The following is a 113551-nucleotide window of genomic DNA, read 5'->3' on the forward strand; positions in this document are numbered from 1 at the left end:
GCGACTGGAGGATGCGCTGGAAGCCGCAGAGGCCCATGGTCATTCGCTGCGGGCGCGGGAGGTTCTCCTCGACCGGATGATCGAACAGGCCATCGACCGTCGTGGCGCATTCAGCATCCCGCTGTTCGACCCCGTGATCATTCGCCTTCAAGCGGAGTACGAACCGTTTCAGCGGTTCATCGAGCGTCTCTATGCGGCGCTGCTCGGCACGGAAGGCGGCGTCGAGGCGCGCTTGCACGCCGCGATGCTGTCGAGCGCGATCAGCGTCGCCGTCATGCATCCGTTGTTGGCCGACGTCGACGGTGACACCCTGCGCGCGTACTTGAAGGAGATGACACGCCGAATGATTGGCCTCACAACCTGACCCGCACCGGAGTCAGAGCTTCGGTATTGGCATAACGACACACAGGGTCGGCCTGGACGGCTGCTTCAGTCGGTGGTGTGGACGATCAGCACGTGGGTCTTGGCCTTGCGCAAGACGTCGCCGGGTACCGAGCCAAGCCACTTGTCGGTGCGCGTGCCCAGTCCCACGTTGCCAACGACCAACAGATCGGCCTTGACCTCCTCGGCGAGCCGGGACAGCGCCTGTGCCGGACCACCCAGACGACCCACCGGAATCGGTCGCGTCTCGACATCCTTCGCGCCAGCCGCGCTGGCCCGGTCGCGGGCTTCCCTAAGGATCCCAAATATGGGGGCCATCCCGTGCATCTTGAAGTCCCCCTCGTCCCGGAGGACGACCTCGGCGCGGCCATCAATCACACGATCCGGCCGGGCTGGTCTTCCCCAGCCTCCCTTATCCACGTTAGGCAAGTGCGCCATCGCGATGATCAACTTCGCGTTAAGTGCCGCGGCGAACGCGGCCGCGTGCTCCACCGCACGCAGCGACGTGTGCGAGCCATCGGTGCCGACCACCAGTGTCTGATAGGCGCTCATTTCCCCACCCAGGGTAAAGCCCGACGGCGGCTCAGCTCCAAGAAAGAGCGAACAAAGCCACGCAGCCTCTCACCGCCCCACTAAAACACACGTGCGGATGCCTCTCGAACTTGAACCACACGCAGGGCATAGCGTTGTCACTCCGCGCATCGCATCGCGAAAACCCACACCTGAGAAGTCGAGTCGAAAGCGCAGTTAGCTCATGAACTGGTCGGAGTACCTAGGACAGTAGGCCTGGACGGCGTCGGCCATGAAAACCGCGGCCTGACGCGGAGTAAAGGCCGAGTCGTTCAGTGTCAGCTGGTGAATGGTTGCTGGCGATTTGCCGGAGGTAAACGCCTCGCAGACCGTCCGGGCCCTCTTCACACTCTGTTCCGGTTGTGAAAAATTGATCCCGTCGGCGAAGAGCTGCTTCAGAAACGCGTCGTCGGTGGCGTCGGCGGCGGCGCTGCCGGGGGTGACCAGACTCAATGCGGCCACCGCTATCACCGCACCGAAAAGCTTGCCGATGTGGTGGCGGGCGAACATCATGATGACTCCTACATGTCGAACCGCAACGCAACAACACTAGCCCCACGCTGAGCAATCGTGTGCCCGCTGTCATGATCTGCGAAACGGAGTCGATGGCGCGGGCTGGTCACCACGCCTGCCGATGTGACAGTCGTCTGGGGGCAGTCGAGCTAGGGGGCGCCGATCGCGTTGATGCAGCGGATCACATCCTGCACACCCATGGAGGGGTGCCCCTGCGCAACGAAGTCGTCCAGCTTCTGGATGGCCTCCGCGTTCTTGCCTTGCGCCAGCATCAAGGAGATGTCATCAAGCTTTGCGAGGCTGCCGCTTTGGTCCTTTGTCTGGGCGGACTGGCGCTGGGCCTGGACCGTGGCATTCCGCAGTTGGGCTATCAGCGTCCGGCACTCTACGACGGTCGTCGCCGAAGCGGTGCCAGCGAGGATCCCGTTCAGAAAAAGCAATGCTAAAAACATCGCGATCAACCGTGTCAGGTTCATCAAAACTCCCTCTGCGTAGTGGCGCAGAATGGCTCCGCAGGCAGGCAAACGGCCTGACCGCCTAGCGCTAGGTACCCCGCGCCGTCCTGAGACAAACTAGTGGCAATGCTAGTTTGCCTCTCGCCCCGTTGGTGGAGTTGCAACAGCCGCCAAGTCGACGTATGTGCTGTCCTGCGACTCGAGCGGAGTGACTGACTACTTCGTCCTACTTCGTCGCGGCGCCGGTGAAGGCAAGTGGTGCGCGCCACGAGCGAGGTCGTCCCGGTACCGCTCGAGAAATCCTGAACTTGTAATGATCAGATCGCCGATTCCATACCGGTTGTGGAAACAACGTTTTATCATCTCGGAAATGAGGTTTCCGGCTGATCGCGTGCGTACCAGGCCGTTGTTGAGTGTGCTGTCGGCAACGGTTTTAGCGGGAGCCTGTGTCACCTTCGGCACCGCAACCGCTGCCGCGGACGACCTGCCGCCTCCACCGCTGCATCACATCCATTACACGGTTTGGGCCGAGGAGCCTTTCACGGCGGAGATCTACTACCGCGACACCGACCCGCCGAACTGGGCGGAATACAGCCACAACCCCTACCTGTACAGCCCCAACATCGAAGCCGAAGTCGGCCCGAACCAGCAATGGAACCTCGACGTCGGTTTGGCCGACCCCGATCAGTGGGCGATGGTAGTCGCGGGCACCGGCGGCGAGTCACCGAAGAGACCCAACATCCACTGTGCGCTTGCCGTCGACGGCGTGGTCGTGAAGACCGCTCAGGGACCGAAGGGTGCGCTCTGCTCCATTCGAGCCTGGTGATCACTCACCGGCGTCGCGTCGCCTGCGGACACAGGATCACCTTCCAATCGACGCAGCCATTGCTCGCAATACTTGAACGTCTCGGCGTGACCGGTGGACATGCCGAGAGCCCGCTCCATCACGAGCGCCTGCGACACGCTCGTCGCGAACACCGTCCACACCACAGGCGGCACCTCACCCACGTCCACGTTGTAGCGCCGTAGTGCAGCGGCGATCGCCTTGTTCTGCTCCTTCCGGAACCGTTCGGCGTAATAGACGATTTCGGCCCTAAGCGCCTTGCGGTGATTAGCCAGCCCCATGAACTCCATCGTCAGCCGGGTGGCCTCAGGCTGCGTGCTGAACCTCCACAGGGCCCACAGCGGCTGAGGCGACGCCAGCGCTGTCGCCAGCACCCCGAGGCCATCCTCCGCTCTGCGGCGGAACACCTCGAGGAAGAGGTCTTCCATGGTCCTGAAGTAGTAATGCACAAGTTGCGGCTTGAGCCCGGCGGCATCCGCGACACGCCGAGACGTGACGGCGGCGTAACCCTCCTGCAGGAGCAGTTCCTCGGCAGCATCCAGCAGTACGCCGCGATTCTTCGCCTCCGGTGCCCCAATTCTTCGGTCCGACGCCATGTCACCTCCCCGAATATTCTCCCAGAGCGTCGCCACCGGAGACGTCAGCCGCCATACCGGGTGTCACCTTGACCGTGACTCTACCGCCATGCTAAGCAGGTGCTCAGCATACTATGTGCCGTGCACCTTCAGCGCGGTGCGACGTCCAGCCAGTGGAGCTATCACGGGTTCCGGGAGGAAGCGCCTTTAATGACTACCGATTACGACTCCCTCGACTACTTCACCGATCCGTCGCTCGTGCCGGACCCGCATCCCTACTTCGACCATCTACGGACCAAGGACGCATCCTGCTGCCCGATCACCAATGGGGTGCTCGCGGTCACCGGCTGGGAGGCGGCCAACGCGGTCTACAAGGACGCCGAGAGCTACTCGTCCTGCGTTGCGGTGGCCGGCCCGTTCACCCCGATCCCGTTCGTGCCCGAGGGCGACGACATCTGCGCACAGCTCGTGGAGCACCGCGCCGAGATCCCGATGTACGAGCACATGGTCACGATGGACGCGCCGTACCACACGGATGCCCGGTCGCTGCTTAGTCGGCTGTTGACACCGAAACGGCTGAAGGAAAACGAGGACTTCATGTGGCGGCTGGCCGACCGCCACATCGACGAGTTCATCGCCGACGGCAAGTGTGAGTTCCTGGCCGCCTACGCCAGGCCGTTCTCACTGCTGGTGGTGGCCGATCTGCTCGGCGTCCCCGAAGAGGACCACGAGGAGTTTCGCGAAGCATTCGGCGCCCAGCGCCCCGGCAGCAACATCGGAGGCCTCGACCACGAGCCGATCGCCGCCAACCCCTTGGAGTGGGCCGACGAGAAGTTCAGTCACTACATCGAGGATCGCAGGACGAACCCGCGTGACGACGTGCTGACCGGGCTGGCCACTGCGCTCTACCCCGACGGCTCGACGCCCGAAGTCATCGACGTCGTGCGCACCGCCACGTTCCTGTTCGGGGCCGGCCAGGAGACCACCGCCAAGCTTCTCAGTGCGGCGCTGCGGGTGCTCGGTGACCGACCCGAGATCCAGCAGCAGCTGCGCGACGACCGCAGCCTCATTCCGGTGTTCATCGAGGAGTGCTTGCGGATGGACAGCCCTGTGAAGAGCGTGTTCCGGATGGCTCGCAAGACCACGACGCTGGGCGAAACCTCGGTCCCCGCCGGTACCACAGTGATGGTCAGTCCCGGCGCGGCAAACCGCGACCCCGGGCGGTTCGACGAACCCCACAAGTTCCGTCTCGACCGGAAGAATGTCCGCGAGCACATCGCGTTCAGCCGCGGCATCCACTCCTGCCCGGGCGCACCGTTAGCGCGCGTCGAGGGCCGGGTCAGCATTGAGCGGATTCTCGACCGGCTGAGCGACATCACGATCGACGACGAGAAGCACGGTCCCGCCGACTCCCGCGCATACACCTACGAGCCGACATTCATTCTGCGCGGACTGACCGACCTCAACATCAAATTCACCCCAGTTGGGTAGGCGTGCCGCGCAGGTCCACAGGTTTCGATTCGACTGCGAACTCACTCGAAGCTGCGAAGACGACGCTAGGCTGGACTGGCTGGCGGGCTCGGTCTGATCTCCGAAGGAGGCAGAGGTGCGCAAGATCATCGCGGCGCCGGTCGTCGCTTGTGGATTACTCTCAGCGTCAATACCTTTCGCCGGTGAGGCATCGGCGTATTGCGACTCGGCAGACTGCGTCCCGAACGTTGCCCGCAATGTCGCCGAGGGCGCACCCTGCGCACCCGGTCCCTCTTACGTCTTCGGCCTGGATTCCGACCGGAACACCCTCATCTGCGCCGCGCAGGGCATGTGGGTTCGGGTCGGCCCGTTGATCGGCACGCGCGAGTTGGCGCTGCCCTGTGAACGGCCGGGTGATAGCGCGCAGCAACCCATTACCACAAATGACTTGCAGGCACGTACCCCCGGCGTCCCGCTGAGGTGTGCGGAGATCAACGGGGCCACACGGTGGATACATTTCTGACACTGGGTGAAGCGCGCCACTGGTGAGTCGAACCACCTGGCGGGGGCTTCACGTGTCCAACCCCGCAGTCCCCCGCTCGTCGGCGGGCGATCTAGGTGTCTCCGCGCGTCCAGATGCTGGCGCCGTTATTGGCCACGCAGGTCAAGAACAGCCCGTCGGGTGCCTGGGCCACCTCACCGTCCTGTGCGGGGCAGGGTGCGGTTTCGTTTCTGATTCCATGCATCTCGGGCGAGCGGAACCACCGCGGTTCGTATCTCCTGGGTGAGCCGCAGAACACCAGCCGTCCCCACGAAGTCACACCGAATGCGTAGTAAGTGCTGTTGTCGCAGTACGAGCCGAGCACGACATTGGGCCTGATGCCCGGCGTGCACGATGGGTAGTCGCACTCTGGCGGCTCGGCGGCCGCCGGCGGCGCGCCGGGCAACAAACCGGTGGTGAGTAAGGCAGCGAGCACCGCGACGACTGATCGCACAGCAACATTTTCACATAGGCGGGAACGAAGCTCTCGCTATTGAAGAAGATAGCTCCAGACCGAGTTAGGCTACTAGGTTATGCAGGCGAAAAGTGTGGCTGCGGCCGCGACGGCGATCGCCGTGATCGGAAGTCTAGTCGCAGGTCCGTCGGCGCACGCCACGGATTACGGCGTTGCGCTCAATGGCACCTATCGGGCCTTCTCGAACGGCGAATGGTCTCAAACTAGCGCGGGCCCGAACGGCGCGGGTGGAGCCATGGTCTACATAGACCAGCCGTCGAAGATGGAGACCTGGACTGTGACATCGGACTGTATTAGTCCGATCCAATGCAACGGCGAGGTCAGAAGCGACGCAGGCTGGACGGGTTCGCTGAACTTCAACGGCGATTCCTGGAGGGTCGACCGCGACATCCCGAACTGGGCGCCGTGCCCCGACGGCACGGCAGCCCCCGGTCACCAGAACTTCGCGTTGTGGGGGTTCGATCCGACCACGAGTGAGAAGAACAAGACCCGGGACCTGATCGTGGGCTGGGAACGGACCATGGCCCCGAGCGGCGCATGCGGTCTCAACAAGCCGGTTGTCACCCAGTTGCCGGTGCGACTGGAAAAGTTGTCTTAGCCGCCGCTGGCACGATCAGATCGGCAGCAGGTCCTGCCACGATCTGGGTTGCGTCCCAGCAACCGGAGTCGACACCTGCTGAAGCTGCCCATCGGGGCTCATATAACGTCCCGTGCGCGGGTCGTAGCTCGTGATCGCAACCGATGGACCACCAGAACCGTTGCCGTTGAACGCACTTGGCGCCGCGGGTAACGCGCCGCCGTCTGGCGGTGGCACCTCGACGGGCCCAGGCGGCGGACCGAGCGGCGCAGGCGGTACGTCTCCACCTGCAGGCGCGATCGGGGCCTCGACGGGCGGTATCGGCACTCCATTGAGGGAATTACCCGGCGGCGCGGGCGCCGACGGTGCGGGCGGCAGCGGATCGGTGAGTGGATTGGGTGCGATCGGTGGCGTTCCGGCAGGGACGGCACCCGGCGGCAGGGGCGTACCCTCTATCGGTGCGTAGATTCGATCTCTGAAGTCAACGCGATCGTCGATCGGAACCCCTTGCGCAACGAGATTCGGGTCGAACTGATTGGGCCCGAGCGTGTGTTGGCGAATTGCGTTTGGCCGATAACCCTTCGGGTCGTTGCAGAGTTCGACCGTTGGGGCGCGCTTTCCAGGGTGCCCCATGCACGGGTAGTTGCGTGCGCCGCGCACCGAGATCGGCGAATCCTGCGGCAGTTTGCAGTACAGCCCGTCAGGTGTGTCGACCGTGGTGGTGTCGGCGGGGTTGCGCCACTGCGACGCTGGCAGGAAGCCGACCGTACATGCGGGGGGATCTTCGATAGTGAACGAGAAGTCGCTCAGGGGCAGCCCCATTGGGTTGTTCTTCGGAAGCCCAAATGACTGCTGAGCAGCGATGACCCCGGGCAGAAGCACCAGGAGTTGTTCCAGCGACGGGTTGTACGTGACGAGAATTTGACCCAAGGTGGTGAGGTTCGCCAGCAGTATCGGCAGAGTCGGCTTTATCTGAGTCAGAAGCGCCGAAACCTCCTGCGCGAAGCCGGGTCCGCGTTGCAGTATCGTCCGCAAATCGGGGTCGTTCTGCGCGAGTTCCTCGGTGACTCCGGCCAAGCTGCGCGCCCACGTCCGGATCGCGTCCGTGGTCTCGGCCTGCGACTCCAGAAGCGGCCCACTGTCATCGATCAGCGCTCGGCTCTGGTCAGATACGTCGTCGAGGTAATCGGTGATGCTGGCCGACGAGTCGAGCAGTGATTGGAAGTCTTCGCCTGCGCCGTTGAAGGCCTCGAACGTCTCATCAAGCAAGCCACTGATCCTGTTTTCTGGAATGCTGTCGACAAGCGCGCTGACTTGATCCAGCATTGGCCCCACCTGTTGCGGGATGGTCGCGTTGTCCATGGCGATTACCGAGCCATCCTCCAAGTACGGCCCGGAATCGGTACGCGGACGCAGATCGACATACTGCTCACCGACAGCCGAGACGCTGCGAACCTCGGCCTGCAGATCCGCGGGGATCTTCGGCGAGGTGTCCAGCGTCAGCTCAGCCTCTGCGCCCCTCTCGGTGAGCTTGATCTCTCTCACCTCGCCGATCTGCACGCCCCGGTAGGTCACGTTGGAGAAGCGGTACAAACCACCGGCGGCCGGCAGTTCTAATGTCACCTTGATGTGACCGATGCCGAGCAAAGCCGGCAGCTGCATGTAGGTGAAGATCATCACCATCACACCGACGATCGACGCGATGGTGAAGATGATCAACTGGTTTCGGACAAAGCGGGTCAGTAGCATCAGCCGCCGCCCTCCGGTGTCGGTGGGACTTCGTCAGGCGGCGCGGCGGGGACGGGTGGCGCCGGCGCTTCGGCTCCGTACGGTCCCGCGAAGATCTGCGATGCCGTCGTCACCGGAGCCGCAGTTGCGGGTGGAACCATCGGGACCAGCGGCTCAGAGACTGCCGGCATCGGCCCGCTAGGCGGCACTTGCTCCGGAGGCAATCCCGCCGCAAGGGCCGCATCCTCTGGCGGTGGCGGCGCGACGCCCGCACCGAGCGGGTTGTACGAGTAGTTCAGGTAGAACGGGTCTCCCGGCGCCGGGATGAACTTGGCGTCTTGGTCGCCCCACCGGGTGCCGAGGAACAGCGTCCGCTTCAGTCGCGGGTAGGTGATGTCGAAAACGGCGAACAGGTTGATGTTGTCGCCTCGTGCGACTCGGTCGGCGAAGGTCGGGCCGTACGGGAACGCGGTGGCAAACCGAAGCCCAGTTGTCAGATCGGGTCCGACGTCGGCGAGCGCCTTGATCGTCGGCTCCAGGTTCTCGAGGTTGGTCACCAGATCGTCGCCGGCGTCGTTGACCAGACGGGTGGCGGTATCGCTCAACTGCCCGAGCTTCACCAGTGCGGTCGTCAGCCGGGGCCGTTCCCTGACCAGAACATCCAAGGCTGGCGGAATGTCCTTCAGCGCGCGGTCGATCACATCGCGTTGCCCTGCGAATGTGCCGGCGACCCGCCTCAGTTGCTGAATAGTGGCGATGATGTTGTCCCGCTGCTCGTCAAGGACGCCGACGACATTGTCGAGGCGGGTGAGCAGCTCGCGGATCTGCGGTTCACGTCCGGACAAAGCGACATTGGCGTTGTGGATGATGTCACCGATCTGCCCCAGACCGCCTCCGTTGGCGATCACCGACAGCGACGACAGTGTCTGCTCCGTGGTCGGATAGGTCGAAGACCGGTTGAGGCCGATGGTGGCACCGGGCTGCAATCTGCCGCTTGGCTCTTGGCCGAGTGGCGGGTTGAGCGCCAAGTGCATCGAGCCCAGCAGGCTGGTCTGCCCGACCGTGGCCACCGCGTTGGCGGGCACGACCACGTCCGGCTTGACCGAGATCTCGACGTCGGCATGCCATTGGTCGACCTTCATCTTGCCCACGCTGCCGACGACGACGTCGTTGATCATGACCGGCGAATTCGACTCCATCGTGGAGACATTCGGGAGTTCGACATGGTAGGTGGCGGCGTCCGGTCCCCGCCCGACTGCGCCGGGCAGCGGCAAGGAATTCAGGCCCTGGAAAGCACATCCGGTGGCCGTCACGGCAAGGCACGAGCCAGCGAGGACCACATTCTTCACACGACTCCCGTAAGACATGCTCCTCGCATGCGCGGCGCGAATCATGATGGCGGCATCCCTTCGGCCGGCAGCAGGGGTGCATTGGGCGACACCGGCGGAGCGGCGGGCGCCGGCGTAGCCGGAAGCAGCATGCCGTCAACGCTCGACGGGGGCCCCGGAAGCACAGTGGGGGGCCCCGGAATCGGCGCGCCAGGGAACAACGCCGGCGAGGGAGTGGCGGGTACCTCTCCGCCGGGCGAATACAACCCCGGCGGCCCAGGTGGCGCTCCCCAGCCAGGTGGCGGCGGGATATCGCCGGCGCCGAGGTAGGCCGATACCGAGGGGAAGGACTCGGGCGGGTCACCCGGCCCAGCGCCTCCAGGCGCTAGCTTCGGGTCGGTGTAGATGATGTTTTCCGGTTTGGGCGCAGGCCTCAGGTACAAGTTGAACGGCAACGGCAGGTTGTTGAAATTGAGCAATCGCAGCGCCGGCCCGAGGTATTGCGAGCAGAGTTTCGCCGTTTCCGGAGCGGTGGTGTTCTCGATTGCGCCGAACAAACCGCAGAAGAAGTAAACCGGATTCGCGAAGTTTACCAGCGAGAAAGCTCCGCTCACTCCGCCGGAGGGCGGGTAGTAGATGTTCTGGTAGTTGGCGACCGCATTCGGCGTGATGTGAAGGATGTTTTCGACAGCCGAGCGGTTGTCGACCAGGATCTGGGTGACTTCGGCCAGGCTTCTGACCTGCTCGGACACTTGGTTCCGACTGCCGGCGACGAAGCGCTGCACCTCGCCGAGGGCAACCGACAAATCCGACAACGCCGCGTCCAGATCGGACCTGTTGTCGTTCACGACGCTCGTCAAACTGGCCAGCCGGTTCTCGAACATGACGATCTGTTGCTTGCTGTCGCGAAGCGCGGTGACGAAGATTTGCAGATTCTTGATGATGTCCACGATGTTGCCGCTGCCTTCGGCGAAAATCCTTGCGGCACCGGATAATTGAGCCAGCGTCTGTCGTAGCTTGCCGCCGTTGCCGTCCAGTGCGTTCGCCGCGCTGTCGATGAAGCGGGATACGGAGGTTCCCGACACCCCGGTCTTCGGGCCCAATTCCTCTGCCAGCCGCATCAGCTGGGTTTTCACCTCATCCCATTCGACGGGGACTGCCGTTCGGTTGCTCGGTATCACTGCGCCGTCACGCATGGTGGGCCCGCCGCCCGTCCGGTACGCCGGCGTGAGCTGAACGTAACGCGCCGCAACCAGGTTCTGGGCGACGATCACCGCCTTGGCATCGGCCGGAACGGGCACGCCGTGATCGACCTTCAAGGTCATCTTCGTCTGCGTGCCTTCGGGTTTGATGGAGTCGATCTTGCCGACCTTGACACCGGACACGCGCACCTCGTCGCCGGGGTAGATCGACGTGGCGGTCGGGAAGTACGCGGTGATGGTATTGGGCCCGAAGAAGACCTGGCGTACCAAAACCACGGCTCCGGCGACGAGCGCAACGGCCAGGAGCGCAGAGGTGATCACAAAGAGAGGCTTACGGTTCACCTGGGTCTCCGTCATCGGGGAGGTCGCCTGGTTGCGGGATGGAATTGACTGGGAAGGGCAGTTCGGCGCGCGGCCCGGCGTTGTCCGGCGGCTGGCCTGCGCCCACACCGCGGCGGAACCCGAAGGCGTAATCCAGGAACGGCTGCAGGAGCTGCGCCGGTTGGATGTTGGGTATGAACGCGTTGTAATAGGCCCCGTTGGACACGATTTCGCCCTGTGTGAGCTCGTATTTGGCCAGGCCGGGGATGGCCTTGGAAATATTGTCCCGGTTCTTTATGAGCATCGCGTTGACGCGGTTCAGCCTTTCCAGCGTCGGTGCCAGCTCCTGCTCGTTGTCGGCGACCACACCAGTCAGCTCCCGCGACACCGCCGAGGTGTTGGCGAGCAGGCTGACGATGGCCTGCCGACGCTCGTTGAGCACTGCGAGCAGATCGTTGGCATTGAGGATCAGCATATTGACCTGCTCGCTGCGGTCGGACAGGATGCCGGTCACGTCACCGGCGGTTTTCAGCAGCTCGGCCAGACTCTCATTACGATTGTTGAGTGATTTCGACAGTCGCGACAGACCGTCGAATGTCGGACCCAACTGTGGCGCGACCTGGTCGAGCGTGGTCGCCAACGTGTCCAGGGACTGGTTGAGCGTATCGGTATTGGTTGCAGCGGTATTCGCAGTGAGTTCACTGACAGCGTCGGTCAAGGAGTACGGCGAGGTTGTGCGCGACACCGGAATACGCTTCTTGTGGTCAAGTGTGCCGCTTCCCGAGGACTCCAGGGCCAGCACACGCTCGCCGAGCAGGGTTCCGGTGCGGATGTGCGCGCTGGTTTCCGAGCCGAGGGCAGCCTTACCCGCGATGGTGAAAGTGACCAGTGCGTCGCCGTTTTCGAGTTCAATCGACGACACTGTGCCGACCTTGGTACCCGACACGGTCACGTCGTTGCCTTCGATGAGACCTCCCGCCTCGGTGAAGAGGGCCTGGTACTTGATGCCGCTGGCGTATTGCAGCAACCGTTCCGGCTGAAGGCCCGCGATGATGACGAGGATCATCAGGACGACGCCAATGATGCCCGCCTGTATGAGCTGGGATCCGCGGTATCTATCCATTAGTGCCATTAGTTTTCCGCGCACCTCCCCGTCTCTTGCTTGATCCAGGGAAAGACCACGGTGCGGCCCTCGAGATCGCTGGCCCGGAAGGTGATCCCGCAGATGTAGTAAGGGAAGAACGCCCCGTAGGAACCGACCCGCGCGAGTTTGCGGTAGAGCTCGGGCAGCTGCTGCAGGGTGGCGTCGAAATAATCCTTGTGCTTGCCGTCCAACAGTGGAGCCAGCCTGTTCAACTCGTCGACTGTGCCGGCCAGCGGCGGGCGCGCCCGACCGAGCAAGTCGGTCAGCGAGGCGGTGCCGTTGTCGAGAGACGTGATCGCCTCACCGATGGGATCGCGGTCGGTCGACAAGCCACTAACCAGTTGCTCGAGCCGGTCGATCGCACCAGAGAATTCGTCGCCGTCCTTGGACAGCGTATCCAGCAGGGTTCGCAAGTCGTCGATCAACTGCTCGATGACCTCGCTGTTGTCCGCCAACGAGTTTGAGAATGACGATGTCTTCGAGAACAGCGATTCGAGGGTTCCGCCTTGGCCCTGCAGGATTTGGACCAGGGACGAGGTGAGCGCGTTCACGTCTTGCGGGTTAAGCCCCTGGATAACGGGTTTCAGGCCGCCGAGCAGCAGGTCGAGGTCCAGGGCGGGCGCCGTGCGATCCACAGGTATCTGGGAGCCGACCGGTAGTATCTTCGTCGATCCAGGGCTGTCGGCGAGTTCGAGAAATCGATCGCCGGTCAGATTCAGATAGCGTATCTGCGCCGTGGTTCCGGTGGTCAAGACGACGTCGCGACCGGCGTCGAACTTGACGAGCACCTTGCGGTCCGGCTGCAGCGACACCTCTTTGACGGTGCCCACCCGGATTCCCGCGACCCGCACGGTATCCCCCGTTTTGAGTCGTGAGGCGTCGGTGAAGACCGCCGCATATCCGTTCGTCTTACCGGTCGTGGTCTGGCTGAAGATGAAGAACAGGAAGGCGGTCAGAATCGCCATCACGAGCGCGAAGGCGGCGAACTTGATGAGCGTGCCCGTCGGGCGTGTCATCCGGGCATTCCAATCTGTGCGGAGTTGCGCGGGGGTCCAGGGATGGGCCCGAACAACCAATTCTTGAGACCGGCGGAGTTCAGCAGGATGCCCTGGTTCCCGTATTGATGCGGGTTCGCGCCGACATCGGCGACGATGGCCGGCACTCGAAACTCGGGGGGAACGTTGGGCAGACCCAGTTCCTTGCAGTATGGTCGGCCCTTAGCGGCTACCTTCGGCAGGTCGTTCGGATAGCGGTAGCGTTCGGTACCGAGCGTCAGGCCGGCAGACACCACTACGGAGCTGTTGTTACCTGGAAGTGGTGGCGAATTCGCCATCACGGCAAGTCCGCCAATTGAGCAATACAGCGATTCGTGATACCGGTTGAGCAGTTCCGTGGTGGGCACGAGCAGGTGCAGCACCTCGGTCAGCGCCGGCAGGTTTCCGCCGATCACCTCGTTCCCGACATCCGCTAAACCGATTGAGGCGACCAGGAACTCGTCAAGTTCCTGTTGCTGGTCGACGATGGTGTGGCTGACCTGCGTGGTGCTGTCGGCGGTCCTGATGAGGTCGGGCGCCGCGTCCGCGTACGCGCCCAGAGTGGGAGCCGCGGCTTCGAGGTCGCGACTGAGATTCGGCAGACTCGGTTCGATTTTGGCCAGGAACGCGTTGAAGTCGGTCAGCGTCTTGCCGAACTTCTCTCCTCGGCCGTCGAACGCCGTCGCGATCGCGCCCAGTGTCTGATTGAGCTTGGCGGGGTCGATCTTATCGAGCACCTGCACCAACTGCTGGAAGACGGTGTTGATCTCGACCACGACGTGCTGGCTTTGAATCACCTGACCGGGGCGGAGCTTCTGCGGCGAAGGATCGTCCGGAGGAACCATGTTCACGAACTTGGCGCCGAACACCGTCGGCGACTCGATGTTGACATTCACGTTCGATGGAATCAGATTCAGTTGCGACGGATTCATGGCCAGGCGCAGCGCCGCCTTGCCATCGGGCCGGCTCTCGATCGAATCGACTTTCCCGACCTCCACGCCACGCATCTTGACCTTGGCGTCGTTGTTCATCACCAGACCGGCGCGATCCGAAATGACCGTCACCGGTTCGGTTTTGGTGAAGCTGCCCTGGAACAAGCCGATGGCCAAGGCGATGATCAAGCCGACGGCGACAATCATCGCCAACCCCGTCAGCGGGCGTACCGCACCACTTTTCATCCCCGCGCCACCTATCCCGACAGGTTGAAGTTGCCGTTGGAACCATAGACGGACAGCGATACCAGCAGGGTGACCGAGACGACCACGATTAAGGAGGTGCGCACGGCGTTGCCCACAGCGACCCCGACACCGGAGGGCCCGCCGGAGGCGAAATAACCAAAATACGTGTGCACCAACAAGATCGTTACCGCCATCAGTATTGCCTGCAGGAACGACCACAATAAATCGACCGGGTTGAGGAAGGTGTTGAAATAGTGGTCATAGAGCCCACCCGACTGCCCGAACAACACCACCGTCGTGAATTGGGAAGCCAGAAATGACAGGACCACCGCGATCGAGTACAGCGGAGTGATCGCAATCATCCCCGCGACGATCCGGGTGGAGACCAGGTATTCGATGGGACGGATCGCCATGGCCGCGAGCGCGTCGATCTCCTCGTTGATGCGCATCGCGCCCAGCTGCGCCGTCACACCAGCGCCGAAGGTCGCCGCCAACCCGATGCCAGCCACCACCGGGGCAGAGATCCGCACGTTGATGAAGGCCGCCAAGAACCCGGTCAGGGCTTCGATGCCGATGTCGCCGAGTGAGCTGTATCCCTGGACCGCAAGTGTTCCACCGGCGGCCAGAGTCAGGAAGCCGACGATGACGACGGTGCCGCCGATCATCGCCAAGGTCCCTGCCCCCATGGAGATTTCGGCGATCAGCCGGATGATTTCGCGGCGGAAATGAACGGTCGCATGCGGCACCCCGCCAAGGGCCCGTATGTAGAACAACATGTGATCGCCGGCGCGGCCCAAGAGGTCGGTCGGCATCTTGAGCCCCCGGGCCAGCCGCGGAAAGCGACTGCGGAATACGGTTTGTGTTCCCATCGGTCAGTCCTGGCTCATCTGGATGCCGATGGCCGTCACGACCACGTTGATCGCGAACAGCGCCATGAATGCGTACACCACGGTCTCGTTGACAGCGTTGCCCACCGCCTTCGCGCCACCACCAGTGATGTTCAGGCCCCGGTAGCAGGCCACCAACCCGGCGATCAACCCGAACAGCAGCGCCTTCACACACGAGATGATCACCTCTGGGACCCCGGTCAACAGTGTGATGCCTGCGGCGAACGCGCCCGGATTGACGTCCTGGATGAAGATCGAAAACGTGTAGCCGCCCAGGATTCCGATGATCACTACCAGACTGTTGAGCAGCAGGGCCACCAAACCCGAGGCTAGCATCCGAGGGGTCACCAGGCGTTGCACCGGATCTATGCCCAGCACTTCCATCGCGTCGATCTCTTCCCGGATCGTGCGCGAACCCAGATCCGCACACATGGCCGTGGCACCCGCGCCAGCCACGATCAGCACCGTCACCAGCGGACCGACCTGGGTCACCGCGCCGAACGCCGCACCGGCACCGCTCAAGTCCGCCGCGCCCAATTCGCGCAGGAGGATGTTGAGCGTGAACGACACCAGCACGGTGAACGGGATCGCCACCAACACCGTGGGCGCCAGCGATACCTTCACGACAAACCAGCACTGCTCCAGAAACTCACGCCACTGAAACGGCCGCCGGAAGACGTTCCGCACCGCGTCCTTCGACATCGCAAACAATCCACCGACGGCCTCCATCGGCTTGGAACCGCGTCCGAGCGAGATGCCTGTCGACCACCGTTCGGGTCCATTACCCCGCGCCATTGGCCGGTCCTTCCAGGATGGTGACCGCCGATACTGCCGTCGGGCCGCTGATGTCTCGGGCCAATGCGACCCGCGCGCCGTCCACCTGGTTGACCGCCTCCCCTCGGAGTTGCGCGAACAGCTCCACGCACTGTGCGACGCCCGTCGCCCCCAGAGGATGGCCCTTTGTCTTCGGCCCTCCGCTGGGGTTCACCGGCAACGCACCGCCGACCCTTGTCACCTCAGCCTCGACAAGCTCGTAGCCCCCGAACCGCTCGGCAAAGCCAACACCTTCATAGCCGATTCCGTCAATGCCCGTGAAGGAAACGTCAATTTCAGCGACGTCGACGTCGGCGGCGTATGCGGGCCGCCTGGTTCCCCGGCGCGAGTGCTGGCGTCGTCGTCGTCCCCGGCCCGCCCAGTGTTGAGGTGTTGCCCAACAACCCAGGTCAGTGCCGATGGGAGCAAGGTAGGGCATGTGATCCTTCGCGATTAGGTGACGGCGCCGGCCGTCTTGAGCTCGATGATGCGGTCCCAATCCAATCCGAGTTCCAGCAAGATTTCGTCAGTCTGCTGTGCAAAAGCCGGCGCGGGGCCGGATTGGGGAGCACTGACATCAAACTGCACCGGATTCGCCACCAATTCGAGGTCACCCGCTTGCACCAGGTATTCGTTCGCGCGGATCTGTGCGTCCTCGACGGCCTGCAGGGTGTCCTGCACCGGCGCCCACGGTCCGAGCAGTGTCGAGAACCGCTCGCTCCATTCCGCCAGTGGCCGCTTGGACATCGTCTCCATGAGGATCTCCGCGGCCGCCGCGGTGTTCTCGGCGATCGACTCCACGGTCGCGAACCGCAGATCGTCGGCGAGGTCGTCAAGGTCCATGTGCTTGCACACGTCGGCCCAGAACTTGGTGGGCTGCATCATGACGAAAGAAATGTAGCGGTCATCGGCGGTTGCGTACAGCCCTACAAGCGGATTGATCGGCGAGCCGTGCACCCCCGGCGGAAAGGCCTCCATGCGCTCGCCGAGGTGCTTCGTCAGCGCGACGGTGTGGCCAAGCGACCAGAAGCCACTGCCGAGGAGCGAGACGTCAACGATCGACGGCTCACCGGTGCGCTCCCGCTTGAGCAGCGCGGCCGCGATGCCGCCTGCGAGGTTCGTGCCGCTGATCGTGTCGCCATAAGCGGGTCCTGGCGGGCCGATCATTCCCGGCATGCCGGGCGGGGTGATGGTCGCCGCCGTACCGGCGCGACACCAGAACGCGGTCATGTCGTAACCGCCCTTGACCGACTCCTCGCCGCGAGGGCCGAGTGCGCTGCCCCTGGCGTAGACGATCTTGGGGTTGACGGCGCGGATGTCGTCGACGTCGATACCGAACTTCTCGCGGTGTCCGGGCAGGAAGCTGGTCAGAAAGACGTCGGCGCGCTTGGCGAGCTCGAGCAGCACCTCCCTGCCTTCCGGCACCGACATGTCCAGGCCGATGCTGCGCTTGTTGCGGTTGGCGTGCTCGATGTTCGGGTTGGGATCGCCTTCGACGCGCAGCAGTCCCGTCTGGCGCAGTCCGCGCTGCGGGTCGCCGGTGATCGCGTGTTCGACCTTGATGACGTCGGCGCCCCACTCGGTCAGCACCGCACCGGCCGATGGGACGAAGCCGTACATGGCAACCTCGAGGACCCGGATTCCTTCTAATGGTCTGGAAGCCATCAGCCGACCACCGTCGCGATCGTCTTGCGCTCGAGGAATTCTTCGAGTCCGGCGGCGCCCATCTCCCTACCGATGCCCGACTGCTTGTAGCCGCCGAACGGAGCATCGGGACCGAAGAACATGCCGCCGTTGATCGACAGCGTTCCGGTGCGGATGCGGCGCGCCACCGCGAGCGCACGCTGCTCGCTGCCGAAGACGGCTCCCGAGAGGCCGTAGATCGAGTTGTTGGCGATCCGCACTGCGTCGTCGTCATCGTCGTAACGGATCACGGCCAGCACGGGGCCGAACACCTCGTGCTGGGCGATCTCGCTGTCGGGATCGACGTCGGTGAGAAGTGTCGGCTTGTAGAAGAAGCCGGGGCTCACCTTTTCTCCGCCGGTGACCAGTGTCGCACCCGCTTCGACGGCGCGCTGCACCATGGCGTCGACCTTGTCGCGCTGCTTCTCGCTGATCAGCGGACCCGTATAGACGCCTTCTTCGGCGGGGTTGCCGTAGTTGACCACCCCGAAGTTGTTCTTCAGCTTCTCGACGATCTCGTCGTGGTGCTTGCTGGGCACCAGGATCCGCGTCGTGATCGCACAACCCTGACCGGAGTGGCTCGCCGTCGCGAACGCGGTGAAGAGGGCGGCCATGTCGAAGTCGCCGTCGTCGAGCACGATCGCCGCCGACTTCCCGCCGAGTTCGAGGAAGACGCGTTTGCACGTCTCGCTGGCCGCGGCCATGATCGCGCGGCCGGTCGGCGTCGAACCGGTGAAGGTGACCATGTCGACGTCGGGACTCGTCGTCAGCGCGGCTCCGACCGCTGGGTCGGTACCGGACAGCACGTTGACCACACCGGCGGGGATATCGGTGTGTTCGGCGATCAGTTCGCCGAGCGCAAGCGTGATCAGCGGGGTGTCCGGGGCACCCTTCAGCACGACGGTGCAGCCGGCCGCCAGCGCGGGCGCGAGCTTGGCGAGCGCGAGTTGCGTCGGGTAGTTGTACGCGATGATCGCCGCGACTACCCCGGCGGCCTCTTTCTCCACCCAACGGTGGTGCTGCATGCCGTGGCTCTCGCTGTTCCCGAGGTCTTCGGTCAGCGGGTAGGTCTTCAGCAGGTCTGCGTAGTAGCGGACGATCGCGATCGGGGCATCGAGTTGAGCGCCCGCGCACATCGCCGGCGTGGCACCGACCTCGGCGACGGTGAGCTCGGCGAGTTCGTCGCGGTGTTCGACGAGGGCCCGGTGCAATTGATCGAGGCAGCGGATCCGCAGGTCGGTGTCGGTGGACCAGTCGGTGGTGTCGAACGCCCGCCGCGCCGCGGCGACCGCCGCTTCGGCGTCGGCGACCGTTGCGTCGGGAGCGTGGCCGACGACCTCTTCGGTCGCGGGGTTGATGGAAGGAAACGTCGCTGACGTCTCCACCAAGGCTCCATCGATCAGCATCCGGCGGCCGGGCCTGCCCTCGGACGCTTGTTTCGAGATCGTCGACGCTTCCGTCATCCACCCTCCTCGGCAAAGTTCCAGTGTGATGGAAACTTCATTCTCATGTTCGGCGAATCATACATTCGCGGGATGAGAACTCAAGAAAATGAAGATGGCCTAGTCATGTGGCCTGATGCCGACGCTCAGCGCGAAACGGATGCGACAATCGGGTCTGTTCTGTCTTGCGATGCTACACAATGCGAGAGTACGGTTCTCATAATCGGAAGGAAGGTTCTTGGCGACTGAGACGGGCGCGGTCAGATGAAGACCGCGGTAGTCACCGGCGGCGGTTCGGGCATCGGCCAGGCCATCGCGAATCGACTGCGCTCCGACGGGTGTCACGTCGCCACCCTCGACCTCGTCGCCTCCGATGAGAAGTTCGCGCATACCGCCGACGTGACCGACCGCGCGGCCGTCGAGTCCGCGCTGACCGCCGTCCGCGAGCAACTCGGCCCGGTGACCATCCTCGTGAACGCGGCAGGGATGGAGCGGTTCAAACGATTCACCGACCTCACGTTCTCCGACTTCAATCGCGTGATCGACGTCAACCTCAACGGCGTCTTCCACTGCGTCCAGGCGGTGTTGCCGGACATGGTCGAGGCCGGCTGGGGGCGGATCGTCAACATCTCCTCGTCCAGTGCCCAATCCGGACAACCCTTCATGTCCGCGTATGTGGCGGCCAAGGCCGCGGTGAACGGGCTGACGAAGTCGCTGGCGCTGGAATACGGGCCGATGGGCATCACCGTCAACGCGGTGCCCCCCGGGTTCATCGACACGCCGATGCTGCGTAAGTCCGAGGAACGCGGACTGCTCGGCGGAACCGTCGAGGAGCACATCGACCGGACTCCGGTGCGCCGGGTCGGCAGGCCCGAGGATATCGCCGCGGCGTGTGCGTTCCTGATCTCTGAAGAAGCCGGCTACATCACCGGTCAGATCCTCGGCGTCAACGGCGGCCGAAACACCTGAGCAGCAAGAAAGGACATCTCCAGTGGGACGCGTTCAAGGGAAAGTCGCCTTCGTCACCGGCGCAGGCCGCGGCCAGGGCCGCAGCCACGCGGTACGACTCGCCGAGGAGGGCGCCGACATCATCGCTGTCGACCGGTGCGAGGACTTCGCGACGATCGGCTATCCCATGGCCACTGCCGAAGACCTCGAAGAGACCGCCCGGTTCGTCGAGAAGACCGGACAGCGCTGTATCTCAGCCAAGGTCGACGTGAGCGACGTCGTCTCGCTGAGGTCGGTTCTCGACGACGGCGTCGCCGAACTGGGCAGGCTCGACGTCGTCGTCACCGCCGCCGGTATTGCAGGCATGAAGGGTTCGGCGGATCTGGCGGCCTGGGTAGACGTGATCAATACCAACCTGATCGGCACCATCAACGCCATCCAGGTCGCGCTGCCCCATCTCGGTGAGGGCGCCTCGATCATCGCGACGGGTTCCACCGCCGCGCTGATGGACGTCGGCAAGAACGACAACCCCGGCACCGATCCGGGCGGCTCGGCGTATCTGCACTCGAAGAGGCTGCTGTCGCAGTACGTGCACAGCCTCGCGGCCGAACTCGCGCCGCGGGGGATCCGCGCCAACGTCGTGCACCCGACGAACACCAACACACCTATGCTGCAGAGCGCGCCGATGTACAAGTCCTTCCGACCCGACCTGGAGAACCCGACGAAGGACGACGCCGAGCCGGTGTTCTACGTCCAGCAGGCCATGAAGGTGCCGTGGGTCGAGCCCGAGGACATTTCCAACATGGTTCTGTTCCTCGCCTCCGACGAAGCCCGCTACATCACCGGCACACAGCAGCGCGTTGACGCGGGCGGCTACCTGAAGTGGTACGACTACCACATCTGACGGGAGGACATCATGAAGGTTTTCGTCGACTCGGAGCGCTGCCAGGGCCACACGCTGTGCGCCATGATCGCCCCGGATTCGTTCGAGCTCAGCGACATCGACGGCACCTCATCGCCGGTCAACGAGGTGGTCCCGCCCGACCAAGAAGGCGTGGTGCGCGAGGCCGCGCAGTCGTGCCCGGAGCAAGCCATCTCGATCGAAGAGTAAGACCGAGATCAGTATTAGGGAGACACCTTGACCGTCGACGACATCAGCGCCGCCGACAGCGGTCGCAAGAAGAACAGGTACCACTTCGACCGACACACACCGGAGTACCGGCTGCAGTTCGAGAAGATCACCGAAGAGATGCAGGCCAAGTGCCCGATGGCGTGGTCGGACACCTATGACGGCCACTGGGTGGCCGCGGGCAGCAAGGAGGTCTTTGAACTGGCCCGCTGTCCCGTGGTGTCCAACGACCACGACATAAACAACGAGCGCAAGGGTTACCAGGGCATCACCATCCCGAAGGCGCAGCGGGCCACGGTCGTGCGCGGCGGCATCCTCGAGATGGACGAACCCGAACACAGCGTCTACCGCGGTGCGCTCAATCCCTACCTCTCCCCCGCTGCGGTCAAGCGGTGGCAACCGTTCGTCGACGAAATCACCAGGGCGGCACTCGACGAGAAGATCGAGTCCGGCCGCATCGACTTCGTCGACGATCTCGCCAACATCGTGCCCGCGGTCCTCACGCTGGCGATGATGGGCATCGAGTTGCAGAAATGGCCCGTGTACAGCGAACCTGCCCACCTCTCGGTGTCCACCCCGGAGCACTCGCCCGACGCGCCCCGCGTCGCCGAGATGAACCGGCAGATGGGCATCGACATGATCAACACCATGATGGAGATCCGCGAGAATCCGCGGCCGGGTCTGGTGAACGCGCTGCTGCAACTGCGCATCGACGGTGAGCCCGCACCCGACCTGGAGATCCTTGGCAACCTGGGGCTGATAATCGGCGGCGGCTTCGACACCACGACCGCGCTGACCGCGCACTCGCTGGAATGGTTGTCGGAGAACCCCGACCAGCGGGAGCTGCTCAGCCGTGAACGCGACACCCTGCTGAATCCGGCCACCGAGGAGTTCCTGCGGTACTACACCCCGGCGCCGGGTGACGGCCGCACGTTCGCCGAAGACACCGCGTTCGAGGGCACCCGCTTCAAAGAGGGTGAGCGACTGTGGATCTCCTGGGCGATGGCCAACCGCGACCCGGCGGTCTTCGAGAAGCCCAACGAAATCGTGATGGACCGGAAAGGCAACCGCCACTTCAGTTTCGGCATCGGCGTACACCGCTGTGTCGGGTCCAACGTGGCCCGCACCGTCTTCAAGTCGATGCTGACCGCTGTGCTCGACCGCATGCCGGACTACAAATGCGATCCGGAGGGCACCGTGCACTACGAGACCATCGGGGTCATCCAGGGCATGAAGCACCTCCCCGCGACCTTCACCCCCGGCAAGCGGCTGGGTCCCGGACTGGACGAGACGCTCGACAAACTCCAGCGCATCTGCGTCGAGCAGGAACTCGCCCGGCCCATCACCGAGCGCAAGGAAGCCGCCGTAATCGACTGATATTGACCAAAATGTGTGGCGACGTGATTTGATAGGCAGCCGTCGGGATGAGATGGATGGAGGGACCATGAAGTCGGTCATGGTCATGAGTTTCGTCGCGGCCCTATCCGCGGTCGCGTCGCTGCTTGCCCCGCCTGCCCAGGCCATGATGCAGCCTGGGAATTACGATGTGCTGACGAACAGATATACCCAAGCTTCGTGGGCATGGTTCGTTTCGAATTGTCAGCCCACCGCCCCGGACTGCGTGGACGTCAGCGCGATCCCGCGATTGAAGTTCTATGCCTACTACGACGGCGACGCGCACCTTGTCAACGGCCGCTACACCTTGACCGTGGACGTCAATGATGGCTTGCGCTGCCTGCCTGGTTACAGTATGCCGACCCGTGACACGTACACCTGGGACGCCGTCACGCTGGCAGGCGAGATCAACTCCGTCTACGACGTCGGCTGCTTCGGCGGCCCCCCGGGAACGCAGTTCTGGACGTTCGCGCTGCGAAGGCTCTGACGACTCAGACTCCCGGCGGCGCGACGAACCCGCCGAGCACCTCTTCGATGAGCCGTCCGACGGCGAGCGTCGTGCGGTCCTCGAGGTAGGGTCCGACGATCTGCACACCGACCGGCAGACCCGACGCCGTGCGGCCGACGGGAACCACGGTTGCGGGGAGATGTGCCAACGTCGCCAGCGCCACCCACGCCATCAGATCGGTGTAGGGCCGGAGTCCGCCGTTGACCTGAATCACCCGCTCCGGGAACGGCTCACTGTGATCGTGCGGTATCGCGGGCACCATCGCCACCGGCATCAACAGGGCGTCGACGCCGGCGAAGTACTCCGCCATCAGTGCACGCAACTGCTCCCGTTTCTCGCTGGCGAACACCCAGTCCCGGTAGCGCTGGGTGGCGAAGCGGGCCGTCCGCGCGAGCGGCCGGTCGTCCTCGTCGGACAGTGAGTCGGCCAGCGTGACCATGTTGTCGAACGAACGCTTGTCCATCGTGGACAGCAGGATCGGATACAGAAACTGCTGATACAGCCGCACCACATCGGGCAGCACGACGGCAGGTCGTGCGTCGACGACTCGAGCACCTGCATCGTGCAGCGCATCGGCGGCCGCCGCGAGCACCCTCGAGACCTCGGAGTCGACCGGGTAGGCCGGATCGTCGAGCCAGAACGCCAGCCGTAGATCGTCGCCGAGCGTCGTCGCGCGGGGCGCAGGCAGCTTTAGCCGCCATCCGACGGCGGCGTGGCCCGCCGGGCCGGCAAGCACCCCGATTGCGAGCTCGAGGTCTGTGACGTCACGCGCCAAGGGCCCCATGACGGCAAGGTCGGTGGTCGACAGCGTGCCCGGCGCGGGCGGCAGGTGACCCGCCTGCGAGACCACGCCCCACGTCGTCTTGTGGCCGCACACGCCGCACCAGCTCGCCGGGAAGCGGATCGAGCCACCGATGTCGCTGCCCAGCTCGAGCGCCGTCATGCCGGTGGCCACGGCCGCCGCGGCGCCGCCCGACGAACCACCGGTGCTACGTGCGGTGTCCCATGGGTTGTTGCTGGTGCCGAAGATCGCGTTGTAGGTCTGCCAGTCACCGGCCAGCGTCGGCGTATTCGTCTTGCCGAAGATGACCGCTCCTGCGCGGCGCAGCCTTCCGACCGCCTCGGCGTCGCGGTCGGGCACGTGGTCCCAGGCGGGCAGCCCGCACGTCGTCCGCATCCCCGCGGTCTGATAGGTGTCCTTGACCGTCATCGGCACGCCGTGCAGCGCGCCGACGTCGTCGCCGCGAGCCAGCGACGCGTCGGCGGCGTCTGCGGCGATGCGTGCACCGTCGGGATCGAGCGTGACGACGGCGTTCAGCGGCGGGTTGAGGGATTCGACACGGGTCAGGTAGTGCTCCAGCAACTCACGGCTCGACAGTTCTCGGCGCTTGATGGCCTTGGCCAGCGCATGTGCGGGCTGTAAACCGATGTCAGACATGCGAAACGCCCTTTCTTTTAAGCAAAGAGTACAAACAGCCCGAACGCGTTCCGGCGCTGAAACACTGAACCGGTGACGGTAAGCACCGGTAACGATGTCTACTACGACCCCTATGACGTCGAGCTCAATGCCGATCCGTATCCGATGTTCCGCCGGATCCGCGAAGAGGCCCCGCTCTATTTCAATGAGCGGCACGGCTTCTATGCGCTCAGCCGGTACGACGACGTCGACGCCGCGCTGCACGACCACGAGACGTTCAGCTCCGCGCGCGGTGCGGTGCTGGAGATCATTCAGTCGGGCATGGAGATCCCGTCGGGCACCTTGATCTTCGAGGACCCGCCGATCCACAACACTCACCGCCAGCTGCTGTCGCGGATCTTCACGCCGCGCAAGGTCGCGGCGCTGGAGCCGAAGATCCGCGAGTTCACCGCACGCTGCCTGGATCCGTTGGTCGGCACGGGCCGGTTCGACTTCGTGCGCGACCTCGGCGCGCTGATGCCGATGAAGGTCATTCTGATGCTGCTCGGCATTCCCGAGGAGGACCAGACCCATGTCGTGGAGCACGGCGACTCGACGCTGCGCACGCAGCGCGGCGGCAAGATGACCGAGAACCCCGACGGCGTCATCGCCACCGGTGAGGTGTTCGCGTCCTACATCGACTGGCGCGCCGACCATCCCTCAGACGACATCATGACCGAATTGTTGACGGCGGAGTTCGCCGACGAGACCGGTGTCACGCGCAGGCTGGGTCGCGACGAACTGCTGCTGTATCTGCAGGTGATCGCGACGGCAGGCAGCGAGACGACGACACGGCTGTTGGGCTGGGCGGGCAAGGTGCTGGCCGAGCATCCCGATCAGCGCCGCGAGTTGGCGGCAAACAGGACGCTGCTGCCTGCCGGGATCGAGGAGCTGCTGCGCTTCGAGCCGCCCGCGCCGCATGTCAGCCGCTACGTGACGCGCGACATGCAGTACTACGGCCAGACGGTGCCCGCGGGCAGCGCGATGATGCTGATCGTCGGCGCCGCGAATCGCGATCCCCGCCGGTTCGGTGAGGACAGCGAAGAGTTCAACATCCACCGCGAACCTCACCAGCACCTCGCCTTCGGGCTGGGCACCCACTTCTGCCTCGGCAACGCGTTGGCCCGCCTTGAGGGTCGCATCGCGCTCGACGAGATCCTCGACAGATTTCCCAAGTGGGACGTCGACCTGACCGACGCCGAGCTCAGCCCGACGTCGACAGTGCGCGGCTGGGAGTCGATGCCGGCCGTGTTCGGATGAGTAATCGTGCTGTCCGCAAGTGTGACCGCCGCTGGCCAGTCAAGTAGGACGAGATAGAGGGAGATTCGCATGCCTGATTACGACTACGAAGAGATGAAGAAGGAAGCCGAGCAGTACATCAAGTTCGAGAAGGACAAGAAGAACCGGATCGCCTACATCACATTCGACCGGCCGGATGCCCAGAACTCGACCACGCTCGGCATGCGGCAGAACTACGCCGACCTGATCCACAAGTGCAATGTGGACGACGACGTCAAGGTGGTCGTGATCCGCGGCGAGGGTGAGGATTTCGGTAGCGGCGGCGATCTTCCCGAACAACGCGGCATGTTGGAGAACCCCGGGATGCCGCTGCTGCACGAACTGGCGATCAACGACGACGACGTCAAGTACCCGCCGGGCGGCTCGTACCGCTATCTGTCGACGGTCACCGACTTCTACGCCAAGGCCAAGGCGGGCAACCGGCCACTGCAGGAGCTGCGCAAGATCAGCATCATCGAGGCCAAGGGCTACTGCTACGGATGGCACTTCTATCAGGCGGGTGATGCCGACCTCGTCATCTCCTCCGACGATGCGTTGTTCGGCCATCCGGCGTTCCGCTACGTCGGCTGGGGGCCGCGGCTGTGGTGGTGGGCCGAGACCATGGGCCTGCGCAAGTTCTCCGAGATGCTGTTCACCGGAAGGCCGTTCAGCGCCAAGGAGATGTATGACTGCGGCTTCGTCAACAGCGTGGTGCCGCGCGATCAGCTCGAGAAGGAGACCGAGAAGTACGCGCTGGCGTGCTCGAAGTCCCGTCCCACCGACACGGTCGCGGTGCAGAAGACCTTCCTCGAGCTGTACAAGCAGCACAAGGGCGAATACTTCGGCAGCCTGCTCACCGGCATGGTCGAGGGCATGCTGCCGTTGATCCAGAACGACCAGCAGAACGACGTCGACCTCACCGCGGGCACGTTCGAGAAAGGCCTCAACAACGTCGTGAAGGACAACGACATGAACTTCCCGCCCGAGTGGCGACTGAGCCGCTCGGGCCGCGCCAAGCCCTGAGTTTCGTGTCCGCACTCGATGGCTTCCGCGTCGTCGAACTCGCCGAGTCGGTGGCAGGCGAGTACTGCGGCAAGCTGCTCGCCGACTTCGGCGCCGAGGTCATCAAGGTCGAACGGCCGGGACGGGGCAGCGCGACGCGGGCGATGACGCCGGGCAGCGTGTTCGCCTATCTGAACACGAACAAGCGCTCAGTCGAACTCGACCGCGCGGCCGTCGACGACCTCGTCGCGTCCGCCCACGCCGTCATCGACGACGGCCAGTCCTCCGCGGAGCTGGCGGACCGCCACCCCGGGGTGGTGGTCTGCTCCGTCACCCCGTTCGGCTACGACGCGCCACCGGAATGGCAGAAGGCCAAGAGCATCATCGTTTTTCAGGCCAGTGGCTGGGGGTACCACACTCCCAGCCATGCCGATCCCGCGCTGCCGCCGCTCAAGGGTCCCGGGCGGTTCCTGTCCGACTACGAGGCCGGTCTGGACGCGGCGCTGTGCGTGGCGTCGTGTCTGTTCGCGCAGCTGCATCACGGCCGCGGCGAGTTCATCGACGTCTCAGCGCACGCCGCGTTGGTGTCGCGCACCGACTGCATAGTCGGGCGGTTCATCACCGGCGAGATCGCACCCGAGGGCTCCCGCGACGATTTCGACCAACAGGGGCCCGCGTCGTTCTTCGCCTGCGCCGACGGACACGTCTACCTCTATATGACCAACGGGCACCACTGGGTTGCACTGAAGGAGTTGATGGGCCGTCCGCCGTGGCTCGACGAATTCGACGACGACTGGCTCGAATTCTCTGTGTCGCCCGAGAAGGTCGCGACGTTTCACCGCGGCTTCGCCCTGTGGATCCGTGACCGGAAGAAGAACGACGTCGCCGAGGAGGCCCAGCGCCTGGGTGTTCCGCTGGTGCCGGTCAACGCCGTCGACGAGTTGTCGTCACTCCCGCAGTACCGCCACCGAGGCTTCTTCCGCGACGTCACGCATCCGGCGCTCGGCGCGGCGGCCTATCCCACGGTGCCCTACCTGTTGAGTGAATCGCCTGCCGAGATCCGCAGTTGTGCACCGGTTCTCGGGCAGGACTCGGCTGCGGTTCTCGACGTGTCGGCACCGCGGCGACGGTTGACTCCCCTGCGCCCACAACTCAAACCGGCGAAGGAGGCACGGGGCGGACCCCTGGAAGGCGTCCGCGTCGTCGAGCTGACCAAGGTGTGGGCGGGGCCGTACGCGGGCAAGCTGCTGGCCTTGCTCGGCGCCGAGGTGATCAAGGTCGAGAGCTCGAATCGGCCGGAGGAGATGCGGGCCTACGGCGGCACCGATATCAACCATGCCCCGTTCTTCTTGAGCATCAACCCCGAGATCCTCTCCGTCGATCTGGACATCAAGACGCCGGAGGGCACGGCCCGGTTACGGGAGTTGATCGGCCGCAGCGACATCGTGATCAACAACCTGCGGCCGGGTGCGATGGAGCGGCAGGGGCTGGGGTACGACGACCTGCGGGCGGTCAAGTCCGACATCATCTCGGTGTCGATCAAGATGTGGGGCAACGACGGGCCGATGGGCTATCAGACGGGCTATGCGCCGTGCTTCGCCGCGTTGGCGGGTCTGGCGTCGCTCGTCGGGTACGAGGGCGGCCCACCGCTGGGCGCGAGCATGCGCTACGGAGACTCCACGGTCGGTGCGGCCGCGGCGTTCGCGGCTGTCGCGGCCCTCCTTCACCGCGAGCTCACCGGGCAGGGGCAGTTCGTCGACGTGTCGGCCGTCGAGGTGTTGACGTCGATGATCGGCGACAGCGTCGTACAGCAGGCGATGACCGGAGAACCGCTCGGACCCGACGGCAATCACCATCCCGACCTGTCCCCGCATAGCTGCTTCCCCTGCGCTGGCGGCGACTGGATCAGCATCGCCGTCGCCGACGATGTCGAACTTCGAGCCTTGCAGTCGGTGCTCGGCCCCGGCGAGCTCAGCGACCTCACCCGATCGCATGACGCGGCCGAACTCGCGCAGTGGCTGCGCGCCGTTGGCGTGGCGGCGGCGAAGAGCGCGACGGCCCTCGACGTCATCGCCGACGAGTCCCTCTGGCAGCGCGGGACATTCCGCTTCGTGTCCGATCACGTCGAAGGGCAGCGCGCCGTCCTTGGCGCGTCGTGGCGGATGTCGCGTAACCCGGCGCGGATCGAGCGCGGCGCCCCCGACCTCGGTGAGCACAATGACTATGTGTTCACCGATCTCCTGGAGGCCCGATGACGACGACACTGGCGGGCACCGTCGCGCTGGTCACCGGCGCCAGCAGCGGTATCGGTGCCGCGACGGCCCGCGCACTGGCCGCCGAGGGCGCGGCGGTCGCGCTGCTCGCTCGCCGCGCCGACCGGCTCGACGAGCTCAAGCGAGAAATCGAGGCGGCAGGCGGCACGGCGCTGGCGACACCCGCCGATGTGACCGACGGGGATCAGGTCGCCGCAGCGGTGGCGGCTACGGTCGACGCGCTCGGCCGCCTCGACACGCTGGTCAACAACGCTGGACTGTTGCGGATGGGCCCTGCCGCGGAAGCGCCGCTGGCAGATTGGGATGACCTCGTCTCGGTCAACGTCAACGGCGTTCTCTACGCCACGCGTACCGCGCTGCCGCACCTGATCGCGGCGGCGGCGGACTCACCGCGGGGCGTCGCCGACGTGGTCACGATCAGTTCCACCGGTGGTCGGGTCGCGCGGCCGGGCACGGCTGTCTACTCGCTGACCAAATTCGGGGTCAACGCGTTCAGCGAAGGCATCAGGCAGGAACTGATCGGCAACCGGGTCCGCGTCGGGCTTGTCGAGCCCGGCACTGTGCAGACCGAGATCGCCGAGCACCTGTCACCGGAAGCCCGCGCGACCCAGGAGAAGACGACCGCGGGCATGGTCAAACTCCGGCCGGAGGATGTCGCCGACGCCGTCGTCTACATGGTCACCCGCGACCGGCGGGTGGCGGTCAACGAGATGCTGGTACGCGCCGCCGAGCAGACCTGGTGAGCGACCGCTGGGTCAGCGGCGACCGGTCCGGGCTGTCGTTTCCCTCCGACCCGGCCGCTTTTCGTGACGGTGGGGTCGCGTTCCTCAGCGAGGCTTTTCAGACGCGGGTCAGGTCGATCACCCGGTGTGAGGACGTCGCCGGCGGCAGCACGGGTCGCAAGATGCTGCTGGACGTCGACTACACGAACCCGCGGCCCGACCTGCACACCGAACTGTTCGTGAAGTTGTCCCGCGACTTCCATGACCCGTTGCGTGATCACGGCAGAACCCAGATGGAGTCGGAGGTGAGGTTCGCGGCGCTGTCGCTGACACCGGAGTTCCCGATCGCCGTTCCACATACCCAGTTCGCCGACTACCACGCCGAGACGGGCACGGGGATCTTGATCAGCGAGCGAATAGCCTTCGGCAATAACGGAATCGAACGCCAATATCACAAGTGCCTCGACTACGAGATGCCACGGGCGGCCGATCACTACCGGGCGTTGTTCATCGCGCTCGCCCGTCTGGCCGGCGCCCACCGATCAGGACGGTTGCCGTCGCGACTCACCGACGGCTTTCCCGTCGACCTGCAGGCCGCTGCGGTGGGTGAGCCACCGCCGCTGACGCCCGAACGGTTGCACCGGCGCACCGCCCGGCTGGCCGACTTCGCCCAGGCGAATCCGGGCCTACTACCCGACTCCGTTCGGTCGCCGGATTTCCTTGCCCGCCTTCACGAGGAGGCGCCGGTCGTCTTGCAACAAGAAGCGGCCATCTGGCGTCATCTCGCCGACGCTTCGGATTACATCGCGCTGTCGCACTGGAACGCCAACGTCGACAACGCATGGTTCTGGACCGACACCGACGGCGCGTTGCGCTGCGGCCTGATGGACTGGGGCTGCGTCAGCCAGTTGAATCTCGCGATGGCGGTCTGGGGCGCCATGTCCGGCGCCAAAATCGGTTTGTGGAACCGCCATCTCGATGAATTCCTCGATCTGCTGTGCGATGAGGTACGTGCATCCGGCGGGCCGCGACTCGAGTCCGTCGGACTGAAGCGACACGTGGTGCTGTACGTCGTGCTGATGGGGATCACCTGGCTGATGGACGTGCCCGCATTGATTCGATCGAGGGCACCGCAAGCACTGAGCAGGTTCGACCCGGCGATCAAGGGCGACGAGGGCGTGCGCGCGCCGTTGCAGATGCTGACCAACGTGCTGAACCTCTGGGCACGAAGCGACGTCGGCGAAGCCCTGCGCGGGCTGTGACATCCGCGAAACGCTATTCCAGCACGCCTTTTCTCGAACTTTCGGTGCTGGAATATCGTTTCGCGGTGATAGTTGCATCATGATGCTGCGTTCGGTGGTGGCGACGATCTTTATTGCCGCAGCCTCCTTGCTCGCGCCGGCAACCGCGACGGCCGACGTCGTCACCGCCACCGCCGAGGTACTGCGGGTGGTCGACGGCGACACAATCGACATCCGCGACGATGTCCGCGGCCGCCTCCGTGTCCGGGTGCTTGGCATCAACACACCCGAGACCAAGAAGCCGGGCTTCGACGTCGCGTGCTGGGGGCCGGAGGCGACGGAGTTCGCCCGGTCCACCATGCTGGGCCGGCGGGTAGCCGTGCAGCCCGACCCGACTCAGGACAGGACCGACCGCTATGGCAGGACACTGGCATACCTCGTCCGGGCCGACGGGTTCGACTATTCGATCGAGGCTGCCCGCGCAGGAACAGCGAAATCCTATGTCTACGGCGGTGCGCCAGTGAGCCGCTATGCCGCCATCGAAGCGGCGGAAACCGAAGCGCGGGCCGCTATGCGTGGTCTGTGGGGGCCACCGTGCTACGGCGACACCACGCCGGTGCCGCGCTGAACGAGCTCGCGCACCTGCTCGCGCGCGAAGAACTCCTGATCCTCGCCGAAGCCGACCACGTCGTCCCATTTCCACTCGGTGAGTGTCCAGAACGTCAGCCTGCCGGGCCAGCCCAGCCAACGCAGCGCGGTACGCACGTCGCCCTCGGCGTGCAGCATGCGCCCGCGGTCGTCCTCGGCGTCGAGTATCACCCGCTGCGGTGCGCCGGACCGGCGCTGCAGCACCCGCCGTTCGCCTGAGACCAACTCCGCGAGCTGACCGTCACGAACGAGGTAACCGCCGACGACCTTGTCGACACCCGGTTCTCGGCTCGCCATCGTGATCGCATGCCAGTGTGCGTCGGGCTCCGCAATGGCCCAGAGGTAATCCCCCGACCGACGCGCCCCTTGGCGGTGCGGCCCCCATGTTCGGTCGCGCATCGCGTAGCAGTCCACCTCGAAACGTTCACCGTTCAACGTCGCGGTACCCCGCATCTGGCCCGCTTGATCGAAGTGGCAGTGCTCCGGCGATGCGTGGCCGAGCACGTGCGGTGTCATGATCGCGGTCCACTCCAGATCGAGGTCCAGACCCAACCCGGAATAGGAGAGCCGATAGCTCCGCATCGGCTCGACGACCTCATGCCGCAGCGAATTGGGCAGCGTGAAGTCAGCGAAATCGAGTGCTCCAGTTGGTGGTTGGCGCCAGCGCCAGTCGTAGAACAGGCAGTCGTAGACCTCTTCGCCGCTCGGGTCCCACAGTGCAGGCCCGCCACCGGAAACGCCTGTTCGCGCGTCGTGGAAGTAGTAGAGGAAGCCGTTGATGTCGCGTTCACCGATGTTGAAGCCGAACCAGCCGCTTTCGCACCAGTCGGCGTCGCCGCCTGCGGAGTGGAAGACTTCGTCACCGACGTCGATCACCAGGTGACCGGAAGCTCGTAGAGGCCGTAGGCCAGTGCATCGTGTTTGAACGGCAACTCGTCGAGTGGCGCCGCAAGCCGCAGCGTCGGGATCCGCCGGAAAAGCGTTGGGAGCACGATCTGTAACTCCATCCGGGCCAGCTGCTGGCCGACACATTGGTGGCGACCGTAACCGAAGCCGACGTGAGGGCCGTCCTCGCGTGTCAGGTCGAGCCGGTCGGGGCTGTTGAATTGACGGGCATCCCAGTTCGCAGGAGCCACATCGAGAATGATGCCGTCGCCCGCCCTGATCAGCTCGCCACCGACCTCGATGTCCTCGTCGGCGATTCGACGCTGCCCGGTCTGGATGATGCTGCAGTAGCGCATCAGTTCCTCGACGGCCGCGGCGATCGTCTTCGGATCCTCCGTGTCGCGCAGCAGCGCCAGCTGGTCAGGGTTTTCGAGCAGCGCAACGATACTGATGCCGAGTTGGCCCGCGGTGGTCTCGTGTCCGGCGATCAGGATTCCGGTGGCCAGTTGCGCGGCTTCGCGCACGCTGATCTCCTCGGATTTGACCCGCTCGGCGAGGTCGGACACCAGGTCTTCGCTCGGATTGTCGATCTTGGCGAGCAACAGGTTCTTGAGGTATCGCGCCAGTGCCCCCGCGCCTTTCGCGGCGTCCTCCGCACTGGCATACCGGCTCATCCCCCGGTTGGCCTGCGTCTGGAAGAACTCGGCGTCGTCGTATGGCACGCCGAGCATTTCGCTGATCACCAGCGACGGAATGGCCAGCGTCAGCGCCTCGACGAGGTCGGCGGGTTTCGGGCCTGCGAGTATCGCGTCGATATGCGCGTCGGTGATCCGCTGGACAGCTGGCCGCAACGCCTCGACACGCTTAAAGGTGAACGGACGCGACAGCATCCGGCGAAAGCGCGTGTGCTCCTCGGCATCCGAGGTGAACACCGACCGCGGCCGCTTGTGCACGGTGGCGAGCATGCCCTCGTTCCAGTGCGGATAACCGGGCTTGCGGTCGTCGACGCTGACCCTGCTGTCGGTGAACAGCGACCGGATCGCCTCGTAGCCGGTGATGAGCCACGGGGTGCTGCCATCCCAGATCCGTACGCGGAACAGCTGCTGCGTGGCACTGCGTTCCATCACCTGCGGTGGCGGGGCGAACGGGCAGCGCTCCGCGCGCGCCAGCGGGAAGTCGAGGATCTCAGACATGGCGCACGACCACGTCGGCTGAGCCGACTCGACCGACCGGCGCTTGCCAGAGCCCGACGATCGCGTCGATCAATCCTTCTGCGGCGACGGGCCAGCTTGATCTGGCTTCCGTTCCGTACTCGGCCATTTCGCCTTCGTGTTCGGCGCAGGTGTGCATCAACAGGTTGCGCGCCATCACGATTCGTTCGCTTCGCACCCGTCTCGGAAGGTCGGGCAGACAATCGTTGATGCCGTTGATCGCGGCGACGAGTTCCGGCGACGTCAGCGCGTCCTTGGTGACGACGTGCCGGTAACTGGGGTCGGCCATCGCCACCGCGGCGAACCGTGCATACCAACTCGGGTTTCCGAGTGCGCTGAGATGGTCGGTCAGTGGAAGGACCAGTGTGCCCACCCAGTCGCGCAGTTCGGTCGAACCGGTGATGTCTGCGAGCATCCTGCCGCGCAGCGATTCGATCGGCGCCCGGTGCTTGCTTTCGATGGCACGCAGCAGGTCGGTGCGGGTGCCGAAGTGGTAGCACGCCGCGGCGTTGTTTCCCTGATTCGCGGCCTCGCTGATCTGCCGGTTGGAGACGGCGTACATCCCCCGCTCGGCGAACAACCGCTCCGCCGCGGAAAGCAGCGCCTCCCTGGTCGCAGAGGAACGGTCACCACTCAGGACACGGGCTGCGGTCACATCCTGTAGTACACACTGCCGATGTGCTTAAATCAAGCAGTTTATTTAGATTCTGGTTGACCGGCCCAGCCCACAGAATCGAGGGAGACTGCCGAGTCGACGTCAGGTCAGCCGGCCGACCTCGCGCAGGAAGTCCTGGGTATGTGCGATGCGGCCGGTAAGCGTTTTCGGGTCGCCGGTGCACAACAGGTACGCGGTCTCGGTGATGAGTTCGATGCTTTCGGTGTCGTTCTTGGCGAGGTCGAGTGCGCCCGCCCCTTCGGTGGCCACCGGGTTCGTCGGCGCCGCGGCGTTGACGGCGATACCGTCGTCGTACAGTTCGGCGGCAAGGCTTTTGGTCAGCCGGTTGAGGGCCGCCTTCACCGTGCCGTAGACCCCGAAACCGGCCGTGCGATCGAATTCGGAGAACGGCGGCCCGCCGGGCAGATCGCCGCCGACCGAGGTGACGTTGAGGACCCAGCCATGGCCGCGCTCGCGCATGGCGGGAATCGCCAGCTGAGTTAGGTGCAGCGGAGCCAGTACGTGCATCTCCATCATCAGCCGCACCCGGCGGTCGGGAAACTCGTCGAGCGGACGAAGGAAGGTGACCGCCGCGTTGTTGACGACGATGTCGGGAGCACCTACGCGCTCGACCACCTCACCGAACAGCCGCTCGCGGTCCTCGGCGTTCGAGAGGTCGGCCTGCACCGCGATCGCCGACCCGCCCGCGGCCTCGATATCGTCGAGCGTCTGCGCAAGTGAGCCTTGATATTTCGGGTCGGGGTCCATGGTGCGCGCGGTGAGCGCGACGGTCGCACCCGCATCCGCGAGCCGCTTCGCGATCGCCTTGCCAAGGCCCCGGCTGGTTCCGGTGACCAGGGCCACCTTGCCGTCGCACCGCATCGCGCCCTCGTGTGTCATGCGCGTTTGATCCCGGCCAGCTTGTGGGCGAACTTCGCCTCGGCGGCCTCTCTGAGCCGGAGCAGGTGCTCGGAGGGGAAGACGTCGGGCGCGGGCTTGTAGTCCTTGAGCAGCAGGCGGGCCAGCGTCACCTTGTGCACCTCGGTCGGCCCGTCGGCAAGCCCGAGCACGAACGACTCAACGAGGTACTGCACGAACGGCATCTCGTGGGTGGTGCCCAGCGAACCGTGCAACTGCAGCGCCCGCGCCGACACGTCGTGCAGCACCTTCTGCATCATCGCCTTGACCGCCGAGATATCGGCCCGCACCGCCTTGTAGTCGTTGTGCTGGTCGATCTTCCACGCCGTCTGCAGCGTCAACAGCCGGAAAGCCTCGATCTCCATCCAGGAGTCGGCCACCATCTCCTGCACGAGTTGTTTGTTGGAGAGCATGTCGCCCTGGGTGTACCGCGACACGGCCCGCTCGCAGATCATGTCGAAGATGCGCCGCACCAGGCCGACGGTGCGCATCGCGTGGTGGATGCGCCCGCCACCGAGCCGGGTCTGCGCGACGACGAAGGCACCACCTCGCGGGCCGAGCATGTGATCGTCCGGGACACGCACGTTCTCGTACCGGACGTAGCCTTCGCGGCCTCCCCCACCGAGCGGCTGGTAGCCGAGACCGACGTCGCGCAGCACATTGATACCTGGCGTTTCGCCGGGGACGACGAACATCGAGTAGCGCTCGTAGGGCGGGGCGTCGGGATCGGTCACGGCCATCACGATGATGAATGACGCCATCGAGGCGAACGACGAGAACCACTTCTCGCCTTTGATCACCCAGTGATCGCCGTCCTGCACGGCCGTGGTGGTGAACACCTTCGGATCGGCGCCGCCCTGCGGCTCGGTCATCGAGAAACAGGAGATGATGCGGTTGTCGAGCAGCGGCTCGAGATAGCGCTGCTTCAACTCGGGCGTCCCATAGTGCGCGAGAATCTCGCTGTTGCCGGAATCGGGTGCTTGGGAACCGAATACGATCGGCGCGCATTCTGACCGGCCGAGGATCTCGTTGAGCAGCGCCAGCTTCACCTGGCCGTGGCCCGGCCCGCCGAGATGCGGGCCGAGGTGGGTGGCCCACAGTCCGCGGTCCTTCACGATCTGCTGCAGCGGCGGAATGAGCGCTTGGCGCACCGGATCGTTGAGGTCGTGGGACTCCTTGATGATCAGGTCGATCGGCTCGCACTCCGAGCGCACGAACTCCTCGACCCACGCCAGCTGTTCCGCCCACTTGGGGTCGGCCGAGAAATCCCACGCCATCGATCGTCCTTTCGTCGGGCTCAGTCGCCACTTTGTCGCGCGATACCCGAGCCGAGAAGACCCGCGATCGCGTCGTCGTCAAATCCGATGCCCGCAAGCACCTCTCGGGTGTGGTCGCCGGGCAGCGCCGGTCCGGTCGGCGTTGACGGCGACGTTCTGGAGAATCGCGGCACCGGCGCGGGTTGCACCACACCGTCGATGTCGACGAAGGTGCCGCGCGCGACGTTGTGCGGGTGCTGGGGCGCTTCGGCGAGGCTGAGCACCGGGGTGGCGCAGCATCCTGGCGAACTGAGCCGCTCTTCCCATTCGGCCCGCGTCTTCTCCAGGAACCGTGCAGCGAGCACCGCCCGATGGACGGGCCACGCCGACGGGTTGTCCGCATCCTGGGGTGGCTCGACACCGACCCGTTGGCACAGCTCGGCGTAGAACTGCGGCTCCATCGCCCCTACCGCGATGTGCTTGTCGTCTGCGGTCCGGTAGACGCCGTAGTAGTGGCTCGCGCCGTCTAAGACGTTGTCGTAGCGCCGATCCCGCCAGGTACCGGCGGCCACCATGCCGTAGTAGGGCGCCATGAGGGCGGCGGCACCGTCGACCATCGCCACGTCGACGACCTGACCCTCCCCCGACGCGCGTGCCTCCAGGATGGCGCTGAGAAGCCCGACGGCCAGCAGCATACCGCCACCGCCGTAGTCCCCGACCAGGTTTAGCGGCGGCACAGGAGCATCGGGGGTGCCGATGCCGTGCAGAGCGCCCGCGAGCGAGATGTAGTTGATGTCGTGTCCTGCCCGGTCCGCGTACGGGCCGTCCTGCCCGTAGCCGGTCATCCGTGCGTACACCAGCCGTGGATTGCGCTCCTGCAGGTCTTCGGGTCCGATGCCAAGTCGCTCGGCCACTCCGGGCCGGAAGACCTCGACGAACGCATCGGCGTTCCCGATGAGCTGCAGCAGGATCGCCCGGCCCGCCGGGTTTTTCACGTCGAGCCCGATGGAACGCTGACTGCGCCGGACGGTGTAGTCGATGGGCAGCGGGCCGTCGACCGCGCGGGGTGTGTCGATGCGTACGACGTCAGCGCCGAGGTCGCCGAGCAACATGCCGCAGAACGGACCGGGACCAAGACCGCCCATCGTCACGATCCGAACGCCGTCCAGCGGTCCGGTCATGTCGACCACTTCTGCCGTCGCGCGGCGGCGTCGTCGGTCGCATGGCTGAGAACCTGATTGCGATTCTCCAACTCCAGCGCCGCATCGATGCCCGCGTCGGTGTTGGCCTGCAGCGCACGCTTGGTCAATTGCACTCCCAGCGGCGACAACTCGGCGATCGTCGACGCGAGTTCGACGGCGCGGCCGATCAGGCGGTCGGGCTTGACGAGCTCGCTGACCAGACCCCGGCGGTCGGCTTCGGCCGCGGTCACGGTACGTCCGGTCAACATCCAGTCGGCGGCGACACTGGTTCCGACGATTCGCGGCAGGTGATAGCTCATCCCCATCTCGGCGCCCGACAGTCCCAGCAGTATCGCGGCGTTACCGAAAGCGGCCGCGCTGGAGCAGATCCGAATGTCGGCGGCCAGACACAGCGCGAACCCGCCACCGACGCACGGCCCGTTGACGGCGGCGATGACGGGCTGCGGGAGACCTCGAATCGCCTGCGGCAGCGCCGCCATCGACTCCTGAAACCGCAGCCGCTCGATCGCTGGGGCGTCGGCGTCGGGTACTCCCGGCCCGAAATCACGCATGTCGATGCCGGAACAGAAGCCGCGCCCGGCACCGGTCAGCACGACGGCCTTGACGTCCTCGCCGACCGAGGCCAGCGTTTCGGCGAGCTCACGGCGCAGCACGTCGTTGATTGCGTTGAGTCGTTTCGGCCGGTTCAGCGTCACGAGAAGGACGCCTGCGTGCGGCCTTTCGAGGAGCAGCGTCTCGGTCACCGGACTCAGCGCCGGGGTAGGCCGAGTACCTGCGTGGCGATGATATTGCGCTGAATCTCAGACGTACCGCCGGCGATGGTGCCGCCGAAGCTGCGCGCGTACCGTTCGAACCAGCTCGCGAAATAGTGGTCGAGATTCATGTGCTCATAGGGACCGGTCGTCGACGGGTGGATGAGTCCGTCGGAACCCGCGGAGGTGAGCGCGTTCTCGAGCGCCTGCCGTTCGGCTTCTGACCCGAACAGCTTGAGCACCGACACCGAGGCGGTGTCCGCCTCGCCGCGGGCGGCCTTCGCCAGCGCCGCCGATCCCATCGCCCGCAACGCGAGGTAGTCCATGATCGTGGTGGCGTACTGGTCGCGCTGCAGCTCGCCTCGGGGCCGGAAGTCGGCGATCATGTTGTCGATCCGGTCGGCGAAACCGAGCCACATCATGGTGCGCTCATGGCCGAGCGAGCCGTTGGCCACGCCCCACCCGCCGTTCAGCGGTCCGACGAGGTTCTCCGCGGGAACTCTCGCGTCGGTGAAGAACACCTCGTTGAAGTCCAGGTTGTCCTCACCGCACATATCGGCGAACGGCCGGCACACGACACCGGATGCGTCGGTAGGAATGATCAGCGCGCTGATTCCCTTGTGCCTGGGGGCATCCGGGTCGGTGCGCACGAAGGTCATCAGGAAATCGGCGTCATGGGCGCCCGAGGTCCACACCTTCTGTCCGTTGACCACGAAATGGTCCCCGTCCAGCACGGCGCGGGTGCGCAGCGACGCAAGGTCGGAGCCTGCGCTCGGCTCGCTCATACCGAGCGACGCAGTGCGCTCACCCTTGAGTACGGGAACCGCCCATCGATGCTTCTGCTCGTCCGACCCGAATGAGATCAGCGACGCGGCGATGATGTTGACGCCCTGCGGATTCAGGCTGTGATAGATGCGGCGCCTGCAGAGCTCGTCCAGATGGACGAACTGTTGCAGCACGGTCGCGTTGCGGCCGCCGAACTCCGGCGGCTGGGCGGGCAGCAGCCAGCCGTTGTCGAACAGCAGGCGCTGCCAGTCGCGCGCCCACTGCGGCATGTGCGACACCGACCGCGGCCGCTCCAGTGTGTCGGCCTCCGACGGCAGGTGCTCGTCGAGGAACGCCGAGAACTCCGCCCGGAACTCCTCGACGTCGGAATCAAAAGTCAGCTGCATCGAATTCCTCCGCGATCATCACGCGATGCTCGGCCGCGCCGCCGAGCAGCAGCTCGCCGGCCTTGGCCCGCTTCAACGCGAACTGAAGGTCGTTCTCCCAGGTGAACCCCATGGCTCCGAACAGTTGCAGGCCGTGCCGGAACACAAGGGCCTGGCACTCGCCCGCCGCAGCCTTGGCCATGGCCGCCGCCAGCCGCCTGCGCGGATCGTCGGCCGCGATCGTCAACGCGGCGAAGTAGGACAGCGCGCGGGCGCGTTCGATGGCGACGTGCATGTCGACGGCCTTGTGCTGCACAGCCTGGAAGGTGCCGATCGCGACGCCGAACTGCTGGCGCTGCTTGACGTGCTCCAGCGCCAGGTCGAGGACGCGCTGGCAGGCGCCGACCGTGCTGATGGCGATGCCGGTGAGGGCCAGATGGCGCGCTTTCTTCGCGTTGGTGTGCAACCGCTCGGTGTCGGCCAGTCGCACGCCCGCGAAGGTGACGTCGGCGATGTGCAGCACGGGATCGAAGACCTTGCTGCGCCGCACCGACACCTGATCTGCGTCGACGAGGAAGACGCCGCCATCGGTGACCACGGCCAGCCGCCCCGCCCGGTCGGCGTCGAGCACGTGCTTCGCGGTGCCGTCGAGCACCCAGCCCTCGGCATCGCGGTAGGCCGTGATGCCGTCATAGATCGCGGCGCCGGCCTGCTGCGGGTCGAAGCGCTCGCCCACCAACGGCGCGAACTGCGTCAACGTGGCAAGAAACGGCGTCGGGTCGGTGGCGCGCCCCAACTCTTCGAGCACGATCGCGAGCTCGACGGCATTCTCCGGGTCGGTCAGCTCCGTCCAGCCGGCGTCGATGTAGGCCTGCCACAGGGGCGCGGGGTCGACGCCGTTCTCGGCGATGTCGCGAACGAGCGACGGCGGGCACTGCTTGCCGACCGCGTCGCGCACGGTGTCCTGCCACAGCCGTTGATCCGCATCGAACTCGAGTAGCATCCGGCGCCTCCTGGTGCGATTGCCCGTCGGGAACGAGAATAACATTCTCCTTAGATGTCGTAACTGTTCTCGAAAACCACCTACCTCGTTTCGGCCGGCGGTTGCCATGTATGTGACCAGCCCACACTCTGACCTGCGAAGAAGTAAGCGTTGCGCTTGAGAACCCAATTCTTGCCAATGAAGAACTTGGCTTTACACTGGCTGTACGACCGGTGCCCACCGGCAGACTGCGGAGGCCATCAGTGATCCAACAACCTGACGGAGCGACGACGCCCGTCATCGATGCGAGCGTGCACATCTTCTCGCAGTCGAACAAGGACCTCCGCACGAACTTCATGGCCGAGCCGTACCGCAGTCGCGGTTTCCCCGACTACGAGATGGACTGGTACGGCGCGCCTGGCGGCGAGTACGCGAAAGGCACCGAGGGACCCGACGGCCAGTACCCCGGGTCGGACCCGCAGATCGTCGGGCACCAGCTGTTCGACGAGCGCGGCGTCGATGTCGCGATCCTGCACCCGATGACGCGCGGCATCATGCCGGACCGCCACCTCGGTACCGCCATCGCGTCGGCACACAACGACATGATGGTGAAGCGCTGGCTGGAGGACGGCACCTACGGCGACAAGTTCCGCGGCACCATCCGGGTGAACCCCGACGACATCACCGGCGCGCTCCGCGAGGTGGAGAGGTATAAGGACCACCCGCGAGTGGTGCAGATCGGCGTCCCGCTGCAGTCGCGCGAGGTGTACGGCAAGCCGCAGTACTGGCCGTTGTGGGAGGCCGCGATCGACGCCAACCTACCGGTCGCGGTGCACGTCGAGGTGGGTGCCGGCCTTTCGTTCGCTCCGACGCCGTCGGGGGTGCCGCGCACCTATGAGAACTACGTCAGCTTCATGGCGCTGAACTACCTGTATCACCTGATGAACATGATCGCCGAAGGGGTATTCGAAAGGATGCCCGACCTGAAGTTCGTCTGGGCCGACGGGGCGGCCGACATGCTGACGCCGTTCATTTGGCGGATGGACTGCTTCGGGCGCCCGCACCTCGAACAGACGCCTTGGGCGCCGAATATGCCGAGCGACTACCTGCCCGGCCACGTCTTCTTCGTCGAGGGCGCGATGGACGGACCCGGAGACGTCGACTTCGCCGGCGAATGGCTGGGCTTCACCGGCAAGGAAGACATGGTGATGTACGGGTCGAGCTACCCGCACTGGCAGGCCAACGAGCTGACAGTGCCCAGCGCATATACGGCCGAACAGCGCGACAAGCTGTGCTGGCGCAACGCCGCGCAGCTCTACGGGATAGACGTCGGGGCCGGTGTCGGCGCACAGTAGTCAATAGAGGCTTCGAGCAAGGGATAGACGAAGATGACATCAACAATCTCGACAGCAGATCGCAAGCCAGCGGCCGAGCGCATCGCTGTTCGGTGCGTGGACTCCGACGTACACCCGACGCCGCGCGCCGGCGAGTTGACGCAGTACATCCCCGAGCCGTGGCGCAGCAAATACTTCCTGACGCGCAAGATCGGCGATCAGATCTACTACGACGCTCCCGACTACGCCCATGCGTACGCCATGCGCGCCGACACCTTCCCCGCCGACGGCCAGTTCCCCGGAAGCGATCCGGATCTGGCGTTCAAGCAGCTGATCATGGAGGCGGGCGCCGACATCGCGATCCTGGAACCCGCCGCCTATCCGGCCCGCTTCCGTGAGCCGAACCACGCGATGAACTGCGCGCTTAACGACTGGCAGGACAACCACTGGCTGGACAGCCACAACAACTGGCACGAGCGGTGGCGCGGTTCGATCTGCGTGGCGATCGAGGATCCGGAAGGTGGGGCGAGGGAGATCGAACGCTGGGCTGGACATCCCTACATGGGCCAGATCCTCATCAAGGCCGAGCCGCGCCCGTCGTGGGGCGACCCCCGCTACGACCCGATCTGGGAAGCCGCCACCAAGCACGACATCACGGTGAGTTGCCACCTGTCCCGGGGGCACCACGAGGAACTGCCGATTCCTCCGGTGGGCTTCCCCAGCTACAACCACGACTTCATGGTCACCTACTCGCTGCTGGCGGCCAACCAGGTGATGAGCCTGATCTTCGACGGCGTCTTCGACCGGTTCCCGACCCTGCGAATCGTGTTCGTGGAGCACGCCTTCACCTGGATCCTGCCCCTGATGTGGCGGATGGACGCGATCTACGAGGCCCGCAAGTCCTGGCTGGACATCAAGCGTAAGCCGTCGGAGTACGTGAAGGACCACATCAAGTTCACCACTCAGCCGCTGGACTACCCCGAGGACAAGACCGAACTGTCGCGCGCGTTCGAGTGGATGGAGTGCGAAAAGATCCTGCTCTTCTCGTCGGACTACCCGCATTGGACCTTCGACGACCCGCGCTGGCTTGTGAAGCATCTGCCCGAGCACGCCCGTGAAGCCGTGATGTTCCGCAACGGCATCGCGACCTACCACCTGCCCGATACGGTGCCGGCCCTCGAGGGCCAAGTCCGGGTGTTCTGAGACGGTGGCAGAGGAAACGAAACCGCCCCGGCTGGCCCAGGGGCGTGAGCATGTCGTGGCCACCGTCGACGAAATACCGCCGGGTAAGCACAAATTGGTGCCGATCGGCCGTCACGGTGTCGGCGTTTACAACGTCAACGGCACGTTCTATGCGATCGCGAACTACTGCCCACACGAAGGCGGTCCGCTGTGCTCCGGACGGGCGCGCGGCCGGACTGTCGTCGACGAGAACGTGCCGGGAGATGCCGTCATGGTTCGCGACCTCGAATTCATCTATTGCCCCTGGCACCAATGGGGGTTCGAGCTCGCCACCGGAACGACGGCCGTCAAGCCGGAGTGGAGCATCCGCACCTATCCCGTGCGGGTCGTCGGCAACGATGTGCTGGTGATGGCGTGAGGCGGACGTGAGTGAGGATCGCAGCGAGGTACGAGCGAGGACCGGTGGGCCCACGCCCGAAGGGCAGGGGACGAGCGGGAGCCGAACGATGACACAGACGAGCACAGAGGCGGGCCCGAAGCTCAAGCGCGGCGAGAAGACTTTCGAGGTCAATGGCGGCAATGTCGTCTACGAAATTCTCGGCAAGGAAGGGGATTTCATCGCGCTGACGCCCGGCGGCCGGTTCAGCAAGGACATCCCCGGCCTTCGGCCGTTGGCACAGGCGTTGGTCAAAGGCGGCTACCGCGTCCTGCTGTGGGACCGGCCGAACTGCGGCAAGTCGGATGTCCAGTTCTACGGCAAGAGCGAATCGCACATGCGCGCCGAGACGCTGCACGCGCTGATCACCGGTCTCGACATCGGACCGTCCATTATCGCGGGCGGCTCGGGCGGAGCCCGCGACTCGATGCTGACGACCATGCTCTACCCGGAAATCGTGCGAAAACTGGTGGTGTGGAACATCGTCGGCGGGGTCTACGGCTCGTTCGTGCTCGGCGGGCACTACGTGGTGCCGAGCATCCTCGCGGCCAAGGGCATGGGCGTAGAAGGCCTGTTGCACGTCGGCGAGTGGAAGGAACGCATCGCCGACAACCCGGCCAACGAGGCGCGGTTCCGCGCACTCGACGTCGACGAGTTCCTCAAGCTGATGCGCCGCTGGCTCAACGCGTTCGTCCCCAAGCCGGGCCAGACGATCCCCGGGGTCGAGGACGAGATGTTCGACAACATCAAGGTGCCAACGCTGATCATCCGTGGCGGCGAGAACGACTGGGACCACCCGAAGCGCACCTCGCTGGAGATCCACTGCCTGATCAAAGGCTCCAATCTCATCGACCCGCCGTGGCCGGAGGACGCCTGGGAACGCGCAGGCGAGAAGTTCGCCGCCAGCGGAGGCAAGAAGTTCTGCCTGTTCGACACGTGGGTGCAGGCCGCGCCCGAGATCCTGAAGTTCCTGGACCAGAAATGACTGTCAGGCGGACGAGTGGGGCGGCGATTTCACCGGGTTCGGATGTGCACCTCACAGTTGAGGGAAGCCTCCAGTGCGGTGTGGATTCGGCTTTCCGGCACGCGTTCGAGGTCAGCCTTGCGCAGGATGACGTGAACGACGTCAAGGCCGTCATCGCCCGCGGTTCGGGTGATCTCGCCGACGAGGCCGAAACCGGCGAGCACGCCGCGGGCGTCGTCATCGGTACCTCTGCTGACGTAGGTCAGCACACCGGCCGCAGGCTCAGTTTCAAACGCTCTCGCGCACAACGCAATCGCGTCGCGCTTCAACCCGTCTGCGTCGCCGCCGGCCATCAGCAGCTGCACCTCGCGCCGAGCCGCGGGCATCGCGGCGATGTTGTTCTCCAGCACCTCGATGTCCGCCGCATCGACAAGGGCGCGAAGGGCCGCCATGCCGTCTGTTAACTCGTCCGGCGTGAGGCGGCCTGCGGGGTCCACCTGCACACGCACCACCGCGGTTCTCATGTGGGAAACCCTATCCGCGGACAGGAGGGCGCCATGACAGCCACAACCGATCTCGCAGTGACGGTGTGGCCCGGTATCGAGGCCCGGCTGCTGCGCACGGGCACCGAGGATTACACCGACTACCGGGCCGCCGGCGGGTACCAGCGCGTCGACGACCTCGACGGCCTGCTCGGCCAGGTCGACCTTTCGGGTCTGCTCGGCCGCGGCGGGGCGGCGTTCCCGCTGGCGGTCAAGATCAAAACCGTCCGCGACAATGGCCGAGCGTCCGGCGGCGCGGTGGTCGTCGCCAACGGCGAAGAGGGCGAACCGGCATCGGTGAAGGACCGCTGGCTGCTGCGGCACCGCCCGCATCTTGTGCTCGACGGGCTCCGGCTCGCGGCGCAGATGGTGTCGGCGAAGCGGGCGCACGTATACGTCTCTGACCGGTCGGCCGCGGACTCGGTGCAGGCCGCACTCGACGAGATCGAGGCGGACGTGCTCGACGGTCTGTCGATCACGGTGCTGACCGTCGCGGCCGGTTACGTCGCGGGCGAGGAGACGGCCGCGGTGCGGGCACTCAACGGCGGACCGGCCAAGCCGACGGACAAGCCGCCTCGCCCGTTCACCGAAGGCGTCGGCGGGCTGCCGACGATGGTCAGCAATGTCGAGACGCTCGCACTGCTCCCGTTCCTCGCACGGCACGGCGCCGAGGCATTCCGTCAACAGGGGACGTCGGCGTCGCCGGGAACGTTTCTGGCGACGATCACGGGTGGCGGCAGGCCCGCCGCGCTGTACGAGCTCCCGCACGGAGTCGCGTTCACCGACGTGCTCGAATTCCATGGCGTGCCAGCCGATCAGGTGCACGGTGTGCTGATGGGCGGCTACTTCGCCGGTCTCTTGAACCGCGACGTCCTCGACATCACTCTCGACCACGAGTCGCTGCGCCGTCTTGACAGCGGGCTTGGCTGCGGCGCCGTCACTGTCCTGACCGACGACTGCCCACTGGCCGTGGCGGCATCGGTGATGGCCTATTTCGACCGCGAGAACGCGGGCCAATGCGGATCGTGTTTCAACGGCACGGCCGCGATGTCGGCTGTGACAGAAGCGCTCCGAGACGGCGTGGCCACGAGCGAGGACCTCGCGCGATTGGAGCGTTGGTCGGTGGTGCTTCGCGGCCGCGGCGCATGCGCGACGCTGGACGCCGCCACGAACATCGCCGCGAGCCTCCTGGCGGCGTTCCCGCAAGTGGTCGCGCGGCACTTGAACAACGACTGCGATACATGCCGCGGCGGTGCCTACAAGGCATTGCGGCCCTATGAGATCGAGGCGGTGGCATGAGCGACGCTTGCGAGCGAATCATCGGCACGGAATTCGGCTTCCGAGCCTGCGAGGCGGTCGCATGAAGATTCGTCTCGACCGCACGATATGCGACGGTTTCGGTGCTTGCGCCAAACACGCACCGGAGTATTTCTCGCTCGACGACTGGGGATATGCGTCGCTGGAAGGCAACGGCACCATCCCCGAGGAGGATCAGGCGGCCGTGATGCGGGCGCTGTTGGACTGCCCGGTGCACGCCATCATCGAGATGGGCGAACATCGGCCGTCACGTGACGGGACCGCGCATTCGGCAACCCGGGAGGCGCCGGAGCCCCATCCTCAGACTGACGGCAACGAGGCGATATCGGAATTCGTCCGATGACGAGACCACTGCCCGAAGTCAACGCGCAGAACGAGTTCTTCTGGACCGCGGGCGCCGACGGCGTGCTGCGGATCCAGGAGTGCGGGGACTGCGACGCGCTGATCCATCCGCCGCAGCCGGTGTGCCGGTACTGCCGCGGCCGCAATATGGGCGTTCGCGACGTCTCGGGCGAGGCCACGCTGTCGGCGTTCACCGTCAACCATCGCTTTGGCTTCCCCGACCTTCCGCCGCCCTACGTCGTCGCACAGGTCGCGATCGTGGAAGACCCGCGGGTCCGATTGACCACCAACATCGTGGACTGCGAGCCCGACGACCTCGAGCTGGGCCAGACGGTGGCGGTCCAGTTCGAGAAGGCGGAGGACAAGATCGGCACCGTCTGGTTGCCGGTGTTCACGCCGACTCCCGAGAAGAGGACCGGGCCGCAGGCCGTCGACGAGATCGCACCGGAGGACTTTCCCAAGTTCGTCTCGCCGATGTTGACCGAGAAGAAATTCGAGGATGCGGCGGCGATCACGGGCATCGGCATGTCGAAGATCGGCAGGCGGCAGATGGTGGCGCCGCTGTCGCTGACGATCGACGCGTGCCAGCAGGCGGTGGCCGATGCCGGTCTGACGTTCGATGACATCGACGGGCTCTCAACGTATCCGGGACTCGACATCGCCGGTATGGGCGAGGGTGGCGTCAGCGCCCTTGAAGGCGCGCTGGGCCTGCGCCCGGCATGGATCAACGGCGGGATGGACACCTTCGGTCCCGGCGGCTCGTTGATCGCCGCGGTGATGGCCGTCGCCACGGGTATGGCCCGCCACGTGCTGTGCTTCCGCACACTGTGGGAGGCGACCTTCCAGCAGTTGATGAAGGAAGGCAAGATGGCGCCGCCGGGAGGTGGGCGCACCTCGAGCTGGCAGATGCCCTTCGGCGCGACGTCGGCCGCGCACACCCTCGCGTTGAATGCGCAGCGCCATTTCGACCGGTATGGCACGACGAGGGAAACCCTCGGCTGGATCGCGCTGAACCAGAGGGCCAATGCGGCGCTGAACCGGACGGCGATCTACCGCGAACCCATGACCATGGACGACTACCTGAACGCGCGGCCGATCACCACTCCGTTCGGGCTCTACGACTGTGACGTGCCGTGCGACGGTGCGATAGCGGTGGTCGTGTCGGCTGTTGAAACCGCGAAAGACCTGCCGCAGAAGCCCGTGCTGTTCGAGGCGGTCGGTACCCAGATCGTTGAGCGCACCGACTGGGACCAGACCACGCTGACACACGAGCCGCAGGTGTTGGGCCAGTCCGCGCACATGTGGACGCGGACATCGTTGCGGCCCAGCGATGTCGACGTTGCCGAACTCTACGACGGCTTCACCTTCAACTGCCTGTCGTGGCTCGAGGGACTCGGCTTCTGCGGGATCGGCGAGTCGAGAGACTTCCTCGACGGCGGCAAGGCGATCGCGCGCGACGGCGTGATCCCGCTCAACACCCACGGCGGTCAGCTCTCGCACGGACGCACACACGGTATGGGGCTGATCCACGAGGCCGTCGTGCAGTTGCGCGGCGATGCCGGTGAACGTCAGGTCCGCGACGCCCGTGTCGGCGTCGTCAGCAGCGGTGGCCTGACCCCGAGCGGAGCGATCCTGCTGCGGGCAGCGGAGTGAATCTCGCCCCTCGTCCGCGCGTCGTCCTCGTCGACGGCGTGCCGATGTCGGCGTTGGTGGCGTCGGCACCCGAGCCGAAGGCGGTGATCATCGCGGTCCACGGTGGCGCCACGTCCGCCGCGTATTTCGACTGCCCGGCACACCCGGAGCTGTCGCTGCTGCGCGCGGCCGCCGCCGACGGCTACACGGCCATCGCCCTTGACCGCCCCGGCTACGGCGCCTCGGCGTTCTATCACGACGACATGACGGAGCCGGACAGGCGCGTCGGATTCGCACTGGGCGCGGTGGACAAAATCGTCGGTGAAAGCTCCCGCGGGGCAGGGCTTTTCCTGCTGGCGCATTCCGCCGGCTGTGAGATCGGGCTGCGGATGGCGACCGACGAACGGGCGAGCGACGTGCTCGGTGTCGAATTGTCGGGAACCGGACTGCGCTATGGCGACGAGGCGAAAGTCGTCATCAGCCAGGCCACTGCGACGTCGCGCCCCGCGGGCCTTCGCGATCTGCTGTGGCAGCCGACCGACCTTTATCCGCCGGAGGTGCTGACCGGCGGGCTTTCGGCACCGGGCGCACCGTATGAAGCCGACGTGACGGCAAACTGGCCCCGCCGCGACTTCCCTGAGGTGGCGAGCCGGATCACGGTCCCTGTCCAATTCAGCGTCGCCGACCACGAACGCGTATGGGCCTCCGCCCCGGAGGCGGCCGAAGCCATCGCCGCGCTGTTCACCTCGTCGCCGCGGGTTGTGGTCAACGAAATGCCCGGCGGACACAATCTCAGCGTCGGCTGGACGGCTGGCGAGTACCACCGACGGGTGCTGGCGTTCGCCGGCGAATGTGCCAGCGCGCGAAAAGAACTGGAGGCGGGTTGATGCGCGTCGGGTTTATCGGACTTGGTAGCCAGGGCGGCCCGATGGCGCGACGGATCGCCGAGGCCGGATTCGACGTGACGCTGTGGGCGCGCAGATCGGCCACCCTCGAACCGTTCGCCGACACCCCCGCCAAGACCGCGCAGTCCCCGGCCGAATTGGCGGCAGGCAGCGATCTGGTGTGCATCTGTGTCGTCGGCGACGAGGACGTCAGGGAGGTCGTGGGCGGTGACACCGGTGTGCTGGCCGGACTCCCGGCCGGCGGAATCGTGGCGATCCACAGCACCGTGCACCCCGACACGTGCCGCGAGTTGGCTGACTTGGCTGCTGCACATGAGGTTTCGGTGATCGACGCCCCGGTGAGCGGTGGCGGCCCCGCTGCCGAGGACGGCAAGCTGCTGGTCATGGTCGGGGGCGACGACCGAGACGTCGAACGCTGCCGCCCGGTGTTCGCGACCTACGCCGACCGGATCGTCCACCTCGGTCCGCTTGGCAGCGGACAGGTGACCAAGATCCTGAACAACCTGCTGTTCACCGCCAACCTGGGCAGTGCGGTCAGCACGCTCGAATTCGGCGAATCCCTTGGCATCGACCGCAACCGGTTGTCCGAAGTGCTCAACAGCGGATCGGCGACGAGCAAGGCACTCGGCAGCGTCGCCGCTTTCGGCGGCACCCTGGAGCGGCTCGCTCCGATCGCTGGAGCCCTGCTGCAGAAGGACGTGCGGCACGCCGCCAGCATCGCCGACGCCGCTTCCGTGTCCCCGACAGCGGTGTTCGACGCCGCCGACGCCGCGCTGCGGGCGATGGACTTCCCGCGATGATGCGAGTCGGATTCATCGGCGCCGGACGAATGGGCGCACCCATGATCCGGCGTCTCGTCGAGGCGGGGCACGAGGTGCGCGCGCTCGGCCGCACCCCGGAGAAGCGCGTTGCCATACAAGATATGGGCGCGTCCGCGCTGGCGGAACCCGCGGCCGTCGCCGAGGGCGCCGAAGCCGTCATCGTCTGCGTTTTCAGCGACGAGCAGGTGCGGGAGGTCTGCCTCACCGAAGACCTGGCGGCCGCCATGGCTCCCGATGCGACTCTGGTCATCCACACCACCGGAAGCCCACGCACCGTTGAGGCGATCGCGGCCCGTGGTGTGCACGTGATCGATGCTCCGGTCAGCGGTGGTCCGCACGACATCGCCGCGGGGCGGGTGACGCTGTTCGTGGGGGGCGACGACCACGATGTGGCCCCGGTGCACCCGCTACTGAGCAGCTACGGCGACCCGGTCCTGCATGTCGGCGGACTCGGGGCAGGTCAGCTGGTGAAGCTGGTCAACAACACGCTCTTCGCGGCGCAGATCGGACTGGTGGCCGAGGGTGTGCGGCTCGGGGTGCTGTTCGGCGTCTCCGAGTCCGCACTGCTGGAGGCGCTGATGCACGGCAGCGCCGACAGTCGCGCGCTGGGCATGATCGCGAGGGCAGGCTCCGCGGCTGCCTTCATCGACGCCGTCGGCGATTTCGTCGGCAAGGACGTCGCGGTGGTCCATGAAACCGTGCGTGAGCTCGGCGGCGACCTCGGTGCGCTTGAAGCGCTCGTCGGCGCCGGCCTTGCGCAATAAGACACATTCCTTGGATGTCTCATTCTCTTTAATGGAAACGTCATTACCGCTAGAGTTACGACCAAAGCGGCTTTCGTAACGCTTCGGCAGCCAGCCCGCCGCTGATGAGGAGATCATGACCAAGCCGAAATTGGTGTTCAGCCCGTATTCGCAGGAGTACTTCGACGATCCCTATGCGATCTATCGGCGAATGCGCGACGAGACTCCGATCTACTACGACGAGGAAGAGGACTTCTACGCGCTGACCCGGCACACGGACGTGGCGGCGGCACTCAAGGACCACGAGTCGTTCTCGTCCACCCGCGGGTGCCACCTGTCCATGATCAAGTCCGGCCAGGGGTTCCAGAAATCGATCATCTTCATGGATCCTCCGGAACACCGCTTCATGCGCAGCCTGCTCAACAAGGCGTTCACCCCGCGGGCTATCCAGTCTCAGCACGGCACCGTTGTCGAACTCGTGGAGCACTACCTGTCCATGGTGGATCCGGGCAATTTCGATGTGGTGCAGGACTTCTCAGGCCCGTTCCCGGTCGAGGTGATCACCCGGATGGCCGGTGTGCCCGAGGAGTTTCGCCAGCAGGTCCGGCATTGGATCGACAGGGGTCTCGAGGTGAAGCCGGGACAGCTCTTTCTGTCCGACGAGAACATGCAGGCCAACATCGACGCCGGGGTCTACTACTACGGCCTGGTACAGGAGCGCCGGGAGAACCCGCAGGACGACATGATCAGCCGTCTGATCGCCGCCGAGATACCCGGCGACAACGGCGAAATGCGCAAACTCGACGACGTCGAGATCACCGGTTTCGTCGCCCTATTGGGCGGCGCAGGCGCCGAGACCGTCACCAAGTTGGTCGGTAGTGCCGTCGTCGAGTTCGCGCGGCATCCCGAGCAGTGGCAGATGCTGCTCGACGACCGCAGCCTGGTACCCGCCGCCGTCGAGGAATTGCTGCGCTACGTAGGTCCGGTGCAGTACAACGTGCGCTTCACCCTGAAGGAGACCGAAGTGCCAAGCGGCCGGATTCCCGCGCACAAGCCGGTGTTTCTGATGAACGCTGCCGCCAACCGCGACCCTCGTGCCTTCGACGACGGCGAGACATTCGACATCACCCGCGATCGCACGCAGGCGCAGAATCTCGGCCTCGGCTATGGCATCCACAGCTGCCTCGGCGCGGCGCTGGCCCGGTTGGAGACGACGATCGCCCTCGAGCACCTGCTCGACTTCATGCCGCGCTTCGAGGTCGACTTCGAGGGCCTCCAGCGCGTCACGATGCAGAATGTTGCCGGATATCATCACGTGCCCGTCAAGGTGCTCAAATGAGCCAGAAGATTGTCGTCGACTTCGGCCTGTGCGAGAGCAACGGGGTGTGCATGGGCATCATTCCCGAGGTTTTCGACCTCGACGATCAGGACTATCTGCATGTGCTCCAGGAAGATGTGACGCCCGAGAACGAGCAGCAGGTCAGAGAAGCCGTGCGCCAGTGCCCACGCCAGGCGATTTCGATTGAAGACGCGTGACGACATCTGAACTCGTCTTCGACCCCTTCTCCGAGGAATTCTTCAACGGACCGTGGGAGATCTACCGGCGTATGCGCGAGGAAGCGCCGGTCTACTACAACGACGAACATGACTTCTACGCGTTGTCACGGCACGAGGATGTCGCGGCAGCGTACAAGGACTTCGAGACCTATTCGTCGGCGTACGGATTGGACCTGTCGAGCGTCCGGTCCGACGAACCGATGATGGCGAAGATGATCATCCTGATGGATCCGCCCGAACACCGGCAGATGCGGAGCCTGGTCAACAAGGTGTTCACACCGCGGGCCATCGAGGCGTTGCGGCCGATGGTGACCGAGACCATCGACCGCTACATCACACGAGCCGAGGCCGACCGGTTCGATGTCGTAAGGGACTTCTCCGCCCTCTTCCCCGTACAGGTGATCACTCAGATGCTCGGCGTGCCCGAGGAGCACCGCCAACAGGTCGGCGAGTGGGTGGACATCACCCTGCGTCGCGAGCCCGGTCAGATCGACATGTCCGAGGAGGGGATGCAAGCGGTCGGGGAATTGATGGGCCTCTACTACAAGATCATTCAGCAGCGACGCGCCGAACCCCGCGACGACATGTTCAGTCGGTTGATCGCTGCCGAGATCGCACGGGAGGACGGTGAGCGCGAGACGCTCGACGACTTCGAGATCGCCGGGTTCGCAACCCTGTTGGGCGGGGCAGGGGCAGAGACCGTCACCAAGCTGGTCGGCAACGCGGCGGCGACGTTCGCGCGGTTCCCAGACCAGTGGCAGAAGCTGCTCGACGACCGCAGCAAGATTCCGGACGCGGTCGAGGAGCTGCTGCGTTATGAGGCGCCGAACCAGTACAACGTGCGTCGCTCCATGAAAGAGGTGACACTGCACGGTGTCACGATCCCGCCGGGCAAACCCGTTTTCCTGCTGGGCGGTTCGGCGAACCGCGATCCCGAGGCGTTCACTGACGCCGACACCTTCGATATCGACCGCGACCGCACAGAGGCGCAGAACCTCGGCTTCGGCTATGGCGTGCACAGCTGTCTGGGCGCTGCGCTGGCCCGGATGGAAAGTGCGCTCGCGCTCGAGCGTCTGCTCGACTTCATGCCGCGCTACGAGGTGCTGTGGGACGAGTGCAAGCGAGTCGCGGCCCAGAACGTCGCTGGCTGGTCAAGCGTCCCGGTGCGCGTGCTCAGCTGAGCCCGTGCCGTGAGCGCGCGATCAGCCCAGGCCGTGCAGGATGGCGCCGTTGCAGTCGGCGGCCGCCTGCCGCAGCTTGACCGCTTCCTGATAGGCGTCGGAGTTGTACCAGTCGCGGGCGGCTTCAACCGATTCGAACTCGAGCAGAACCGTCTGGGTGCCATGCCACTCACCCTCGAGCACCTCGGCCTTCTGGTCGAATGCCAGGATCGTCGCGCCGGCCATCGCCTTGCCGGCGAGCTTGGCGTACTCGGTCATCCCGGCGGGGTCCTTGACGTCCTCGGTGATGACTATGTAACCCTTCGGCACTGAAACTCTCCTCCATTGATTGTCGGCATCGCCGACGTGGCTCAGTCGTTTTCGGCGATTGCTTGTTCGGGACAGTTGACGATGGCCTCTTTCGCGGAGTCCTCCAGACCCGCGGGCACGTCTTCGGGATCGGCGACGGCGTATCCGTCGTCGGTCATGCTGAACACCTCCGGGCACAGGGTCAGGCACATGCCGTGGCCGCGGCACCGGTCCTCGTCGACGGTGACCTTCACGAGGCACCGTCTGCGAGGTCGAATTCGAGGTGCAGTTCGGTCAGCCCGCGCAGAATGTATGTCGGGATGTACTGGTAGTTACGGCTTCCGGCGGGACCGTGATGCGCTTCGCTGATCCGGATGTCGGTGGTGCGGTCCAGCAGCCGTTCGAGCCCGACCCTGGTCTCCGCACGTGCCAGCGGGGCACCGGGACAGCTGTGGATGCCACGGCCGAAAGCCAGGTGCTGGCGCGCGTTCTTGCGCTCGGGGTCGAACGAATCGGGATCCTCGAACCGACGCGGGTCGCGGTTGGCGGCCCCGTTGACCACCATCACGGTGCAACCGGCACCGAGTGATTCGTCGCCGATGGTGGTCGGCGTCCGCGACAACCGGAAATCGCCCTTGACCGGGCTCTCGATCCGCAGGCACTCCTCGATGAAGTTCGGCAGCAGGCTGCGGTCGTCGCGCAGCCTGCGCTGGATGTCGGGATGGTCTCCCATGACCTTCAACGCGGTGGACAGCAACCGCACCGTCGTTTCCTGGCCGGCGGAGAAGACGTTGGTGGCCACCCGCACGACGTCGGCGACCGAGGGCATCGTGCCGTCCGGGAAAGTCGCCGTCGCCAGCCCCGTCAGCACATCGTCACGGGGCTCGCGCCGACGGTCCTCGACATACTCGGCGAAGATTTCGTACAGGTATTCCAGCGGAGTCTTGGCCAGTGTCTTCTCAGCGTTGCCGAGCCCGCTGCCGTGGGTTCCGCGGGCGAGCCGCTCGAGCAGTTCGGGCCGGTCCTCTTCCGGCACGCCGAGCAGATCGGCGATGACGCGCAGCGTGAAGGGAGCCGCGAATCCCTTGATGAACTCGCCCTCCCCCGGCGCCAGGAACTCGTCGAGGATGTCGTCGGCGAGCGCCCACATCGCGTCCTCGTTCTCCTTGAGGCGCTTGGGAGTGATCAGCCGCATCAACAGTGCGCGGTGATTGGTGTGCGTCGGAGGGTCCAGCGTCGGTAACTGGTCGCTGAACGGGATCTCGTCGCGGTGCTCCACGATCAGATCCGTGATGTCTCGATCTTCCAGGCCCTCCAAGGATACGGGGAATCCGGGAAACGGGCCGGTGACCGAGATGCAGGAGGAGAACGTCTCGGCGTCGTTGTAGACGTCGACGGCCTCCTGCCAGCCGGTGACCATCGTCACGCCGTAGTGGTCCTCGCGGCTGACCGGGCACTTGTCGCGAAGTGCCGCGTAGAACCGGTACGGGTCATCGGTCAGACGGCTGTCCCGAAAGAAGTCGACCGAGGTCAGGTCCTCCGTCATGCGCGCTCCGTTTCCACGAGTCCAGGCCACGAGAACGTGATTCTCATATGCGGGTATCAGGTTTTCACAATGGGCACGTCGCCGTCAACGAGGGCGCTGTGCGCTCGCCCAGCGCAGCGGCGGTATCTATTGGATCGGCTCGTCGCCCAGCACCGTCGTCCGTAGCATCTCGCGCGGCGAATCGCGGTCATATGGCGCCGCTCGGTGCAGGACACCGTTGTTGTCCCAGATCACCGTGTCGCCGACGGACCAGCGGTGGCTGTACACGAGGTCCGGCTGCGTGGCGCGGTCGAGAAGATCGGCGAGCAACGCCCTGCCCTCGTTGATATCCATCCCGACGACGTAGTCCGCCGATGCGCCGAGAACCAGCGACTTTCGGCCGCTGCGGTGCGTCCACACCAGGGGATGCTCATGGGTGGGGCGGGACCGCCACTTCGCCACCAGCTCCGGCGACGGATCAGAATCGACCCGACGTTGCGACGCCTCCAGCGAATGCACCACTCGCAGCGCACCCAGGCGTTCCTTCTCCTCCTCGCTGAACGCCTCGTAGGCGGCATAAGAGTTCGCGAACTCCGTCTCACCGCCACGGTCGGCCACCTGCTTGGCCGACAGCACGGTCGCCTTCTGCGGGCATTCGCCGTTGGTCGGGGTGCACCCGTCGATATGCCAGTCGAACGTGGCCCGTAGATAGTCCGCCGAGGCATTCTTCGACTTGTCCAGCGTCACCGGGTAAATACCGGCGACCGGATGATGCCCGTCGGAGGAGTGGTCGATGTCGCCAAGTCGCCTGCAGAACGCCACCTGCGCCTCGGGCCCAAGGCCCAGCCCTGGAAACACCAGCACACCACTGTCCTCGAGCGCATCCAGGATGGCGGCGCCCAGTGCGTCGTCGGTGGCCAGCAGGTCGGAATCCAGACCGGTCACCTCAGCGCCCACCGATGCGGTGAGCTTGTTGATCGTCAGCAGACTCATGTCCGTCCCGTCCTCACGGCACCGGCGCGCTGACGCGGTGCATGACGGCGTCGGCGGAGTCGGCGGGTTTCTGGGTGCCGAAGACCTCGACGGCCATCGACACCATGATCATCGAATAGACGAGGCGCAGGAGGTTCAGCGCATCCTCTGGCACATCGTCGAGCGGGAACTTGTCGCAGTAGTCGATCGCCTCCTCGAAACGAGGAGTGAACGCATCATAGAACTCCCGAATCTCCGGCATGGGCGTGGCCAACCGGGTGGCCCAGCGCTCCGGTTCGGTTGCCAGACACCACTTCTCGGCGAACTGCTCGAACTCGGCGAAAGCACTTGGTAGGCGGGCATCGGTCATGGTCATACCCCCACCGGGCTACGTTCGGCCTTGTACTCCTCGACCCAGTCGACGGCGACCTTGTGTAGATGCCGTACGAGTATTTCCTGGTCGCTGAGCGGAAAATCGTCGACGACGTCGTACTCCAACGCTGCCTGCGTGCCGCCGAGCATGCCCGCGTCCTGCAGCGCGAACTCCTTGAGCACCACAGAGGCGACCTCGTGTTCGATACGCTCATGGACGGTGCGTGCGGGGTGAAAGGCGTTGTACGCCTCGAACTTATGGGTGTTGTGCGAGGTCGGCCAGTAACGGTACAGCAGATACCAGCCGTGGTAGATCAGGATCTCAAGGTTCGGGAAGATCTGGAAGTTAGTGATGCCCCACGGTTCGATCCCACCCGGGTTCAGGCCGGCCGACTGGTGCGTCTCCGGTGTCCGCCAGGGCCCGACAAGTCCGCTGCGCGTGACTCTTTCGATCGGATACATGTACTCGGGGGCGAGTAACCAGCGTCTGGTACCCGCGGTCGACACCAGGCGGTGCGGACCGTCGATCTGGAAGTGTCCGCATTCGAACGTCTGGTTGGGCTGGCGCACCTCGCTGGGCACCTGCTGGCTGTGCAGCGAGGGCACATGGTAGTACTCCTGGAAAGCGTCCGCGAAGATCTTCCAGTTGCTGTTGTTCTGCGCAGCGAACTCGTAACGCTCCGTCATCAATTCGAATGGATAGTCGTCGAGCGCGGTGATCATCGGCCCGAGGAACTCGCGAAGTGTCCATCGCGGCTCAGGGTCGAAGTTGATGAAGATGAACCCGTTCCAGATGTCGCACTGCACGGGCTTTAGCCCATACTGCGCAGTGTCGAGGCCGAAGAACTCGCCCTCCTGCTGCACGAACGTCAGGTCGCCCTTCAGGTCATAACGCCATCCGTGGTACTTGCAGGTGAACTGACGGCAGGTGCCCTTGACCTCCTCGTTGGGATAGTCGTTCCACACCAGCTTGTTTCCGCGGTGACGGCAGATGTTGTAGAAGGCGCGGATCTGCTGGTCCTTACCCCGGACCACGATCACCGAGGTTCTGGCCGCGTCGATCTCCTTGGTGAGGTAGCTACCCACGCGCGGCAATTCCTCGACGCGGGCGACGTTGAGCCAGGCCCGTTTGAAGACGGCCTCGCGTTCGAGTTCGTAGAACTCGGGTGAGGTCGAGTCGCGGAACGAGATCGGCCCGGTTCCGAGTCCCGGGTAATGCTCCGTCCAGGTGCCCTCTGCCGGCTTAGGCCACTTCCCCATGCGAACCTCCCTGTGGTGGTTGGAATCTCGAACATTCATCACATCACCGATCCGCCGTTGACACCGAGTGTCTGTCCGGTGATGAAACCGGCCTCCTCGGAGCACAGGAAGCCGACCGCGGCGGCGATGTCATCGCCCGTACCGAGATGTCCGAGCGGAACACTGGCCGCCATCTGCTCGTTGGAGGGCAGATGGCCGGACGCCTGTCCCGCGTGCTGCATCGGCGTCTCGATGGCCGACGGCGGAATGTTGTTCACGGTGATGCCCGCCGGACCGTATTCGCGAGCAAGGGATCTGGTCAGCGAGAGCAGTGCGCCCTTGGACGCGGCGTAGTGCGCCATGCCCGGTGAACCGCGCTGGGCGCTGGACGAGGAGATCATGACGATGCGCCCCCAACCGGCCTCGAGCATGTCGGGCACCGCGACCTGACAGCAGTGGAAGGTCCCCGTGAGGTTCACGTCGATCAGACGCTGCCAGGCTTGCACGCTGATGTCGGTGAACGGCGCCCAGTCCACCGCACCCGCGCTGGTGACCAGGATGTGCACCGGGCCCAACTCGCTGCGCACCTTGGCGAAGGCTTCCTCGACAGCCGCGCGGTCGCGAACGTCGGCGGCCACCCCGAGCGCCGTCACGCCTTCTGCGCGCAACTCCTCCGCGACCCGTTGGGCCGCCTCGCCGTTGAGGTCGAGCGCGGCCACCTTGTGCCCGCGCCTACCGAGTTCGCGGCAGGTCGCTTCGCCCATCCCGGAGGCTCCCCCGGTCACCACCGCGACGCGGATCAACCGAGTTGTCCCATCACTCGACCTCGCTTCTACTCGTAGACCACATGGACTGATCGGCTCGTAGGTAGAGACTGGCATGTCAGCACCCAGCCGTCGGCCACTTCGTCGTCATCGAGCGCGTCGTTGTTCAGCATCCTCGCGCTGCCGGAGACGATGCGCGCCATGCACGTTCCGCAGGAGCCGGTCTCGCACGACGATGGAGCCCGCAGACCCGCGATGCGCGCGGTCTGCAGCAACGTGTTGCCTGCGCGGTAGTCGGCGGTGGTGGTCTTGCGATCGAGTTCGATCACGACTTCTTCGGTCTGCTCGGAAGCAAGGGCGGCGTCGGTGGAAACCGGTTCCACCGAGAAACGTTCGAGGTGAACACGTTCGTGCGGCACACCATAGCCGAGCACCGTGTCCTCCACGGTGTCCATGAAGGGTCCGGGGCCGCAGATGTAATAGTCCGCCGCACCGGCGCCGGCGACGAACGACTCGACCACCGAGGCCGTCACCACACCGCTGTCGTCATCGATGTGGTGCTGGACCACCAGCCGGTCTGCGTGCTCGTCGGCCAACCGGGTGAGCGCATCGGCGAAGATCACCGATTCGCGACTGCGGTTGGCGTAGAACAGCCGGATCTGCCGCGACGAGCTCACCAGCGCCGTGCGCACCAAGGACATGATCGGCGTGATGCCGCTGCCACCGGCGAACGCCACGATCTCGTCGGCGGTGTCACGCAGACAAAACCGACCCTCGGGCGGCGCGGCGTGGATCTCCAACCCTTCGGCGACGGTGTCGTTGAGCCAGTTCGACACCACACCGCCGGGATCACGCTTGACGGTGATCTGCAGGTCGTCTTCGAGCGGTGCCGACGACATGGAATAGCAACGGCGAAGTTCCTGGCCCCCGACTGTGACGCGCAATGTCAGAAATTGACCGGCCCGATACTGGTACTGAGCTGAGCAGCACTCCGGCACGTCCAGCACCAGGGAGACGGCGTCAGACGTCTCGCGTACGACGCGCTTGACGCGCAGCGGCGCGAAGCCGTCGGCATCACTGTTCTCAGCCATCGACTCCAATATATCAAGTACTTGTCATTCATCTCAAGTACTTAATACTCCCTACGAATCGATGTGATCTTCGTACAGCTCGTGGCCCGTGCCCTGCTCGACAACGCGCGCCAGCAGCTCACGCAGGGTTTTCTGCTCGGTCTTGGTCAGCACGCCGAAGACCTTGTCATGCGCGGCGATCGCGTCGCTGACGACGGCTTCAGCCACCTCGCGGCCCTGGTCGGTGAGGAACGCCTGCAGGATTCGGCCGTGTTGAGGGTCCTGCTTGCGCTCCACGAGCCCGCGCCGTTCCAGTGCGGTGAGCGCGAGCTGCACCCCTTGCGGACTGATCAGCATCCGCCGAGCCAGATCAGCCCCTGACAGCCCCGGTTCGGCCGACAACTGGCGCAGCACACCGATCTGCGCGGTGCTGACGCCGTGCTCGCTCACCGCGTCGTTGACCGTGGTCAAGGAGAAGTACCACGCCTGCTTGAGCAGCCACAGGATGTTGTCGGTTTGTTCCACGCTCGCTCCTCTCGGTCTGGGCGCTAGCGCTTGTAGACGACGCCGTCTTTCATCACGAACCGCACATTCAATGTGGCCGCGATGTCGCGCGACGGGTCATTCGGCACCGCGACGATGTCGGCGAGGTAGCCCGGCGCGATGCGCCCGAGTTCGTCGTCGGCGTCGATCAGCTCGGCGCTGGTGATGGTGGCCGCCCGCAGCGCCTGCATGGGCGTCATGCCACGCGACACAAGAGCGCACAGCTCCTTCGCGTTCTGCCCGTGCGGGATCGCGGGGGCGTCCGTGCCGCACGCGATCCTGACCCCGGCATCGATGGCCTTCGGCAGCATGGCCTGAGCCTGCGGGAAGACCACTTCGGCCTTCTTGCGCAACTCCGGAGCGATGCGGTCGATCGCCATCGCCTCGGTCAGGTAAGTGGTCGACACCAGGAACGTGCCGGTGTCGGCCATCATCTTGATCGTGTCGTCGGTGGCAAGGAATCCGTGTTCGATGCAGTCGATCCCCGCTCGGATGCACGCGCGAATAGCGCTGTCCCCCACCGCATGAGCGGCCACCCGTACCCCCGCGCGGTGCGCCTCGTCAGCGATCGCGGCGAACTCGTCATCGGAGTACTGCTGCGCGCCGGGCGCGGTGCTGTGCGACATCACGCCGCCCGAAGCGGACACCTTGATCAACTTGGCGCCGTGCCGGACCTGATAGCGCACACACGCCCTGACCTCGTCGACGCCGTTGGCGATGCCCTCGGCGACCGACAGCGGCATGATGCCAGGAGCGAGGCGCTGAAACACCGTCGGATCGAGGTGCCCGCCGTAGGGCGTCACCGCGTGCCCCGCCGGGTAGATCCGCGGCCCGGTGTGCCAGCCCGCCTCGATCGCGCGCTGCAGGGCGACATCGAGGAGGTAGCCACCCGTTTTGACCATCAATCCGAGATTGCGCACGGTGGTGAAGCCGGCCTCGAGGGTGGTGCGGGCATTGACCGCACCCCGCAAGGTGCGGTACGCGGGGTCGTCCTGCACACCGTGCATCGGACTCGGCAGACCTTCGGGACCGCCGGGTCCGCCGATCAGCAGGTTGAGTTCCATGTCCATCAGACCGGGCAGGAGCGTGACGTCGCCCAGATCGATGTCGTTGTCCTGGTTCTGCGGCACCTCAAAGGGATTGACCGCCGAGATCCGGTTGCCGTCGATCACCACCACAGCCGGTGAGCGCACCTCGCCGGCCTCCACGTCGGCCCAACGCGCGGCGCGAAGGAGGGTGACCGGGCCGGTGCTGGATGGATGCTCGGACAAGCCTCGCTCCGTCACGGCACCGGTTCTGACACACAGTCCAGCGTGGTGGCGCCCGTGTCGGGGACCTTCGGTTGCTTCCAGCACTCAACCGGAAACGACGCCTGAATCATCGAATAGAGAAGATGCATCAGATTGAGCACATCGTCGGGCATCTCGTCCAGGGAGAACTTGTCGCAGTAGGCGATGGCCTCCTCGGCACGCGCGGTGATCGCGTCGTAGAAGGCCTGGAGCTCCTTCATCGAACTGGCCAGCCTCTTGGCGTACCGTTCGGCCTCGGTGGCCAGACACCAGTCCGAGAACTCCTCGAGGTCGGCGAACTCGGGCGGCAGTTTCGCCGTCGACTCGGCGGTCGTCACCTCACACCCCCGCGGTCTTGCGTCGGTAGTCCGCAACCCAAGCCGCGGTCTCGGTGTGAAGATGCCGGATGAGCACCTCCTGGTCGCAGAGCAGGAAGTTGTCCAGCACCCGCGATTCGACCATCGTCTGCGTCGCCTCCAAGGTGTTGGCGTCCTGCAGCCCGTACTCCTTGAAAGACACCGCGGCGAGTTCCTGCGCGATGCGCTCCCGAGGAGTTCTCGGCTGCGGGAAATACACCGTGCCTTCGAAAATGTGCGTGTTGAACGACGTCGGCCAGTAGTGATAGGTCAGATACCAACCCTGTCCCCAGAACAGGATCACGAAATTCGGGAACAGCTGGAACGAGTCGAGCCCCCACGGATCGCATTTCGCCGGGTTGAGTCCCGCCGGCATCTCGCCGAGATCCGGTTTGTCCCATGGCCCGAACAATCCGCTCTGGCAGATGTCCTCGATCGGCTTGCGCATCTCGTCGGCCATCTCCCAGGCCCGGATACCCGACGTGCTCACCAACCGGTGTGGCCCGTCGATGCGATAGTGCGGAGCCTCGAAGCCCGCCTCGGCCGCAGCCTTCGAATATGCCGTCGGGGACTGGTTCGCGTGCAACACAGGTGCGTGGTAGAACTCCTGGAACGCATCCATGTAGAGCTTCCAGTTGGCCTTCACTTCCGACCGGTAATGGAACCGCGAGGTCATCTTGTCGAACGGATATCCCTCGAGATCGGTGATCATCGGCCCCAGGAAATCACGCAGGCCCTGCTCGGGCTCATCGGCGAAGTTGACGAAGATGAACCCTTCCCACACCTCGCAGTGCACGGGCACCAGGCCGTAGCGGCTCTTGTCGAGGTCGAAAAACTCCCCCTCCTGCTGGACGAAGGTGAGATTGCCGTCGAGGTCGTAGCGCCAGGCGTGGTACTTACAGGTGAACTGGCGGCACACGCCGCTGGTCTCCTCCAGCGGCATGTCGTTCCACACCAGCTTGTTGCCGCGGTGCCGGCAGATGTTGTGGAACGCCTTGACTTCACCGCTGGCGGTGCGAACCACGATGATGGAGGTGTTGACGACCTTGAGTTCCTTGGTGAAATAGCTGCCCTTGCGTGGGATGCTTTCGACCCGACCAACGTTCAGCCACGCACGACGGAACACGGCCTTTCGCTCGAGTTCGTAGAATTCCGGGTCCACGGAGTCCTCGTAAGAAACCGGACCGGTTCCCAGCTGTGGGTAGTGCTCAGTCCAGCTGCCTTCCGGCGGCTTGGGAAATCGAGGCATCGTCGTCTCCTGTCGACTGTCGTCGATGGCCGCGCCGCCCACCCGCGAAGCGCCCGGCAAGTGTCTCAGGCAAACGTTCAGCCGCAGCTACCTTTTCGGGCATTTCGCAGAGACGACCAACCCGACGGTATATGCTTCACGCGGCAATCGCAAGTAGTTGATATTGACCCGTGTCCGGGTGAGAGGTAGTAGAGGTCGTGACCACACTGGAAACTCGCGAACCGAACTTCGCGCGCCCGGTCGCACCGCATCGCGGTCGTATCTACCTCGGCGTGGGACTGCTGACGGGAGTCGTGTTTCTCGCCATGACGATCGGCGTCCAATTCGGTCTGATCGCACCGAATCTGACCTCCGACGTGATCGCCAACCTCCTCTTCGGCGTACCGGTGATACTCGTTCCGCTCGTCATCCTGTGGGACGCGCCCGGCGAAAGTCGAACCCGGCTCGACAAGGCGGCGGAGCTGACGCTGTTCTATTTGCCGTATACGGCATGCAGTCAGATCGGCTACGAGTTGATGTTCCTCATCGGGCACCCGCTCGGCCTGTGGACTCCCACGACCGATCCCGGCTGGAAATGGCTGTGGTGGCAGTACGCACTGGCCGACACCCGCTACGTCAGCGGCAACCCGTGGATCTTCGCGCTGGAGGTGGTCGGAGTGATCACCGGAGTCGTCGTGCTCCTCACCTGGACGAGGTTGATCAAGGTCGACCTGGCCACGGAATCGCGGATCCGCTACCTCTGGGCCGCATTTGCCGGGTGCGCGGTGTTGATGAGCAGCACCGCGGTGTACTTCCTGGCGGAGGTGGGCGCCGGCTTCGGCAACATCGGCCAAGGCGCGTACGGCCTTGGCTTCAAATTCATCGCGGAGAACGTCCCGTTCATTGTGCTGCCCCCGCTGGTGCTCTACGCAATCCACCTGCAGATCGACTATCTGACGCGACGTGCCGGAGCGCAGGCCGTCCGAACGCTGCCCGAGAGCAGCTGATAGTCACGGCATTTTGATCGCCGAGACGTACATTTCGATGACGGGCCGATAGAGGTCTACATCGTCGAGTTCGCTGCCCAGCACGACCGAGTCGCTGGTCGCTACGAGCACCTGGGCGAAGGTCAACGGCGGAATCAGCAACGTTCCACCGAGCCTGTCGATGCCTTCGACGATGAACCCCGCGAGCGCCTCGACGACTTCTGACCTCTTCTCGGCCACCCGTTCGCGCACCTCAGGATTACGGAGTAGATAGAGGGTGAACTCGTGGCCCAACGCGGCGTGCTCAGCACCCCGGTCACGACTGAGTTGGCGCCATCGCGCGGCGATCTCGTCGAGTTCGCGCGACCCGAGCTGCTCCGCTGAGGCCATCACGTCGGCGAAATTGTCGAAATAGCGGCGCCAATAACGGTCGCTCACTGCGAGGAAGAGGTCCTCCTTCGTGACGAAGTGCTTGTAGATGGCTCCCTTCGTATAGCCCGCTGCGTGGGCGATGTCGTCGAGAGTCGCTGGTGCGAAGCCCTTTTCGGCGAACACATCCTCCGCGGCGTCGAGCAACAGCGAACGGGTGTGCTCGAGACGCCGTTCTCGTGTCCACCGCTCGACCATGCCAAAAGTCTGCCACAGAATCTGAGAAACCCTCTAGACATCCAGATACTGACTGGTATCTTTCGCTGTGAGCCGCGTGGGGACGCGGCGGCCCAGGAGGCGTCGTGAGCGATCTGTCGAACAAGAAACCTGCCGTCACCGAGTCACTCGGCGGAACGGCCGAACTCGGCGCCCAGGTTCAGCCCAAGGGCAAGCCCGTGCAGATCTGGGCGTTTTTCGGCGGCGCGATCCTGCTCCTGCAGTTGTACGTGTGGACCAAATGGGTCACCGGGCCGTACTTCGAGCAAGTGCCCGCCGGGCCGACCCCGCTGCCGTTGCACATGAAGATCCCGCTCATCGCGAACGCGGTCGTGCTCTGGGTAGGCCTGCCTTTCGCCATCTGGTGGTTCTTCATCAGGCCGTGGCGGCGCGAGCGACGGATCACGCTGGACGGGATGCTGGTGTTGTCCATGGGCCTGATGTTTTTTCAGGATCCCTTCCTGAACTACTTCAACACGTGGTGCACCTACAACACCTGGCTGTTCAACCGCGGCGCCTGGACACCGCACATTCCCGGATGGTTTTCACCCGATGAACCAGGCCGCATGGTGCCCGAACCGCTGCTGACCAACACGGTGGGATACGCGTACGGAGTCCTACTGATCACGATCATCGGATGCGCGGTCATGCGCAAGATCAAGTCACGCTGGCCCAACATCAGCAATCTGCGCTTGATCCTGGCGACCTTCGCGATCTCCTTTGTCTTCGACTTCGTGATGGAGGCACTGGTCCTGTTGCCGGCCGGGCTCTACACCTATCCCGGTGCCATCCGCGAGGTGTCCTTCAATGCCGGCACCTATTACCAATGGCCGGTGTACGAAGGGCTCATGTGGGGCGGCGTCCAAACGGCGCTGTGCTGTCTGCGCTTCTTCACCGACGATCGCGGCCGCACGATCGCCGAGCGCGGATTGGACCGTGTCCGCGGCGGCTTCGTTCGACAGCAGTTCGTCCGGTTCTTAGCGATCTTCGCCGCGGTGAGCGCATGCTTCTTCGTCCTCTACAACATTCCCGTGCAATGGTTCGCCATGCACTCCGACCCGTGGCCCGAAGACCACCTGAAGCGTTCGTATTTCAACGGCGGCATCTGCGGTGACGGAACGGACATCCCGTGCCCCGACCCCAGCCTGCCCTTGCCGAGCAGATGGTCCGGCCACATCAACACCGACGGTGAACTCGTCGTCCCCGAGGGCAAAGAGGTTCCCGTGACCGTGCCCTTCGAACGAGGCAATTGAGGGTCAGGGCATCTTCACGGCCGACACGTACATCTCGAGCATCGGCTGGTACAGATCGACATCGTCGAGGTGACTACCCAGTTCGACGGCGTCGGTCGTGGCGATGATGATGTGGGCGAACGTCGCCGCGGGGATCAGCAGGGTCGCGCCAAGCGTCTCGATACCATCGACGATGTAGCGGGTGAGCTCGTCGACCACCTCGGATCGCTTGGCGGCCACGCGTTCTCGCGCCTCCGGATTGCGCAGCAGGTAGAGGTTGAACTCGATGCCCAGTGCCGCATGCTCGGCGCCGCGGTCACGACTCAGCTGGCGCCACCGCTCCCCGATGTCTTCGAGCTCGCGTGCCCCGATGTGGTCCGACGACGACATCACCTCCGCGAACTTGTCGAAGTACCGACGCCAGTACCGGTCACTCGCAGCCAGAAACAGTTCCTCCTTGGTGGCGAAGTACTTGTAGATCGCGCCTTTCGAGTAGCCGGCCGCCTTCGCGATGTCGTCGAGAGTCGCTGAGATGAAACCCCTTTCGGCAAACACCTGCTCGGCGGCATCCAGCAGCAGTGAACGCGTGCGTTCGAGGCGTCGCTCGCGCGTCCAAGGCTCCACCATGCCGCCATCTTGCCACAAAATTTGACCCCTTGGTCATTCAGATACCGGCTGGTATATTTTCGGCGCATCGGCCACTTTCTGAGGGGAGCTGTGAGGTCCATGGGATCGACAAGTGCGGAGGAGACGGTGTCGTGAGCGATCTGTCGAGCAGGAAGAAGCCCGTTCTCACCGAGTCACTGAGTGACGCGGCACTCGGTGCGCAGCCTCAGAAGAAGATCACGCCGGTGCGAGTGTGGGCGGCGGTCGGCGGTGTGATTCTTGCGTTCCAGCTGTATGTGTGGATCCGCTGGATCACCGGCCCGAACTTCGAGCGGGTCCCCGCAGGCCCGACCGACCCACCGATGTTCATGAAGACGATCCTCTTCACCTGGACGGCCGTGATCGTGGTGGGCATGCCAATTGCCATCTGGTGGTTCCTCATTCGGCCGTGGCGCCGGGAACGGCGAATCACCCTCGACGGAATGCTCTTCGTGTCCTGCGGCCTGCTGTGGTTTCAGGATCCGCTACTGAACTACTTCAGCACGTGGAGCACGTACAACACCTGGATGTGGAACATGGGCTCGTGGGTCCAGGACATTCCGGGTTGGGTGTCGTTCGGGGAACCGGGCGCCATGATGGCCGAGCCCGTTCTGATGAACGCCCCCGGCTACTTCTTCGTGCTGCTGTGCACCATGCTGGGCTGCTGGGTCATGCGCCTAGCCAAGAAGCGGTTTCCCAATATCAACACCTTCGGCCTCATCGGGGTCGTGATCGCCTGGACCTTCTTCTTCGATTTCGTCATCGAGGGGCTGTTCCTCATGCCGATGGGGCTGTTCACCTATCCAGGCGCCATCCAGGCGCTGTCGGTCAATGCCGGCACCTACTACCAGTGGCCGCTCTATGAAGGGCTCATGTGGGGCGGCGTCCAAGCCGGTCTGTGCTGCATGCGCTACTTCACCGACGACCGTGGCCGCACCTTCGTCGAGCGCGGGCTCGACCAGGTCCGAGGCGGATTCGTCAAACAGCAGCTGACCCGCTTCCTGGCGATCTTCGCCGCGTGCAGCGCATTCTTCTTCGTCTTCTACAACATTCCGGCACAGTTCTTTGCCATGCACCAGGACCCGTGGCCGGACGACATTTTGAAGCGCTCGTACTTCCTGATGGGCATCTGCGGTGAGGACACCGATCGGCCGTGCCCCGATCCTGCGCTACCGATGCCCCTGACGAATTCCGGCTACATCAACCACGACGGTGAGCTCGTCCTCCCCGAGGGCGTGAAGCTTCCCGACAACGTTCCACTTGAGCGAGGAAAGTAAATGCGCAGCAGTACTTCTGCGGTGGTCACGCCTGTTTCGGACGCGCCGTTCTACCGTGCGGTCGACGACGAGGTAGAGGTCTTCCGCGCTGCGGCCCGCCGTGGGCTGCCGGTGCTACTCAAGGGGCCTACGGGGTGCGGGAAGACACGTTTCGTGGAGGCGATGGCCCACCACCTGGGCCGCGAGCTGATCACCGTTGCGGGCCACGAGGACATGACGTCGGCTGACCTCGTCGGCCGATTTCTGCTGAAGGGCGGTGAGACGGTGTGGGTGGACGGGCCGCTGACCCGCGCGGTGCGCGAGGGCGCCATCTTCTATCTGGACGAGGTGGTGGAGGCACGCCAGGACACCACCGTGGTCATCCATCCGCTTGCCGATCACCGCCGTGAGTTGCCCGTCGACCGGCTCGGCACGACACTGCAGGCGGCCCCGGGATTCCAGCTGGTGATCTCTTACAACCCCGGATACCAGAGCGTCCTGAAGAACCTGAAAGAGTCGACGCGTCAGCGCTTCATCGCCATCGCACTGGGCTACCCGTCCCCCGACGTCGAGACCGAGGTGGTTGCCTACGAAGCCGGGATCGATATCGAAACCGCACGTTCACTGGTCAAGCTCGCGTACGCCATCCGTAACCTGGACGGCTCACCGCTGCGCGAAGTGTCCTCCACCCGCATGTTGATCCTCGCCGGCGGCCTTGTGGCCGAGGGGCTGAACCTGCGCAGTGCCGTCCACGCGGCCGTCGTCCAAGTGCTCTCCGACGATGCCGACGTCATCCGCGCCCTCGATGAACTAGTCAATACCGTCCTACCCCAGACGTGACCGACGCCGCCTCGGGAAACCCTGACCGGTTCCGGTTCCTCGCCACCTACATCGCCGGCAGGTCGGTCGACGTCACCGAGGCGCCGGCCGGCCAGCCCGCGCACACCAACGGCCAGTTCATCTTCGTCTCAGCCGCTGGTTCCGTCGAGGAGCAGCGCCGCGAAACGCTGGTTCAGGCCGCTCTTCTCGGCGCGGGCAGCCTTGATCCGCGGTTGGTGAAGGGATTGCGGGCGCGGGCCACGATCGCGCGCCGCTACCTGGCACTCGAGGGCCACCGGGCTCTCGCCGAACTCGCTCGACAGATTCCACTCGATGCCGCGCTCGTCCCCGACAGCCCACCCGGCACCGCGACCGCCGACGAGTCACTTGAGGTTGCCAGGAGCCGAGCCCATGTCGCTGATCCGCCGGAGTGGTTCGGTGTCATCAAACCGTCCCGGTTGTTGGGGTCCACCGCTGGACCAGGCGGGCAGGCCACCAACAAAGACCTCAAACTCCAGTTCGACCCCATCGACATGCCCGACTCCGAGGACGACGACGAAGACGACGACGGCGGGAAGTCCAGCGAGAGCAAGATCCTCAAGTTGTTCGAGAGTCCCCTCTTCAACAACCAGTCGATGTCAGACTACTTCCGAAAGATGTTCGGCGGTAAACGTTCCGAAGGCGAGGGCGCCGCGGGCGCCGAGATGACGGTCCGCTCCGTCCGGCGGGTGCAGGAGGCGGGAGCGAATGCTCGACCCGTGCCGACGCGTATTCAGTTCACGGATGACGGCAAGCCCGGTGCTGCGCTAGGTGTGGGCGGGGCGCTATATCCGGAGTGGGACGTGTTCAACAACCAATACAAGCCGGACTGGTGCCGGGTCATCGATTTTCCGCTGACCGTTGACGCCGACGTGTCCGATGCCGCTGTCGTGCACGATGACGTGCTGCGGCGCCGCCTGGCTCGTGTCGGGCTCGGCCCGAAGGTATTGCGCGGCCGCGCCGACGGAGACGACCTCGACATCGAGGCGCTCATCGACCTGTTCGTCGATCTGCAATCCGGCTTCTCGGCGCCCGAGCATGTCTACCTGGAGCGCCGCAAGCTTGCTCGAAATCTCGGCGTGCTCATTCTGATCGATGCCTCCGGATCCGCCGTAGACGCCGATTCGGACGGCCTCGCCGTGCACGACCACCAGCGACGGGCGGCCGCCACCCTGGCCGTCACACTCGAAGAGCTCGGTGACCGTGTCGCCGTCTACGCGTTTCGATCGCAGGGCCGCCACGCCGTACATCTGCCTGTCATCAAGACGTTCGACCAGAGTTTCGGCGCCGTCGGGCGGGCCCGCCTCAACCAGCTCGAACCGGCGAGCTACACCCGCCTCGGCGCCGGAATCCGCGGTGCGGGTGAAGTTCTCAAGAATCAGGCCGGCACGCCGAATCGGCTGCTGCTCGTTCTTTCGGACGGCTTCCCCTACGACGACGGTTACGAGGGGCGTTACGCGGAAGCCGACGCCGGCAAGGCCCTCGAAGAGCTCCGCGCCGACGGCGTTGCCTGCCTGTGCCTGTCCATCGGCGCTTCCACGGAGCCCGATGTGCTCGAACGCGTCTTCGGCTCCGCCAGCTTCGCCAGCGCTCCGACCCTTGCCGACTTGAGCCCGCAGATGGACGAGCTGTTCATGTCGTCTCTGCGTGAACTCGCCGCGCCGACACCGTCGCGAGGCTGAACAATGAAGGTCTTGGTGACAGGCGCCCTGGGCAACATCGGCTTTTCCACATTGGAGGCGTTGCTCGTCGAAGGCCACGATGTCGTCGCTTTCGACCTCGAATCTCGCCGGGCGCGCCAACTCGCGTCCGGCTTCGATGGACGAGTGCAGTTCGTCTGGGGCGACATCACGAATCGAGAGTCGCTCCAATTCGCACTCAAGGGCGTGGATGCGGTTATCCACCTGGCGGCCATCATTCCTCCCGCTACAGAACGAGTTCCCGACCTCGCCAAAAAAGTGAACGTCGATGCCACGCGCAACCTTGTCGCGGAGATGGAGGCCTCGCCCACGGCCGGCAGGCTCGTCTTCGCATCGTCCGTAGGCATTTTCGGAGACGACCAAGACCGCGAGCCGCCGCTGCGCGTCGACACACCCGTGCATCCGACGGACGAATACGGGCGCCACAAGGTGGCGTGTGAGCAAGCGATCCGGCAGTCGCGGCTGCGCTGGAGCATCCTACGGCTTGCGGCCGTGACGCCAATACATTTGCAGGCGCAGGACCCAAGCATCATGTTCGAGTTCAGTCCCGACGCGCGGTTCGAGTTCCTACATCCCGCCGACGCGGGAGTTGCGTTCGCTCGGGCCGTGGCCTGTGAGGAGTCGATCGGAGCGACGCTGTACATCGCCGGCGGCGCAAGCTGCCGCATGACTTATTACGACTTCGCCACCGCACTCATGAGTGCAATCGGAATCGGTCCCATCCCCGTCGAAGCCTTTGTCCGAACGAAGCCTGCTCGCTTCTTCGGTGACTGGGTGGACACTGAGGAAAGCCAGCGCCTCCTTCAGTACCAGAAACGAGGGCTCGACGAGCAACTCGGAGACATGAAGGAGGACTTCGGCAAGCTGGTGCCGTTGATCCGTCTCGTGCGTCCGCTCGCGACCTGGTTCGTAACCCGCAGCTCCGCCCATCTCAAGGACAACCGCCGTTCGCATGCCGGTTGACTGGGCAGGCCAAAGCGTAGCTGCGCAGATCGCGCTTATGCGGCGTCGCGTTCGTCCAGCGCAATGCCGACGTTGACCTCCACTTCGCTGAGGCGTACCCGATTCCGCCTGGGCGCCGGCAGTGCCGTCGACCAATAGCGATGATCTGTCGGGGTGACGAATTCTGCTGTGTCCGCAGTGTTCGGTTCCTGCGGTCACCGACCACCCCGGTCACTCCTTGACGTAGTTGCAGTGTTCGCATTCGCCCAGCCCGTTCTCGGCACTGGTGGGTCCGTCGCGATGGCGGGGTGGGGCTTGGTCGCGTTGTCGGATCGGCGCGCCATCACCTGACCGCGCGAGCGGTCGTCGAACGTCGTGTCAGCCGCCCGCTTCAGCAGTAGCTAGGCCAGTCGAGCCGCTTGCCGAGGTGGGTGGAAGTTAGCCCCAGGCCTGCGTATTCGTCTCGTTTACGCTCAGCCAGATGCAAGTAGTCGCTGCTTATGCGGCTCCAGATACAAGTAGTCGCTGCTTAAGCGGCTCCAAAATTCCAGTAGTCGACTACTCGAAGCGGCTTCCTCGCCACGCGTGAGGATCGGTGAACGTGAGCCCACGGGTCCGCAGTCATCGACAGGAGAAGCACATGCTCAAGAAACTGCTCGTCGCCGCGGTCGCAGCGGCGGCCATGTCTGTTCCATTCGGTGGCCTCGGCCTGTTTGCCAGTGCGGGCACCGCCGCTGCCGGGTCTTGGCCGGCGGACCCCACTTGGCCGGCGGACCCCACTTGGCCGGCACCCCCGAATTGGGGGTCTTATCCGGCGGACTCGTCTTACCCGGCGGACTCGTCTTACCCGGGGCACTCGCCGTTCGTCGGCTGGCCGATGGGGGGATGAAGGCACGTAGACGGGCGTTGCCGGAAAGCTGACGGTCGCGACGGGCGATGCCGACGTTTGGAGTCGTGCCGCCCCATGACCGTCTCAGCGCGCGGGCAGCTTCAGGACGTGCTGGGCGATGATGTTGCGCTGGATCTCCGACGTGCCGCCCGCGATGGTGCCCGCGAAGCTACCGATGTAGCGCGTGAACCAGCCCGCCGTGAATTGTCCTGGGCTGTAAGGGTTGTACGGTGCGGTCATCGCCGGGTCGGACAGCGCATCGGCACCCGTGGCCTCCAGGACGTGGCGGTAAGCGCTCTGCTCGGCCTCCGATCCGAACACCTTGAGAACCGAAAGCCCTGCGGTATCCCCCTCGCCTCGTGCGGCGCGCGCCAGCGCCGCAGAGCCGAGCAGGCGCAGCGCCTGATAATCCATGGCGATGCGCGCGTATTCGTCGCGCTGCAGTGCCCCGACGGGATGGAAGCTCTCCAGCGTCTGCCCCAACCGATTGGCGAACTGCAGCCACATCATCGTGCGTTCGTGACCGAGTGACCCGTTGGCGACCTTCCAGCCACCCCCCGGCGGCCCTACGAGGTTCTCGGCCGGCACCACGACATCGGTCAGGAAGACCTCGTTGAAGTCGAGATCGTCGCGGTCGTACACACACGCGAATGGCCGGCACGTCACTCCAGGGCTATCGGTCGGGATCAGCAATGCGCTGATTCCCTTGTGTTTCGGCGCCTCCGGGTCGGTGCGGACGAAAGCGAGGATGACATCGGCGTCGTGCGCACCCGACGTCCACACCTTCTGCCCGTTGACGACGAAACGATCGCCGTCGAGCACAGCGCGCGTCGTCAGGCCCGCAAGGTCGGAGCCGGCGCCCGGCTCGCTCATTCCGAGCGACGCCGTGATCTCGGCGCGCAGGAGGGGGACCGCCCATCGCTGCTTCTGCTCCTCGGTGCCGAACGAAAGCAGCGAGGCCGCGATGATGCCCACGCCCTGCGGATTGAAGGCGTGGTAGATGCGTCGCCGCGACAGCTCCTCGCGGTGAACGAACTGCTCGAGGATGTTCGCGTTGCGGCCGCCGTACTCCGGCGGATTGCCCGGCAGCAACCACCCGTGGTCGAACTGGGTCTTCTGCCAGCGTCGCGACCACTCCGGCACGTGCGACGTCGAGCGCGATCGCTCGGCGGCCGCCTCGGCCTCGGCAGGCAGGTGCTCGTCGAGGAAGGCGATGAATTCCGCGCGGAAAACCTCGACGTCGTCATCGAACCGCAATTGCACGGGTCCAACATATCAAGTACTTAACATTTGGGTGACGATGCGCTATGACTAGTGGGTGCTCGACGGACAGAAGGTGCTGATCACCGGCGCAACCGGCAAGATCGCCTTTCCGATCGCACGCGCACTCGCGCAGCGCAACGAGGTATGGGGCGCGGCGCGGCTGCGAAACCCCGAAGATCGGGGCAAGCTCGAGGCGGCCGGCATCATCCCGCTCACGCTCGACATGGCCGACCCCGACTTCTCGACGGTGCCCGACGATTTCGGCTACGTATTCCATGCGGCGGTCGACACCGGCACCGACGACTGGACGCGGTGCGTCAAGACGAACGCACACAACTCCGGCGCGCTGCTTCACCATTGCCGCACCGCGTGCGGCTTCGTGTTCTGCTCGACCGGATCGGTCTACGGCTACCAGGGGCACCGCCCGCTGCGCGAAACCGACCCACCCGGCGTGCCGCTGCGGCCCAACTACAGCTTCAGCAAGATCGCCGCGGAGTCGGTCTGCACGTGGGTCGCCGACCGCTACGGAATTCCATTGACGATCATCCGGATCTGTAGCACCTACGGGCCCGAGGGCGGAGCGCCCGCCGACCGGCTGGAGATGATGTTGGCAGGCAAGCCTATTCGGCTCCACCCCGACAAGCCCAACAACTACAACCCGATCTACGAAGACGACTACGTCCGGCTCGGCGTCCGCGCGATGGAGGTCGCCGCCAATCCGCCGGTCACCGTCAACTGGGCGGGCAGCGAGACGGTCAGCATAGAGGACTACTGCACGTATCTCGGCGAACTCGTCGGCGTCGAGCCGGTCTTCGACTACACCCCCGACGCGCACACCCCGTTGTGGCCTGACGTGACCCGCATGCACGAAATTCTCGGGCGGACCGAAGTGCCGTGGCGGGAGGGCATGCGACGCATGGTGGCCGCGCGCCATCCCGAGATCGAGCTGTCCGGAGGACCGAATTGACCCTTCCAGGAAAGCCTTCCGACAACGTCGACGGCGTGCTCGCCGCAGGGCGCGGCGAGATCGGCACCCTGTTCGTCTCGATGGCGCGCCGCCACCCGGACGGTCTCGACGCCGAATACCTGCGCTGGCACACCCTCGACCACCGACCCGAGCAACACCGGCTCGCAGGCGTGCGCGCGTCACTGAGGCTGGTCTCGACCCCCGCCTGCCGGGCCGCGCGCGCACACAGCGACGAGGCGTTCGACGAGATCGACCACGTGATGACGTATTTCTTCACCGACCAGAGCGGGCTGACACCGTTCCTCGCACTGTCGTCGGCTCTCGGTGGCGCCGACCGCAAACTGCCGCTCCTTCCGCCCGTGCAACGCGGCGTCTACACGGTGGCCGACAAGGCCGCCGCACCGCGCATCAAGATCGGCGCCGACGTGCTGCCGTGGTGGCCGGCGCAGGGTGTCTTCCTGCTGCTGGAATCGGGAAGCACCTCGCCCACCGACCTTGTCGACGTCGAAGGGGTCGGCGGTGTCTGGTCGGTCGCGTCGCAGGACGTCGACGAGCGCCTCGCAAGCGCCCGCGCCGGCCAGTTGCTCACCTACTGCTTCCTCGACGACGACCCGGTCGCAACCGCCGAGCGGTTGCGGCCCGCGCTGAATGCCCGCTGGCGGCAAGGCGAGGTCGAGCCGCTCCTTGCCGCCCCGTTCTACCCGATCGTGCCGTATCAGTGGGATCGCCATGTGCCGTAGGGGGTTTGAATGCGCGTCGGGCTGATGGTCGGCTCGGACAAGGAACGCCCGCGGGCGGACCGACTGAGCGGCCTTCTGGAGGACGGCCGGATCGCCGAAGACGATGGCTTCGCGTCGTTCTGGATCCCGCAGGTGCCGGGCTACCTCGATGCGATGACGGCGGTCGCACTGCTCGGGCATGTCACCGACCGCATCGAGCTCGGGACGGCCGTCGTTCCTCTGCAGACCCGTCACCCGCTGATTCTCGCCCAGCAGGCGTTGACCACCCAGGTCGCGTGCGCTGGGAGGTTCACGCTCGGCGTCGGTCCGTCCCACCACTGGATCATCTCGGACCAACTCGGACTCCCCTATGAGAAGCCGGCGCGGCTCGTGCGCGACTACCTCGACGTGCTCGACGCGGCGTTCGCCGGTCCCGGCGCGGTGGCCGTCGACAACGACAGCTACCGCGTGCACAGCCCGGTCGACGTCACCGATGCGTTCGAGATGAATGTGCTCATCGCCGCACTCGGGCCGACGATGCTGCGGATCGCCGGTGAGCGCACCGGCGGCACGATCCTCTGGATGGCCGACGAACGCGCCATCGGCGACTACGTCGTCCCTCGTATCACCGAGGCAGCCGCATCCGCGGGGCGGACCGGAACCCGCGTCGTGGCAGGCGTTCCCGTTGCGCTCTGCTCGGACGGCGACGTCGCTGACGCCCGCGCCTACGCCAGCGAAGTACTCGGGCACGCTGACTTCTCACCGAACTACGTCCGGCTGCTCGAACATGGTGACGCCGACGATGTCGGCGACACCATGGCCGCCGGTGACGAGTCGAGGGTGCTTGCGCGCCTCCGCCGTTACCGCGATGCCGGTGTCACCGATCTGGCGGTCCGCGTGGTACCGCTCGGTGACGATGCCGCCCAACGGAGAGCATCGCGCCGACGCACTCAGTCCTTCGTCGCGTCGCTGGTCACGGAGTTCGCAGCTGGCTAGATAGTTAGACATCCGTCAACTATTTCCCATCGCCGATCTTCCTGCTAAGGTGCGGCTGTGTCGAAGAACAGCTCCATAGTCACCGCTGACGGTGGTCAGCGGAGAGCATCGTTCCAGCGGGCGAGGTCAACCGAGACCAAGCGGTCGCTGGTCCAGGCGGCGATGGCGCTGTGGCGCACGAACGGTTATGCGAAGACGACGGTTGCCGACATCTGCCGGGCTGCGGGGGTCTCCCGGGCGCTGTTCTACTTCTACTTCCAGGCCAAGGAAGACGTACTGTTCGAGGTGGGCCTCCTGTCCACCCGCGCAGCGCAGAAGACCATGCATCAGGAACTGGCTGGCGATTACGACGTGCGCAACGTCATCGTCAAGGCCCTACGCAGCCTGGAACGTTCGATGGCGCGCAACCCGCGCGACCTCGTCGTCGAGACCATCCTCGAGGGCTATCGCCAAGAGCAGCGCATCCTCACCGGCGACCGTCCCGACGACGCCGACGCCGACATGTTCGGCGAGCTGTTCGCCAAGGCGAAGGTCGACGGCAAACTCGCTGCCCACGTTGACGTTCCGCACTTGTCGAGACTGGCTCAGATGCACGTCAGCGAGGGCGTGCGGCACTGGGCGCTCGCCGGATACGGCATGCGATCCTTCGCCGACGTGGTGGCCCGCGACATCGGCGCGTTGATCACCGGATTCAACCAGCAGACCTGACGGAGTTGAAGGAGAAACACAATGGCGTGGGATTTCCAAACCGACCCGGAGTATCAGAAGGAACTCGACTGGGTCGACGCGTTCGTCCGTGACGAGATCGAGCCGCTCGACCTTGCCTTCCCCCATCTGCAGTTCAACCCGCCTGACGACAATCGCCGCAAGGTGATCGGCCCGCTGAAGGAGGAGGTCAGGCGACGTGGCCTGTGGGCGACGCACCTCGGACCCGAGCTGGGCGGGCAGGGCTACGGACAGCTCAAGCTGGCCCTACTCAACGAGATCCTCGGCCGATCCCAGTGGGCGCCGATCATCTTCGGTTGTCAGGCGCCCGACACCGGCAACGCCGAAATCATTGCCCACTACGGCACCGACGAGCAGAAGGCGAAGTACTTGAGGCCGCTGCTCGACGGCGAGCTGTTCTCCTGCTATTCGATGACCGAACCGCACGCGGGCGCGGATCCGACGCTGTTCACCACGCAGGCGGTGCGCGACGGCGACGACTGGGTGATCAACGGTTGGAAGTTCTTCTCCTCCAATGCGAAGACCGCGTCGTTTCTGATCGTGATGGTGGTGACGAACCCGGAAGTCAGCGCTTATCAAGGCATGTCGATGTTCCTGGTACCGACCGACACCCCAGGCGTGAAGATCGTCCGCAATTTCGGCCTGCACGGGGAGCGGGAAGGCGAGGGCTCGCACGCGCTTATCCACTACGACAATGTGCGCGTGCCGGCGGAGGCACTGCTCGGCGGGGAAGGACAGGCGTTCGTCATCGCGCAGACCCGTCTCGGCGGTGGACGCATCCACCACGCGATGCGAACGATCGGGATGGCGCGCAGTGCGCTGGACATGATGTGCGAACGCGCGCTGAGTCGAGAAACGCACGGGAGCCGACTGTCCGACAAGCAGTTCGTGCAGGGCTACATCGCCGATTCCTACGCCCAACTGCTCCAGTTCCGGTTGATGGTGCTCTACACCGCGTGGGAGATCGATAAGTACAACGACTACAAAAAGGTCCGCAAGGACATCGCCGCCGTCAAGGTGGTGATGCCGACCGTGCTGCACGACATCGCATGGCGGGCAATGCAAGTACACGGGGCGCTCGGTGTCACAGACGATGTGCCGTTCATGTCGATGGTGACCGGTGCGGCGGTGATGGGGCTTGCCGACGGCCCGACCGAGGTGCACAAGGCGACGGTCGCCAAGCAGGTGCTGCGCGATTATCAGCCCAGCGACGACGTGTGGCCGACGCAGTGGATACCGCGCAAACGCGAGGCGGCTCAGCAGAAGTTCGCCGAATACATCGAGCACGAGGTGGGCAATCTGTGAGCGGACAACAGATCGACACCGCACGACTCGCCGATTGGATGGACGGCGAAGGGATGCCGGGGAAGGGTGAGCCCTTGGAGGCCGAGTTCCTCTCCGGCGGAACGCAGAACGTCATCCACCGGATCCGCCGCGGCGAGCACGACTGCGTGCTCCGCATGCCGCCGCCGGAGGCCCCGCCCGACCGCGACAAGGGCATCCTGCGGGAGTGGCGGATCATCGAGGCGCTCGACGGGACGGACGTGCCGCACACCGCCGCGGTCGGCGTCTGCGCCGACGCTTCGATCCTCGGCAGACCGTTCTACCTGATGGGGTTCGTCGACGGCTGGTCACCGATGGACCTCGACCAGCGGCGCTGGCCGGAGCCGTTCGACAGCGACATGGCCGCACGCGGACAGCTGGCGTATCAACTCGCCGAGGGCATCGCGTTGTTGTCGAAGGTCGATTGGAAAGCCAGGGGCCTGCAGGATCTCGGCCGCCCTGACGGTTTTCACGAACGCCAGGTCGATCGGTGGATCGGCTTCTTCGAGCGGATTAAGGGCCGCGAGATCGATGGCCTCGACACGGCTACAGAATGGCTGCGCAGTCACCGGCCGCTCGACTTCGTCCCCGGCCTGATGCACGGTGACTACCAGTTCGCGAACGTGATGTACCGCCACGGCGCACCCGCGCAGCTGGCGGCGATCGTGGACTGGGAGATGGGCACCGTCGGCGACCCGAAGCTGGACCTCGGTTGGATGGTGCAGAGCTGGCCCGAACATACGGACGCGTCCTCAGCGATGAGCTACGTCGATATGCGCGGGATGCCCTCGCGCACAGAAGTGGTCGACCATTACGCCAAGGTGTCGGGCAGGCAGGTCGACGACCTCGACTACTACCTGGTGCTGGCGAAGTGGAAGCTTGCGATCGTGCTCGAACAGGGCTTCCAGCGCGCGGGCGACAACGAGAAGCTGCTGGCTTACGGCCCCGTGATCGTCGACCTGATGCGATCAGCCGCCGACCTCGCCGAATCCAGCGACTACAGGTGACCCGCGCTGCGGTCTGCCCGGAATACGGGCCACCGGAGGTGGTCCGGATCACCGAACAGAGCTCGCAGGCTCTCGAATCGGGACAGGTGCGGGTGAGGGTCTCCGCGGCGGCGGTGAACTACCCTGATGTTCTTCTCGTGGCCAATCGGTATCAGATCAGCGTGCCGCCACCGTTCGTCGTCGGAAGCGAGTTCGCTGGCGTCGTCATCGAAGTAGCCGATGAGGCAGGCGGTTTCGCCGTCGGCGATCGGGTGACCGGAACGCAGATGTTCGGTGCGTTCGCCGAAGAGGTCGCGGTGGCGACGCACATTCTGGCCCGTGTTTCCGACGCCATCGACGACCGCACTGCGGCGGCGTTCGGAGTGGCCCATCGGACCGCATATCACGCGCTGCGGTCTGTCGCGCGGGTGCGTGCGGGCGACGCCGTCGTCGTGCTCGGCGCAGGCGGTGGCGTCGGTCTCGCTGCCGTACAGCTGGCCGCTGCGCTGGGCGCCGACGTCACCGCCGTCGCGTCATCGGCCGAAAAGCTCGACGCGGCGGGCTCGTACGGAGCCCGCCACCTGATCGATCACCGAGCTGGTGACTTGCGCGCCTCGCTCCGGGAGGCGCTGCCCGACGGCGCGGACGCCGTCATCGACCCCGTCGGCGGCGACCTGTCGGAACCGGCGCTGCGGTCACTGCGCCGGGGCGGACGGTTCGTCACCGTCGGCTACGCGTCGGGCGTCATCCCCAGCATCGCGCTCAACCTGATCCTGGTGAAGGGCGTGGCCGTGCTCGGCTTCCAGTTCCAGGACGTCGCACCCGACGAGTTCGCGCGCAACGAGGAGGAGTTGCGCGATCTGCTCGTCACCGGCACAGTCGCACCGCACATCGGCGCGGTGTACCCGCTCGCCGAAACCTCACGAGCGCTGAGGCACGTCGCCGACGGGAAGGCCGTAGGCAAGGTTCTGATAAACCTCAGCTCGCGGGGATGAGATCCGCGGCAACCGACGGCTTCGCCATCACCCCGCAGCGGAATGTCTCGGAACCGGTGACGGCACCGGTGTCGGCGTTGGCGGCGGTCAGGGCCTGCCTCTTGAAGGCCCTGGCCGCGGCGCTGAGATGATGCGCGACTGGTCCCACGCTGTCGTCGAGTTCGGCGGGCCAATTCTCGCCCCACAGGGTGACCTCGGTCATTCCCTGCTCGAGCGCGCCGAGCACACCTTGGCGCACCCGATCGTTGCTCGCGAACAGATCGGCGGCGACAGCCACCGTCTGCGGGTGGGGACGCTCGGCCCACAGCGCCAACGCCGATTCGAGATCCGATGTTTCGACACCGAGGATGTGCAACGGCCGCACATCCGAGCGATCGGGCAGCAGCACGGTGACATCCCAGCCGGCCATCACGCGGTCGTACATCCAGCCACCCGCGAACTTGACCGCGTCGGCCGCGTTGGCCGCCACCACGTCGAGTCGGTACCTCATGTCGAGCTCCGCGGCGCCAGAGCGGCTTGGAGCGACTCCGCGTATCCCGTGAACGCCTCGGTGAGCGGTATCGAGGGGTCGAGTAACCATAGGGTCTCCATTCCGTTGATGAAGGCGAGAATCTCGACGGCCTTGGTGGCCGCGTCACAATCGGGGCGGTACTTGCCGAGCCGCTGACCGGTCTCGATGTTTCCGGTCAGGATGTCGATGGCGGCGCGATAGCGCTTGTGCAGCCGGTCGTGCAGCGGCGCCTCGGGCGCGATGTTCTCGACGAGCAGCACCGTGAACGTGCCGACGAGTTCAGGCGCCCGGTCGAAGCGCTGGGAGACCCGCTTGATTTCTGTGATCAGATCGCCCGACTGGTAGTCCGCGTGGATCGCGTCGTCCTCGTCGCGCGCGTCGAGCACGGCGTTGAGCAGTTGCTCCTTGGACTCGAAGTGGTGCAGCAGTCCGGCGGCGCTGACCCCTGCCTCTTTGGCGATCTGGGCAAGGGAGGTGCCGCGCCAGCCGTTGCGTGCGAGCAACCGCTCGGCCACGCCGAGGATGCGCTGCCGACGATCCTCACCTTTGGCGAGGAGGGTCTCGTAGGGACGCTGAGCGCTTGCGCGAGGAAGCGATGGCTCCTCACGAGCGCTCGCGGACTGGCCGACAGCTGCCACGGATCTCCTTCGATCAACCAACCTAGTGAACACACACTAGGTAGGTTTGGCCGCTGTGACAAGGGTCTCAGCGCAAAAAGGTTTCGGCCGGGCTCACACCGCAGGTCATCGCGTTTGCCGGCCCACGGCACCTACACGCTCAGCCACATGGCGGTGATCACTTCATCACCTCGCCGGTATGTAGCGGTAGCCGCCGCGATTCAGGCCATCAGCTCGACGAGCGTCGCGTTGGCCGTACCGCCACCTTCACACATCGTCTGCAACCCGTAGCGAATCCCGTTGTCGCGCATGTGGTTGAGCATTCGGGTCATCAGCACCGCACCCGAGGCGCCAAGCGGATGTCCGAGCGCGATCGCGCCACCGAGCGGGTTGAGGCGCTCCTCGTCCGCGCCCGTCTCCTCGAGCCATGCCAGCGGCACGGGCGCGAACGCCTCGTTCACCTCGAAGACGCCGATCTCGTCGATGCCGACGCCTGCCTTGTGGAGCACCTTCTCGGTGGCCGGAATCGGTCCGGTCAACATCAGGATCGGATCTGCTCCGGTGACCGCGCCCGCCCGGTACCGGGCGATCGGGGTGAGCCCCAACGCGAGCGCATTGTCTTCGGCCATCACCAGCACCGCCGCGGCGCCGTCGGAGATCTGTGACGAGTTGCCCGCGTGGATGACGCCGTCCTCCTTGAACGCCGGCTTGAGCCCGGCGAGCTTCTCGACGCTGGTGCCGCGCCGCACCCCTTCGTCGGCGACGACGGGCTCGCCACCGGTGAAGACGGAGATCATCTGGGTCTCGAAGGCGCCGCCATCCTGTGCGGCGGCCGCGCGTTCGTGCGACTGCGCGGAGTACTCGTCGAGCCTGGTGCGGGAGAACCCCCACTTCTGCGCGATCATCTCGGCCGAGATGCCCTGATTGAACGAGAAGTCGGAGTAACGCTCGATTACTTTGGGCCCGTAGGGCATGCCGGTGGCGCGGGCGGCGCCGAGCGGAACCCGGCTCATCACCTCGACACCGCCTGCCACGACGACGTCCTGCTGCCCCGACATCACCGCCTGCACGGCGAAATCCAGCGCCTGCTGGCTCGAGCCGCAGGCGCGGTTGACGGTGGTGCCCGGGATGTGTTCGGGCCATCCCGCGGCGAGCACCGAGTACCGGCCGATGTTGCTGGACTGGTCGCCGACCTGCGATACGCAGCCCCAGACGACGTCGTCGACGATTCCCGGGTCGATGCCCGCCCGCTCCACCAGCGCGGTGAGCACGAGCGCGGACAAGTCGGCGGCGTGCATCTCGGACAGTCCGCCGTTGCGCTTGCCAACCGGCGTCCGGACCGCTTCGACAATTACCGCTTTACGCATGGGTCTTCTCCGTTTCTACGAGCGATAGGCCGGGCCGATGGCGCCCTGCTCGCGCAGCCCGGCGATGTCGTCGCGGTCGTATCCGAGTTCGGCCAGCACCGCATCGGTGTGCTGGCCGAGCCCGGGCACGGCCCCCATCGGCGGATCGTATCCGTCGATGACGGGCGGCGGCAGCAGCGCCTGGATGGGCCCCTTGGCGGTGTCCACCTCACGCCAGCGGTTGCGGGCGCTCAGTTGCGGGTGGGCGACCACCTCGCTGGGCAGGTTGTAACGCGAGTTGCCGATGCCCGCCTGGTCGGCGACCTTCTGGATGTGTGCGAGATCGTGCTCGGCGCACCACGCGCCGATCGCCTCCTCGAGGATCTCGCGGTGGGCACAGCGGCCTGGGTTGGTGGCGAAGCGCGGGTCCTCGGCGAGGTCGGCCCGGTCGATGATCTCCCTGGCGACGCGCTGCCATTCCCGGTCGTTCGTGGTGCCGAGCACCACGGTCTGCCCGTCACGGGTAGGGAAGGCGCCGTACGGCGCCACGGCGGGTGAGCCGACGCCAAGGGGCTGCTGGTCGATCCCCGAGTGCTGGGTGTAGGTCAGCTGGTAACCCATCACATCGGTCAACACGTCGAAAAGGCTCAACCCGACGGCGGGAGCAGACCCAGCCCTGCGGTCGCGCGAATACAGCAGCGCGAGAATCGACAGCGCCGCGTAGAGGCCGGTGGTGAAGTCGGCCATCGCAGGTCCCGGCTTGGCGGGCATGCCGGGGTGTCCGGTGACGGCACACGATCCGCCCTCGGCCTGGATCAGCAGGTCATAGGCGCGCTTGTGCGAGATCGGCCCGCCGGGGCCGTAGCCGTCGATCTCGACAGGAATCACGTTCGGGTGCCGCTCGGCGAGGTCTGCAGCCGAAACGCCAAGTCGCGCCGGCGATCCCGGCGCCAGATTCGACACCAACGCATCCGCGCCGGCGAGCAGGCGGTGCAGCACCTCCATACCGGCGGGCGATTTGAGGTTCAGGGTGACCGATTCCTTGCCGCGGTTGCACCAGACGAAGTGGGCGGCAAGTCCGCCGGGGCCGTTGACGACGTCGTCGTAGTCGCGGGCGAAGTCGCCCCCGGCGGGGTTCTCCACCTTGATCACCCTGGCGCCGAAGTCGGCGAGCACCCGGGTGCACATCGGTGCGGCGACAGCCTGTTCCATGGCGACGACGGTGACGCCGGCCAAAGGTGGTGCCGTCTTCACATCGCTCCTCGCGTGCGCGGCGTCACATGACCATGCCGCCGTCGACCGGCAGCACCTGTCCGGTGATGTAGGACGCGGCATCCGACGCCATGAACACGAACGCGCCCGCCACCTCATCGGGCCCCGCCCAGCGCTTCAACGGGATGCGGTTCATCATGTTGGCCGCGAACTTCTCGTTGGTGCGAATGGTCTCGGTCATGGGCGTGGCGGCAAGGGGCGCAAGGGCATTCACCATGATGTTCTTCGTGGCGAGTTCGCGCGCCAGCGACTTGGTGAAGCCGATCAACCCCGCCTTGGCCGCGGAGTAGTTGACCTGGCCGAGCGTGCCGGTGAGCCCGGCCGCCGATGTCACGTTGATGATGCGGCCCGTGCCGTCGGTCGGGATGAACGGAAGCGCGGCCTGCGTGCAGTGAAACGTGCCCATGACGTGCACGTCGAACGTCAGCCGGAACGTTTCGTCCGTCAGCTTCGGAAACATGGCGGGCGACGTGACGCCCGCGTTGTTGACGAGTATGTGCAGCGCTCCCCCGCCCAACCCGGCGGCCTGCTGCGCCGCGGCGTCTGCGGCGGCGCGGTCACCGACGTCGAGCGCACACGAATCGGCCTTGCCGCCCGCGATACGGATACGCTGCGCCACAGCGGAAGCCGCGTCGGGGTCGATATCGGTCACCAGTACCGCCGCGCCCGCTTCGGCCAGAGCAGCCGCGACGGCCGCCCCGATACCTCCACCGGCACCCGCACCGGTGACCAGCGCGGCGCGGCCGGTCAGATCGAAGTAGCCCATCAGTAGCTCCTCGGCATTCCCAGTACGTGTTCGCCGAGGAAGTTGAGGATCATCTCCTGGCTGACCGGTGCGATCTTCATCAGGCGCGACTCGCGGAAATAGCGCGACACGTGATACTCCTCGGAGTAACCCATGCCTCCGTGCAGCTGCAGCGCGCGGTCGGCGGCAGCGAATCCGGCGTCGGCGCAAAGGTATTTGGCGGTGTTCGCCTCGCGGCCGCACGGCTTGCCGTTGTCGTAGAGCCACGTCGCCTTGCGCAGCACGAGCTCGGCGGCGTCGAGTCGAGCCAGTGAATCGGCGAGCGGGAACTGCAGGCCCTGGTTCATGCCGATCGGCCGGTTGAACACCACGCGCTCATTGCCGTACTTGACGGCCTTTTCCAGCGCCACCCTGCCGATTCCGAGCGCTTCGGCAGCGATCAGCATCCGCTCGGGGTTCAGTCCATCGAGGATGTATTTGAAGCCCTCGCCCTCTTCCCCGACCCGGTCGCCGACCGGCACCATCAGATCGTCGATGAACACCTCGTTGGAGCTCACTGCGTTTCGGCCCATTTTGTTGATCGGCCGGACGTCGACGTGATCGCGGTCGAGATCGGTGAGAAACAGGGTCATGCCGTCGGTCTTCTTCTTGACGTCGTCGTAGGGCGTGGTTCGGGTCAGTAGGAGGATCTTCTCTGACTCCAGCGCCTTGGAGATCCAGACCTTTCTGCCGTTGACGCGGTAGTGGTCTCCTTCGCGCTTGGCGAAGGTGGTGATGCGCGACGTGTCAAGGCCCGCACCGGGTTCGGTGACGCCGAAGCAGACATGCAGGTCGCCGTTCACGACCCGCGGCAGCGTCGCCTTCTTGAGCTCCTCGGATCCGTGTTTGACGACCGGCTGCATACCGAAGATGGTCAGGTGGATGGCGCTTGCGCCGTTCATCGCCGCGCCGGAGCGTGCGACCTCCTCGAGGAGCAGAGTCGCCTCTGTGATGCCAAGCCCGTGGCCGCCGTATTCCTCGGGGATCGTCATGCCCAGCCAGCCGCCCTTGGCGATGGCGTCATAGAACTCCTGCGGGAATTCGTGCGCCTGGTCCTTCTCCATCCAGTAGTGGTCGTCGAACTTGCCCGCCAACTCGGCAACCGACTTCCGGATCAGTTCCTGATCCTCGCTGAGCTGGAAACTCATTCCGTCCGACATAACCCACTCCTTCACTACATCGTCGGCACACAGCCGAATGCGCCGGTGCGATCAGGCATTCTGCGCACCGGCGCACTGTCGCCCAGCGAACCTTTCAGTCCTTGTTACCGGTCAACTCCTTGGCACTCGCCGCGAAGTCGGCGAAGTTCGCGCCGGTCTTCTCCTTCTTGCTGAGCGCTTGGATGGAGACGTCGTGATCGCCTGCCGCCTTACGCAGTGCGCCGACGGTCGCCTGGTCCCTCGAGATGTGGGTGAACGGGTCCCAGTGATACCAGCGGCAGGCGTTCTCATAGGTCATCTTGTTGATCTCGGCGTCGGTCACGTTGTGCTCTTTGAGCACCTCGTCGAGTTGTTCGGGCGCACCGGGCCACATCGAGTCGCTGTGCGGGTAGTCGGCCTCCCAGCAGATGTTGTCGATGCCGACGGCATTGCGCAGTTGCACCCCGACATGATCGGAGATGAAACAGGTCAGGAAGTGCTCCCGGAACACCTCGCTGGGCGTTTTGCCCTTGAAGTCCTGGCCCGTCCACGTCGAGTGCATCTCGTAGGTGCGGTCGGCGCGCTCGAGGAAGTAGGGAATCCAGCCGGTGCCGCCTTCGGACAGCGCGACCTTCAGATCGGGATACTCCTTGATCGGCTTGGACCACAGCAGGTCGGCGGCGGCCTGCACGATGTTCATCGGCTGCAGGGTGATCATCACGTCCATCGGCGCATCCGGCGCGGTGATGGCCAGCCGGCCCGAGGACCCGATGTGCACGTTGAGCACCGTGTCGGTATCGACCAGCGCGTCCCACATCGGCTTCCAGTAGTCGAAGTCGTGAAAGCTCGGGTAACCCATTGCGGCGGGGTTCTCGGTGAACGTCAGCGAGTGCACGCCGCGCTTGGCGTTGCGCCGGATCTCGCCCGCACACGCCTCGGCGTCCCAGATCACCGGAAGCGTCATCGGAATGAAGCGCGCCGGGTACTCCCCGCACCACTCCTCGACGTGCCAGTCGTTGTAGGCCTGCACCAGCGCCAGGCTGAACTCCGGGTCCTCGGTGGCGAACAGTCGGCCCGCGAAGCCGGGGAACGACGGAAAGCACATCGAGCCGAGGATGCCCCCTGCGTTCATGTCCTTGACGCGCTCGTCGACGTTGTAGCAGCCCTTGCGGATCTCATCGAGGCCCTGAGGTTCGAGCCCGTACTCCTCCTTTGGGCGCCCGGCGACGGCATTCAGCGCGACGTTGGGGATCACCACGTCACGGAACTGCCAGGTGTCGCTGCCGTCGGGGTTGTGCACCAGCCGCGGGGCGTCGTCGATGTACTTCTTGGCCAGGTGATTCTTGAACATGTCAGGCGGCTCGACGATGTGGTCGTCGACGCTGATCAGGATCATGTCGTCCTTGTTCATGGGGCTCCCTTCCCTCTCAGGGTCAACCGTAGTCGCCGCATTGTTCTCTATCCAGGGAAACTATCTTCTCGTCGTGAGAGAATCAATCTCCGTCGGCCGTAGTCCCACCATATCGCGGGACAAATGTTTGGTGCGGTGCCTGCGCCGACCGCAGGGGATTGACCGTTGGGACAAAAGATGGAAATGTATTAGTCGGAAATGAGAACATCATTCTCATACCCGAGAGGAGACGGCTGTGCGAGTGCCCCCGCTGCCCGCGGATCAGTGGGACGACTCCGTCAACCGTGCGCTCGCCGTGATGCTCCCCCAGGAGCGGCGCAATCCGGAGAGCGCGAGCAACATCCTCGGAACCTTCGTCAACCATCCGGACCTGACGAAGGAGTTCCTGAAGTTCAACGTCCACCTTCTCTTCAACTCGACGCTGCCGCCCCGGCTGCGCGAGCTGGCCATCCTGCGGGTGGCGCACCGCACCGACTCGAAATACGAGTGGGTCCAGCACGTGAAGATGGGTCGCCGCGAAGGCCTCTCCGACGACGACATCGCGGGGGTGCAGCGCGGTGAGGCCGCCGACGCGTTCGACCGCACGGTGCTGGCGGCGACGGACGAACTTCTCGACACCTACGAACTGTCGGATGCGACGTGGGCCGCCCTCGGCGAACAGTTCGACAAACGGCAACGGATGGACTTCGTGTTCACCATCGGGTGCTACGTCACCGTGTCAATGGCATTGAAAACCTTCGGCGTTGAGCTCGAACAGGAGAGGTAACCAAAGTGGCATTCTTCAAGAAACCGGATGTCGGTAGCTGGACGGAGAACTGGCCGGAACTCGGCACTGCGCCGGTCAATTACGAAGATTCCATCGATCCGGAGCACTACAAGCTCGAGCAGCAGGCCATCTTCAAGAAGACGTGGCTAAACGTCGGCCGGGTCGAGAAGCTGCCCAAGAAGGGCAGTTACTTCACCCGCGAGATGCCGTCGGCGGGCCAAGGCACGTCGGTCATCATCGTCAAGGACACGGACAACGAGGTCCGGGCGTTCTACAACATGTGCCGGCACCGTGGGAACAAGCTGGTGTGGAGCGACTACCCCGGAGAGGAGGTATCGGGCTCCTGCCGTCAGTTCGTCTGCAAGTACCACGCCTGGCGTTACAGCCTCAAGGGTGACCTGACCTTCGTTCAGCAGGAGGGCGAGTTCTTCGACCTCAACAAGTCGAATTACGGGCTGGTTCCGGTGCGCTGCGAAGTCTGGGAAGGCTTCATCTTCATCAACTTCGACAACGACGCCGTACCGCTGCGGGAATATCTGGGCGACTTCGCCAAAGGCCTTGAGGGCTACCCGTTCCACGAGATGACCGAGCACTACAGCTACCGCTCGGAGATCAACGCGAACTGGAAGCTGTTCATCGATGCGTTCGTCGAGTTCTACCACGCGCCGATCCTGCACATGAAGCAGGCCGAGAAGGAGGAGGCCGAGAAGCTGGCCAAATTCGGCTTCGAGGCACTCGCCTACGACATCAAGGGTGACCACTCGATGGTGTCGTCATGGGGCGGCATGAGCCCGCCGAAGGACCTCAGCATGGTCAAGCCGATCGAGCGGGTGCTGCACAGCGGCCTGTTCGGGCCGTGGGACCGCCCCGACATCAAGGGCATCCTGCCCGACGAACTGCCGCCAGCCATCAACCCCGGGCGTCACAACAGTTGGGGCACAGACTCATTCGAGTTCTTCCCCAACTTCACGCTGCTGTTCTGGGCGCCCGGTTGGTATCTGACCTACCATTACTGGCCGACCGGCGTGGACACGCACATCTTCGAGGCCGACCTGTACTTCGTGCCGCCGACGAACCTGCGTCAGCGCTTGTCTCAGGAACTCGCCGCGGTGACGTTCAAGGAGTACGCGTTCCAGGACGCCAACACGCTGGAAGCGACCCAGACGCAGATCGGCACAAGGGTGGTCACCGAATTCCCGCTGTGCGACCAGGAGATCCTGCTGCGCCACCTGCACAAGACGGCGTGGGACTACGTCAACAGGTACAAGGCAACGCTCGCGAACGGGAACGGGGCCGGGGCGAGCGGAGCGACGGGGAGTGGGCCTGCCGGAGCCGGTTCCGCCGCCAACGAGAAGGATCACGCCAATGTCTAAGTTGCCGGAGGAATTCGCCGATCTGGAGAAGTTCAGCGACTGGTGCCTGCCGACGGAGGAAGAGCGCTACCAGAAGCGGTTGAACTCTACGATGGCGGAGATGCAGGAACTCTACGACGCGGGCATGGCGCGACTCGAGGACATCATGGTCTACGTCGACGCCCGGTTCCCGCTCAAGGGAATGCCGGACGACGCCAAGGCGCTGGTGCACCTCGGTCAGTCGATCGTGATGGTGAGCTTCCCTGTCGAGGTGTGGAAACAGCCGCGCGTGCTGGACAGCGGCGCATCGTATATCCAGCTGGTGAAGGAGCCGGTGGTCTGAGCGTGCTGACACTGCGCGCAGCGGGTGTGCTCGACGTCGACGCCGGCGAGATCGTCCGGCCGGGTGTCGTGCGGATCGAAGACGACCGAATAGTCGGTCTCGGCGGTGCGACCGATGCGGAGTCATCGACTGTCCTCGATCTCGGCGATGCGATCCTGCTGCCCGGGTTGATGGATATGGAGGTCAATCTCCTGATGGGCGGGCGCGGCGAGAACCCGGGGCTGTCCCAGGTACAGGACGATCCTCCCACCAGGGTGCTGCGCGCGGTCGGCAACGCCAGGCGGACGCTGCGCGCCGGCTTCACCACCGTGCGCAACCTCGGACTGTTCGTCAAGACAGGCGGTTACCTGCTCGACGTGGCGCTGGCCAAGGCCATCGACGCCGGCTGGATCGAGGGCCCGAGGGTGATCCCCGCGGGCCACGCCATCACACCGACGGGTGGCCACCTCGACCCGACGATGTTCGCGGCATTCATGCCCGGCGCCCTCGAGCTGACGGTCGAGGAGGGCATCGCCAACGGGGTCGACGAGATCCGCAAGGCGGTCCGCTACCAGATCAAGCACGGCGCGCAGCTGATCAAGGTCTGCGTTTCGGGCGGCGTGATGTCGTTGACCGGAGAAGCAGGCGCGCAGCACTACTCGGATGAGGAGCTGCGCGCGATCGTCGACGAGGCGCACCGTCGCGGGCTGCGGGTGGCCGCCCACACCCACGGCGCCGAGGCGGTCAAGCACGCGGTCGACTGCGGCATCGACTGCATCGAGCACGGCTTCCTCATGGACGACGAGGCCATCAAGATGCTCGTCGACCACGACAGGTTCCTGGTCACCACCAGGCGGCTGGCCGAGGCGATGGATGTGTCGCGGGCGCCGAAGGAATTGCAGGACAAGGCCGCCGAAATGTTCCCCAAGGCTCGCACCTCGATCAAGTCGGCGTATGAGGCGGGTGTGAAGATCGCCGTCGGCACCGATGCGCCCGCCATTCCCCACGGAAAGAATGCCGACGAATTGGTGACCCTCGTCGACTGGGGAATGCCCGCCGACGCAGTACTTCGGGCGGCCACCGTCGTGGCGGCGGACCTGATCAACAAACCGGATCTGGGCCGTATCGCCGAGGGCTATCTGGCCGATATCATCGCGGTGCCGGGAGATCCGTTGGCCGACATCGCCATTACCCGCAACGTCAACTTCGTCATGAAGGGCGGAAAGGTTTTCAAGAATGACACAGCCGACAAGGACTGAAGACCTCGTCGAGATCCAACAGCTGCTGGCGAAGTACGCGGTCACCATCACCCAGGCTGACATCGACGGGTTGATCTCGGTGTTCACCCCGGACGGCACCTACAGCGCATTCGGCTCCACCTACACGCTGGCCCGCTTTCCCGAGCTCGTGGACGCGGCACCGAAGGGCCTGTTCATGACCGGCACATCGCTTGTGCACCTTGATGCGGACGACCCGGACAAGGCGACGGGGACGCAGCCACTGTGCTTCATCGAGCAGTCCAAGCACGACATGCGCATCGGCTACTACAACGACACCTACGTGCGCACCGACGACGGCTGGCGGCTGAAGACCCGTGCCATGACGTTCATCCGGCGCAGCGGTGACCACGATTCCGGGCGTCCGCACGCGATCGGGAGGCCCGAAGCCGGATGAGTGACCTTTTCGAGCCCACCGCATTCCGCACCGCCCTGAGGCAGTGGCTCGACGAGAACGATCTCATGCCACCGCCAGGCGACGACTCCCTCGACGCGCACCAGGCACAGCACCTGCGCGTGCTGAAGGCGCTGTACGACGCTGGCTGGATGCGCTACGGATGGCCGCAGTCGGCGGGTGGGCTCGGCGGTCCCGACATCCTGCGCGCGATCGTCGGCGAGGAGATCGTCGGCCGCGGAATCGACCATCCCGGTCCGTATTCCATGCTCGACGTGCTGACCCCGACGATGATCGACTACGCGCGCCCTGACCTGGCCGCGGAAATGGTACCCAGGCTGCTGTCGGGTCAGGAATCCTGGTGTCAAGGTTTCTCCGAACCCGGTTCGGGCAGTGATCTGGCATCGTTGACCACGCGCGCCGAGCAGCGCGGCGACTCCTGGGTGATCAACGGGCAGAAGGTGTGGACCAGCTTCGCGCAATACGCGACGCGATGTGTGCTGCTCACCCGGACCGCAGGACCCGAAACCCCGAACCATGAGGCCATTACGGCGTTCTTTGTCGACCTGGACTCACCCGGCGTCACCGTGCGGCCGTTGCGCACGATGCACGACGTCGACGAGTTCTGCGAGGTCTACTTCGACGATGTCGAGGTGCCTGCCGACCGCATGCTCGGTGAGCCGGGCGACGGCTGGCGGCTGGCCATGGACCTGCTGCCCTACGAACGCTCGACATGCTTCTGGCAGCGGATCGCCTACCTCTACAAGCGTTTCGATGCACTGATCGCCGAGGTCAAAAACCAAGGCCAGATGGTGGATTCGGATATGGGCGAGGCGTATCTGGCTCTGCACATGCTGCGCTGCCGGTCGCGAGCCACCCAACACCGTCTGCAAGACGGACAGAAGCTGGGTCCGGAGACCTCGATCGACAAGGTGCTGCTCTCAGGCGCCGAACAGCGCATGTACGACACCGCACGCGACCTGCTACCGGGCGCAGTCGAACTGGACGACACCGCCTGGCGGACCGAGTACCTGTACTCGCGCGCGGCCACCATCTACGGCGGCACCGCTGAAGTGCAGCGCAACATCATCGCGCGCCGCCTGCTCGATCTCGGGAAGGAGTGATCGTGGCCGGAAACTCTGAACTCGACCTGCTCGAAGACGGCTTGCGCAAAACCATGCTGTCGAAGTCCGGACCCGATCTCGACGCGGCGCTGACCGGACTCGGGTGGGCGGAGATGCTGACCGAGATGCCCGATGTGGCGGTCCCATTGGTGTTCCGGCTGCTCGGCGAAACAGGCTCGCATGCCTCGGTTCTCGTCGATGTGGTGCTGCACGCGACGGGAAACACGATCGGCGACACCGTTGAGCTGCCGCTCCCATATGCCGGCGGCACCTGGGTCGTGTGGGATCGCACAGGCGGCACCGGAACGGCCCTCGGGGGGCTGCCACTTCGACGCGAGGAAGACGGCTACCCGATCCGGGTGGCGGAGGCTCGCCTTGCGGTGGGTTGGTGGCTGGTCGGGTCGGCACGCGCGATGCTGCGCCTCGCCAGCCGGCATGCACTTGACCGCGTGCAGTTCGGTAAGCCCATCGCGTCCTTCCAGGCGGTGCGACACCGGCTGGCCGAAACACTTGTCGCCATCGAGGGCGCCGAGGCGACGCTGACGCTACCTGGCGCGGACAACCCCGATCTGACGGCGCTTCTCGCCAAGGCCGCGGCGGGTAAGGCCGCGCTGACCGCCGCCAAGCACTGTCAGCAGGTGCTCGGCGGCATCGGCTTCACCGAGGAGCACGATCTGTCGCTTCACGTGAAGCGGGTGCTGGTGCTCGACGGATTGCTCGGCAGCTCGCGCGAATTGACGCGTAAGGCAGGCGCGGGTCTGCGGGCTCGCGGCTCCGCTCCGCGCCTCGCCAACCTCTAGCGCAATTTCTCCCCGCGAGCAGACGCAAAAGTACCTTCCAGAGAGCGTTTTGGGGTACTTATGCGTCTGTTCGCGGTGAAAAGTAGACGCAGAAACTACTTGATGTTGGCCTTCATCTCGTCGAGGTTGACCAGCACCGGCCAGCCGCCGACGCTCAGCGCGTTACCGTGCCCCGTTTGGTGGATGTCGAACACCGACTGGATGGCCGCGTAGAAACCCTGCACATCGAGCGTCTGGTTGACCGCGCGCTTGGCCTGCCGCAGCGCGAACGGCGGCATCTTCGCGATCTGTTCGGCCATCGCGCGCGTCTCGGTGTCGAGGTCTTCGCGCGGCACGACCTTGTTGACCATCCCGGTGGCGGCCACCTCGTCGGCGGTCATCGCGCGCCCGGTGAACAGGATCTCCTTCGCCTTTCGCGGACCCAGTTCCCAGGTGTGCCCGTGGTATTCGACGCCGCCGATGCCCATCAGCACGACCGGGTCCGAGAACTGCGCGTCGTCGGCGGCGATGATGAGGTCGCACGGCCAGCACAACAGCAGCCCGCCCGAGATGCACCGGCCCTGCACCGCCGCGATGGACGGCTTGGGCACATTGCGCCACCGCAGCGTGTACTCCAGGTACCGCTTGGCCTCGTGGCTGATGATGAACTCGAGCGTGATCTTGTCGGGCACCGGACCGCCACCGCGCAGATCGTGACCTGCCGAGAAGTGTTTTCCGTTGGCCCGCAGGACAATTACCGATACATCGCGGTCCTCGGCCGCGTGGGTCCACGCCGCGTCGAGTTCGTCGAGCAGCTCGGGGTTCTGGGCGTTGGCCGCCTCCGGCCGGTTGAGGGTGATCGTCGCGATGCGGTCGCTGACCTCATAGTCGATGTACACGGTGCGATCCTTCTAGTTTCGGGGCAACCCCAGCAGTCGCTGGGCGATGATGTTCCGCTGAATTTCCGACGTACCACCGGCGATGGTGCCGCCGAACGATCTGATGTAGCGCTCGAACCAGCCCGCCCGGTAGAGGTCGAGGTGAAACGCCGAGTACGGCCCCGAGACCGCTGGGTGACGCAGCGCCTCGGGTCCGATGGCGTCCAACGCGTATTCGGACGCAATCTGCGACGCCTCCGAGCCGAACAGCTTCAGCACCGACTGCGCGCCGGCATCCTCGTCGCCGCGAGCGGCCCGCGACAGCGCGATCGAGCCGAGAAGCCGCAGCGCCTGGTTGTCCATCACCAGCTTCGCGTAATTGTCGCGGTCAAGCGCGGTGCCCCGCGGGTAGTCCTCGACGAGCTCCTGCAGCCGGTCGGCATAGCTGAGCCACAACATGTTTCGCTCGTGCCCGAGCGATCCGTTCGCCACCCGCCAACCCTCGTTCAGCGGTCCGACGAGGTTTTCGGCGGGGACTCGCGCGTCGTTGAAGAACACCTCGTTGAAGTCGAGATCGTTCTCGTCGCACGCCGACGCGAAGGGCCTGCGCACAACGCCGGGCAGGTCGGTGGGAATCATCAGCGCGCTGATGCCCTTGTGCCTCGGCGCATCCTGGTCCGTCCGCACGAAGGCGAGCAGCACGTCGGCGTCGTGGGCGCCGGAGGTCCACACTTTCTGTCCGTTGACGACGAAGTGGTCGCCAGACGGATCGGAGGTGCGTACCGCCCTCGTTCGCAGCGACGCCAGATCTGAACCGGCGCCCGGCTCGCTCATCCCGAGCGACGCGGTCATCTCGGCCCGCAGGATCGGCACCGCCCACTTCTGCTTCTGCTCGCTGGTGCCGTACGAAATCAGCGATGCGGCAATAATGCCGACGCCTTGAGGGTTATAGGTCTGGTAGATCCGCCGTCGAGAGAGTTCCAATTGATACGCGTACTGCTGAAGGATCGTCGCGTCGCGACCACCGAACTCGGGTGGGTTGCCCGGCAGCAGCCAGCCGTTGTCGAACATCACGCGTTGCCAGCGACGGGCCCACTCGGGGATGTCGCTGCTGGACCACGACCGTTCGAGCGCTTGCGCCTCGGGCGGCAAATTCGCCTCGAGGAAGGCGACGAACTCGGCGCGGAAGGCGTCGACGTCGGCGTCAAAATTCAGCTGCACGGCACTCCCGGCCGATCTTGGTATTTAGAAGGTCTTTCATCATGAATAGGATGAGAATAGTATTCTCATGCTGAGAAAGTTACAATCTCCGACACGTTGGCCGCGAGGAGGTCGAGGACCGCAATGGCAAGGCGTTCTCCGGTACAGTCAGTTCATGTCCTCACCAATCGGCAGGCATCCGAGCCGCCGGTGACAAGTCCCAGCGAAGAGCCCGCCTGGAAGCAACGCGCCGTCGAACGGTCGATAAAGACAGCCAAGCTCAGGGCGGCTCAGCGGGTCCAGCGATTTCTCGACGCCGCCCAGGCGATCATCATCGAGAAGGGCAGCACCGACTTCACCGTGCAAGAGGTGGTCGACCGCTCGCGCCAATCACTGCGCAGTTTCTACCTTCAGTTCGACGGCAAACACGAGCTTCTGCTCGCGCTGTTCGAAGACGCGCTCAGCCGCTCCGCGGACCAGATCCGCGCCGCGACGGCCAGTCACGACGACCCGATGGAACGGCTGAAGGTGGCGATCCAGCTGCTGTTCGAGTCCTCGCGGCCGGATCCGACCGCCAAGCGACCGCTCTTCACCGATTTCGCGCCTCGCCTGCTGGTATCGCATCCATCCGAGGTCAAGATCGCGCATGCGCCGCTTCTCGCCCTGCTCACCGAGTTGATGGAAGACGCCGCCGCGGCGGGCAAGCTGCGGGCAGGCATCAACCCCAAGCGGATGTCCGCGATGACGATGCAGACCGTCATGTTCAACGCCGCGCAGTCCAGCGGCGACGAGGACGACGAGGCCGGCCATCCCATCTCCGCCGACGAGGTCTGGGACTTCTGCTCGCAAGGCTTCGCCGGCTAGCTTTGAGAACTACGTTCTCTTAACCGAAGAATTCCGCTTACACTTGTGGCTGTGCCCGATCTGTGGACCGACCTGCTCGAGTGTCTCCAGCTCGTCCCGACTCCGCGCGACGACACCGCAGCGGCAACCGGGTCGCTGACGTTTCAGGGCCGAAATCAACAGCTCGAGTATCACCGGGTGTTCGGTGGCCAGCTGCTCGGCCAGCTCATCCAGGCCGCCAAAGCCGTGTGCCCCGGCAAGACGGTGAAATCCCTTCACACGGTCTTCGCACGGGAGGGCCGCGCGGACCAGCCGGTGACGTTCGAGGTGATTCGCCACCACGAGGGGCGGTCGTTCGCGACGCTGACGGTCACCGGACGACAACACGCCGCCGACGGCGAAGCCCGGGTGCTGGCCACCAGCTCGATCTGTCTGCATGTCATCGAGGACGGGCCTGAACACCAGGAGGTCGCCGCCGTCCCGCCGGTGCTCGGCGAGCAGCACCGCCTCTCGCTGGACCTCATTCCCTGGGAAACTCGCGCAGTCGACGACCTCAACGCCACCACCGCGGGGCCTCCGGAGTTCGAATTCTGGATGCGCACACCGGAAGTCGAACCCGCGTTGGCGCCTGCGCTCGCGGCCTACGCCACCGACCTCACGCTGATCGGCACCGCGCTGCGACCGATGGCCGGCCTTGGCCAACGCGGAAACGGCACGCAGTTCACCTCGGCCGTCACCTCGCACACGCTGTGGTTTCACCGGCCGTTCCGGACCGACGAATGGTTGTTGCTGCGCCAGCACAGCCCGCTGCTCGCACACGGGCGGTGCTTCGGCCGCGGCGATGTCCTGACCGCGAGCGGCGTCTTGGTCGCGTCATACGGCCAGGAGGCGCTTCTGAGGGTCGCAGCATGAGTTCTCAGGCATTGGAGAAGGCCGTTCTACTAAGCGGAGAGTATAGATTGCAGAAAAGTATTGTCGCATTGACACCGGTGCGACGCTGGTGACAGAGTTCATGAGACAGTTGCACTCCAGATGTCTTATGCCGCCGCCCCGGTCTCTGCGAAAGGCGACACCGTGACCGCCAGTACCACCGCACCCGCCACCAGCGACGTCTACTTCGACCCCTACGACGTCGGCATCAACTCCGACCCGTACCCCACGTTCCGGCGGCTTCGCGAAGAAGCTCCGTTGTACTACAACGAGCAGCACGACTTCTACGCACTCAGCCGCTTCGCCGACGTGAATAAGGCGCTGGTCGATCACGAGACGTTCAGTTCGGCCCGCGGTGCGATCATCGAGCTGATCAAGGCCAACATCGAGATTCCGCCCGGCACGGTCATTTTCGAGGACCCGCCGATTCACGACATTCACCGCAAGCTGCTGGCGAGGATGTTCACGCCGCGAAAGGTCAACGCACTCGAGCCGGTGATCAGGGACTACTGCGCGCAGAGCCTCGATCCACTGATAGGTGCCGACCGGTTCGACTTCGTCGCCGATCTCGGCGCCCAGATGCCGATGAAGGTGATCAGCGCGCTGCTCGGTATCCCTGAGGACGACCAGGAGATGATCCGCGACCACGCCAACGCGCAGTTGCGCACCGAGGCCGGCCAGCCGATGAAGCCCTCAGAAGGCGGCGCCATGGTCCTGGGTGAGATGTTTGAGACCTACATCGACTGGCGCGCCGAACACCCGTCTGACGACATCATGACCGAACTCCTCAACGCAGAGTTCGTCGACGAGACCGGCACGACGCGCAACCTGACCCGTCAGGAACTGCTGACCTACCTCAACGTCGTCGCGGGCGCAGGCAACGAGACCACGACGAGGCTGATCGGTTGGGCCGGCAAGGTTTTGGCCGAGCATCCCGACCAGCGCCGCGAGCTCGCGGCGAACCCGACGCTGATCCCGCAGGCGATCGAGGAGCTGCTCCGCTTCGAACCGCCCGCGCCGCATGTCGCCCGGTACGTCACCCAAGACGTCGAGTTCCACGGGCAGACCGTGCGCGAGGGCAGCGTGATGATGATGCTGATCGGCGCCGCGGCGCGCGACCATCGCCAGTTCCCGCCCGACGGAGATGTGTTCGACATCCACCGCGAGGTCCGCCAGCATCTCGCGTTCAGCGTCGGCACGCACTACTGCCTCGGCTCGGCGCTGGCCCGGCTCGAGGGACGCGTGGCGCTGGAGGAGATCCTCAAGCGGTTCCCCGACTGGGAGGTCGACATGACCAGCGCGATGCTCTCCCCCACATCGACTGTCCGCGGCTGGGAGTCCATGCCCGCCGTGCTCAAGTGAAATCCTTTCCGTAAACGACGAATTGAGGTTGGAATATGACTGGACGTGTTGAAGGCAAGGTCGCTTTCATCACCGGCGCGGCCCGTGGGCAGGGCCGGGCCCACGCGGTACGGCTGGCGCAGGAGGGTGCCGACATCATCGCCGTCGACATCTGTAAGCAGATCGACAGCGTGCAGATCCCGCTGTCCACCCCGGAGGATCTCGCTGAGACCGCCGACCTCGTCAAGGGCCTCAACCGCCGCATCTACACCGCCGAAGTGGACACCCGTGACTTCGACGCGCTCAAGGCCGCCGTTGACGCAGGCGTCGAGCAGTTGGGCAGGCTGGACATCATCGTCGCCAACGCAGGCATCGGTAACGGCGGCGCCACACTGGACAAGACCAGCGAGGGCGACTGGACCGACATGATCGACGTCAACCTCGGCGGCGTCTGGAAGACGGTGAAAGCCGGTGTGCCGCATATTCTTGCGGGCGGGCGCGGCGGCTCCATCATTCTCACCAGCTCGGTCGGCGGGCTGAAGGCCTACCCGCACACTGGCCACTATGTGGCCGCCAAGCACGGTGTGGTCGGCCTCATGCGGACGTTCGCGGTCGAGTTGGGAGCGCAGAACATCCGCGTCAACTCGGTGCACCCGACCAACGTCAACACCCCGCTGTTCATGAACGACGGCACCATGAAGCTGTTCCGTCCCGACCTGGAGAACCCGGGCCCCGAAGACATGAAGGTCGTCGGCCAGATGATGCACACGCTGCCGATCGGCTGGGTGGAGCCGGAGGACATCGCCAACGCCGTGCTGTTCCTCGCCTCCGACGAGTCGCGCTACGTCACCGGCGTGACGCTGCCGATCGACGGCGGTAGCTGCCTCAAGTGACACTTGCGGAGCTGTCGATCCCCACGGGCTGGGACGGCATCACGCCGGGCTGGATGACGACGGCGCTCGCCCGGCGCCATCCCGACGCTGTCGTCGACGGCGTGCGGGTCGCGCTTCGCGACGACGGCACGAACAAGCGGGCCCGCCTCGAGCTGACCTACTCGGCAGGCTCGGGGCCCGCGACCGTGTTCGCCAAGGCGGTCGACCCCGACCACGCCGACCTCGTCGCGCTGACCAGCGGGCTGTACCACGAGCCGCGGCTGTTCGCATCGGAAGTCGCTTTGCCGCTTGATCACCCGACGGTCTACGCGGCACTCGTCGACGAGGAGCACCGGGACTTTCTGCTGATCATGGAGGATGTCGTCGGCCGCGGCGCGGACCCGCGCGACTCCACAAGGCCGATGACCGTCGAGCAGGTGGCGAGTGGCGTCCGCGGGCTCGCCCGGCTGCACAGCGCGTTCTGGGGCGACCGGCTGACCGGCAATCCCGCGCTCGACTGGGTCGAGCCATTCGTCGCCTTCGAAGGGATGCAGTACGCCCCGCTGCACATCGCTCGCGAGCGGCTGGGTGACACGGTGGCCGCCGAGGTTCTCGCGTTGACCGGCGAGCAGCTGTTCATCGACATCTGGTCCCGCTACATCGGAACGCTGACGAGCTCCCCGCAGACCCTCCTGCACGGCGACCCGCACATCGGCAACACCTACGTGCTGCCCGATGACGACGTCGGCTTCCTCGACTGGCAGATGGTCCGCCGAGGTAACTGGTCCCTGGACCTCGGCTACTTCCTGCAGGGGGCACTGACCATCGAGGACAGGCGTCGAAGCGAGCGAGAACTCCTCGACGAATACCGGTCCGCGTTGACTCTGCCCGGCAGCGAGATGCCCAGCCATGACGATGTGCTGCTGCGCTACCGCGCCTCCGTCGCCCACGGGCTGGCCATCTGGATGGCCACGCTGTCGGGCGGCGACGCCTGGCAGAGCGCAGAGATCTGCCTGGCGTTGGCGCAGCGCTACGCCGCGGCGTTCATGGACCTCGACACCCGTGCGGCGATTGACGCCATCATCTAGACGGCTAATGTTCGCGCCGTGGAGACTTTCGAAGGCCGCGGAGCGGTAATCACCGGCGGCGCCAGCGGTATCGGGTTCGCCTGCGCGCAGGAGTTCACCCGTCGCGGCGCGCGCGTCGTGCTGGCCGACATCGATCAGTCCGCCTTGGATGCGGCCGTCGAGCGACTGCGCGGCGACGGCGCGGAGGCGCACGGCGTCATCTGCGACGTCACCAGACTGGACGCCGTCGAGCACCTGGCCGACGAGGCGTTCCGCCTGCTCGGCGAGGTGAACCTGGTGTTCAACAACGCGGGCATCGCGTACGGCTCCCCGATCGCCGACGTCACTCACGGCGATTGGCGATGGGTCATCGACGTCGATTTGTGGGGGCCGATCCACGGTGTCGAGGCGTTCCTCCCGCGCCTCATCGAGCAGGGCGGCGATCGCCACATCATGTTCACGTCGTCGTTCGCCGGCATGGTCGGCAACGCGGGCCTCGGGCCCTACTGCGTCGCCAAGTTCGGCGTCGTCGCGTTGGCCGAAGGCCTGGCGCGTGAGCTGAAGGGCGAGGGCATCGGGGTCTCGGTGCTCTGCCCGATGATCGTCGACACCCCGCTGATGGCCAACTCCGAACGCTCTAGAAGCAACGACTACGGCACGCGCACCAGCCACACCGATGAAGTCGTGCAGGGGCTGACCTCGGTGATGACACCGACCGATGCGGATGTCGCCGCCGACGACGTGGCCCGCCTTACCGCCGACGCCGTCGTCGCCAACCGGCTGTACATCCTGCCCCACCGCGCCTCCCGGGAATCGATCCGGCGGAGGTTCGAACGCATCGATCGCACCTTCGACGAGCAGGCCGCCGAGGGTTGGACTCACTGAGTCACCCAAACCGCCCGGGTTGCGGCCGCCGGAGTGGTTGCATGGAACCCGTTCGACGGCGAAACGGGGTGGGGCATGAGGCGACTCAACGGCATGGACGCCATGCTGCTGTACAGCGAGACGCCCAATCTGCACACGCACACGCTGAAGGTCGCGGTGATCAACGCCGCCGAGTACGACGGCGACTTCACGTTCGAGGTGTTCCGCCGGACCGTTGCACGCCGGCTGCATCTGCTCGACCCGTTGCGCTACCGCCTCGTCGACATCCCGTGGAAACTGCACCATCCGATGTGGATGGAGAACTGTGAGGTCGACCTCGACTACCACCTGCGCCGGGTGCAGGTGCCCAGCCCCGGCGGGCGGCGGGAACTAGACCAGGTCATCGGTGAGATCGCGAGCACCCCGTTGAACCGCGACCGGCCGCTGTGGGAGTTCCACTTCGCCGAGGGGATGGCCAAGGACCGCTTCGCACTCATCGGCAAGGTGCATCACACCCTGGCCGACGGAGTGGCGTCGTCCAACCTGTTGGCGCGGCTGATGGATCTGGCCGGCTCGGCGCAGGACGAGCGCGACGACTACACCACCTGTGCGATGCCCTCACAGGCCGAACTCCTGCAGAACGCCGGCCGTGAACACGTTGCGAACATGGCCGCGCTTCCCGGCCTGTTGCGGGATGCGGTCAAGGGGGTCGCTCGCGTCCGCCGACGCTCACGCGAGCACGGCGAGCATCCGGACATGGCGAAGATGTTCAAGGCACCGCCGACGTTCCTCAACCACGTCGTCTCGCCTGTGCGGACGTTCGCGACAGCGTCGCTGGCGCTTGCCGACGTCAAGGAGACGGCCAAACACCTCGGCGTGACGTTCAACGACATCGTGTTGGCGACGGCGGCGGGCGGGCTACGAGAACTGTTGCTGCGCTACGACGGTCGTGCCGATCGGCCGATTCTCGCGTCGGTGCCGGTGGCCACCGACAAGTCGATGGACCGGGTCACCGGCAACGAGATCGGCGGGCTGTCGGTGTCACTTCCCGTCCACATCGACGAGCCGTTGGAGCGGGTCCGGCTGACATCGGTCGCGGCGTCGCGCGCCAAGGAGAACTACGAGCTGATGGGCCCGGAACTGCAGGGCAAGATGATGGAGTACCTGCCGCCGTCGTTCGCGCCCGCGTTGTTCCGGTGGCAGGCGAAACGCGCCGCCCACAACAGCATCATGAACGTGGCGGTGTCCAACGTTCCCGGCCCTCGCGAGCGCGGACACATCGGCGGCGCCCCGGTGAGCGAGATCTACTCGATCGGGATACTGTCCTCCGGGAGCGCGTTCAACATGACCGTCTGGAGTTACGTCGACCAGCTCGACATCTCGATTCTGTCCGACGACCAGACGTTCGACGACGTGCACGAGGCCACCGACGCGATGATCCACGCGCTCACCGAAATCCGGCGCGCGGCAGGACTTCCCGCCGAACTGAGCACCGTCGGCACCGCGATGGCGCCGGCGCGGCCGTCCGGTTAGCCCAGTATCGGGAAGCGGCGCTTGCGCGCCAGCTTGTCGAGCGCGGCCTGCATCACCTCGCGGATGTGTGCGTCAACGGCCTTGAGGTCGGGATCCTCGCCGAACTCCGCGACCACGTCGATCGGATCCAGCACCTGAGTCACGATCTTGCTGGGCAGCGGCACGTTGGGCGGGAAGAACACACTGAGTCCGAACGGGAAGCCGAACGTGACCGGCAGGATCTCGGCTCGTAGCCGCTCCAGCCCCAAGCGCTTCGCCAACCAATTCCCGCGGGTGAGGAACAGCTGTGATTCCTGCGCGCCGATCGACACCATCGGCACGATCGGAACCCCGCTTTCAATGGCGGTCCGCACGTAGCCGGTCCTGCCGGCGAAGTCGATCTTGTTCTCGAAGGTCGGTCGGTAGGAGTCATAGTCGCCGCCGGGAAACACCAGCACAAGCGCGCCGGCATGCAAGGCGTTCTCGGCGTTCTCCCGGTTAGCCTCGATCACTCCCACGCGATGCAGCCAATCGCCCATCGGCCCGACGAAGAGCGCGGAGTGCGCAAGCGTGAACACCGGGCGGTCGAAGCCGAACTTGTCATAGAAGGCGGGTGCGAAAACGAGCACATCGGGGGTGAGCATCCCTCCGGAGTGGTTCGACACGAGCAGCGCGCCGCCCGCCGGCGGAACGGCCTCGAGCCCGCGTACCTCCGCCCGGAAATAGCGCTTGACGATGGGGCCGACCCACTTCTTGACCTGCTCGGTGAATGTGGGATCCCACTTGGCGGCCTCTTCGCCGCCGATGGAGTCAACGTCTTTGTCGCCCATAGCTTCCCCTACGTCCTATTGTTTTCAACGCATACCCACCGTGGACGTCGAGTACCCACCATACGGACTACCTGCGAATATGATACTCTCTTTATCTGAGAATGTCATTTCCATCCAGAGGGGGAAAAGTGACGGACACCGTTCTCGTCACGGGCGGTTTCGGCCTTGTGGGGTCGCAGACCGTCAAACGGCTGGCCGCCGACGGCCGGCGGGTGGTGGTCGCAGACCTCGACACTCCTGCCAATCAAAAGAAGGTGAAGGGTCTGCCCGACGGCGTCACGGCGCGGTGGGCGGACCTGACTGATGCCTCCGACGTCGACCGACTCGTATCCGAGGTGTCGCCCTCGGCGATCGTTCACCTGGCCGCCGTCATCCCGCCGGTGCTTTACCGCAAACCCGGTCTCGCGCGCAAAGTCAACGTCGGCGCCACGGTGGCGTTGGTGCGCGCCGCAGAGGGGCTGCCGGAACCACCTCGGTTCGTTCAAGCGTCGAGCAACGCGGTCTACGGATCGCGAAATCCTCATCGGGTAACCGATATGGTCCGCGCCGACACGCCCCCACGGCCCATCGATCTCTACAGCGGAACCAAGCTCGAAGCCGAGGAGTTCGTGCGGGCCTCGAGTTTGGAGTGGGTGGTGCTGCGGCTCGGCGGGGTGCTCAGTCCAGACTTCAGTGCCTTACCGCTCACCGCGGACGCAATCTTCATGGAAAGCGCCTTGCCTACGGATGGACGCCTCCACACCGTCGACGTCCGTGACGTCGCAACGGCATTCGCGGCTGCCACCACCGCCGACGTGGCGCGCGAAATCCTGCTGATCGGTGGCGACGACTCCCACAAGCTGCTGCAAAAACAGGCGGGGCCCGCGCTCGCCGGGGCGCTGGGGTTGCCAGGCGTACTGCCGGAGGGTCGCCCGGGTGACCCGGACAACGACGACGGCTGGTTCCTCACCGACTGGATGGACACCGAACGGGCCCAGCAGGCGTTGCGGTTCCAGCACCACTCGTGGCCGGACATGCTTGTCGAGATGCAGGAACAGGTGGGATGGAAACGCCACATGTTGCGGCCCGTGGCGCCGTTGGCTCGGCTGTTTCTTTCGCGCCGCTCGGCCTACCGGAACGCACCCGGCCGCTATGCCGATCCGTGGGGAGCTATCCGCGCCAGACTGGGCGAGCCGGGGTTGGACGCGCAACGGCCGGGCGATTAGCCGGGACCCAATTGGTAGTCGCCGGTGGTCGGGTTGTGGTGCCACCCGCTTGCGGCCTGCGTTCCGCCGTCGACGTGAATCGTCTGACCGGTGATGTAGCTCGACATGTCGGAGGCCAGAAAGACCGCGGCTCCGGCCATTTCGTCGACATTGCCGGGGCGGCCCATCGGAATCACGTGGCGGGCGCCCTCGGGCAGTCTGTCCGGGGAGACGCGCAGGAGTCCCTCGGTGACCGTCAGGTCCGGCGCCAGCGCGTTGACGCGGATCCCCTGCGTGGCCAGTTCCAGCGCCGCCGTCTTGGTGTAGTTGATGACGCCCGCCTTCGCGGCGGCGTACGCCGCGTAGCCGGGTGCGGCGCGCACACCCTCGATGGACGTCACGTTGATGATGCTTCCCGGCAGGCCTGCGGTCACCAGGCGCCGAGATATCCGCTGCGTACACAGGAGCACATGGCGCAGGTTCGACCGGTACAGCGCATCCCAGCCGTTCTCGGTCGTCTCCAGCAGGGGTGACGCGAAGACGCCGCCCGCGTTGTTGACCAGGATGCTCACCGTACCGAGCTCGCCTGCCGTGCGCTCGAGCGCCGCGTCGACCTGCTCGCTGTCGCGGACGTCGGTCACGATGCCAAGGGTCCCAAGGTTTTCGGCCGTCGATGCGCAGGTATCGGGATCGCGTTCCCAGATCGCGACGGTGGCGCCGAATGCGGTCAGGCCCTCGGCGATGCCGCGACCGATGCCCTCTCCCCCGCCGGTGACGACCGCGACGCGACCGGTCAGCAGGATGCGCGACGGATCGATGGCCATCTGGATGAGTTAACCAGTCTTGGTGGTGCGGATGCCAAGGCCCGCCGGGGCGGTGCCGATGATGCCCTGATCGCCGAGTTCGGCGATGTCGTCGTCGCCGAGCCCCAGTCCCGACAGCACCTCATAGTTGTGCTGTCCGAGCAGCGGGGCAGGCGACGTATGGAAGCGCTGCGGCCCGGTCGAGATGCGCATCGGAAGCGTGCTGTGTCGCGCGGAGGGATTCACCGGGTGGTCGACCCGCTCGTAGAAGCGACGGTGCTCCAGTTGCGCAAGACCACCGACCCTGTGTGGCTGCATCACCTTGGCGACGGGCACGCCTGCCGCCCATAACGTTTCGACGATGTCGTCTCCGGTGCGGGTGCCACACCATCGGCCGAGGTGGTCGTCGATCTCATCGTGTTGTTTCCGTCTTCCCGCCGCGGTCGACAGCTCGTCGGTGGCCCAGTCGGGGCTCCCGAGCGCGGCAACCAGCCCTGCCCACTGGTCGTCGGTGGCAACGGCGATCGCGACCCAATCGTCTGGCCTGCCGAATTCGTCGGCTTCGCGGGTTCGGTAGAGGTTCTGCGGCGCCGCCGTCGGTCCGCGATTGCCCTGGCGTTGCAGCAGGTTGCCGTAGGCGGAGTGCTCGACGACCTGTTCGGCGGCGACGTTGAGCGCGGCGTCGACCATCGCGGCTTCGATTCTGACGCCCTTGCCGGTGCGGCGCCGGTGTGCGAGCGCCAGCAGCAACGCGTTGAGGCCGTGCACGCCCGCGTTCGGATCGCCCACCGCATACGGTTCCACCGGATTCTGGTCGGGATGACCGGTCAGCCAGGTGATTCCGGACGCATCCTCGATCACATACGCGAACGCGGGCTTGTCCCGCCATGGGCCGTCGAGCCCGAAGCCCGGCATCCGCATCATGATGGCGTCCGGCCGCAGTTGCGCCACGGTGTCGAAGTCGAGGCCGATCTGGTCGAGCACCCGCGGCGTGTAATTCTCGACGACGACGTCGCATGTTTCGACGAGCCGGTGCAGAAGCTCGACGCCGCGCGGCTTACGGATATCGAGCGTCACGCTCTTCTTGTTGGTGTTGAGGCCGGAGAAGATCGGCGAGCGCTCCCACCACTGCTCTTCGGTGATCGGCACGCCCGCGATCAACCTCGTGCCGTCCGGGCGCGCCGTCGACTCGACATGGATGACCTCGGCGCCGAGCTGCGCGAGCACGTGCGTGCACGACGGGCCGGCCCAGAAACTGGTCATGTCCAGAACCCGCACCCCCTCGAACGGCAACCCCTCTTGCGCCGAAACCGACAAACGGGCGCGATTTTGGCCCTTTTTCGCGCCCATTTGTTGGTTTCGGCGGTAGTGGTCGGTGTGTTCACCGAGGCGGGGCGCCGGCTGCGGCGGACGCACGAGCGGTGGGTTCGCGCGGTACGGCGGCCCCGGCTGGGTGAAGCCGTCGCGTGGGTTGGTGACGAAGGTGCTGCGTTCGGCGAACTGGTCGAACGAGGTGACGTTCGCGCCGTTTCCGACGGGCGCGTTGGGGATCCGGAACGCGGAGGACAGATCGAGGATTTCCTCGACGCTGTTCTCGCGCACCCACGCGAAGATGTCCTCGGCGTGGATGTTGGCCTGTTCGGTGATCGACAGGTCGGACTGTTCGTCGATCCACTCCTCGTGCCCGGTCATCGCGCAGAGGTCGAACCACTGCTGCGCGGTGCCGCAGCCCAGCGCCACCAAACCGTCGGCGGCCGTCGCCACGCCGGGGATTGTGAGCCGACGACGGTCGCGGAAGGGACGACCGAGCGCATCGTTGAACGACACCGAATAGTAAGTGAGGCCGAGAATCTGGGCCTCGAGCATCGACACGTCCACGAGGCCCGACTGCACGGCCATCGTGCCCGCGGCGGCGTAGGCGCCCGCCAGCCACTCGCCGATTTGACCCGCGACGAACAGCGGCGCACGGTCCTGGGCGCCACGGCCGAGACCGATCACACCGCCCGACCACGCCTGCGTGGTGAACTCGGTCGCGGGCTTGGCGGCCCATGGCCCCTCGATGCCGAACGGAGTGATGGAGGTGACGGTCAAGTCAGGGTGAGCGTCGGCCATCGCAGCCGGGGTGAATTCACCGTTCCCAACGATCGCCGAACCCCGCGACCACACCACCGCGTCGGCGCCGTCGACCAGGCCGCGCAGCATGGCCACGTCGTCGGGTTCGTCGGGGTCGACGACGACGCTGGTTTTCGAACCGGCGAGGAAACAGAAGAGCGCACCGTCGTCGCCGTCGGCGATCCGGGCGCCCGACGCCGACCACCGGCGCAGCGGATCACCCTCGGGTTCCTCCACTTTGATCACGTCTGCGCCGCCGTCGGCAAGCAGCTTCGAGCAGTATGCGCCTGCTATTCCGATGGACAGGTCGATGACGGTGTACCCGTCGAGTGGAAGCAACGCCTCTGTTGAATCGCTCCTCACGTCCGCTAATCCTTCTTCTTGCGGTTCGACTTGCTCAACCGGAACTCCGGCGGAAACTTCGCGTCGTTGTCGTTGACCGAGTCGGCGAGGCCCGCGTCGATGGCATCCCCGAGCACGAAATCGCCTGCATCGTGTTGGACCGTGCTGCCCATCGACTCGAACATCGCCGTCAGCACACTGCCCATGTACTCACCCTGAAACTGCTTGACCACCTCGAAGAACACCTTCTGCTGGAAGATGGTGTCGACGGGCCGGTTGCGAGCGCACGCGAGCGCATACTTCTCGACCTCGGCTTCGAGCACGTCACGGGCGACGACCTTGTTGAGGAAGTTGCAATCCTTCATCTCCTGCGCCGTGAACGGCCGCCCGGTGAACACCATCTCCTGAAACGGCCGCAGGCCCATCGTCAGGATCCACGTCCACATGCGTGGACCCCAACCGTAATAGCGAAACGACGGATGCCCGAAAAGCGCGTCACCCGAGGCGATTACCAGGTCGGCGTCCGCGCACTGGTAGAAGTGCCAGCCGTAGCAATAACCCTTGGCTTCGACGATGCTGATCTTCTTGAGTTCCTGCAGCGCGCGGTTGCCCGCGGCGGCATTCGCATACCACTGCCCCATCGTCGCGCCGTGGCGAAAGCTGCCCTCGGGTGGATACGTGACGTTCGGATCGTCCACCCGGAGCTCGGCGAGCCGGTCCTCCTCGGTTCCGGCCATGAAGTCCGGCAGGTCGGCCCCGCTGCCGAAATCGTCGCCGACGCCCCGGATCACGATGACCTTGACATCGTCGTCGACGTTCGCGCCACGCAACAGGTCCGCATACCGTAACCGGGCCGCCGACGTCGGCGCGTTGAGGTAGTCGGGACGGTTGAAGGTGATCGTCGCGATCTTGGTCTCGGGGTCCTTGTCGTAGAGGACGATCTCCTCGGGCGACGGACGTTCGCCTGACGCCATGGTCGTATCGCTCCTCGCGTGCGCGTGGTGGTTGCTAGGCGGTCGCTTCGACCGCACCGTACGTCGGGCTGAACGTCAGGACCTCGGCTCCGTCGTCGCCAATCAGTACCGCGTCCCTGGAGAACACCGCCCCGACACCGGCTTCCCAGACGTATCCGGTGACCGCGAGCACCATGCCCGGTTCGAGCCGTTCCTGCGCGCACGTGGCAGGCAGATCCGCGGAGATCACCGGTGGGTCGAAGCCCAACCCGAGACCGTGCGCGACAGGTGTGGCGGGCAGCGACTCGCCCGCGGCCTCGTACGCCGAGAGCAGATCGGTGGCCATGCCGCCCGGCCTGCACGCCGCGATCAGACGTTCCCACAACTCATTCGACCGACGGAACAGCGCGTCGGCGCCGGGCACGTCGCCGACCGGCCAGGTCCGGCCGACCTCGCCGACATAACCGTCGGCCAGCGCGCCCGCGGACAGCGCGACGAGGTCGCCGTCGGCGATCCGTCCCTCGCCAGAATCCCGACGCCACGAATGGTCCTTCGGTGTGATCCACGCACCGTCCTGCGTCGCAGGGGTGGTGACGCCGCCCGCCGCCATCGCTTCCATCATCGCACCGGTGAGGGAAAGCTCTGTCACACCTGCGGCCAACTCGGCGCGTGCCGCCTCCAACGCGTGTTCGGCGACGCCGAGCGCTCCGCGCAAAACGGCGATCTCGTCGGTCGTCTTGATCCGCCGCGCTGCTCGCAGCGCGGGTTCGGCATCGACCAACTCGGCTGAGGGAAACGCCATCGGAAGCAGCTGCGCGAAGGTCGGTGTCAGTGAATCGGTGCCGACCCGCCGGACGGTGTTCGCACCGGGAAGCTTCTTGAGCACCTCGATCAGCGTCATGGGATTCCACGCCAGCCCGTAGAGATGGTCGTGGCTGATCTCGTCGGGGATCCCCTCGTCCCACGTGCTGTTGAGATGGATTTCGCCGGTCGCCCGGATCACCTCGCAGATCGGCCCGAACGGGCGGGTGCCCGCGACCCAGAGCTGTGGCGCCCCGGTAACGTAGCGAACGTTCGCCTGACGGCCGAGCACGAGGATGTCGAAATCGTGGTCGGCCATCTGGGCCAGCACCCGGTCACGGCGGCCACTTCGCAATACGGTTGCGTCAGGCAGGATTTCGAGCGCCATCAGACCCGCCCGTACGGGGCGTAGGGGTAGTCTGTGATGCGGGTGTTGCCATCCTCGGTGATGACCACGATCTCCTCGCTTCGATAGCCTCCCGTGCCGTCCTCCCAGACCACCGGCTCGAGCACCAGCAGCATTCCGGCAGGGAACACGAAGTTGTCGTCGAACTCCTGGCCGAGATCCGTCCCGATCATGGGCATCTCGGCCGGGTTGGTGCCGATGCCGTGCCCGAGGTAGAAGTGCGGGAGCCACGGCTTGCGTCCGCCGTTGGCGACGATGGCGGCGCGGGCCAGGTCACCGGCGGTCGCGCCCGCCTTGGTGACCGCCAGCACGGCATCGATGATCTCGCGCCACTTCTCGTACTGGGCGTGCTGCCGGTCCGACGGTTCATCGCCGACGAGCCAGGTGCGGCCGAAGTCCGAGCAGTAGCCGTTGTAGGTGATGCTGACGTCGGTCCACAGCACGTCGCCCCGCGCCAGTTCACGTTCGGTGGTCAGCAACGGCAGTGCGAGGTCGCCGGTGGTTGTCCACACAGCGCCACTGGTCTTCGTCGTCGGCATCACCTGCCAGATCGCCTCGAGCATGTTGGCGGTGGCGCCCAGTTCGAATGCACGCCGGACGAACGCCGCGGAGAGGTCGACCTGGCGCACACCGGGGGCCAGGGCCTTCTGCACGTCGAGCATGGCCCTCTCGGTGATGCGACACGCGTTGCGGACACACGAGATCTGGTCGGCCGTCTTGACCAGTTTCGCCGGGCCGACAATTTGCGCGGCGTCCGAGGGCGGACCCGAAGGGAACAGGCGCGCCTGCGCGCGGCGCATCGCACCGGTCAGCTCGTCGACGGCGACGACCGCACCGGCGGGCACCAGCTCGGCCAATACCGTCGCGAAATGATCTACGCCCTCGTCGAATTCAAGGTAGAGCGGACCGTGGGTGTGATCGGCGGGCACCTCCGTCTCCGAGAGCGACCCCTCGCGCATGGGCATGAACAGGTGCGGATGCTCGTCGTCGGCGAGCACGATGGCAACCGGCCGCTCGACGTGCGAGAGCCCGGCGTCCAACAGGCGCCAACTGGCTCCGGTGGCATACACGACGTTGCCGTTGCCGAGAAGAACGAGCGCGCCGACGCCCTTCTCCTTCATGGAATCGCGCAGCCGGGCACCGCATTCGCGGTACATCCGCGCCATATCCGGCAGGTCGGGAATCTCGAGTGCGGAGCTACCCGCTGTCGCGATCGCGGTCATTCGACGCCCAGGAAGTTCTTGATGTTGGTGCTGACGATCTTCGTCGCGGCCTCCTGTCCGACCGCGTCGACGACCGTCTTCAGCGATTTCTCCGAGTAGCCGAACGTCGACTCGTTGTGCGGGTAGTCCGACGACCACATCACGTTGTCCTCGCCGATCTTATCGATCAACTCGAGGCCAAGCGGGTCGACCATGAACGATGCGCACATGTGCTCGCTCCAGTAATGCCGGACGTCGTGGTTCAGTTCGTGGTTGAACATGTGCCGGTACGACGCCAGCATGTGCTCGGCGTCTTGAAGAGCCGTCGGCACCCAGGCGATTCCACCTTCGAACCAGCCGATCTTCAGGCTCGGGTGCCGATCGAGGATCCCGGAGAAGACATATTTCGCGAACTGCTCGCGGAACGAGTCGACGTTGACCATCATGCCGACGACCACGCTGTTGTGCTGGCACGGCGTCTTGGGCGGGGTCTCACCGATGTGGTGGCTGACCGGGATGCCCGCCGCTTCGATCTCGTCCCAGACCGCATCCATGTCGGTGCTGCCGTAGTCGTAGATGTTGCCCTCGTCGTCCTTGCCGGGGTTGAGCGGCAGCAGGAACGTCTTAAGGCCGAGCGACTTGAGCTCTTCGAGAGTACTGCGGGTGCCCTTCGGGTCCCACCAGTTGATCAGGCCGACGCCGTAGAAGTGGCCCTTGCTGCGCTCCTGCAGATCGGCGATGTGCTCGTTGTAGATGCGGAACACACGCTCGCGCAGCGACTTGTCGGGATAGTGGAACAGCGCCAGCACGGCGTTGGGGAACGCGAGCTCCTTGTCGATGCCGTCCTCGGCGAGCTCGCGGATGCGCGCTTCTATGTTGTTCGACGCAGCGCCTGCCAGGTCGTCGTACTGCATGAGCACGCGGCCGAAGTCACCGCCCGTCCACGCCTTGCCCTTCATGCCGACCATGTAGGCGCCGTCCTCGTACCAGATCCGCGGCGCGGCACCCTTCAGCTCCTCGGGAAACCGTTCATAGAAGATGTCGTCGGCCACCGAGATGTGGTTGTCGGCGGAGAAGATCTCGGTGCCCTTAGGGAGTCCGGGCAGGCCTTCCTCCATCGCGTGGCCTTTGCGGAACTTGGGTGCGCCGAAGCCCTCGGGCGGGTAGAGCGACGGGGTGCGGGCGGGCGACGGTGTTGCAGTCGGGATAGACATTGTGGACTCCAATCAGGCTGTAGGACAAGACTGTCGGCGACTTACCAAGTCACCGGAAGTTCGTAGACACCGAAGGCGAGCCGGTCATGTTTGAACGGCACGTCCTCGAAAGGAATCGCCAGCTTCATCGTCGGGATGCGCTTGAGCAGGGTCGGAAACACGATCTGCATCTCGGCGCGGGCGAGTTGCTGACCGACGCACTGGTGACGGCCGTACCCGAAACCCAGCTGCTGGCCGACATCACGGCCGAGGTCGAGCTTGTCGGGTTCGGGATAAGCGGCGCCGTCCCAGTTGGCGGGTGCGAGGTCGATGATGATGCCTTCGCCTGCGCGGATCGTCTCGCCGCCGATCTCGATGTCCTCGATCGCGATCCGGCGCTGGCCCGTCTGGATGATGGACAGGTAGCGCATCAACTCTTCGACGGCGTTGGCGACGAACTTCGGGTCGTCGGAGTCCCGAAGCAGCGCAGCCTGTTCCGGGTTCTCCAGCAGCGCGAGTATGCCGATGCCGATCATGTTGGCCGTCGTTTCGTGACCGGCGATCAGAAGACCGGTTCCGAGCTGCGCGGCCTCCTTGACGCTGATCTCGCCTGCGGTCACC

Annotated in this window: 114 protein-coding genes and 1 pseudogene (2 of these 115 cut by a window edge); 56 read left to right on the plus strand and 59 right to left on the minus strand. The window is 65.2% G+C overall.

Annotation, left to right across the window (positions count from 1 at the left end):
* Positions 1-364, plus strand: partial view of a TetR/AcrR family transcriptional regulator gene (locus C6A82_RS18050; protein ID WP_105348134.1) — the 3' portion only. It extends 221 nt beyond the left edge of the window; only the last 364 of its 585 coding nucleotides appear in the window; its start codon lies beyond the left edge, outside the window; it ends in the stop codon at positions 362-364.
* A 65-nt stretch (positions 365-429) separates the two neighbouring features.
* Here C6A82_RS18050 and C6A82_RS18055 read toward each other — a convergent pair whose 3' ends face one another.
* From C6A82_RS18055 to C6A82_RS18065, 3 genes are all read right to left on the minus strand, one after another.
* Complete coding sequence (locus tag C6A82_RS18055) at positions 430-933, minus strand: universal stress protein (protein WP_105348136.1); 504 nt, start codon at positions 931-933, stop codon at positions 430-432.
* A gap of 195 nt (positions 934-1128) precedes the next feature.
* A complete protein-coding gene (locus tag C6A82_RS18060; RefSeq protein ID WP_105348137.1) occupies positions 1129-1464 on the minus strand; it encodes a DUF732 domain-containing protein in 336 nt (111 codons plus the stop codon).
* Positions 1465-1613: 149 nt separating this feature from the next.
* Entirely contained in the window at positions 1614-1940 is a 327-nt protein-coding gene (locus C6A82_RS18065) for a hypothetical protein (RefSeq protein ID WP_142406041.1), read from the minus strand.
* Positions 1941-2289: 349 nt separating this feature from the next.
* Between C6A82_RS18065 and C6A82_RS18070 the strand changes: the two genes are divergently transcribed.
* The gene (locus tag C6A82_RS18070; RefSeq protein WP_105348168.1) at positions 2290-2745 is read left to right on the plus strand and encodes a hypothetical protein; all 456 of its coding nucleotides are present in this window, start codon (positions 2290-2292) and stop codon (positions 2743-2745) included.
* Here the strand turns inward: C6A82_RS18070 and C6A82_RS18075 are convergent.
* Positions 2703-3359 carry a TetR/AcrR family transcriptional regulator gene (locus C6A82_RS18075; RefSeq protein ID WP_105348166.1) on the minus strand — a complete coding sequence of 219 codons (657 nt, stop codon included), beginning with the start codon at positions 3357-3359 and terminating at the stop codon, positions 2703-2705. The genes C6A82_RS18070 and C6A82_RS18075 overlap by 43 nt on opposite strands.
* A gap of 189 nt (positions 3360-3548) precedes the next feature.
* On the opposite strand from C6A82_RS18075, the gene C6A82_RS18080 reads away from it, so the two are divergent.
* On the plus strand, positions 3549-4829 hold the full coding sequence (locus tag C6A82_RS18080) for a cytochrome P450 (protein ID WP_105348141.1): 1281 nt from the start codon (positions 3549-3551) through the stop codon (positions 4827-4829).
* Positions 4830-5422: 593 nt separating this feature from the next.
* Here C6A82_RS18080 and C6A82_RS18085 read toward each other — a convergent pair.
* Positions 5423-5803, minus strand: a complete 381-nt coding sequence (locus C6A82_RS18085) for a hypothetical protein (RefSeq protein ID WP_105348144.1) — start codon at positions 5801-5803, stop codon at positions 5423-5425.
* Positions 5804-5882: 79 nt separating this feature from the next.
* Between C6A82_RS18085 and C6A82_RS18090 the strand changes: the two genes are divergently transcribed.
* Positions 5883-6422 (plus strand): hypothetical protein, encoded by a 540-nt coding sequence (locus tag C6A82_RS18090; RefSeq protein ID WP_199193922.1) that lies wholly within the window; start codon positions 5883-5885, stop codon positions 6420-6422.
* Positions 6423-6437: 15 nt separating this feature from the next.
* On the opposite strand, the gene C6A82_RS18095 is transcribed toward C6A82_RS18090, so the two are convergent.
* From C6A82_RS18095 to C6A82_RS18145, 11 genes and pseudogenes are all read right to left on the minus strand, one after another.
* On the minus strand, positions 6438-8150 hold the full coding sequence (locus C6A82_RS18095; RefSeq protein ID WP_105348146.1) for an MCE family protein: 1713 nt from the start codon (positions 8148-8150) through the stop codon (positions 6438-6440).
* Positions 8150-9496 carry an MCE family protein gene (locus C6A82_RS18100; RefSeq protein WP_105348148.1) on the minus strand — a complete coding sequence of 449 codons (1347 nt, stop codon included), beginning with the start codon at positions 9494-9496 and terminating at the stop codon, positions 8150-8152. Before C6A82_RS18100 ends, C6A82_RS18095 begins: the two co-directional genes overlap by 1 nt.
* Before the next feature lie 23 nt (positions 9497-9519).
* Positions 9520-11016 (minus strand): MCE family protein, encoded by a 1497-nt coding sequence (locus C6A82_RS18105; protein ID WP_105348149.1) that lies wholly within the window; start codon positions 11014-11016, stop codon positions 9520-9522.
* On the minus strand, positions 10991-12103 hold the full coding sequence (locus C6A82_RS18110) for an MCE family protein (protein ID WP_105348172.1): 1113 nt from the start codon (positions 12101-12103) through the stop codon (positions 10991-10993). Before C6A82_RS18110 ends, C6A82_RS18105 begins: the two co-directional genes overlap by 26 nt.
* 8 nt (positions 12104-12111) lie before the next feature.
* Entirely contained in the window at positions 12112-13140 is a 1029-nt protein-coding gene (locus tag C6A82_RS18115; RefSeq protein ID WP_105348151.1) for an MCE family protein, read from the minus strand.
* The gene (locus C6A82_RS18120) at positions 13137-14336 is read right to left on the minus strand and encodes an MCE family protein (protein ID WP_105348153.1); all 1200 of its coding nucleotides are present in this window, start codon (positions 14334-14336) and stop codon (positions 13137-13139) included. Before C6A82_RS18120 ends, C6A82_RS18115 begins: the two co-directional genes overlap by 4 nt.
* 11 nt (positions 14337-14347) lie before the next feature.
* A complete protein-coding gene (locus C6A82_RS18125) occupies positions 14348-15205 on the minus strand; it encodes an ABC transporter permease (protein WP_105348154.1) in 858 nt (285 codons plus the stop codon).
* Positions 15206-15208: 3 nt separating this feature from the next.
* Complete coding sequence (locus C6A82_RS18130) at positions 15209-16018, minus strand: ABC transporter permease (protein WP_105348156.1); 810 nt, start codon at positions 16016-16018, stop codon at positions 15209-15211.
* Positions 16005-16352, minus strand: a pseudogene (locus tag C6A82_RS18135) (thiolase C-terminal domain-containing protein); the annotation flags it as partial. The pseudogene C6A82_RS18135 and the gene C6A82_RS18130, both read right to left, overlap by 14 nt.
* A gap of 137 nt (positions 16353-16489) precedes the next feature.
* Positions 16490-17701 (minus strand): CoA transferase, encoded by a 1212-nt coding sequence (locus tag C6A82_RS18140; protein ID WP_311101405.1) that lies wholly within the window; start codon positions 17699-17701, stop codon positions 16490-16492.
* Positions 17701-19182 carry an aldehyde dehydrogenase family protein gene (locus tag C6A82_RS18145; protein WP_105343583.1) on the minus strand — a complete coding sequence of 494 codons (1482 nt, stop codon included), beginning with the start codon at positions 19180-19182 and terminating at the stop codon, positions 17701-17703. The genes C6A82_RS18140 and C6A82_RS18145 overlap by 1 nt, the downstream gene beginning before the upstream one ends.
* Positions 19183-19425: 243 nt before the next feature.
* On the opposite strand from C6A82_RS18145, the gene C6A82_RS18150 reads away from it, so the two are divergent.
* The 5 genes from C6A82_RS18150 to C6A82_RS18170 all read left to right on the plus strand — a co-directional run bounded on the left by C6A82_RS18150 (position 19426) and on the right by C6A82_RS18170 (position 23120).
* On the plus strand, positions 19426-20130 hold the full coding sequence (locus C6A82_RS18150) for an SDR family NAD(P)-dependent oxidoreductase (RefSeq protein WP_105343581.1): 705 nt from the start codon (positions 19426-19428) through the stop codon (positions 20128-20130).
* A gap of 22 nt (positions 20131-20152) precedes the next feature.
* Positions 20153-21013, plus strand: coding sequence for a mycofactocin-coupled SDR family oxidoreductase (locus C6A82_RS18155; protein ID WP_105343580.1), 861 nt, complete (start codon positions 20153-20155; stop codon positions 21011-21013).
* A gap of 12 nt (positions 21014-21025) precedes the next feature.
* A complete protein-coding gene (locus C6A82_RS18160; protein ID WP_105343578.1) occupies positions 21026-21220 on the plus strand; it encodes a ferredoxin in 195 nt (64 codons plus the stop codon).
* 27 nt (positions 21221-21247) lie between these two features.
* A complete protein-coding gene (locus C6A82_RS18165; RefSeq protein ID WP_105343576.1) occupies positions 21248-22615 on the plus strand; it encodes a cytochrome P450 in 1368 nt (455 codons plus the stop codon).
* 67 nt (positions 22616-22682) lie between these two features.
* Positions 22683-23120 carry a hypothetical protein gene (locus tag C6A82_RS18170; RefSeq protein WP_105343574.1) on the plus strand — a complete coding sequence of 146 codons (438 nt, stop codon included), beginning with the start codon at positions 22683-22685 and terminating at the stop codon, positions 23118-23120.
* Between the two features lie 4 nt (positions 23121-23124).
* Here C6A82_RS18170 and C6A82_RS18175 read toward each other — a convergent pair whose 3' ends face one another.
* Positions 23125-24579, minus strand: a complete 1455-nt coding sequence (locus C6A82_RS18175) for an amidase (RefSeq protein WP_105343572.1) — start codon at positions 24577-24579, stop codon at positions 23125-23127.
* 72 nt (positions 24580-24651) lie between these two features.
* Here C6A82_RS18175 and C6A82_RS18180 point away from each other — a divergent pair, with 72 nt between their 5' ends.
* From C6A82_RS18180 to C6A82_RS18205, 6 genes are all read left to right on the plus strand, one after another.
* Positions 24652-25857, plus strand: a complete 1206-nt coding sequence (locus C6A82_RS18180) for a cytochrome P450 (protein ID WP_105343570.1) — start codon at positions 24652-24654, stop codon at positions 25855-25857.
* Positions 25858-25926: 69 nt separating this feature from the next.
* Positions 25927-26898, plus strand: coding sequence for an enoyl-CoA hydratase/isomerase family protein (locus C6A82_RS18185; protein ID WP_105343568.1), 972 nt, complete (start codon positions 25927-25929; stop codon positions 26896-26898).
* A gap of 5 nt (positions 26899-26903) precedes the next feature.
* A complete protein-coding gene (locus C6A82_RS18190; protein ID WP_311101406.1) occupies positions 26904-29132 on the plus strand; it encodes a CoA transferase in 2229 nt (742 codons plus the stop codon).
* Positions 29129-29893, plus strand: a complete 765-nt coding sequence (locus tag C6A82_RS18195; RefSeq protein WP_105341387.1) for an SDR family NAD(P)-dependent oxidoreductase — start codon at positions 29129-29131, stop codon at positions 29891-29893. The genes C6A82_RS18190 and C6A82_RS18195 overlap by 4 nt, the downstream gene beginning before the upstream one ends.
* The gene (locus C6A82_RS18200) at positions 29890-31134 is read left to right on the plus strand and encodes a hypothetical protein (RefSeq protein WP_311101407.1); all 1245 of its coding nucleotides are present in this window, start codon (positions 29890-29892) and stop codon (positions 31132-31134) included. The genes C6A82_RS18195 and C6A82_RS18200 overlap by 4 nt, the downstream gene beginning before the upstream one ends.
* Before the next feature lie 79 nt (positions 31135-31213).
* Positions 31214-31741, plus strand: a complete 528-nt coding sequence (locus C6A82_RS18205) for a thermonuclease family protein (RefSeq protein WP_233216823.1) — start codon at positions 31214-31216, stop codon at positions 31739-31741.
* Here C6A82_RS18205 and C6A82_RS18210 read toward each other — a convergent pair.
* The 9 genes from C6A82_RS18210 to C6A82_RS18250 form a co-directional block, all read right to left on the minus strand.
* Positions 31711-32637: a hypothetical protein gene (locus C6A82_RS18210; RefSeq protein ID WP_199193661.1), complete on the minus strand. Its 927-nt coding sequence runs from the start codon at positions 32635-32637 to the stop codon at positions 31711-31713. The two genes, C6A82_RS18205 and C6A82_RS18210, sit on opposite strands and share 31 nt — an antisense overlap.
* Positions 32634-33839, minus strand: a complete 1206-nt coding sequence (locus C6A82_RS18215; RefSeq protein ID WP_105343304.1) for a cytochrome P450 — start codon at positions 33837-33839, stop codon at positions 32634-32636. Before C6A82_RS18215 ends, C6A82_RS18210 begins: the two co-directional genes overlap by 4 nt.
* Positions 33832-34512, minus strand: a complete 681-nt coding sequence (locus tag C6A82_RS18220; RefSeq protein ID WP_105343306.1) for a TetR/AcrR family transcriptional regulator — start codon at positions 34510-34512, stop codon at positions 33832-33834. The genes C6A82_RS18215 and C6A82_RS18220 overlap by 8 nt, the downstream gene beginning before the upstream one ends.
* A 102-nt stretch (positions 34513-34614) precedes the next feature.
* The gene (locus tag C6A82_RS18225) at positions 34615-35394 is read right to left on the minus strand and encodes an SDR family NAD(P)-dependent oxidoreductase (RefSeq protein ID WP_105343322.1); all 780 of its coding nucleotides are present in this window, start codon (positions 35392-35394) and stop codon (positions 34615-34617) included.
* A 14-nt stretch (positions 35395-35408) separates the two neighbouring features.
* Positions 35409-36707 carry an acyl-CoA dehydrogenase family protein gene (locus C6A82_RS18230; protein WP_105343308.1) on the minus strand — a complete coding sequence of 433 codons (1299 nt, stop codon included), beginning with the start codon at positions 36705-36707 and terminating at the stop codon, positions 35409-35411.
* A gap of 20 nt (positions 36708-36727) precedes the next feature.
* On the minus strand, positions 36728-37867 hold the full coding sequence (locus C6A82_RS18235) for a CaiB/BaiF CoA-transferase family protein (RefSeq protein WP_105343324.1): 1140 nt from the start codon (positions 37865-37867) through the stop codon (positions 36728-36730).
* The gene (locus C6A82_RS18240; protein ID WP_105343309.1) at positions 37864-38631 is read right to left on the minus strand and encodes an enoyl-CoA hydratase/isomerase family protein; all 768 of its coding nucleotides are present in this window, start codon (positions 38629-38631) and stop codon (positions 37864-37866) included. The genes C6A82_RS18235 and C6A82_RS18240 overlap by 4 nt, the downstream gene beginning before the upstream one ends.
* Positions 38632-38636: 5 nt before the next feature.
* Positions 38637-39812 carry an acyl-CoA dehydrogenase family protein gene (locus C6A82_RS18245; protein WP_105343311.1) on the minus strand — a complete coding sequence of 392 codons (1176 nt, stop codon included), beginning with the start codon at positions 39810-39812 and terminating at the stop codon, positions 38637-38639.
* Entirely contained in the window at positions 39796-40794 is a 999-nt protein-coding gene (locus C6A82_RS18250; protein WP_105343313.1) for an acyl-CoA dehydrogenase family protein, read from the minus strand. The genes C6A82_RS18245 and C6A82_RS18250 overlap by 17 nt, the downstream gene beginning before the upstream one ends.
* Before the next feature lie 242 nt (positions 40795-41036).
* On the opposite strand from C6A82_RS18250, the gene C6A82_RS18255 reads away from it, so the two are divergent.
* The 4 genes from C6A82_RS18255 (at position 41037) to C6A82_RS18270 (ending at position 44710) form a co-directional block, all read left to right on the plus strand.
* Positions 41037-42128, plus strand: coding sequence for an amidohydrolase family protein (locus C6A82_RS18255; protein WP_311101408.1), 1092 nt, complete (start codon positions 41037-41039; stop codon positions 42126-42128).
* A gap of 33 nt (positions 42129-42161) precedes the next feature.
* The gene (locus tag C6A82_RS18260) at positions 42162-43310 is read left to right on the plus strand and encodes an amidohydrolase family protein (protein ID WP_105348230.1); all 1149 of its coding nucleotides are present in this window, start codon (positions 42162-42164) and stop codon (positions 43308-43310) included.
* A 4-nt stretch (positions 43311-43314) separates the two neighbouring features.
* Positions 43315-43707, plus strand: a complete 393-nt coding sequence (locus tag C6A82_RS18265) for a Rieske 2Fe-2S domain-containing protein (protein WP_105348228.1) — start codon at positions 43315-43317, stop codon at positions 43705-43707.
* A gap of 88 nt (positions 43708-43795) precedes the next feature.
* Entirely contained in the window at positions 43796-44710 is a 915-nt protein-coding gene (locus tag C6A82_RS18270; protein WP_105348226.1) for an alpha/beta fold hydrolase, read from the plus strand.
* A 29-nt stretch (positions 44711-44739) separates the two neighbouring features.
* Here the strand turns inward: C6A82_RS18270 and C6A82_RS18275 are convergent, their stop codons facing one another.
* On the minus strand, positions 44740-45213 hold the full coding sequence (locus C6A82_RS18275) for a hypothetical protein (RefSeq protein WP_105348225.1): 474 nt from the start codon (positions 45211-45213) through the stop codon (positions 44740-44742).
* 33 nt (positions 45214-45246) lie between these two features.
* Here C6A82_RS18275 and C6A82_RS18280 point away from each other — a divergent pair, with 33 nt between their 5' ends.
* From C6A82_RS18280 to C6A82_RS18320, 9 genes are all read left to right on the plus strand, one after another.
* On the plus strand, positions 45247-46530 hold the full coding sequence (locus C6A82_RS18280; protein ID WP_105348223.1) for an NADH-ubiquinone oxidoreductase-F iron-sulfur binding region domain-containing protein: 1284 nt from the start codon (positions 45247-45249) through the stop codon (positions 46528-46530).
* 61 nt (positions 46531-46591) lie between these two features.
* Positions 46592-46891, plus strand: coding sequence for a ferredoxin (locus C6A82_RS18285; protein ID WP_105348221.1), 300 nt, complete (start codon positions 46592-46594; stop codon positions 46889-46891).
* Complete coding sequence (locus C6A82_RS18290; RefSeq protein ID WP_105348219.1) at positions 46888-48543, plus strand: thiolase C-terminal domain-containing protein; 1656 nt, start codon at positions 46888-46890, stop codon at positions 48541-48543. The genes C6A82_RS18285 and C6A82_RS18290 overlap by 4 nt, the downstream gene beginning before the upstream one ends.
* A gap of 44 nt (positions 48544-48587) precedes the next feature.
* Entirely contained in the window at positions 48588-49409 is an 822-nt protein-coding gene (locus C6A82_RS18295; protein ID WP_105348238.1) for an alpha/beta hydrolase, read from the plus strand.
* Positions 49409-50227: an NAD(P)-dependent oxidoreductase gene (locus C6A82_RS18300; RefSeq protein WP_105348217.1), complete on the plus strand. Its 819-nt coding sequence runs from the start codon at positions 49409-49411 to the stop codon at positions 50225-50227. The genes C6A82_RS18295 and C6A82_RS18300 overlap by 1 nt, the downstream gene beginning before the upstream one ends.
* Positions 50224-51012: an NAD(P)-dependent oxidoreductase gene (locus C6A82_RS18305; RefSeq protein WP_105348215.1), complete on the plus strand. Its 789-nt coding sequence runs from the start codon at positions 50224-50226 to the stop codon at positions 51010-51012. The genes C6A82_RS18300 and C6A82_RS18305 overlap by 4 nt, the downstream gene beginning before the upstream one ends.
* 115 nt (positions 51013-51127) lie before the next feature.
* Positions 51128-52330, plus strand: coding sequence for a cytochrome P450 (locus C6A82_RS18310; RefSeq protein WP_105348213.1), 1203 nt, complete (start codon positions 51128-51130; stop codon positions 52328-52330).
* The gene (locus C6A82_RS18315) at positions 52327-52527 is read left to right on the plus strand and encodes a ferredoxin (RefSeq protein ID WP_105348211.1); all 201 of its coding nucleotides are present in this window, start codon (positions 52327-52329) and stop codon (positions 52525-52527) included. Before C6A82_RS18310 ends, C6A82_RS18315 begins: the two co-directional genes overlap by 4 nt.
* The gene (locus C6A82_RS18320) at positions 52524-53729 is read left to right on the plus strand and encodes a cytochrome P450 (protein WP_105348210.1); all 1206 of its coding nucleotides are present in this window, start codon (positions 52524-52526) and stop codon (positions 53727-53729) included. The genes C6A82_RS18315 and C6A82_RS18320 overlap by 4 nt, the downstream gene beginning before the upstream one ends.
* Before the next feature lie 21 nt (positions 53730-53750).
* Here the strand turns inward: C6A82_RS18320 and C6A82_RS18325 are convergent, their stop codons facing one another.
* The 12 genes from C6A82_RS18325 to C6A82_RS18380 form a co-directional block, all read right to left on the minus strand.
* On the minus strand, positions 53751-54038 hold the full coding sequence (locus C6A82_RS18325) for a DUF1330 domain-containing protein (RefSeq protein WP_105348208.1): 288 nt from the start codon (positions 54036-54038) through the stop codon (positions 53751-53753).
* A 41-nt stretch (positions 54039-54079) separates the two neighbouring features.
* Positions 54080-54271 (minus strand): ferredoxin, encoded by a 192-nt coding sequence (locus tag C6A82_RS18330; RefSeq protein WP_105348206.1) that lies wholly within the window; start codon positions 54269-54271, stop codon positions 54080-54082.
* Positions 54268-55563, minus strand: a complete 1296-nt coding sequence (locus tag C6A82_RS18335) for a cytochrome P450 (RefSeq protein WP_105348205.1) — start codon at positions 55561-55563, stop codon at positions 54268-54270. The genes C6A82_RS18330 and C6A82_RS18335 overlap by 4 nt, the downstream gene beginning before the upstream one ends.
* 126 nt (positions 55564-55689) lie before the next feature.
* A complete protein-coding gene (locus C6A82_RS18340) occupies positions 55690-56535 on the minus strand; it encodes a TauD/TfdA family dioxygenase (RefSeq protein ID WP_105348203.1) in 846 nt (281 codons plus the stop codon).
* 13 nt (positions 56536-56548) lie between these two features.
* Entirely contained in the window at positions 56549-56884 is a 336-nt protein-coding gene (locus tag C6A82_RS18345) for a hypothetical protein (protein ID WP_105348236.1), read from the minus strand.
* Between the two features lie 2 nt (positions 56885-56886).
* Entirely contained in the window at positions 56887-58146 is a 1260-nt protein-coding gene (locus tag C6A82_RS18350) for an aromatic ring-hydroxylating dioxygenase subunit alpha (protein WP_105348202.1), read from the minus strand.
* Between the two features lie 38 nt (positions 58147-58184).
* The gene (locus C6A82_RS18355) at positions 58185-58928 is read right to left on the minus strand and encodes an SDR family NAD(P)-dependent oxidoreductase (RefSeq protein WP_105348200.1); all 744 of its coding nucleotides are present in this window, start codon (positions 58926-58928) and stop codon (positions 58185-58187) included.
* 29 nt (positions 58929-58957) lie between these two features.
* Positions 58958-59980 (minus strand): ferredoxin--NADP reductase, encoded by a 1023-nt coding sequence (locus tag C6A82_RS18360; RefSeq protein ID WP_105348198.1) that lies wholly within the window; start codon positions 59978-59980, stop codon positions 58958-58960.
* 51 nt (positions 59981-60031) lie between these two features.
* Positions 60032-60484, minus strand: coding sequence for a MarR family winged helix-turn-helix transcriptional regulator (locus C6A82_RS18365; RefSeq protein ID WP_105348197.1), 453 nt, complete (start codon positions 60482-60484; stop codon positions 60032-60034).
* Between the two features lie 23 nt (positions 60485-60507).
* Positions 60508-61773: an amidohydrolase family protein gene (locus C6A82_RS18370; RefSeq protein WP_105348235.1), complete on the minus strand. Its 1266-nt coding sequence runs from the start codon at positions 61771-61773 to the stop codon at positions 60508-60510.
* Between the two features lie 11 nt (positions 61774-61784).
* A complete protein-coding gene (locus C6A82_RS18375) occupies positions 61785-62129 on the minus strand; it encodes a hypothetical protein (RefSeq protein ID WP_105348195.1) in 345 nt (114 codons plus the stop codon).
* A gap of 1 nt (position 62130) precedes the next feature.
* Positions 62131-63396, minus strand: coding sequence for an aromatic ring-hydroxylating dioxygenase subunit alpha (locus C6A82_RS18380; protein ID WP_105348233.1), 1266 nt, complete (start codon positions 63394-63396; stop codon positions 62131-62133).
* Between the two features lie 197 nt (positions 63397-63593).
* Here C6A82_RS18380 and C6A82_RS18385 point away from each other — a divergent pair, with 197 nt between their 5' ends.
* A complete protein-coding gene (locus C6A82_RS18385; protein WP_105348194.1) occupies positions 63594-64382 on the plus strand; it encodes an emopamil-binding protein in 789 nt (262 codons plus the stop codon).
* A 3-nt stretch (positions 64383-64385) separates the two neighbouring features.
* Here C6A82_RS18385 and C6A82_RS18390 read toward each other — a convergent pair whose 3' ends face one another.
* Positions 64386-64988, minus strand: a complete 603-nt coding sequence (locus C6A82_RS18390) for a TetR/AcrR family transcriptional regulator (RefSeq protein WP_105348192.1) — start codon at positions 64986-64988, stop codon at positions 64386-64388.
* Between the two features lie 104 nt (positions 64989-65092).
* Between C6A82_RS18390 and C6A82_RS18395 the strand changes: the two genes are divergently transcribed.
* Entirely contained in the window at positions 65093-66259 is a 1167-nt protein-coding gene (locus C6A82_RS18395) for a spirocyclase AveC family protein (protein ID WP_105348190.1), read from the plus strand.
* Positions 66260-66262: 3 nt separating this feature from the next.
* Here C6A82_RS18395 and C6A82_RS18400 read toward each other — a convergent pair whose 3' ends face one another.
* Positions 66263-66865: a TetR/AcrR family transcriptional regulator gene (locus tag C6A82_RS18400; protein WP_105348188.1), complete on the minus strand. Its 603-nt coding sequence runs from the start codon at positions 66863-66865 to the stop codon at positions 66263-66265.
* A 131-nt stretch (positions 66866-66996) separates the two neighbouring features.
* On the opposite strand from C6A82_RS18400, the gene C6A82_RS18405 reads away from it, so the two are divergent.
* From C6A82_RS18405 to C6A82_RS18420, 4 genes are read left to right on the plus strand one after another with little or no spacing between them, the layout of a single operon-like run.
* Positions 66997-68160, plus strand: a complete 1164-nt coding sequence (locus C6A82_RS18405; RefSeq protein ID WP_105348186.1) for a spirocyclase AveC family protein — start codon at positions 66997-66999, stop codon at positions 68158-68160.
* Complete coding sequence (locus tag C6A82_RS18410; RefSeq protein WP_105348184.1) at positions 68161-68979, plus strand: CbbQ/NirQ/NorQ/GpvN family protein; 819 nt, start codon at positions 68161-68163, stop codon at positions 68977-68979. It begins immediately after the preceding gene.
* Complete coding sequence (locus C6A82_RS18415) at positions 68976-70679, plus strand: nitric oxide reductase activation protein NorD (RefSeq protein WP_105348183.1); 1704 nt, start codon at positions 68976-68978, stop codon at positions 70677-70679. Before C6A82_RS18410 ends, C6A82_RS18415 begins: the two co-directional genes overlap by 4 nt.
* A gap of 3 nt (positions 70680-70682) precedes the next feature.
* A complete protein-coding gene (locus C6A82_RS18420) occupies positions 70683-71660 on the plus strand; it encodes an NAD(P)-dependent oxidoreductase (protein WP_105348181.1) in 978 nt (325 codons plus the stop codon).
* 952 nt (positions 71661-72612) lie between these two features.
* On the opposite strand, the gene C6A82_RS18425 is transcribed toward C6A82_RS18420, so the two are convergent.
* Positions 72613-73791: an acyl-CoA dehydrogenase family protein gene (locus C6A82_RS18425; RefSeq protein WP_105348179.1), complete on the minus strand. Its 1179-nt coding sequence runs from the start codon at positions 73789-73791 to the stop codon at positions 72613-72615.
* 55 nt (positions 73792-73846) lie between these two features.
* On the opposite strand from C6A82_RS18425, the gene C6A82_RS18430 reads away from it, so the two are divergent.
* Genes C6A82_RS18430 through C6A82_RS18460 form a run of 7 tightly spaced genes read left to right on the plus strand, consistent with a single transcriptional unit; the run spans position 73847 to position 80503 of the window.
* Positions 73847-74758 (plus strand): NAD(P)-dependent oxidoreductase, encoded by a 912-nt coding sequence (locus tag C6A82_RS18430; RefSeq protein ID WP_105348178.1) that lies wholly within the window; start codon positions 73847-73849, stop codon positions 74756-74758.
* Entirely contained in the window at positions 74755-75498 is a 744-nt protein-coding gene (locus C6A82_RS18435; RefSeq protein ID WP_105348176.1) for a hypothetical protein, read from the plus strand. Before C6A82_RS18430 ends, C6A82_RS18435 begins: the two co-directional genes overlap by 4 nt.
* Before the next feature lie 9 nt (positions 75499-75507).
* On the plus strand, positions 75508-76473 hold the full coding sequence (locus C6A82_RS18440; RefSeq protein ID WP_105348174.1) for a TIGR03564 family F420-dependent LLM class oxidoreductase: 966 nt from the start codon (positions 75508-75510) through the stop codon (positions 76471-76473).
* Between the two features lie 57 nt (positions 76474-76530).
* Positions 76531-77181, plus strand: coding sequence for a TetR/AcrR family transcriptional regulator (locus C6A82_RS18445; protein ID WP_199193925.1), 651 nt, complete (start codon positions 76531-76533; stop codon positions 77179-77181).
* 21 nt (positions 77182-77202) lie between these two features.
* Positions 77203-78504 carry an acyl-CoA dehydrogenase family protein gene (locus C6A82_RS18450; RefSeq protein ID WP_311101410.1) on the plus strand — a complete coding sequence of 434 codons (1302 nt, stop codon included), beginning with the start codon at positions 77203-77205 and terminating at the stop codon, positions 78502-78504.
* 38 nt (positions 78505-78542) lie between these two features.
* Positions 78543-79529, plus strand: a complete 987-nt coding sequence (locus C6A82_RS18455) for a phosphotransferase family protein (RefSeq protein ID WP_396836823.1) — start codon at positions 78543-78545, stop codon at positions 79527-79529.
* Positions 79526-80503 (plus strand): NADPH:quinone oxidoreductase family protein, encoded by a 978-nt coding sequence (locus tag C6A82_RS18460; protein WP_105345603.1) that lies wholly within the window; start codon positions 79526-79528, stop codon positions 80501-80503. The genes C6A82_RS18455 and C6A82_RS18460 overlap by 4 nt, the downstream gene beginning before the upstream one ends.
* On the opposite strand, the gene C6A82_RS18465 is transcribed toward C6A82_RS18460, so the two are convergent.
* The 7 genes from C6A82_RS18465 to C6A82_RS18495 all read right to left on the minus strand — a co-directional run bounded on the left by C6A82_RS18465 (position 80487) and on the right by C6A82_RS18495 (position 87583).
* Positions 80487-80993 (minus strand): hypothetical protein, encoded by a 507-nt coding sequence (locus C6A82_RS18465; RefSeq protein WP_105345601.1) that lies wholly within the window; start codon positions 80991-80993, stop codon positions 80487-80489. The genes C6A82_RS18460 and C6A82_RS18465 overlap by 17 nt on opposite strands.
* The gene (locus tag C6A82_RS18470) at positions 80990-81538 is read right to left on the minus strand and encodes a TetR/AcrR family transcriptional regulator (protein ID WP_233216945.1); all 549 of its coding nucleotides are present in this window, start codon (positions 81536-81538) and stop codon (positions 80990-80992) included. Before C6A82_RS18470 ends, C6A82_RS18465 begins: the two co-directional genes overlap by 4 nt.
* A gap of 314 nt (positions 81539-81852) precedes the next feature.
* Positions 81853-82998: a thiolase family protein gene (locus C6A82_RS18475; protein ID WP_105345597.1), complete on the minus strand. Its 1146-nt coding sequence runs from the start codon at positions 82996-82998 to the stop codon at positions 81853-81855.
* Between the two features lie 15 nt (positions 82999-83013).
* On the minus strand, positions 83014-84189 hold the full coding sequence (locus C6A82_RS18480) for a CaiB/BaiF CoA-transferase family protein (RefSeq protein ID WP_233216944.1): 1176 nt from the start codon (positions 84187-84189) through the stop codon (positions 83014-83016).
* A gap of 64 nt (positions 84190-84253) precedes the next feature.
* Positions 84254-85015, minus strand: coding sequence for an SDR family NAD(P)-dependent oxidoreductase (locus C6A82_RS18485; protein ID WP_199193789.1), 762 nt, complete (start codon positions 85013-85015; stop codon positions 84254-84256).
* A complete protein-coding gene (locus tag C6A82_RS18490; RefSeq protein ID WP_233216943.1) occupies positions 85015-86193 on the minus strand; it encodes an acyl-CoA dehydrogenase family protein in 1179 nt (392 codons plus the stop codon). The genes C6A82_RS18485 and C6A82_RS18490 overlap by 1 nt, the downstream gene beginning before the upstream one ends.
* A gap of 94 nt (positions 86194-86287) precedes the next feature.
* Positions 86288-87583 carry an amidohydrolase family protein gene (locus C6A82_RS18495; protein WP_105345594.1) on the minus strand — a complete coding sequence of 432 codons (1296 nt, stop codon included), beginning with the start codon at positions 87581-87583 and terminating at the stop codon, positions 86288-86290.
* A 235-nt stretch (positions 87584-87818) separates the two neighbouring features.
* Here C6A82_RS18495 and C6A82_RS18500 point away from each other — a divergent pair, with 235 nt between their 5' ends.
* The 7 genes from C6A82_RS18500 to C6A82_RS18530 are packed head-to-tail and all read left to right on the plus strand — an operon-like array spanning position 87819 to position 93618.
* Complete coding sequence (locus C6A82_RS18500) at positions 87819-88349, plus strand: carboxymuconolactone decarboxylase family protein (protein WP_105345592.1); 531 nt, start codon at positions 87819-87821, stop codon at positions 88347-88349.
* A gap of 5 nt (positions 88350-88354) precedes the next feature.
* Positions 88355-89722, plus strand: coding sequence for an SRPBCC family protein (locus C6A82_RS18505; protein ID WP_105345590.1), 1368 nt, complete (start codon positions 88355-88357; stop codon positions 89720-89722).
* Complete coding sequence (locus C6A82_RS18510) at positions 89715-90044, plus strand: hypothetical protein (protein WP_105345588.1); 330 nt, start codon at positions 89715-89717, stop codon at positions 90042-90044. Before C6A82_RS18505 ends, C6A82_RS18510 begins: the two co-directional genes overlap by 8 nt.
* A 2-nt stretch (positions 90045-90046) precedes the next feature.
* Positions 90047-91282: an amidohydrolase family protein gene (locus tag C6A82_RS18515; RefSeq protein ID WP_105345586.1), complete on the plus strand. Its 1236-nt coding sequence runs from the start codon at positions 90047-90049 to the stop codon at positions 91280-91282.
* Positions 91260-91697 carry a nuclear transport factor 2 family protein gene (locus C6A82_RS18520; protein WP_105345584.1) on the plus strand — a complete coding sequence of 146 codons (438 nt, stop codon included), beginning with the start codon at positions 91260-91262 and terminating at the stop codon, positions 91695-91697. The genes C6A82_RS18515 and C6A82_RS18520 overlap by 23 nt, the downstream gene beginning before the upstream one ends.
* Positions 91694-92818: an acyl-CoA dehydrogenase family protein gene (locus C6A82_RS18525; RefSeq protein ID WP_105345582.1), complete on the plus strand. Its 1125-nt coding sequence runs from the start codon at positions 91694-91696 to the stop codon at positions 92816-92818. Before C6A82_RS18520 ends, C6A82_RS18525 begins: the two co-directional genes overlap by 4 nt.
* A 53-nt stretch (positions 92819-92871) precedes the next feature.
* Positions 92872-93618 carry an acyl-CoA dehydrogenase family protein gene (locus tag C6A82_RS18530; protein ID WP_105345609.1) on the plus strand — a complete coding sequence of 249 codons (747 nt, stop codon included), beginning with the start codon at positions 92872-92874 and terminating at the stop codon, positions 93616-93618.
* Positions 93619-93713: 95 nt separating this feature from the next.
* Here the strand turns inward: C6A82_RS18530 and C6A82_RS18535 are convergent, their stop codons facing one another.
* Both C6A82_RS18535 and C6A82_RS18540 read right to left on the minus strand, forming a co-directional pair.
* Entirely contained in the window at positions 93714-94496 is a 783-nt protein-coding gene (locus C6A82_RS18535; RefSeq protein ID WP_105345580.1) for an enoyl-CoA hydratase, read from the minus strand.
* A 12-nt stretch (positions 94497-94508) separates the two neighbouring features.
* The gene (locus tag C6A82_RS18540) at positions 94509-95696 is read right to left on the minus strand and encodes an acyl-CoA dehydrogenase family protein (protein WP_105345578.1); all 1188 of its coding nucleotides are present in this window, start codon (positions 95694-95696) and stop codon (positions 94509-94511) included.
* A 123-nt stretch (positions 95697-95819) separates the two neighbouring features.
* Between C6A82_RS18540 and C6A82_RS18545 the strand changes: the two genes are divergently transcribed.
* From C6A82_RS18545 to C6A82_RS18575, 7 genes are all read left to right on the plus strand, one after another.
* Complete coding sequence (locus C6A82_RS18545) at positions 95820-96539, plus strand: TetR/AcrR family transcriptional regulator (protein WP_105345577.1); 720 nt, start codon at positions 95820-95822, stop codon at positions 96537-96539.
* Positions 96540-96590: 51 nt separating this feature from the next.
* Complete coding sequence (locus tag C6A82_RS18550) at positions 96591-97430, plus strand: acyl-CoA thioesterase II (protein WP_105345607.1); 840 nt, start codon at positions 96591-96593, stop codon at positions 97428-97430.
* Between the two features lie 162 nt (positions 97431-97592).
* On the plus strand, positions 97593-98810 hold the full coding sequence (locus C6A82_RS18555; protein WP_311101411.1) for a cytochrome P450: 1218 nt from the start codon (positions 97593-97595) through the stop codon (positions 98808-98810).
* Positions 98811-98845: 35 nt separating this feature from the next.
* Complete coding sequence (locus tag C6A82_RS18560; protein WP_105343344.1) at positions 98846-99682, plus strand: mycofactocin-coupled SDR family oxidoreductase; 837 nt, start codon at positions 98846-98848, stop codon at positions 99680-99682.
* Positions 99679-100749 carry a phosphotransferase gene (locus C6A82_RS18565; protein ID WP_105343346.1) on the plus strand — a complete coding sequence of 357 codons (1071 nt, stop codon included), beginning with the start codon at positions 99679-99681 and terminating at the stop codon, positions 100747-100749. Before C6A82_RS18560 ends, C6A82_RS18565 begins: the two co-directional genes overlap by 4 nt.
* 18 nt (positions 100750-100767) lie before the next feature.
* The gene (locus tag C6A82_RS18570; RefSeq protein WP_105343348.1) at positions 100768-101613 is read left to right on the plus strand and encodes an SDR family NAD(P)-dependent oxidoreductase; all 846 of its coding nucleotides are present in this window, start codon (positions 100768-100770) and stop codon (positions 101611-101613) included.
* A 75-nt stretch (positions 101614-101688) separates the two neighbouring features.
* Positions 101689-103125: a wax ester/triacylglycerol synthase family O-acyltransferase gene (locus C6A82_RS18575; RefSeq protein WP_105343350.1), complete on the plus strand. Its 1437-nt coding sequence runs from the start codon at positions 101689-101691 to the stop codon at positions 103123-103125.
* On the opposite strand, the gene C6A82_RS18580 is transcribed toward C6A82_RS18575, so the two are convergent.
* The gene (locus C6A82_RS18580) at positions 103122-103934 is read right to left on the minus strand and encodes a lysophospholipid acyltransferase family protein (protein WP_105343352.1); all 813 of its coding nucleotides are present in this window, start codon (positions 103932-103934) and stop codon (positions 103122-103124) included. The two genes, C6A82_RS18575 and C6A82_RS18580, sit on opposite strands and share 4 nt — an antisense overlap.
* A gap of 128 nt (positions 103935-104062) precedes the next feature.
* Here C6A82_RS18580 and C6A82_RS18585 point away from each other — a divergent pair, with 128 nt between their 5' ends.
* Positions 104063-105139 (plus strand): NAD(P)-dependent oxidoreductase, encoded by a 1077-nt coding sequence (locus C6A82_RS18585; RefSeq protein WP_105343354.1) that lies wholly within the window; start codon positions 104063-104065, stop codon positions 105137-105139.
* Here the strand turns inward: C6A82_RS18585 and C6A82_RS18590 are convergent.
* The 7 genes in view from C6A82_RS18590 to C6A82_RS18620 are tightly spaced (at most 41 nt apart) and all read right to left on the minus strand, a layout consistent with a single transcriptional unit that may run on beyond the window.
* Entirely contained in the window at positions 105136-105942 is an 807-nt protein-coding gene (locus C6A82_RS18590; protein WP_105343356.1) for an SDR family NAD(P)-dependent oxidoreductase, read from the minus strand. The two genes, C6A82_RS18585 and C6A82_RS18590, sit on opposite strands and share 4 nt — an antisense overlap.
* Before the next feature lie 9 nt (positions 105943-105951).
* Positions 105952-108396: a CoA transferase gene (locus C6A82_RS18595; protein ID WP_233216828.1), complete on the minus strand. Its 2445-nt coding sequence runs from the start codon at positions 108394-108396 to the stop codon at positions 105952-105954.
* A 5-nt stretch (positions 108397-108401) separates the two neighbouring features.
* Positions 108402-109349, minus strand: a complete 948-nt coding sequence (locus tag C6A82_RS18600) for an enoyl-CoA hydratase/isomerase family protein (protein WP_105343358.1) — start codon at positions 109347-109349, stop codon at positions 108402-108404.
* 34 nt (positions 109350-109383) lie between these two features.
* The gene (locus C6A82_RS18605) at positions 109384-110517 is read right to left on the minus strand and encodes a Xaa-Pro peptidase family protein (protein WP_105344612.1); all 1134 of its coding nucleotides are present in this window, start codon (positions 110515-110517) and stop codon (positions 109384-109386) included.
* On the minus strand, positions 110517-111758 hold the full coding sequence (locus tag C6A82_RS18610) for a Xaa-Pro peptidase family protein (RefSeq protein WP_105344613.1): 1242 nt from the start codon (positions 111756-111758) through the stop codon (positions 110517-110519). Before C6A82_RS18610 ends, C6A82_RS18605 begins: the two co-directional genes overlap by 1 nt.
* Entirely contained in the window at positions 111755-112951 is a 1197-nt protein-coding gene (locus C6A82_RS18615) for an amidohydrolase family protein (protein WP_105344615.1), read from the minus strand. The genes C6A82_RS18610 and C6A82_RS18615 overlap by 4 nt, the downstream gene beginning before the upstream one ends.
* Before the next feature lie 41 nt (positions 112952-112992).
* Positions 112993-113551, minus strand: the 3' end of a protein-coding gene (locus C6A82_RS18620) for a cytochrome P450 (protein WP_105344616.1). The gene runs 683 nt beyond the window's last position; the window shows 559 of its 1242 coding nt (coding positions 684-1242); its start codon lies beyond the right edge, outside the window — the gene reads right to left on this strand; it ends in the stop codon at positions 112993-112995.

Source organism: Mycobacterium sp. ITM-2016-00318 (genome assembly GCF_002968285.2).
Classification (GTDB): Bacteria; Actinomycetota; Actinomycetes; order Mycobacteriales; family Mycobacteriaceae; genus Mycobacterium.

What these genes read in the sequence shown, in the direction of transcription:
- C6A82_RS18160 (WP_105343578.1), top strand. Translation starts at nt 21,026, where the DNA reads ATGAAGGTTTTCGTCGACTCGGAGCGCTGCCAGGGCCACACGCTGTGC.
- C6A82_RS18575 (WP_105343350.1), top strand. Translation starts at nt 101,689, where the DNA reads ATGAGGCGACTCAACGGCATGGACGCCATGCTGCTGTACAGCGAGACG.
- C6A82_RS18335 (WP_105348205.1), bottom strand. Translation starts at nt 55,563, where the DNA reads ATGACGGAGGACCTGACCTCGGTCGACTTCTTTCGGGACAGCCGTCTG.
- C6A82_RS18525 (WP_105345582.1), top strand. Translation starts at nt 91,694, where the DNA reads ATGAGTGACCTTTTCGAGCCCACCGCATTCCGCACCGCCCTGAGGCAG.
- C6A82_RS18260 (WP_105348230.1), top strand. Translation starts at nt 42,162, where the DNA reads ATGACATCAACAATCTCGACAGCAGATCGCAAGCCAGCGGCCGAGCGC.
- C6A82_RS18275 (WP_105348225.1), bottom strand. Translation starts at nt 45,213, where the DNA reads ATGAGAACCGCGGTGGTGCGTGTGCAGGTGGACCCCGCAGGCCGCCTC.
- C6A82_RS18480 (WP_233216944.1), bottom strand. Translation starts at nt 84,189, where the DNA reads ATGGAACAGGCTGTCGCCGCACCGATGTGCACCCGGGTGCTCGCCGAC.
- C6A82_RS18295 (WP_105348238.1), top strand. Translation starts at nt 48,588, where the DNA reads ATGTCGGCGTTGGTGGCGTCGGCACCCGAGCCGAAGGCGGTGATCATC.
- C6A82_RS18465 (WP_105345601.1), bottom strand. Translation starts at nt 80,993, where the DNA reads ATGAGGTACCGACTCGACGTGGTGGCGGCCAACGCGGCCGACGCGGTC.
- C6A82_RS18250 (WP_105343313.1), bottom strand. Translation starts at nt 40,794, where the DNA reads ATGCTACTCGAGTTCGATGCGGATCAACGGCTGTGGCAGGACACCGTG.
- C6A82_RS18560 (WP_105343344.1), top strand. Translation starts at nt 98,846, where the DNA reads ATGACTGGACGTGTTGAAGGCAAGGTCGCTTTCATCACCGGCGCGGCC.
- C6A82_RS18475 (WP_105345597.1), bottom strand. Translation starts at nt 82,998, where the DNA reads ATGCGTAAAGCGGTAATTGTCGAAGCGGTCCGGACGCCGGTTGGCAAG.
- C6A82_RS18420 (WP_105348181.1), top strand. Translation starts at nt 70,683, where the DNA reads ATGAAGGTCTTGGTGACAGGCGCCCTGGGCAACATCGGCTTTTCCACA.
- C6A82_RS18235 (WP_105343324.1), bottom strand. Translation starts at nt 37,867, where the DNA reads ATGACCGGACCGCTGGACGGCGTTCGGATCGTGACGATGGGCGGTCTT.
- C6A82_RS18605 (WP_105344612.1), bottom strand. Translation starts at nt 110,517, where the DNA reads ATGGCGCTCGAAATCCTGCCTGACGCAACCGTATTGCGAAGTGGCCGC.
- C6A82_RS18075 (WP_105348166.1), bottom strand. Translation starts at nt 3,359, where the DNA reads ATGGCGTCGGACCGAAGAATTGGGGCACCGGAGGCGAAGAATCGCGGC.
- C6A82_RS18305 (WP_105348215.1), top strand. Translation starts at nt 50,224, where the DNA reads ATGATGCGAGTCGGATTCATCGGCGCCGGACGAATGGGCGCACCCATG.
- C6A82_RS18150 (WP_105343581.1), top strand. Translation starts at nt 19,426, where the DNA reads ATGAAGACCGCGGTAGTCACCGGCGGCGGTTCGGGCATCGGCCAGGCC.
- C6A82_RS18455 (WP_396836823.1), top strand. Translation starts at nt 78,543, where the DNA reads ATGGACGGCGAAGGGATGCCGGGGAAGGGTGAGCCCTTGGAGGCCGAG.
- C6A82_RS18070 (WP_105348168.1), top strand. Translation starts at nt 2,290, where the DNA reads ATGAGGTTTCCGGCTGATCGCGTGCGTACCAGGCCGTTGTTGAGTGTG.
- C6A82_RS18090 (WP_199193922.1), top strand. Translation starts at nt 5,883, where the DNA reads ATGCAGGCGAAAAGTGTGGCTGCGGCCGCGACGGCGATCGCCGTGATC.
- C6A82_RS18105 (WP_105348149.1), bottom strand. Translation starts at nt 11,016, where the DNA reads ATGACGGAGACCCAGGTGAACCGTAAGCCTCTCTTTGTGATCACCTCT.
- C6A82_RS18590 (WP_105343356.1), bottom strand. Translation starts at nt 105,942, where the DNA reads ATGGCCATCGATCCGTCGCGCATCCTGCTGACCGGTCGCGTCGCGGTC.
- C6A82_RS18485 (WP_199193789.1), bottom strand. Translation starts at nt 85,015, where the DNA reads ATGGGCTACTTCGATCTGACCGGCCGCGCCGCGCTGGTCACCGGTGCG.
- C6A82_RS18215 (WP_105343304.1), bottom strand. Translation starts at nt 33,839, where the DNA reads ATGTCTGAGATCCTCGACTTCCCGCTGGCGCGCGCGGAGCGCTGCCCG.
- C6A82_RS18125 (WP_105348154.1), bottom strand. Translation starts at nt 15,205, where the DNA reads ATGGGAACACAAACCGTATTCCGCAGTCGCTTTCCGCGGCTGGCCCGG.
- C6A82_RS18140 (WP_311101405.1), bottom strand. Translation starts at nt 17,701, where the DNA reads ATGGCTTCCAGACCATTAGAAGGAATCCGGGTCCTCGAGGTTGCCATG.
- C6A82_RS18495 (WP_105345594.1), bottom strand. Translation starts at nt 87,583, where the DNA reads ATGAACAAGGACGACATGATCCTGATCAGCGTCGACGACCACATCGTC.
- C6A82_RS18345 (WP_105348236.1), bottom strand. Translation starts at nt 56,884, where the DNA reads ATGACCGATGCCCGCCTACCAAGTGCTTTCGCCGAGTTCGAGCAGTTC.
- C6A82_RS18110 (WP_105348172.1), bottom strand. Translation starts at nt 12,103, where the DNA reads ATGGATAGATACCGCGGATCCCAGCTCATACAGGCGGGCATCATTGGC.
- C6A82_RS18410 (WP_105348184.1), top strand. Translation starts at nt 68,161, where the DNA reads ATGCGCAGCAGTACTTCTGCGGTGGTCACGCCTGTTTCGGACGCGCCG.
- C6A82_RS18380 (WP_105348233.1), bottom strand. Translation starts at nt 63,396, where the DNA reads ATGCCTCGATTTCCCAAGCCGCCGGAAGGCAGCTGGACTGAGCACTAC.
- C6A82_RS18280 (WP_105348223.1), top strand. Translation starts at nt 45,247, where the DNA reads ATGACAGCCACAACCGATCTCGCAGTGACGGTGTGGCCCGGTATCGAG.
- C6A82_RS18390 (WP_105348192.1), bottom strand. Translation starts at nt 64,988, where the DNA reads ATGGTCGAGCGGTGGACACGAGAACGGCGTCTCGAGCACACCCGTTCG.
- C6A82_RS18080 (WP_105348141.1), top strand. Translation starts at nt 3,549, where the DNA reads ATGACTACCGATTACGACTCCCTCGACTACTTCACCGATCCGTCGCTC.
- C6A82_RS18130 (WP_105348156.1), bottom strand. Translation starts at nt 16,018, where the DNA reads ATGGCGCGGGGTAATGGACCCGAACGGTGGTCGACAGGCATCTCGCTC.
- C6A82_RS18300 (WP_105348217.1), top strand. Translation starts at nt 49,409, where the DNA reads ATGCGCGTCGGGTTTATCGGACTTGGTAGCCAGGGCGGCCCGATGGCG.
- C6A82_RS18610 (WP_105344613.1), bottom strand. Translation starts at nt 111,758, where the DNA reads ATGACCGCGATCGCGACAGCGGGTAGCTCCGCACTCGAGATTCCCGAC.
- C6A82_RS18115 (WP_105348151.1), bottom strand. Translation starts at nt 13,140, where the DNA reads ATGACACGCCCGACGGGCACGCTCATCAAGTTCGCCGCCTTCGCGCTC.
- C6A82_RS18145 (WP_105343583.1), bottom strand. Translation starts at nt 19,182, where the DNA reads ATGACGGAAGCGTCGACGATCTCGAAACAAGCGTCCGAGGGCAGGCCC.
- C6A82_RS18400 (WP_105348188.1), bottom strand. Translation starts at nt 66,865, where the DNA reads ATGGTGGAGCCTTGGACGCGCGAGCGACGCCTCGAACGCACGCGTTCA.
- C6A82_RS18065 (WP_142406041.1), bottom strand. Translation starts at nt 1,940, where the DNA reads ATGAACCTGACACGGTTGATCGCGATGTTTTTAGCATTGCTTTTTCTG.
- C6A82_RS18490 (WP_233216943.1), bottom strand. Translation starts at nt 86,193, where the DNA reads ATGTCGGACGGAATGAGTTTCCAGCTCAGCGAGGATCAGGAACTGATC.
- C6A82_RS18100 (WP_105348148.1), bottom strand. Translation starts at nt 9,496, where the DNA reads ATGTCTTACGGGAGTCGTGTGAAGAATGTGGTCCTCGCTGGCTCGTGC.
- C6A82_RS18195 (WP_105341387.1), top strand. Translation starts at nt 29,129, where the DNA reads ATGACGACGACACTGGCGGGCACCGTCGCGCTGGTCACCGGCGCCAGC.
- C6A82_RS18055 (WP_105348136.1), bottom strand. Translation starts at nt 933, where the DNA reads ATGAGCGCCTATCAGACACTGGTGGTCGGCACCGATGGCTCGCACACG.
- C6A82_RS18340 (WP_105348203.1), bottom strand. Translation starts at nt 56,535, where the DNA reads ATGAGTCTGCTGACGATCAACAAGCTCACCGCATCGGTGGGCGCTGAG.
- C6A82_RS18615 (WP_105344615.1), bottom strand. Translation starts at nt 112,951, where the DNA reads ATGTCTATCCCGACTGCAACACCGTCGCCCGCCCGCACCCCGTCGCTC.
- C6A82_RS18290 (WP_105348219.1), top strand. Translation starts at nt 46,888, where the DNA reads ATGACGAGACCACTGCCCGAAGTCAACGCGCAGAACGAGTTCTTCTGG.
- C6A82_RS18245 (WP_105343311.1), bottom strand. Translation starts at nt 39,812, where the DNA reads ATGCAGCTGACTTTTGATTCCGACGTCGAGGAGTTCCGGGCGGAGTTC.
- C6A82_RS18580 (WP_105343352.1), bottom strand. Translation starts at nt 103,934, where the DNA reads ATGGGCGACAAAGACGTTGACTCCATCGGCGGCGAAGAGGCCGCCAAG.
- C6A82_RS18510 (WP_105345588.1), top strand. Translation starts at nt 89,715, where the DNA reads ATGTCTAAGTTGCCGGAGGAATTCGCCGATCTGGAGAAGTTCAGCGAC.
- C6A82_RS18170 (WP_105343574.1), top strand. Translation starts at nt 22,683, where the DNA reads ATGAAGTCGGTCATGGTCATGAGTTTCGTCGCGGCCCTATCCGCGGTC.
- C6A82_RS18310 (WP_105348213.1), top strand. Translation starts at nt 51,128, where the DNA reads ATGACCAAGCCGAAATTGGTGTTCAGCCCGTATTCGCAGGAGTACTTC.
- C6A82_RS18360 (WP_105348198.1), bottom strand. Translation starts at nt 59,980, where the DNA reads ATGGCTGAGAACAGTGATGCCGACGGCTTCGCGCCGCTGCGCGTCAAG.
- C6A82_RS18185 (WP_105343568.1), top strand. Translation starts at nt 25,927, where the DNA reads ATGCCTGATTACGACTACGAAGAGATGAAGAAGGAAGCCGAGCAGTAC.
- C6A82_RS18095 (WP_105348146.1), bottom strand. Translation starts at nt 8,150, where the DNA reads ATGCTACTGACCCGCTTTGTCCGAAACCAGTTGATCATCTTCACCATC.
- C6A82_RS18225 (WP_105343322.1), bottom strand. Translation starts at nt 35,394, where the DNA reads ATGCGGTGCGACGGCAAGGTGGCCCTGGTCACCGGAACCAGCCGGGGC.
- C6A82_RS18270 (WP_105348226.1), top strand. Translation starts at nt 43,796, where the DNA reads ATGACACAGACGAGCACAGAGGCGGGCCCGAAGCTCAAGCGCGGCGAG.
- C6A82_RS18175 (WP_105343572.1), bottom strand. Translation starts at nt 24,579, where the DNA reads ATGTCTGACATCGGTTTACAGCCCGCACATGCGCTGGCCAAGGCCATC.
- C6A82_RS18230 (WP_105343308.1), bottom strand. Translation starts at nt 36,707, where the DNA reads ATGGCGTGGGATTTCTCGGCCGACCCCAAGTGGGCGGAACAGCTGGCG.
- C6A82_RS18530 (WP_105345609.1), top strand. Translation starts at nt 92,872, where the DNA reads ATGCTGTCGAAGTCCGGACCCGATCTCGACGCGGCGCTGACCGGACTC.
- C6A82_RS18285 (WP_105348221.1), top strand. Translation starts at nt 46,592, where the DNA reads ATGAAGATTCGTCTCGACCGCACGATATGCGACGGTTTCGGTGCTTGC.
- C6A82_RS18205 (WP_233216823.1), top strand. Translation starts at nt 31,214, where the DNA reads ATGATGCTGCGTTCGGTGGTGGCGACGATCTTTATTGCCGCAGCCTCC.
- C6A82_RS18060 (WP_105348137.1), bottom strand. Translation starts at nt 1,464, where the DNA reads ATGATGTTCGCCCGCCACCACATCGGCAAGCTTTTCGGTGCGGTGATA.
- C6A82_RS18120 (WP_105348153.1), bottom strand. Translation starts at nt 14,336, where the DNA reads ATGAAAAGTGGTGCGGTACGCCCGCTGACGGGGTTGGCGATGATTGTC.
- C6A82_RS18545 (WP_105345577.1), top strand. Translation starts at nt 95,820, where the DNA reads ATGGCAAGGCGTTCTCCGGTACAGTCAGTTCATGTCCTCACCAATCGG.
- C6A82_RS18315 (WP_105348211.1), top strand. Translation starts at nt 52,327, where the DNA reads ATGAGCCAGAAGATTGTCGTCGACTTCGGCCTGTGCGAGAGCAACGGG.
- C6A82_RS18450 (WP_311101410.1), top strand. Translation starts at nt 77,203, where the DNA reads ATGGCGTGGGATTTCCAAACCGACCCGGAGTATCAGAAGGAACTCGAC.
- C6A82_RS18350 (WP_105348202.1), bottom strand. Translation starts at nt 58,146, where the DNA reads ATGGGGAAGTGGCCTAAGCCGGCAGAGGGCACCTGGACGGAGCATTAC.
- C6A82_RS18440 (WP_105348174.1), top strand. Translation starts at nt 75,508, where the DNA reads ATGCGCGTCGGGCTGATGGTCGGCTCGGACAAGGAACGCCCGCGGGCG.
- C6A82_RS18520 (WP_105345584.1), top strand. Translation starts at nt 91,260, where the DNA reads ATGACACAGCCGACAAGGACTGAAGACCTCGTCGAGATCCAACAGCTG.
- C6A82_RS18600 (WP_105343358.1), bottom strand. Translation starts at nt 109,349, where the DNA reads ATGGCGTCAGGCGAACGTCCGTCGCCCGAGGAGATCGTCCTCTACGAC.